This window comes from Chimaeribacter arupi (genome assembly GCF_002858805.1).
GTDB lineage: Bacteria > Pseudomonadota > Gammaproteobacteria > Enterobacterales > Enterobacteriaceae > Chimaeribacter > Chimaeribacter arupi.
Map to the genome: position 1 here is coordinate 1 of NZ_PJZI01000010.1, position 115,343 is coordinate 115,343.

The window sequence follows — 115,343 nt, forward strand, 5'->3', positions numbered from 1 at the left end:
AAGGTATCCTCTCTCAGGCTGCGAGGATTTTCCGGTCACCCGAAGGTGTTTCTCTCAGACCGGTGAAACGTTAGCTGGCAGTCACCCTAAGGCGTTTCTCTCAGACTGCTGAAACTTTAGCTGGCTGTGAAAAACAGCGGTAAGCACTGTTGATTTTTAAACCAAACAAGCCTGGTGTCAACCCATAAAACCAGAAATGAAAACGGCGCTGCATATGCAACGCCGTGGGGGCTGTACCAGACCTTAATGTATCTCACTACTCCGGGGATCCGTTCCCGACGCGATTTTCACGGAGCGCATGCGTCTTACAGTTCCTGCCAGATGTGCGATGGCAGACCGTCGTGCCGGTTGCCAGATTAATCCCGTTAAAGTTAAGCTGGCTGCCTCCGGCAAAGGGGTACATATCGAAGCGTAGTCACATTAGCAGAACCCGGCCCGGGGTTGTACAGTGAAATAACTCATCACTGTGCGGATGATTCTGTTTTTGTCCCTGATGCTGCTTTTTTGCGCTTTGTGGTCTTTTTCCCGTTGGTGTTAATAATACCTTTGCAGTCTGGGTAACGCACGCAACCCCAAAAATCTCCTTTCTTACCTTTGCGTTTACGTGTGGGCCCTTTGCATAACGGACAAGGGGGCGTGACGGGAGCGGTGATTTTCACACTGTCCTGGCGGCCTTTTTCGACAAGGTGACGGGTCCACTGCAGCTGCTTTTGCATAAAGACCGCAAGCGACATTTTCCCCTGCGAAATATCATCCAGTGCCTGCTCCCATAATGCGGTCATGCCCGGGCTCGTCAGCGTTTCCGGCAGGGCCGCAATCAGCTCCCGGGCCATCTGCGTTGAGTGGATGTGCTTCCCTTTTTTCTCCAGATAGTGTCGTTTGAAGAGGGTTTCGAGTACTGCCGCACGCGTCGCCTCTGTGCCCAGACCTGCGTTATCACGCAGCACTTTCTTGAGCTTCGGGTCACTGACGAAACTGGCCGCGTTCTTCATGGCAGCAATCAACGTCCCCTCCGTGAACGGTTTAGGCGGACTGGTTTTCATATCTTTAACCTCAGAACCGGTGACAGCGCAAATATCCCCTTTTGCCAGCGCCGGCAGCGCCATACTGTCACCGTCGACGTCCTCTTCATCGTCATCTTTTTCAGCCTGGAACAATGACTTCCAGCCCGTCACCACACCGACTTTCCCGCGTGTACGGAACAGCTGACCACCGATATTGAAAGACGCCTCCGTCACGTCAGATTCCTGCAGCGGAAGGAACTGGGCGAAATAATGCTGGCGAATCAGATGGTAGACCTTCAGCTCATCGGCGCTGAGGCGCGACAAATCAAATGCCTGTCGGGTGGGAATGATGGCATGGTGCGCGGTGATTTTCTTGTCATTCCAGACACGCGAGACAAACTTCCTGTCCAGCTGATTCAGTACCGGGGCCACAGCGGGATCGGATTTTGCCACTGCCGCCAGAACGTCGGGTATTTCCTGCTGCATCGAAGTTGGAAGGAAACCGCAATCTGTCCGGGGGTAGGTGGTCGCTTTGTGGGTTTCGTAGAGGGATTGGGCAATGGCGAGCACATCATTTGCGCCCATGCCGAACTTTCGGGAGCAGACCTGCTGAAGGGTGCCCAGGTCAAAACAGAGGGGGGCCGCCGTTTTTTCCCGCTTCTGTGTTACCTCCAGTACCACAGCCCTGCCCTGCTGCTGACACAACTGCCCCACCGCCCGGGCGGCCTGGGGATTGATGCAACGCTTTTCCTCATCACAGTACTGCTCAACGGGCACCCAGACTGCCCGGAACCGGACGCCCTCTTTTTCAATAAGCGCATGTACCTGCCACCAGGGCTTTGGCACGAAGGATGTGATTTCATTATCCCTGTTAACCACCATAGCAAGCGTCGGCGTCTGTACCCGCCCGACGGACAGCACTTCTGACACCCCTGAGTCACGGGCCTTAAGGGTATAAAGACGCGTCAGGTTCATGCCAATGAGCCAGTCCGCCTGGCTCCTGCCCTTGCCGGCATCATACAGCAGGGCTGTTTTTTCCCCCGGAAGAATACTGCTAAGTGCTTCCTTCACACTGGCCTCATCCAGGGCTGACAACCAGAGCCGGCGTACCGCGCCACTGTAGCGGCAGTATTCCATCAGCTCACGAGCGATCACCTCGCCCTCGCGGTCGGCATCGGTTGCGATGACCACTTCAGACGCCTTTTTGAGCAGCTTACTGATAACGGTGAACTGCGATTTTGTCTGCTCTTTAACGACCATTTTCCAGGCCTCAGGCAGCACAGGCAGAACATCGGCACGCCATGGCCTGCCATACTGCTCGCCATAGGCTTCAGGGCTGGCAGTTTCGAGTAAATGGCCGACCGCCCAGGTCACAACGATGTTACCGCCGCTGATAAATCCCTGCTCACGCTTGCTGATACCCAGCACGCGGGCAATATCCTTTGCCTGGGAGGGTTTTTCACACAGAAAGAGTTGCATGTGTTGCCTCCCGCATCAGCGTTTTTCACCCGCCGCAACAGCGCGGACATCATTCATCAGCTTCGTGACGCCGGACCCGGCCAGACGCTGTGATGATGATGAGCGATAGACAACATAGAGCCTGCTGCCGGACCCGTTTTTCTCGATTTCGATATCCAGGTGATCACGTCCGTTCCAGTCGGAGCCCATTTTGTAGTAGCTGCCCGGCATGGCGTCCCAGACGGGATGCGCATCATCTTCTGCCGCCGCTTTCCAGTCCCCGTCATTTGCGGCCTGCCGCAGTGCCTCAAGCTCCTGTGTGGAGATAAATTTGTAATGGCGCTTCAGGCGGGCCGCCGCGGTATCCACATCGACCGGCACGGAGAACGTTTTATCGACGGACTGCATGGCCTGTTGCCCCGCCGGGCTCATCAGCGGCATCCCGCCACTTTCTCCGCTGTCGTTGCCGCCTAACGTTTTTGTCAGGTTCGCAGCGGTATCGCTGACCTGTTTATTAATCGCAGCCCAGTCCGTTGTTGCGCATCCGCTCAGTAAAAAGAAGGAGGTGAGGAGGAACACAGGGCGAATCATATTATTTCTCCTCCTGAACGGCTTTTCTCAGAGGTGGAGAAAAGGAAGAGCGTTTCTTACCAGTAAGAATGTCAGTATCGGGCATGCCCAGTTTTTCTATTGCCTGTTGTGCTTCTTTAGTCTGGATTGCTATGTCAGCACGGTTAACCTTGACGGTTCGATAAAGGCGTAGCACACCATATACTTTTCTGATTAAGTGAGCGCAATGGCTCAGTAGTTCATCGCGACGGTTGCGGGATATGAGACCGTAATGAGCCGCCTGGAATGCTTTAAGGGCCATCTGGTCATATCCGACGAGTACCCATACACATCTGTAACCCAGCGGAGAACGACTGTATACGCCTATATTAAGTGGAGACGAGGAGGCAATGTCAGAAAATGAAACAGCAGGGGGAACTGATTTCAATATGACCTCAAGTTCTTCTACCCGGCTTTTGATATGTTCTCCAGCTTCATTCAAAAGCGTTTCAACCCTGAACATCGCCTCATCTGCCCATGGGTTATCTGCCAGGGAATCCTGATAAATAATTCCTGAGCGCTTAATAGCCTGGGGCATACTCATGATGGCATGCTTAACTTTCTTTACACCCTCCTTCGCCTGAGCCTGCGGGCGGCCTTCCCAGAGACGGATAGCATAGTTTGAGTGGATCTCGATTTTCAGGGAGGATGTGAGTCCGCCCGGTTTATCGCTTCGCGTTTCATTTTCAGTGGTCATGAAATCATCTCCTGTAAGATCCCGGTCAGGTTCGACCTGAGTCAGTGATACTCTTCAGGCAGGAGCTTGGGGACAACTAGAAACCAGATCCCTAATCTCGGAAATTCACTTATATGGCTTCATAGCGGGCTGGCTCAGGGCGTTGAAGTAGTCAGTTATATAGAATGACACCTCAAACTGCTTAAAAATCAAAAGATAAAATCCTTTCATGTTTTACTCAAACCAGACCCATACAGTGCTGTACATTTTTTATCCGCCGCTGCCACTCGCAGCACTGTTTGCTTTTTAACCACTGCTGCCACTCGCAGCACCGATTACTTTTTAACCACTGCTACCACTCGCAGCACCGATTGCTTTTTAACCACTGCTGCCACTCGCAGCGGTGGTTGTTTTTTAACCTCCGGTTCTAGAAGTAGCTATCTATCGTTTAGCTTTCTACGAATATCTCTAACCAAATTTCGTATGTTCTCTTCCGATACAGGATGGACAGAAGAACGTGGTTCTGGCTTCCACAGCTGTTGTTCAGGACGCTGAGCATTTTTTTGCACGGCACTCTCAGGCGAATCATCAGCCTGACGGGGCGCGTATAACCTGCCCTCACGGGCCTTTTTCATTACGGCCAGCAACCAGCCAACCGGGTTGCTGAGCTGCTGGCGTGCCATCACCTTTTGCAGGCTGAGCAGCACAAGTTGTGCCTGTTCTTCAGGCAGCGCCTGCAGCTGGGCGGTCAGCATGGCAATATCTTCTGCCGGCACAAGTTCATGCAAACTGTCGGGAAGCACAGGTTTACCCGGTACGTACGTATTTTTATTCACACTGTGTGTGATACTACGTACGTAATGGTTCGGTTTCCGAACCCGGTCATAACTGCCTGTTTTTACTGGCAGTACGGATTCCGAACTCAGTGAATTGTTGTATCTTTCTGGGCTGAGTTCGGTATCCGAACCCTGTTTTTTAGCGATGATTCCTGGCCGTTTATGACTGAGTTCGGTTTCCGAACCCGGTGCGGGACGGGGTATTCGGTGATGATGTTTCGCCATCTGGCTGGGCGTCTGTGGGCGGTCCAGACGCGATTCGATCAGCGCAAGATGGCTGCGATAATGGCGCATGGTGGGGTCGTTTTTTATATCGTCGAGCACTTCGCGGGCGGTCTGGCTGATAGTCCGGTTTTTACTCAGGCAGGCATCCGCCACCGTATCAAGGAAGCGGGGGTCGAGCGTTTCCGCATCGCTGAACGTCAGGGGCTCATCGTGCTGAGCATAGATATTCCCCCGCACCCGCCCTTTATCATCCCGCACGCGTTTACAGAGGCTGAGCCAGCCGGTTATTCGTAGCATAAGCAGGACGCGGCTTACCGTTTCCCTTGAGGCTTTCCCCTTTCCGGGTGAGGCAAGCTGCAGTTGCAGTTCGTCATAGCTGGGGAAAACTGCCCCCTCATTATTTTGTGCATACAGCCGGATCATCATCCAGCCCATCTTGTCCAGTGGTGACAACCGCGTGTCGAGCAACAGCCGGCGGGGAATGGAATCATGCACATTTCCGGTAAACAGCAGGCCGTTACGTATCCTGCCATCATCCCGCCGGGGTCTGGCCGCAAGGCGGGCATTCATTTTATCCAGCGTATAAGCAATCAGGCTTTCTGCAGGCAGACTCATTATTTTTCCTTTTCGGCCGCCATCACGGCCGTTCTGAACTGTCAGTATGCTTAGTAATGCACCCGCGTACGGGTGCAGGGTAAACAGGCTGTCATGCTGCTATTTCCGTATGGCGCTGTTATAGCGTTCGTGGCTGAGAAGAAGCCATGTCCGGCCTTCGTTGCGACTCAGCAAACGCCAGAACGGGCCGAGATCGATTTTGTAGTAACCGCAGCCTTTCTCATCGAGCCGGGTGTAATTACGCGCCCCCTGCCGGAAACGGCGAACCTGACGTAACGCCTTCTGACAGCATTGCGGCGGCGTACCATGGGGAGCCCGCAGGCCCGGCGCAACCATCCTGTATTTCATGCCGTCTTCCTTACCGGCGTTCGTGCCGGAGAAGGCTGCCGGGTTTTGTGCCAGCCGCGGACGGCATGCCAGACGGACGTCAGCGAGACGTTCATCTGTTCTGCAGCCAGCATCATTACGTCCAGCCCGTCAGCACTTTCCGCATCTTCAACGCCGGACTTTTGCCACTGACGCCACAGGGCGGCGTTTTCCTCATCACCCAGTGCGTTACCGCGCCCCGGCCGGACATCGATACCGGCAATACGACGGCGGGCCGCCACGTCCGTACTGGAGAGCCCGAAGTAATTGGCCATCAGTTCAATGGAGCCGCCCAGCGCCAGCGCCCGATCGATACGCTGGAGTCGTTTCTGTTCCGTCCGGGCCTGCTGCAGCATGCGCACCAGATTGCCGTGATTGATGCCCACACTGATGATCGACACCTCACTGCCGGAAAGGTAGTGAAGCTCTTCGAGCGAGAGCCCCTGCAGCATCTGCATTTCCTCGCGGTTCAGTCCCAGCGATTCGCAGCGGCGCAGATAGCCACTTCTGAGATCCATAACCAGCTGCATCAGCAATCCGTTGGCAGCCTGAGATAAACTGTTCATCATTCCCCCTTAATCCTGACGGTAACCAATGGCTGCCGGACCCCGGCCGCTGACACCATGATGAATACGGGCATTTTGTCCGGCTTCATACCCCTGATAACGTGCTGTATCCGCCCCGCGGCAGGCTTTCAGTTCACGGGTTGTGACTGTTTTCATACTGCGGCTTTCCAGCCAGTGGCTCATCACCTGCTCCTCCTCGCTGCTGATGTCAGTTGCCGATATCACCTCACGCACCCCACATACCCAGCCGTCACGGAACTGCTCCGCTCTCGCCCGGCGTGTGGCCAGTTTCAGCCGCTTACTCTGGGTTTTGAGATAAGAATTTGTGGCATCTTTCAGCTGGCGCGTCAGCACATCAAAGGCATAGGCTGCTATCTCAGGTTTTTCACTGAATCCGTAAAAGGTTACCGAACGGCGATACCCGGCAGAGGTCTGACGCCATGAGTAATAAGCGCGGCAGCCAAAGGCATGACAGACGCCCCGGACAAGGGTCACCATCCATTCCGGAACTTTTTCAGCATCCGAAGGGGCCGTGCGGGAAGACGCCTCGCGCACAGATGTAAGACTGGCGTCAAGCTCGCTGATACCGTATCTGGCCATCAGCTTCTGGGCACGCTGCAGGGCCAGTCCTGCCTCATGGGCATTACTGTTGCTGCGGCCCAGCTTCAGCAGTTTCCTGACAAGATTCAGCAGTCGCAACTGTCGCTGTGAGTTATTCATCACTGTTATCCTCCCCGTACGTCAGACCGCGTTGCAGCTCCCGAAGACGGCGCATAACGCGCATCAGGCGCAGCAGTTTCAGAGCATCTTCATCTGTCAGTGCAGGTGCTTCCCCCTCACCCGGGCCGCCGGTGAAAAGCTCCGGCAGACCACACACTCCTGCCGCAGGATGCAGCGCAGGCGCTTCGCCGGTCAGGCCCAGCAGAAATGCGGCGGCTTCAGAACACACCTCACCTGCCCCGACGTAACCGGCAGACATGTCATTGTCGCGTTGCGGAAGAATTTCATCTTCGCAGCCAAGGACCTCACCCAGCTCCCAGGCCAGACGAAAAGCGGTATTCTGCAGGTGTTCGATATCGTCCTGATGGGCCGGCACATGCCAGATGCTGTCATTAGTCACTGGCGCGTCATCCTGCAGGACAACTTCAGGTTCTGGTGTTAAAAGAGAAAGCAGGCCATCCTCCCCATTGTCCTCTTCTCCACCATTCTCTTCTCCGTACCCATCGGAGAGGGTAACCAGCCCGCTAACATCCCCGCTCTCACCTGAAATGACCGGCGCGGCACCGTACATATCTGGCTGAACCTCATGCCGGGGGGGCTGTTTATCCAGTTTTTCAGGTGGGGTATTATCCGGGGCGGGCGTTACCGGCTCTCCTGAGATTTCACGACGTGGACTGGAGAAAGGCTGCGCGACCTCAACAGACTTCTGCGCCGGTGTGGCCTGACCTGCAGAGTCAGCGGTGACGAGGCTGTTTACGGGAGGGATGGACACCGGTTCTGGATCGCCGAAGTGATGTCTGCGGTTACGTTCTTTAGGATCCAGTTCCATCATCCAGCGGTCATAATCCAGCTCCGGATGGGGCAGCGCATGCAGTAAATCACCAATTAATTCATCGCGAAACATCTCAAGAGACCACAGTTCCGGTGAGTTGAAACGGCCACAACACTGGCCAAAAACGTCGCTGAAGGATTTGTCGCCTGTGTCTGAAATCAGGCAAAACTCATCCCACACGCGTTCAGCATCATGCCGGAGCGCCAGCAGCGCCGTTATCTGAGGCCTGCCGAGCCCGGACTCAAGCAGGTCTGGGATCCACGGAAAAAGATATTTCAGTGCATCTTCCATACGGCTGATAGTTGAATTATGTACCGGCAGACCTTCACGGGTCAGAAGCTCTGACAACTGTCGTAAAGAGACTGGCTTTCCTAACTGCTCTTCATATATAGAGCGGGCTTTGTGGATCCCCTGCGCTTTTTCAATAAAACTCAGTTCCCCGCGCACTTCATTCTCTGCCAGATGGCCGATAACACACTGCAGCCGTCCCGGCCACGGCTTGAACAACACATGGACACGGAAAAAACGGTCTTCTCCGGTCTCCTGCCACAGTTCTGACAGGATCTGATAACGTGTATTACCACCGTCGCTGAAGATGTACATATCGGGCTCACCATCCGGGTCACGGGTGACTTTGGGTACGGTGTCCAGCCCGCGCGAACGGATGGAAGCCTTGATATCGTCATAACGCGGATTGCGTGATGTTCGCGGATTATCAGGATTCGGGCTTAACTGGTCGAGCGTCAGGACCATGGGCATTTCAGCCGCCGGCATGACGCTGATATTGCCGGCCGCCTGCGACTGGCGTCCGGGCTGCAGCATGGCAGCCCCCACATTAGAACTTTTACGGCTCATGCCTGTTTCCTCCCGCTGCGGTAACCGAAGTCATAGCTGCCTTCCTGAAACTCCGAAAAGAGGGTATAACGCCCGTCAAATTTGACTTTCACCGTGCCGGTTGGCCCCTGCCGCTGCTTGCCGACAATGATCTCAGCCACCCCGGCATCAGGAGTGCCGGGGTTATAAACCTCATCCCGGTAAATAAACATGATGAGGTCTGCATCCTGCTCAAGCGCACCAGAGTCACGCAGGTCACCATTATTAGGGCGTTTATCGGCCCGCTGCTCCACCAGGCGGTTGAGCTGGGAAAGCGCCAGTACCGGACAGCCCAGCTCTTTACCGAGCGCCTTAAGCGAGCGGGAAATTTCCGCTATTTCCTGCGTGCGGTTTTCCTGCTCGGGGGAGCGGACAAGCTGCAGATAGTCCAGCATGATGAGAGAGGGTCTGCCGTATTTGCGGACATAGCGACGGGCGCGGGCGCGCAGTGTAGCCGGGGTCTGGTAGCTGGTATCATCAATGATCAGACGGTTTTTCCATTCAATAATGCGACCGGTAGCCGCTGACACGCGAGCCCAGTCTTCATCATCCATGTTGCCGCTGCGAAGCCGGGACAGTTCCACCCGGCCTTCCATCGCCAGCAGGCGCATCATCAGCTGCTCTGAGGGCATTTCAAGACTGAACACAAAGACGTGATCGTCAGGTTTTGCGCCCACGGCCGCGGTGCAGGCGGCCATGGCCAGCGACGTTTTTCCCATGGAAGGACGGGCGGCCAGCAGGGCCAGATCGCCGGGCTGGAGACCACAGGTCATCGCGTCCAGTTCACTGAAACCGGTCGGTGTGCCGGTGAGGCCGTCACTGGCGGACATACTTTCCAGATGCGTCAGCAGTTTATCCAGCGCCTCGTTAACGCCGGTCTCACTGTTGAGCTGCATGGCTCCCTGTTCGGCAATGTTAAACAGCTTACCTTCGGCCGACTCAAGGATGCCGGCCGAGCTGGCTTTCGGGGCCTGCACATCGGAAAGAAGACTGTTACCCACTGTCATCAGCTGCCGCAGGCGGCTTTTCTCCGCCACCACGCCGGCGTAAGCAAGGATATTGGCTGCAGACGGCGTGTTTTTACTCATTTCAGCCAGATAAGCAAAGCCGCCACACTGTTCAAGGTCGCCTTTGTTCTCCAGCCGTTCCGTAATAGTGATGAGATCGAGCGGTAGCCCTTCTCCGGCCAGCTCGGCCATGACGCGGAAGACCATACGGTGCGGCCGGGAAAACAAATCTTCCGGGGAGATTTGCAGTATCACCTCATCCCACCGGTCGTTATCAAGCATCAGTCCGCCCAGTACGGCCTGCTCAGCCTCATAAGAGCAGGGCATCATCATCTCAGACATGACGCACCTCCCGGGTCAGAACGTCACTGAAATGGCTCTGCCACTCAGGGAACAGTTCACACGCGAGGTCGTGCATGGTGACGGCTGCGGCCGGACCTTTGCGGCGTGTTTTGTATTCCAGACGATGCACGGGCTGCTGCTTGACGTGCCCCAGTTTGAAAATATCCAGCGCCTCGATACGGGTATTGAGTAAACGATAAACGTCACGGTTGCCCAGCGCAGAGGCGTCGTAATGTTTTTCGTTAATGATGGCGGCAAGACCGTCCATTGCTTCACGGTCAAGCAGAGTGTTTTCGATACAGTTGACGAGAATGGAAATATCAGGAAGGCGGATACCGTAATTTTCATAGGTTTTCAGGCGGGTAAGCATGTGAAGGGAGCCGCGGATAAATTCACGGACATCCGGAAGGATGGGTTTAACAACGCCCATCACATTACCGGTAGAGGACAGGAGGGAAAGCTCAGTCATAACGCCTGTTGCGCCTTTAGAATCCACAATAATGGCGTCATAACGGTTAAAGAAAGGATGCTGAAGTATGTTACGCAGGCGAAGACGGCCATCTGCAGCGTGGAGCATCGCGGTCGGCAACAGTTCGTCCGGGTCGTTTGAGTAGATGACATCGAGATTTTTTATGGCGGTCTGCGAAATGCATTGCGTATGGTCACTGACCATCTGCATCAACAATTCATAGAGACCGAATGGGGATTCATGCTCCAGCGCGAAGATACTGCTGGCTGTGGGCTGGGAATAGTCTGCATCCACAAGAAGGGTATTCAGGCCAGCATCGGCAAGAAAACCGGCAAGGTAAGCAGCAAACGTGGATTTGCCTTCTCCACCTTTGGGAGAGATAACGGGAAGTATTGTCATTTTGCACATCCAAAACAATGGTTTGGATGTATGCGTTAGCGATTATTCACATCTCTGTAACACAAAGGCAAAAAATTTAACTTTCCGGCAATGGGATTGAAAATCCCCGTGTCCTTGGTTCGATTCCGAGTCCGGGCACCATCATTCAGAAAACCCGCCTTATGGCGGGTTTTTGCTTTTGGAGAAACCGGACTCTCCATCGAACAACGTTCGATGATTCGGGCTTCGCCCTCCCCCCTCCGGGGCCAGCGCGGCCAGCGCGGCAAGCGCGCTGTGCAACATGCCTGCGGCATGTTGTCCGAGTCCGGGCACCATCATTCAGAAAACCCAGCCAATGGCTGGGTTTTTGCTTTTCTGCATCCGGACTCTCCATCGAACAACGTTCGATGATTCGGGCTTTGCCCTCACCCGCAAACAAAGCCACACCAGCCGCATGGCCTTTGGCTTTTTCTGCCTTATCCCTGCCTGCCCCTTTCCCTTTGTCACACTTCCGCGCCATTATCGTTATTCCTATTGCTCAGCAGAAGGCAGACCCATTATGTCGGAAAACAGTTATCAGCCCCCGAAAGTCTGGACCTGGAACCAAAGTGACGCCGGGACGTTCTCGAACATTAACCGGCCGATCGCCGGGCCAACCCATGAGAAAACGCTGCCGGTGGGCAACCACCCGTTGCAGCTCTACTCACTGGGCACGCCGAACGGCCAGAAGGTGACGATCCTGCTGGAAGAGTTGCTGGCGCTGGGGGCCACCGGTGCAGAGTATGACGCACACCTGATCCGCATTAACGAAGGTGACCAGTTCTCCAGCGGCTTTGTGGCGGTGAACCCTAACTCCAAGATCCCGGCGCTGTTTGACCACTCGGCTACCCCGCCGGTGCGTGTGTTTGAGTCGGGCGCGATCCTGCTCTACCTGGCGGAGAAATTCGGGCAGTTCATCCCTGACGATCACGCAGGCCGTACCGAAACCCTGAACTGGCTGTTCTGGCTGCAAGGCTCTGCGCCCTATCTGGGCGGCGGCTTCGGGCACTTCTACAACTATGCGCCGGTGAAAATTGAATACGCCATTAACCGCTTCACGATGGAAGCCAAGCGCCAGCTGGATGTGCTCAACCGGCAACTGGCTGACCACCGCTTTATTGCCGGGGAAGAGTATTCGATTGCCGATATCGCCATCTGGCCGTGGTACGGCTGCCTGGTGAAGGGCGCGTTGTATAACGCTGCCGAGTTCCTGGATGTGAGCGCTTACCCGCATGTCCTGCGCTGGGCTGAGGAAATCGCTGAGCGCCCGGCGGTGAAGCGCGGCCGCATGGTCAACCGCACCTGGGGCGAGCCGTCTGAACAGTTGCATGAACGCCACGACGCATCCGATTTTGAGCTGCGCACCGAAGATAAGCGCAACCCGTAATCCGCCCCGCGTTAATGGGGCCGGTGCGGCACCGGCCCCCGTGGATCACGCCAGGTATTTTCTGAACCAGTCAATCGTCCTTGTCCAGGCCAGCTCTGCGGCCGCTTTGTCATAACGCGGCGTGGAGTCATTGTGGAAGCCGTGGTTCACACCAGGGTAGACATAGCCCTCATAGGTTTTATGGTTAGCCTTCAGCGCCGCCTCATAGGCGGGCCAGCCCTCGTTGATGCGGGTATCCAGCTCGCCAAAATGCAGTAACAGCGGCGCCTTGATGCGCGGCACATCCTCGGTTTTCGGCTGCCGCCCATAGAACGGCACCGCCGCGCCCAGTTCCGGGTAAGCCACCGCCGCCGCATTCGCCACCCCGCCGCCGTAACAGAAGCCGGTGATGCCCACTTTTCCGGTGGTCGCTTCGTGGTGCATCAGGAACTCGATCGCCGCAAAGAAATCGTTCATCAGCTTAGTCGGGTCAACCTGCTGTTGCAGCTCCCGCCCCTTCTCATCATTGCCGGGGTAACCGCCCACCGAACTTAGCCCGTCCGGTGCCAGGGCGATAAAACCGGCTTTTGCCACGCGCCGCGCCACGTCTTCAATGTAGGGGTTCAGCCCGCGGTTTTCATGCACCACCACCACTGCCGGTACCTTCGCAGCCGCTTTGGCCGGTTTGACAAAATAGCCCTTTACGCTGCCGTGCCCGTTGGGTGACGGGTAATGGAGATATTCCGGCAGGATGTCAGGGTCGGTGAACTCCACCTGCTGCGCAAAGGCGTAGTTGGGCGTCAGCAACGTGCCGAGCGCCACGGCGGACAGCCCGCCCACCACAAATTTTGACGCCAGGTCGAGAAATTCACGTTTGCTGATTTTGCCGTGCACGTAGAAATCGAAGTATTCGAGAAGCTCAGGCGGGAAATCTTTTGCGGTCAGTCTGTTCATGGCGTGGCCCTTTTCATCAGTGATGGGTGAAATAATGACCTGTGATAGCACATTTTTCCTGCTTGCTGGGGTTTATCACTCTGCTGCACCGCGCCTGGGCGGCCCCTGTGTTTCAAATCTGCTACGCCGGTCATGCCGATCTGCGGATTTTTGCCACCTGTAAGGGGCAAATGGCAGCCAGATGAAGGTGATTTCTTTCCGGGTGCGTCATGTTGGCATCCAAATAACAGAAACCTCTCTGTTTATTAACATGACGATAAAATATTGTTTACGGAGATCCTGCCATGTCCCCAGTTCAGCAACAGATGTACATCAACGGCCAGTTTGTTGAGAACCGCAGCGATAAGTGGATTGAGGTGATAAACCCCGCTACCGAAGAGGTGCTCTCCCTGGTGCCGGAAGGCAGTGCCGAGGATGCACGCCGCGCCATTGACGCCGCCGACGCCGCCCAACCGGCCTGGGAAGCCCTGCCTGCCGTGGAGCGCGGCAACTGGCTGATTAAAATCGCCGCCGGGATCCGTCGCCGCGAGCCGGAACTCACCGCCACCATCGTGGCTGAGGGCGGCAAAACCCAGGCGCTGGCGCAGACTGAAGTGCTGTTCACCGCCGACTATCTGGAGTACATGGCCGGCTGGGCGCGCCGTTATGAAGGGGAGATCGTGCAGAGCGATCGCCCGAATGAAAATATCCTGGTGTTCAAGAAAGCGATTGGCGTCACCACCGGCATTCTGCCGTGGAACTTCCCGTTCTTCCTGATTGCCCGTAAAGCCGCCCCGGCGCTGGTGACCGGCAACACCATTGTGATCAAACCCAGCGAACTGACGCCGAATAATGCGGTGATCTTCGCTGAAATTGTGGATGAAGTCGGTTTACCGGCCGGGGTGTTCAACGTAGTCACGGGTTACGGCCCGGTGGTCGGGCAGGAACTGGCCGCCAACCCGAAAGTCGGTATGGTCAGCCTGACCGGCAGCGTCAATGCCGGGATCGCCACCATGCAGGCGGCGGCGAATAATGTCACCAAAGTGTCGCTGGAGCTGGGCGGCAAAGCCCCGGCGATTGTGATGAACGACGCCGATCTCGATCTGGCGGTGAAAGCGATCGTCAGTTCCCGCGTGATCAACACCGGGCAGGTGTGTAACTGCGCCGAGCGCCTCTATGTGCAGGAAGGGGTGTATGACGAATTCGTGGCACGCCTGACGGAGGCGTTCCGCCAGGTGAAAGTGGGCGACCCGGCAGAGCAGGCGACGCTGGACATGGGGCCGCTGATCACCCAGGCCGCGCTGGAGCGCGTTGAGCAAAAAGTGGCGAAAGCCGTGGAACAGGGTGCAAAAGTCGAGATTGGCGGTAAACGCATCGGCGATCGCGGCTTCTTCTATGAGCCGACGCTGCTGACCGGCGTGCGTGCCGATATGGCGGTAATGAAAGAGGAAACCTTCGGCCCGGTGCTGCCGGTCATGGCGTTTTCCACGCTGGATGAAGCCATCGCCCTGGCGAATGACAGCGAATATGGCCTGACCTCGTCGATCTTTACCCGTGACTTGAACGTCACCATGAAGGCGTTAAAAGGGCTGAAGTTCGGCGAAACCTACGTAAACCGTGAGAACTTTGAAGCGATGCAGGGGTTCCATGCGGGCTGGCGTAAATCCGGCGTGGGTGGGGCGGATGGCCGCCACGGGCTGGAAGAGTACCTGCAAACCCATGTGGCCTATTTACAGTATGAATAAGCGCAGTACGGATAAAAAATAAGGCACGGCACGGGCGGGAACGCGCCCGTGCCGTTGCGGCTTAACCGGGGTAAATACCGCGATCTTTACGCGCCATCAGGATACGTTCACAGGCCACAATGTAGGCCGCGGTGCGCAGGCTGCACCCCTTCTCTACCGCCTTCTCCCAGACGTGCACCATCGCATCGGTCATGATCTTGTCCATGCGCACGTTGATCTCCTCTTCACTCCAGAAGAAGCTGGCCATGTCCTGCACCCACTCAAAGTAACTCACGGTCACGCCGCCGGCGTTACAGACCACGTCCGGCACCACGGTAACGCCGCGCGCTTTCAGGATGTCATCCGCTTCCGGGTAAGTCGGGCCGTTTGCCCCTTCCAGCACCAGTTTGCAGCGCAGTTTTTCTGCCCGCTCACGGGTGATCTGCCCTTCCAGCGCGGCCGGGATGAAGATGTCCATCTCCACTGACCAGAAGGCTTCGCTGTCGATCTCCTTCGCACCGGGGAACCCGGCGATCTGCTTGTGTTTGTGCTGCCAGTCGCTCAGCGCATGCAGGTCAAGGCCGTTGGCGTTGAACAGCGTCGCGGTATGGTCCTGCACCGCCACCACGCGCGCGCCTGCTTCCACAAACAGACGGGCCGCTTCACTGCCGACGTTACCAAAGCCCTGCACCGCCACATTCGCCCCTTCGATGCCGATGCCCGCGCGGCGCGCCACTTCTTTGCCGGTCACGAACACACCGCGGCCGGTGGCTTTCTCACGCCCCAGCGACCCGCCCAGGTGGATCGGTTTGCCGGTCACCACGCCGGTGATGGTGGTGCCGTGGTTCATGGAATAGGTGTCCATCATCCACGCCATGACTTTCGGGTTGGTGCCGACGTCCGGCGCGGGGATGTCTTTCTGCGGCCCGATAATCAGCCCAATCTCACTGGTGTAACGGCGCGTCAGGCGCTCCAGCTCACCGTCTGACAATGAGAACGGATCGACGCGGATGCCGCCCTTCGCGCCGCCATACGGCAGGTTGACCGCCGCACACTTGATGGTCATCCAGGCGGAGAGCGCCATCACTTCATTCAGATCCACATCCGGGTGGTAGCGGATGCCGCCTTTGCCCGGCCCGCGTGACAGGTTGTGTTGAACGCGGAACCCTTCGAAGTGGCGGATGGTGCCGTCATCCATCTGGAGCGGGATGTCGACAATCAGGGCGCGCTTGGGGTGGCGCAGGGTATCAATCCAGCGTGACAGGTCGCCGAGGTAGGGTGCGACGCGATCAATTTGTTGCAGGTAAGTGGACCAGGCTGATGTGCTGCTTTCAGACACGTAAGATAGCTTTTCCATGACAAACCTTTTTAAACAAAGTTATTTGTATTGTTAAACCGTGGAAGTGACCTGCATATCACTATGCGCTTTTACTCTAGCACCAAAAAATAACCGGGAAATGGTTAATTCAGCGGCCTTCTTTTTTTTCGGGCGGTTTATTTCCTTTCGGGATGAATAATTAATTAGCTTTTTGCACTCCCATAGGGAAAGCATTTTTATGCACTTTTTATGCAATCAAAGTGCATAAAGCGTGAATTTTTCCGATTTATCAGAAGCTTGAATGTGATCAAAAAGTGAATTTTTTGTCGGAAAGTGTGTTGACAATGTTATGGCGCACCGCCAGCATTGAGGTCAATCACTGACCGGCCCCCTGCCGTTCCAGCACGATAATCCGGGGTAAAATCCCTTTATTTCTATCATGTTAACCATGTAAGGCCGCCCCACACCTGCCGTTTATCGGCCGGGAGGGATGTTAAAAAACGCATCCGGGCGTAAACAACAGGTTTCCGCATTCAACAGGAATTTTCCCTTAGCAATTAAGGGGCGGGATGGCTTTGTCTAAAAAAAGATAACGGGAGAAAATGTTATGGCTGAGATAATTGCACGCGACTGGTTTGATCATTATATGGTGCCCTGTTTTGCCCCCGCGCCGTTTATTCCGGTCAGGGCGGCCGGTTCCCGCGTCTGGGATCAGGCGGGCAAAGAGTATATTGATCTGGCCGGCGGCATTGCCGTGAACTCCCTCGGCCACGCCAACGCCGACCTCACCGCCGCGCTGGTGGAGCAGGCCGGGAAACTCTGGCACATCGGTAACGGCTACACCAACGAACCGGTGCTGCGGCTGGCGAAACGGCTGGTTGACGCCACCTTCGCCGACAAAGTCTTCTTCTGTAACTCCGGCGCGGAAGCCAACGAGGCAGCGCTGAAGCTGGCACGCAAATATGCCCATGACCACCACGGCGCGCATAAGCATGAAATCATTGCGTTTACCAATTCGTTCCACGGCCGCACGCTGTTTACTGTCACGGTAGGCGGACAGCCGAAGTACTCCGCAGATTATGCCCCGCTGCCGCCAGGCATCACTCACCTGCCCTACAATGATCTTAAGGCCGTCGAACAGCAGATCTCGGACAACACCTGCGCGGTGATCGTCGAGCCGGTGGTGGGCGAAGGTGGCGTGATCCCGGCCGATCCGGCCTTCCTCAAAGGGCTGCGCGCGCTGTGTGATAAACACCAGGCGACGCTGATTTTTGATGAGGTGCAGACCGGCGCCGGGCGCACCGGCACACTCTACGCCTACCAGGCTTACGGCGTCGAGCCGGACATCCTGACCAGCGCCAAAGGGCTGGGCGGCGGTTTCCCGATTGGCGCCATGCTGGCCAAAGAGGCGTGGGCGCAGGTGTTCCAGCCCGGCACGCACGGCACCACGTTCGGCGGCAACCCGCTGGCGGCCACCGTGGCGGACAAAGTGCTCTCGCTGCTGGATGCAACGCTGTTGCAGGGGGTACGTGAGCGCCACGACATGATTGTCAGCCGCCTGGAGCAGCTGAATGCGCGTTACAGGCTGTTCAGCGCGATACGCGGCAAAGGGCTGCTGATTGGCGCAGCGCTGGCGGAACCCTGGCACGGCAAGGCCAAAACCCTGACCAACCTGGCCGCCGAAGAGGGCTTGATTGCGCTTATCGCCGGGCCGGATGTGCTGCGGTTCGCCCCGGCGCTGGACATCAGCCCGGCAGAGCTGGACGACGGCTTCGCCCGGCTGGAACGCGCCATTGCCCGGTTTGTCTGAGACGTTGAGGAGCCTGCCATGATGCTGTTTCGCCCGGTCAGAGAGACTGACCTGAACGATATCCTCGACCTTTCCGCCCGTGCGGGCGTGGGGTTGACCTCGCTGCCCAATAACCCTGACCGCCTGCGCGCCCGGATTACGCGCAGCCTCGAGACGTTTGCCGGGCTGCGCCCCAAATCACAACAGGGGTTCCTGTTTGTGCTGGAGGATACCGAGCTTGCAAAAGTGGTCGGCGTCAGCGCCATTGAGGTGGCTGTGGGGCTGGATGAGCCGTTCTACAATTTCCGCATCCAGCGTACGGTGCGCGCCTCGCGTGAGCTGGGGGTCTATAAAAACCTCGACACCCTCTACCTGAGTTATGACCACACCGGCCACAGTGAACTCTGCACCCTGTTCCTTGACCCGGCCTACCAGCGCAACCGCAACGGGCTGTTTCTCTCCAAGGCGCGTTTCCTGTTTATTGCCGCGTTCCGCGAGTTCTTCTCCTCGCACCTGTTCGCCGAACTGCGCGGCGTGGTGGACAACGGCGGCCGCTCGGCGTTCTGGGACGCGCTCGGCCACCACTTTTTCGAGATCCCCTTTGCCGAGGCGGATTACCTCACCGGCATCGGCTCCAAAACCTTTATCGCCGAGCTGATGCCCTCCTACCCGATCTACATCTCGCTGCTGCCGGAACCGGCGCAACAGGTGATCGGCCAGGTGCACCCGCAAACCGCCCCGGCACGCGCCATCCTGGAAAAAGAGGGGCTGATGTGGCGCGGTTCGGTGGACATTTTTGACGCCGGGCCGGTGCTGGAGGGCGAGACGGACGCCATCCGCGCGGTGCGTGCCAGCCGGGTGCTGCCGGTGCGCCACCGCGATCCGGCAACCGGGGGCGGTGCGCTCTGCATCGTCGCCAACCAGCATTTTGAGGATTTCCGCGCCCTGCTGATTGAGGCCGATGCCGACGCCGCGGCGCTGGATCTCACCGGCCCGATGATTGACGCGCTGCACCTGGCCGACGGCGATGCCGCCCGGCTGGTCAGCCTACTGCCTGAGGAACTGCCCGCATGACGCACGCTGCACACTTTATCCAGGGAACCTGGCAACCGGGCAGCGGCCCGCGTTTCAGCAAGTTCTCCCCCAATGACCAACAGGTGCTCTGGCAGGCGCACAGCGCCGGGGCGAAAGAGGTACAGGCCGCCTGCCGCGCCGCCCGCGAGGCATTTTACGGCTGGTCGCACCGCCCTGCTGACCAGCGCATCGCGATGGTTGAGCGCTTCGCCGCGTTGCTGGCTGACCACAAAGAGGCGCTGGCGCGGCTGATTAGCCAGGAAACCAGCAAACCGCTGTGGGAAACGCGCACCGAGGTGCAGGCGATGATCGGCAAGGCCGCGATCTCCATTGAGGCCTGGCAGACCCGTACCGGCGAGCGCGAAACCCCGATGCCGGACGGCAAAGCGCTGCTGCGCCACAAACCGCACGGCGTGATGGCGGTGTTCGGCCCCTACAACTTCCCCGGCCACCTGCCCAACGGTCACATCATCCCGGCGCTGATCGCCGGCAATACGCTGGTGTTCAAGCCGAGTGAACTGACCCCGGCCACCGCCGAACTGACGGTGCGGCTGTGGCAACAGGCCGGGCTGCCGGACGGCGTGCTGAACCTGGTTCAGGGCGGGAAAGAGACCGGCAAAGCCCTGCTGGAAGACGCTGAGATCGACGGCGTGCTGTTCACCGGCAGCGCCGCGGCCGGGTTCCATTTCCACCGTTACCTGGCCGGCCAGCCGGAAAAAATGCTGGCGCTGGAGATGGGCGGCAACAACGCGTTGATCGTGGACGGTGTGGACGATCTGGACGCGGCGGTGCATGTGATTATCCAGTCCGCCTTTATCTCCGCCGGGCAGCGCTGCACCTGCGCCCGCCGCCTGCTGGTGAAAGCGGGGCCGGAAGGCGATGCGCTGATCGCCCGGCTGGTGGAGGTGAGCCGCCGGATCGAGGTCGGCCACTGGAACGCAGAGCCGCAGCCGTTTATCGGCGGGGTGATCTCGTTGCAGGCGGCGGAGTCGATGTTGCAGGCGCAACAGCAGTTGCAGGCACTCGGCGGCCGGTCGCTGCTGGAGCTGACCCAGCCGGACGCCAACGCCACGCTGCTGACGCCGGGGATTATCGACGTCACCGGGCTTGAGGTACCGGATGAGGAGTATTTCGGCCCGCTGCTGTCGGTGTCGCGTTACACCACCTTTGACGAGGCGATCCGCCTGGCCAACGCCACGCGCTACGGGCTGGCGATCGGGTTGATCTCGCCCGATCCGGCCCGCTTCGCCCAACTGGCGGATGACGCCCGCGCCGGGATCGTCAACTGGAACAAGCCGCTGACCGGTGCCTCCAGTAACGCGCCATTCGGCGGCGTCGGGGCCTCCGGCAACCACCGGCCCAGTGCTTATTACGCGGCTGACTACTGCGCCTGGCCGATGGCCTCGCTGGTCAGTGACGCGCCGGTACTGCCGGCGGCACTCAATCCCGGTTTGAAATTCTGATCCGCCACCATGCAGAGGGTTGTTATGTCTGGTTATGAAGCAAATTTCGATGGCCTGGTCGGCCCGACACACCACTATGCCGGTCTGTCGGTGGGCAACGAGGCGTCACTGAACAACAAAGATGGCGTCTCCAACCCGCGTAAGGCGGCGTTGCAGGGGCTGGAAAAAATGAAAGCGCTGGCGGATGCCGGGTTTGTGCAGGGCGTGTTGCCGCCGCACCCGCGCCCGAATGTCACGGCGCTGCGGGCGCTCGGCTTTTGCGGCAGCGATGAGCAGATGCTGCAACAGGCGGCGGCCTACTCGCCGCAACTGCTCTCCACGCTCGGCTCCGCGTCAGCGATGTGGACGGCCAACGCCGCCACTGTCTCCCCGTCGGCAGACAGCGCTGATGGCCGCGTGCATTTCACCGTCGCCAACCTGAACAATAAACTGCACCGGTCGCTGGAAGCGCCCACTACCTCAGCGATCCTGCGCGCCACCTTTGCCGACGACGCGCACTTCTGCCACCACTCTGCGCTGCCGCAGCATGGCGATTTCGGTGATGAAGGGGCCGCCAACCATAACCGTTTTGGTGGGGACTACGCGACGCCGGGCGTACAGATGTTTGTCTACGGCCGCCGTGCCTTCGGCTCCGGCCTGCAACCGCAGCGTTACCCGGCGCGCCAGACGCGTGAGGCGAGCGAGGCGGTGGCGCGGCTGCACCAGCTCAACCCGGAACGGACGCTGTTTGTTCAACAACATCCGGCAGCCATCGACAGCGGCGTGTTCCACAACGACGTGATTGCCGTCAGCAACAAAAACGTGCTGTTCCACCACCAGCGGGCGTTTGTCGATCAGCCTGCGGTGCTGCGCACGTTAAATGAAAAAATGGCGGCGCTGGGGCAGGATTTCATCAGCCTGGAAGTGCCGGAAGCGCGCGTCAGCCTGGCGGATGCCGTGGCCTCCTACCTGTTCAACAGCCAGCTGCTGAGCAAGCCGGACGGCAAAATGCTGCTGGTGGTGCCGGAGGAGTGCCGCCAGCGGGAGAACGTCTGGGCCTATCTGAACGAACTCACCACGGCGGCCGGTTCGCCGGTCAATGAGGTGCGGGTGTTTGACCTGCGGGAGAGTATGCGCAACGGCGGCGGCCCGGCCTGCCTGCGGCTGCGGGTGGTACTGAACGACGCAGAGCGCGCCGCCGTGAACCCCGGCAGCCTGCTGGATGAGGCACTCTACCAGCGGCTGACGGCGTGGGTGAACACCCACTACCGCGACCGGCTGCTGCCCGGCGACATGGCCGACCCGCAGTTGCTGCGCGAGGTGTATGTGGCGCTGGATGAGCTGTCGCAGATTCTGCGCCTCGGCACCGTCTATGATTTTCAGCGCTGAGGGGGCGACATGCAGCCATTGACCGATCAACTGTTGCACTGCGCCCTGCCCGACCTGCCCCTGCCCGCCGCCCTTCACCCGCGCTGGCTGGCGGAAGGCGTAGTAGCCCTGCGGCCGGAACACGCCCGGCGGGCGGTGGTGGTATCGGCGGGCATCCACGGCAACGAGACCGCGCCGATCGAACTGCTGCTGGAATTGCTGGCGGCGATCAGCGCCGGGTCGCTGCGCCCGGATGCCGCCCTGCTGCTGGTGTTCGGTAACCTGCCGGCGATGCGCGCCAACCGCCGTTACCTGCACCATGACATGAACCGGCTGTTCGGCGGCCGCCACCGCACTGCCCCACGCAGCCATGAGGCAACGCGCGCGGCGGAGCTGGAGGCGGTCACCACCGCGTTCTTTGACCACCCTGGCACCCCGGCGGGTGATCGCTGGCACCTGGATATGCACACCGCGATCCGCGGTTCCCTTTACCCGCAGTTCGCGCTGGTGCCTTACCACGCGCACCCCTACTCGCCCGCCTTTTTTGATCTGCTGGCGGCGGCTGAGCTGGATGCGGTGGTGCAGCACACCCAGGCGGGCGGCACTTTCAGCCACTTCGTCAGTGAGCAGTTCCAGGCGCAGAGCGTGACGCTGGAGCTGGGCAAGGCGCGGCCGTTCGGCCAGAACGACCTGCCGCAGTTCGCGCCCACCGGCCGGGCGATCCGCGCCCTGATCACCGGTGCCGCGCTGCCGGCACGGCAAAAGCCGCCTGTCCGCCACTTTACGGTGGCAGAGAGCCTGATCAAAACCAGTGAGCACTTCACCCTGAACCTGCCGGACGCGGCGGAGAACTTCACCTGCCTGCCGCCCGGTTATGAGATTGCCGCCCAGCCGGATCGCCGCTGGATCGTCAGTGACACCGCCCGGCATATCCTGTTCCCCAATGCCGGGGTGGCGACGGGCCTGCGGGCCGGGCTGCTGCTGGCACCGGGCGCGCCGCACCTTTCCCTACCAGAGTGACAGGAACCCTATGACAGAAAAAAAATCACCACGGCCGGGCACCCCGGCTGGGGATCAGCACGGCCCGGAGACCCTGCACCGCGGCCTGAGCGCCCGCCATATCCAGTTGATTTCCCTGGGGGGCGCCATCGGCACCGGCCTGTTTATGGGGGCCGGGAAAACCATCGCCGTGTCCGGCACGTCGATCCTGATCACCTATGTGGTGGTCGGCTTCTTTATGTTTATGGTGATGCGGGCGATGGGTGAGCTGCTGCTCACTAAGCTTGAGTACCGCTCGTTTGCAGATTTTGTGTCAGATTATCTCGGCCCCAAAGCCAGCTTTTTCCTCGGCTGGTCTTATTGGCTGAGCTGGGTGGTGACCTGCATCGCGGATGTGGTGGTGTGCGGCGGGTATGTGCAGTACTGGCTGCCGCACCTTTCGCCGTGGATCCCGGCGCTGTTCACCCTGGCGTTGCTGTTCCTGTTTAACCTGCTGTCGGTGAAGATGTTTGGTGAGGCGGAGTTCTGGTTTGCCCTAATCAAAATCATTGCGATAGTGGCGCTGATTGTCACCGGCATCTGGATGGTTGCCACCGGCTGGACGTCGCCGGACGGCGTGCGCGCCTCGCTCGGCAACCTCACTGACACCGCCGTCTTTATGCCGCACGGTGTGGTGGGCTTTTTTGCCGGGTTCCAGATCGCCATTTTCTCCTATACCGGCATTGAGCTGCTGGGCACCATGACCGCCGAGACGCGCGAGCCGGAGAAGATTCTGCCGAAAGCGATCAACGCGATCCCGCTGCGCATCATCCTGTTTTACGTGCTGTCGATGGTGGTGATTATCGCCGTGACGTCCTGGCAGCACATCTCGCCCGACACCAGCCCGTTCGTCACGCTGTTTGCCAAGGCGGGGCTGCCGGCCGCAGCGGCGGTGATTAACTTTGTCGCGCTGACCTCGGCGATGTCGTCTGCCAACAGCGGCGTCTACTCCAGCACCCGGATGCTGTATGGCCTGTCGATGGAGAAACACGCGCACTGGCAGTTCCGCATTTTGTCACGCACCACGGCCATCCCGGTGCGCAGCCTGATCTTCTCCATCTTCTGTATGTTGAGCGGCACCCTGCTGCTGTTCCTGGTGCCGAACGTGATGACGCTGTTCACCATCGTCTCGACGCTGGCCGCCATTCTGGTGATCTACAGCTGGGGGATGATCCTGATGGCCTATCTGGTCTACCGGAAACGCCGCCCGGATCTGCACCAGCAGGCGATATTCAAAATGCCCGCCGGTATTTTCCTGTGCCGCCTGAGCCTGCTGTTTTTCCTGTTCTCACTGGTGATCATGGTGTTCGACCCGGACACGCGCATCGCGCTGTTCTCGATGCCGCTCTGGTTTATCCTGCTGGCGGTTATCTGGCGGATAAAGGTGAAACGGGAAAACACAAAGCTGTATAAGCTGGAAGGGAATATGTAGGGAGTGGGGAAATAGAATTATCTTTTAATTTCTAAAACCGACATAAAATGTCGGTTTTTTATTAGATTTAGATTATGCGCTACTTCAGACCTAACTGTTTAAATAAATCTTCCGCATTTTCTGCTTTATGTACGTCGATTCCACGCAGACTTTTTTCGATAGTGGCTTTCGTCTTTTCATTCGGTACATAAATATCAAAGGGCATTGCCCGCTCATGTGCAACTTTCGTTAGTGCCATACGAAGAAATTGAGGAATCGTCAGGCCCATTTCTGAAAGTACCTGTTCTGCCTCATCCTTCAGGGCCTTGTCAATCCGGGCACATACTATCGCATTTGCCGCCATGCTAAACCCTCCATTAATTAAGCGGCTTAATTGTAGCCCTTCGTTGCTACGAAGGATAATGCCTTGTAAGAATGATCGGCCCAATCACGCTCTCACGGTTTAAGATCAATACGCTTATTTTAGCAGCAACACCTGTTCCATCATGTGGAACACCTGCTATACTGTTCCGCATGACGGAACAGGGATGAAACCATGATCAAAAGCTTTAAACATAAAGGATTAAAGAATTTTTTCCTTAAAAATGACAGTAGCGGCATTGAACAAAAGCTGGTTAACCGGATTAAAACACGCCTTACGGTGATTGATGCCGCTGACCGTATAGACGCAGTTGATATGCCGGGGTATGACCTGCACCCGCTTAAAGGAGATCGCAAAGATATTTGGTCGATCAGTGTCTCCGGCAACTGGCGCATCACGTTTAAATTTGCCAATGGTGATGCTGAAATTCTTAACCTGGAGGATTACCACTAATGCGAATGGCTAACCCCGCCCATCCTGGCGAAATCATTGCTGAAGCGCTGGAAGATATGAATGTCAGCCTCCGTCAATTTGCTAAAGCGATGGAGATCGCGCCCTCAACGGCCAGCCGGTTAATTTCCGGACATACTGCCGTCACGCCAGAAATGGCCCTTAAGCTTTCCGCCGTAATTGGCAGCACGCCGGAAACCTGGCTAAAAATTCAGGCCACGTACAGCCTGTTTATCGCCAGACAGCTAACCGATGTCAGCCATTTACACAGACTCGCCTTCGCCTGAAGGCGAGAAGTTATCCCCGCGAAAGCGGGGAACACAGACTGACGAACAATGAATGTCTCGATCAGCTCGGTTTAGCCCCGCTCTCGCGGGGAATTTTTTGTTATGGCTCACTACTGAATGTCGTAGGCAAGATGAACGCTCACGGTTTCCCCATTAACGGTATAGTGCGCGGTCTCATCCAGTGAATAGACCCGGCCGCGATATACAATTCTGACACGGTCATTTTCTGCGCTGATAGCAGCGATATCGCCTGTTCCCTCAAGGAATGGAAAGCTGTCATGTAATGCACTGACCACCTCACCTTCAGAACCGGATATTTTCGACGAAAGATAGTAACGGTACACAATAGGAACCGTGGCGTTTCCGCTGCTGTTGCGGGTGGTGTAGAGCCACAACGCCGGGGTGACCTGGCGGCTGGCATGGAAGACGTCATCCGCTTTGTAATCTGCTGTCCGGTTCAGCAGCAAAAACCCCACTACTACGATAAACAACACCAGGGTCGTCAGCCCATGTACCCACTTAAAAACCACACTGATGTGCATACCTGATGCCCTCCCGGATGGCACGCTGATCTTCCGGGTCATCCCCATACGGGGGTTTTCTATACCAGTAGCCCCATTTCTCCGGTTGCGACGTGCCGGCCCATGACTGGGCGAACCCCGCCCCCATCAGCAGAATATCTTCAGGGATACCGGCCACCGTACCGGTCGCGCCATAATTGAAATTTCCAAAACTCGCCCATGACCGATTTTTCTGCTTGTAATCCCAGGGGCCGTGATTGCGGACGGTTTAGCCCCGCTCTCGCGGGGAACACCGTAAAAAACATTTATTGCTTTAATGATTTTTTTAAAAATCACGTTTAACGATGATATAGCCATTAAACCTTACTGAGCAGTCGTTATCACTGGCAAATGCTGAAGCCAGAAAAACGTTTTCCTTTCCTTCTTTATTTTTAAAAGTGTATTCAGCAATTATATTTCTTGCATGGTCAGCCATAAATCCCTGAGCATATTCCTCTGCCGTTGTACGATCTTCGCTATGTTCACCACTCAGGCGTTTTTCCTCCTTGCCGTATACGATTGCCAGTGGATACGTAACAGGAGTAATCGAAACTATTTTTGTTTGGGTTTTTCCTTCATTGATATTTTCCCGTACCAGCTTCAGGTCATCCAGCATTGTAATATACATGGCAGAGCCAATGCCATTATTTAGTTTTATACATTCATCCGGCGTGACGGCAGAGAAAGCATAGAAACTAAAAAACCCCAACGTCAATATTGGGAGCTTCATAATACGATTAATTCCTTATCACCAGATTCATAGAGCACTCGTCTGAATGTCGGATGGAGAATAATGCATCCATTCGATGCTGTTCCTTTGCTATTTCCACCATGTATTAAGAACCCATTTCTTCCACACATATTATTAGTAGAATAAGGTTGCAGACGCAGTGTATAGGGGCCAGCGTGATGGTGTCTGAAAGGCTTGCCGACTATCTTATACTTTCCTCGCGGCAAAGGCCCTTTGTTGACTACACATTCGAAATCAGGCTCATTTTTATAACCAGGAGCCCCAGCATAATCAGCGCTGAATTTATAAACACCATTTTGTTCAAACGACCTTTTTCTTACATTATAAACCCATGTCATTCAAACCTCCTTATATGGCGCCTTTCAGCGCCATTAAACACACTTCTTTTTATCGGTTCTTCCACGAGTCAGAGTGAGCCAAATTACCATCACAGTATTTCCAGGTAATCTTCTCATAGCGAAGGGTAACTAATTCAAGATGATTTGTACTTTCGAAGGCTTTAATATTGTGCATTATCGTTTTTACTGAAACAACCGTAACACCTTCAAGTAGTATATTGTAATATTCCTCCTCTCTCCCTGCATCATTGATTCTGTACCATTTAAACTCAGCACTTTTTAGTGTTTGACCGGTGGTTGATGCTTTATAAAGCAATGGGCTTGAACTATCAATTTCTTTTTCAAATTCTAATGCATCATGAATTCGCGGCCCGGTTATTTGACCTGTGTGCCCATCGGTAGGAATGTCCACTCCATGCATAAAGCTTAGCACTTCAATACTGTTTTCCCGGCCACGCACGTCAACCAACCCTTTAATTAGTGCACCACCATCATCTTTTAACCATAAATAGGGAGGGATAGCCATTATTAAACTCCTAATTGATTAGAAAAGCTTGCATAGTTTGCGCCTGATAAAAGCCAATAACAAATACTAAAAATCAATAAACATGGGGATAAACATAGTCATGAAAAATAAATAAAACAGGGAATGATTAAATCAATAACATTGAATTAAAATAATAGTCACATTATATAATGTGTATATCAGGCGTTTAGACAGCGTTCTCATATTGGATTACTACAATATTACAGGATCAGTCATAGTCTATATCCCCGCTCTCGCGGGGAACACTCCGTATCCGGCAGGGCTTCCAAGTAGTACGCCGGTTTAGCCCCGCTCTCGCGGGGAACACGGCTCCAGCGTCCAGAAATTTCCGCTGTTTTGCGGTTTAGCCCCGCTCTCGCGGGGAACACCTCATCCAGCCCCGATCGGATATCTGCCAGCACGGTTTAGCCCCGCTCTCGCGGGGAACACCGAACATTTGCCCGCATCTCCGGCCCGTGCGCCGGTTTAGCCCCGCTCTCGCGGGGAACACAAAAGAATTGGATGATTTTGTAGAAAAATACACGGTTTAGCCCCGCTCTCGCGGGGAACACAATTCATCAATTGAACGGAGTTGATATTTAATCGGTTTAGCCCCGCTCTCGCGGGGAACACGTGCTGTATCGCGTGCATGGGTATGTGAAAACCGGTTTAGCCCCGCTCTCGCGGGGAACACTAAACGAGGGAATATGCCTGGCGGTCAAAGTACGGTTTAGCCCCGCTCTCGCGGGGAACACGGCCGCTATAACTGGAACACCGGCTACGGCGGCGGTTTAGCCCCGCTCTCGCGGGGAACACATAGTCAACGGCGTCCACTGACAAAATGTACGCGGTTTAGCCCCGCTCTCGCGGGGAACACTTTGCCAGCCCTTCCAGGTTGCGGACGTGAGTCGGTTTAGCCCCGCTCTCGCGGGGAACACATAAGTTACTAAAATTTCGTTTAATAAATCGACGGTTTAGCCCCGCTCTCGCGGGGAACACTCTTATCGTATTTCTTTGATTATAAAAACTTTTTTAAACAGCTAAAATTCTACCGATTTTTTTACGATGATTATGCGATATAAATCATTGATTCTTCAGAACGTTATAAAATTCAGAATGCGTTTTATGGTATTCACCAGCCGGAAAAAGAAAAACCCCGGCAAGCCGGGGTTTTTTCAGGATTGCTGAGAGAATTATTTCTCTTTAGCAGGGAACAGCACGCTGGCGAGGATGCCGAGGCCCAGCACAATCAGTACGATATAGAGGCTGGTGTTGATGCCGATCTCGTAACCGTGGTGCCAGAGGTGGTCGCTGGCGTTCAGGCCGAGTTTGAAGGCGATAAAGAACAGCAACACCACTACCGCTTTCTCCAGGTGCGACAGATAGCGGCGCAGCGCTTCCAGCACAAAGTAGAGCGCGCGCAGGCCGAGGATGGCGAACATCATCGCGGAGTAGACAATCAGCGGCTCACGGCTCACGGCGATCACCGCCGGAACGCTGTCAAAGGCGAACATCACGTCCGACAGCTCCACCACAGCCACACACAGCAGCAGCGGCGTGGCGTAGCGTGCGCCCTTCTTCACCGTGAAGGCAAAGCCCTTGTTCTGCGGCTTCTCCAGCTCAGCAGAGACTTCGCTGGCTTTCAGCAGGAAGCGGTCACCGGCCAGTTTCGGCCAGACCGGGAAGAAACGGCGCACCAGACGGTTGGCAAAGTGATCAGAGTAATCGTCGATCTCTTCATCATCTTCACCGGAGCGCAGCATCATCACTGCCGTCCAGGCGACAATCACCGCAAACACCATCTCTACCCACGGCCCCAGTGACAGCAGCGCCGTACCAAAGGCGACAAAAATACCGCGGAACACAATTGCCCCGATCACGCCCCAGTAAAGCACGCGGTGGCGCAGGCCATCCGGCACTTTGAACCAGGCGAAAATCGCCATCATCACGAACAGGTTGTCTACCGACAACACTTTCTCCAGCGCGTAACCGGTAATGAACAGGTTAGCGACAGCCGCACCGTGGTGGATATAGAGGAAACCGGCGAAACCCAGGGCGGTCGCCACCCAGAAAATCGACCAGCCTACCGCGCTTTTCAGGCTGATGGCGTGGTTGCCGCGGTGGGCAAGCAGGTCAATCAGCAGCGCGGCAACCGACAGACCAACGAATACGCTGACCGTCTCCAGAGGAAAACCAATATGAACAGACTCCATTATCTCTTCTCAATTCAAAATGTTACCGGAAACGGTAACCAGGTTAGTTTTTTATAGGGGTGCCGCAGCAGGGTGCGCGGCGTCACCATTTTAGCAGCAGAGCCGCCGATCATCAGACATAAACAACATGAAACTATCAATGACACGGGGGAAAAGCAGAAGGGAAAGGCCTGCCGCGCGTCAGCTGACGGCCGCAGGCCGGGCAATCAGAGGTTTTTCAGCGCCTTCATGGTCTCTTCAATATCAATCTCCAGCTCGGAGAAAGTGAAGGTTTTATTCTGGAAGGTCGTGACGTTCAGCATCTCCAGCGGGCGGGTCGCGCCCTTCTCCACCTCTTGTTTCGGGCGGATGCGCTCCATCAGCAACCCGGCGGAGAGCACGGCGTTCTCTTTGTCGATCTGCGCCTCAACCGGCACCTGTTTGGTGAAACGGTTGAACGACTTGATGCTGGTGATTTTGATGCGCTCACCGGCAATGTGGATGTATTTGCTCTCTACCGCCACTTTCACCGCGTAGGCCGACAGCCCTTTGTTATTGGTGGTCGGCTCAAACGTCACGGCGGCATTCTTTTTCAGCAGCTCCGGATTCGCCACTTTGACAACGTGAAAATACCGGTTGTCGCCGTTTTCATCTTTAATAAATCCGAATCCTTTGTCTTCGAAATATGTCGTAATTGTACCGTGCATCATAGTTACCGCCTGACCTGTCAACAAAACGCCTATTTTAGTCGAGCCACACGCAGAAGTCGCCTGCTTTACCGCACTTCCTGCCCGGTGCGCGGCCATAAAAAAACGGCCTCCGGGGAGGCCGTTTTCAATACGGGGCGGGCTTACTGCGCGCCGGTGTGCTCCATGCCCACCAGCCCGACTTTGAGGTAACCCGCCTGACGCAGCGCGTCCATCACGCCCATCATCGTTTCGTAGTCCACGGATTTGTCCGCGCGGAAGAAAATGGTGGTCTCTTTGTCGCCGTGGGTCTGCTGCGCCAGTTGTGCGGTGAGTTGCTCACGCGGCACCGGCACATCGCCGACAAACAGCTGTTTCTCCGCATTGACCGTCAGGAACAGCGGTTTTTCCGGGCGCGGCGACGGCTTGCTGGTCGAGGCCGGCAGGTTAACCCGCACGTCCACCGTGGCCAGCGGTGCGGCCACCATAAAGATGATCAGCAGAACCAACATCACGTCGATAAACGGCGTCACGTTGATCTCATGCATTTCCCCGCTTTCATCCAGGTCGTCATTCAAACGCATCGCCATCGTCAGTTACCCCACGCGCAGTTGCGGATTCGCGCGTTTGGTACCGGCGTTGGCCGCCAGGTCCAGGTCACGCCCCTGCAACAGCAGCAACTGGGCCGCGACATCCCCCAGCAGGTGGCGGTAGCCGGCAATCAGGCGGGCGAAGATGTTGTAGATCACCACCGCCGGAATCGCGGCCACCAGCCCGATGGCGGTCGCCAGCAGCGCTTCCGCAATGCCCGGTGCCACCACGGCGAGGTTGGTGGTCTGGGTTTCGGCGATGCCGATAAAGCTGTTCATGATGCCCCAGACGGTGCCGAACAGGCCGACAAACGGCGAAATCGCGCCGATGGTCGCCAGGAAACCGTTGCCGCGCCCCATGTGGCGGCCGGCAGCCGCCACGCGGCGCTCCAGGCGGAAGCTGGTACGGTCTTTAATCCCGGCGATGTCAGCAGACTGCGCCGACAGCTCCAGCTCGTTTTGTGCATCGGCCAGCAACCGGGCGCTGAGGCTCTTGTCATCAAAGCCCTCCATCACGGCAGCGGCTTCGTCCAGCGTGGTCACCGGGGCCAGCGCGCGCAGCTCACGGCGCAGGCGGCGTTTGGCGGCCAGCAACTCGCTGCCCTTGGCAAACAGGATCGCCCAGGTGACCACTGAGGCCAGCAGCAGGCCAATCATCACGGTTTTCACCACCGCGTCGGCGTGGTGATACATCCCAAGCACGGACAAGTCCTGCGGAATGACCGGCTGGGCGGCAGGCGCGGACGGCTGCGGATCCGCGGCCATCACCGGGGCCGCCGGGGCGGCGTCTGCCTGCGCGCTCTGCGCAGCCGGCGCGGTAGTGGTTGCCGGGGCCGCCAGTGCCGGGCCGCTCAGCCCGGCCATCAGGCACAGGGAGGCCAGCGCCAGCCGGCCGCGGCGCGGTGTTGTTTTCTGTACTGCCACGGCAGATGTGGGCATCCCCAACTTCATCATCATGCGAGCCAATTTCACGCTACGCCTCCACCCTAAATCATCAACGTTGGAAGAAATAAATCAGTGCGGGATCATATCAAACACAGCGCGGATTGATAGTGGTTCTCATTATTATTTACGTACGCAAGAGATCAAGGTCAAAGCAAGTGGAATATCCATAAGAAAAGCCGGCAGCACGCAGAGAGGATGCCGGAAAGCCGGGGCGGGAAGCGCTGTTTTTTTAGCCACATCACAAATCCGGAGGCCGCGCCAGCGCTGGCCGTGACGCAGATCGGATTTGCTTTAAAAAGCCATTTCAAGAAATTTTCAATAGCATTTCAAAGTGTATAATCGCGTTAATAAAATGTTTCAAATTTAACAAACCCGCATTTTCCACTTACTTTTCCCGGCTTTTTCCTGCCCCTGGAGAGCATCATGATACTGCGAAAATCCCTGCTGGCCCTGAGCCTGTTTTCCACCACGCTGTTTATCAGCCATCAGACCCTCGCCCAGACCATTAAAGCCGCGGATGTGCATCCGCAGGGTTACCCGAATGTGGTGGCGGTGCAGCATATGGGCGAAAAACTGGAGAAAGCCACCGACGGGCGGCTGGAGATCAAAACCTTTCCCGGCGGCGTGCTGGGCGATGAGAAACAGATGATCGAGCAGGCGCAGATTGGCGCCATTGATCTGATCCGCGTGTCGATGGCCCCGGTCGCCGCTATTCTGCCGGAGATTGAGGTCTTCACCCTGCCCTATATTTTCCGCGATGAAGAGCATATGCATAAGGTGCTCGACAGCCAAGTCGGGCAGGAGATCGGCAATAACATCACCAATGACCCGAAATCCCGGCTGGTATTCCTCGGCTGGATGGATTCCGGCACCCGCAACATGATCACCAAAACCCCGCTGACCAAACCGGAAGACCTGAAAGGCATGAAGATCCGTGTGCAGGGCAGCCCGGTGGCGCTGGCGACGCTGAAAGCGATGGGGGCGAACGCGGTGGTGATGGGCGTGAGCGAAGTCTTCAGCGGGATGCAGACCGGCGTCATTGACGGCACGGAAAACAACCCGCCGACCTTTGTCGCGCATAACTATTTGCCGGTGGCGAAATATTACACCCTGACCCGCCACTTCATTATTCCCGAGCTGTTCCTCTACTCCAAAACCAAATGGGACAAATTAAGCAGCGAGGATCAGCAACTGCTCCTGAAGCTGGCCAAAGAGGCGCAGGCCGAACAGCGCCAGCTCTGGGCCGCGTATAACGAAAAAGCGTTGCAGACCATGAAAGCCGGCGGCGTGACCTTCCAGGAGATGGACACCAAATATTTCTATGACGCCACCCAGCCGGTGCGCGATCAGTTCGGCAAAGCCCATCAGGATCTGGTGAATAAAATCAACGACGTGAAATAAGCCCGTTCACGTCCAGCCTGTTAACCGGGGGAAAGTATGGCCCGTTATTATCTTTCGTCGATGGATGTGCTCTACCGGATAGCGATGTGGATTTCCGGCCTGGCACTGCTGCTGATGGTGGTGGTGATCCCCATCGGCATCTTCTACCGCTATACGCTGAACCAGGCGCTCTCCTGGCCGGAGCCGGTGTCGATCATCTGCATGGTGACCTTTACCTTTGTCGGCGCGGCGGTGAGTTACCGCGCCGGCTCGCACATCGCGGTCGGCATGGTCACTGACCGGCTGCCGCCGGTGTGGCAGAAGGTTTTCGCCACCGTGGCTGACCTGCTGATGCTGGCGCTGAGCCTGTTTATCCTGGTCTACAGCACCACATTGTGCCGCGAGCTCTGGGAGCAGCCGGTGGCGGATTTCCCGGTGCTGACGGCCGGGCAAACTTACCTGCCGCTGCCGATTGGCTCGGCGATTACCCTGCTGTTCGTGCTTGAACGGCTGATGCTGGGGCCGCAACACCATCGCCAGGCGGTGGTCTTCGGCACCTCGGAAACCTGATACGGGGCGACTCTGATGGATGCATTTATTCTGCTGTTCTCGCTGGGCGTGCTGCTGGCGATTGGCGTACCGGTGGCGTACGCCGTCGGGCTGAGTGCGGTGGTCGGCGCGCTGTGGATCGACCTGCCGCTGGAAGCGTTGATGATCCAGCTCACCAACGGGGTGAATAAGTTTTCCCTGCTGGCGATCCCGTTCTTTATCCTGGCTGGGGCCATCATGGCGGAGGGCGGCATCGCCCGGCGGCTGGTGAGTTTCGCCTATATCTTTGTCGGGTTTATCCGCGGCGGGCTGTCGCTGGTGAATATTATGGCCTCCACCTTCTTCGGCGCGATTTCCGGCTCGTCGGTGGCGGACACCGCCTCGATTGGCTCGGTGATGATCCCGGAGATGGACAAAAAGGGCTACCCGCGTGATTTCGCGGCGGCGGTCACCGCCAGCGGCTCGGTGCAGGCGATCCTGATCCCGCCCAGCCACAATGCGGTGATCTACTCGCTGGCCACCGGCGGCAGCGTCTCGGTGGCGGCGCTGTTTATCGCCGGGATTTTACCCGGCATCCTGCTCTGTTTGTCACTGATGGTGATGTGCGTCGGCTTTGCCCATGCGCGCGGCTACCCGAAAGGCGAGCGGGTGGCATTCCGTGATGCGCTGAAAATCTTCATCGACACCCTGTGGGGCCTGATGACGGTGGTGATCATCATGGGCGGCATCCTGAGCGGGATTTTTACCGCCACTGAGTCGGCGGCCATCGCCTGCCTCTGGGCGTTTTTCGTCACCATGTTTATCTACCGTGACTACAAATGGTCAGAGCTGCCGAAACTGATGTACCGCACGGTGAAAACCGTCACCATCGTCATGATCCTGATCGGCTTCGCTGCCTGCTTCGGCGCAGTGATGACGTTTATGCAACTGCCGACGCGCATCACCGACTTTTTCACCGCCTTCTCAGATAACAAATATGTCATCTTAATGTGCATTAATATCATGCTGTTGCTGGTCGGCACCCTGATGGACATGGCCCCGATTATCCTGATCCTGACGCCGGTGCTGCTGCCGGTCGCCACCTCGCTCGGCATCGACCCGGTGCACTTCGGCATGATCATGATGGTGAACCTCGGCATTGGCCTGATCACCCCGCCGGTCGGCTCGGTGCTGTTTGTCGCCAGTGCGGTGAGCAAGGAAAAAATTGAGGCCGTGGTGAAGGCGATGCTGCCGTTTTACGCCGTGCTGTTCTTTGTGCTGATGCTGGTGACTTACATCCCTGCGATTTCGCTCTACCTGCCCACCCTGTTCGGTGTGCACGCCGGTTAAGTTTTCCTCCCCTTTGCCCGTGTCGCGTCGTGACGGGCTTTTTTCATTTCCCCTGCGTCTGCCGGAGGTTTTTTCTCTTCTCCGGCAGAATGCCGTCTGAATCTGCTGTTTTTCCGCCCGGCGGGCAAAAGCATCCCCCGCCTGCCCGGCTGCGTGGTAAGTTAGGTGGAAGTTCGCAACATTAACAACAGGTAACCGGGCAACATGGCAGGAAAACATCGTGATACCGCGCTGGTCAGCGCCGGACGGCAGAAAAAATATACCCACGGCTCCGTGAATGCCGTGATCCAGCGGGCCTCCTCGCTGGTGTTTGATTCCGTGGCAGCGAAAAAACACGCCACCGCCCACCGTGCCCAGGGCGAGCTGTTCTACGGCCGCCGCGGCACCCTGACCCACTTCGCGTTCCAGGAGGCGATGACCGAGCTGGAAGGCGGGGCCGGATGCGTGCTCTACCCGTGCGGTGCGGCGGCGGTCAGCAATGCCATCCTCTCCTTTGTCAGCGCGGGCGACCATGTGCTGGTAACAGGCTCTGCCTACGAGCCGACGCAGGATTTTTGCAGCAAAGTGCTGGCGAAAATGCAGGTCAGCACCACCTATTTCCCGCCGATGATTGGCGCAGGCATCGCGGAGCTGGTGCAGCCCAACACCAAAGTGCTGTTTCTGGAATCCCCCGGTTCAATCACCCTGGAAGTGCCGGATATCCCGGCGATGGTCAGCGCCGTGCGCGCCGTGGCCCCGGACATCGTTATCATGATCGACAACACCTGGGCGGCGGGCATCCTGTTCCCGGCACTGGCGCATGATATCGACATCTCCATCCAGGCCGGCACCAAATACATCATCGGCCACTCCGATGCCATGATCGGCACTGCTGTCGCCAATGCGCGCTGCTGGGAACAGTTGCGTGAACACTCCTACCTGATGGGCCAGATGGTCGATGCCGACACCGCCTACATGGCGGCGCGCGGCCTGCGCACGCTGGGCGTCCGGCTCAGGCAGCATGAGGCCAGCAGCCTGCGGGTGGCGCGCTGGCTGCAAACCTGCCCGGAAGTGGCCGAAGTGCGCCACCCGGCGTTGCCCGGCTGCCCCGGCCATGAATTTTTCCAGCGTGATTTCAACGGCAGCGCGGGCCTCTTCGCCTTTATTCTGAAAGCGCGTCTGACTGACGCCCAACTGGCGCACTACCTCGACCACTTCAGCCACTTCAGCATGGCCTATTCGTGGGGCGGGTTTGAGTCGTTGATTCTGGCGAACCAGCCGGAAGAGTTGCAGGCGATCCGCCCGGCGGAGAGACTCCCCTTCAGCGGCACCCTGGTGCGGCTGCACATCGGCCTGGAAGATTGCGACGATTTGATTGAGGATCTGGCCGCCGGGTTCGCCCGCCTGCGTACCGCCTGATCGCCTGCCGCCCCCGGCGCACTATAATGAGAGTATATTGACGGTGCGCCGGGCCCGATTGGCGCACGTTTTATTCGCAACGGGAAGAACAATGGAAGTACTGAGACATATTCTCCACGCGCTCTGGCAGCAGGACTTCAGCGCGCTGGCCGATCCGGGCGTGATCTGGATTATCTATGGCGTGCTGTTTGCCACCCTGTTTCTGGAAAACGGCTTATTACCCGCCTCCTTTTTACCGGGCGACAGCCTGTTGCTGCTGGCGGGGGCGCTGGTGGCCAAAGGGGTGATGAGCTTTATCCCTACGCTGCTGATCCTCACCGCGGCGGCCAGCCTCGGCTGCTGGCTGAGCTACCTGCAGGGGCGCTGGCTCGGTGACACGCGGCTGGTGCGCCGCTGGCTGCTGCAACTGCCCGCCCATTACCACCAGCGGGCCTTTACCCTGTTCAACCGGCACGGGCTGATGGCGCTGCTGGCTGGGCGTTTCCTGGCTTTTGTGCGCACCCTGTTGCCGACGATGGCCGGTATCTCCGGGCTGAGCAATACCCGCTTCCAGTTCTTTAACTGGCTGAGCGGCGCGCTGTGGGTCAGTGTGGTGGTGACGCTTGGTTTCGCCTTCAGCCAGATCCCGCTGGTGAAGCGCCATGAAGATGCCGTGATGGCCGGGCTGATGGTCTTACCGATGCTGTTATTGGTGCTCGGGCTGGTGGGTGTGGTGGTCATGTATATCCGTAAAAAGCGCGCCCCTGCGCAATAACGTCAACCCGTAACGCGATCCATTAAAAAACCCTGCCGGGCATCTTGTCCGGCAGGGTTTTATTTATTCACGAAACACAGAAAATAATAAAATTCCTACGCATCAAATCCATTAATTAAATTCTAATTAAAAACTCATTAATAAACCATAAATTGAAAATTCCACCGAAGAACGATTATATAAAGCGCGAAAAGTTCAATTCTAAATAAATTTATTCGTTTCTTCCCCAATTAATAAGAGCCAACTCGATTAAGAAAGGATCTCCTATGTTTAAGAAAAATTTGATAGCAATGGCGCTTCCCCTGATGCTGGCAACGGCCGGTGCTCAGGCGACCAACCTGTATGACAACGAAGGCACTAAAATCGATTTCACCGGCTCCATCCGGTTAATGATGGAAAACTCCGACTCCCGGGACCAATATAACCCCGGTAAAGACTCCACCCAGCTGAAAGACCAGGATTCCCGCTTCGGCTTCAACTTTGACCACGCCTTTAACCAGGGCCAGGCACACGGCATCGGCTATCTGGAATTCGGTAACGATACCCAGAAAGGCGAAGGCGATTTTGAAATGGCCAACCGTCAGGGCTGGGCCGGTTTCCGCATGGACGGCATCGGTGATTTGACGTTCGGCCGCGTCACCTCCCCGTTCGATGACATGGCGCGTTCTGACTTCACCTATGAATACGGCGGCGCACTGGGCTTTGGTGCTTATAACGGCGGCTTTATCGGCCGTACCAGCGGCACCGGCACCGGGGAAGATGAGTTCATCGCCCGTGTGTCTAATACCATCCGGGTGATGAGTGCGGACTTCAACGGCTTCAGCTTCGGCGGCACCTACACGATGCAGACCGAGCAGGATGACGGTGACACCGGCCTGCAAAACGCCTATACCCTGGCGGCGTTCTATAACTTCGGCACTGACAATCTGGATATGTACGTGGGGGCCGGTTATGGCTATGCCCATCTGGATGAAAATGGGGTAAGCCTCGCGGCGAATGAATCAAACAGCAACTACGCCACGGTCAGCAACGGCAGCAACTATGACGGCGAAGACGGCACCGAGCAAATCTGGGGCTTGTCCGGTAAACTGACCCACAAACCAACCAACCTCTCCTTCGCCATCGACGTCGGCCAGATGTATCTGGATAACGTGATTTCAGGTGACGTAGGCTACGACGGCAGCCAGAACGCGGATAAAGCGCTGTTCTATGTGGGCGACACCGCGACTGTTAACCTGCTGGGCCTGGGCGTGAAATGGGCCTATGACGGCGACAGCAGCATCTACGGCGGTTACTACCTGAAAGATGCTGACGACGAGCTGTATGACTGGAAGGAACAGAAATATGTGGTCGGTACCGATTATTACTTCACTAAAAACGTCGTGATCTGGGGTGAATACGCCTATATCACCGCCGAGTCTGAAAAATGGACGGACGTTAATAACGTGCAACACGATTTCGCAACCGTCGGTGATGACAACCGTATCGCTGCCGGTATGCGTATTTATTTCTGATGAAATACGTTTTTCTGAAGAAGTAAAAAGACTGGGTTAGTGCCCGTTACCCTCATAACGGTATTAACAATAACCACTGTTATTTTTCCTTGATTTATTTTACGGCGCTCTCTGTGGCGCCGTTTTTTTATCTGCCGATGCGATGACTTTCCGCTTCCGGTTAATTATTCCCTTTACTCCCTTTCCCCGCCGCCCTGCGGAAAACAATGCGGGAAGTGAGCATATGACGCCCCTGCAAGTCATGGCATCTTGACTACACTAAGAGGTCATCAGCACTCTGTTCCGTGCTCTGCACGGGAAACCCGCATAAGGAGATACCCATGACGCAACCCATCATCAAACTGCACGATGGCAACCTGATGCCGCAACTGGGCCTTGGCGTCTGGCAGGCCAGCAATGAAGAAGTGCTCGTCGCCATTGAAAAAGCCCTGGAGACCGGTTATCGCCATATTGATACCGCGATGATCTACAAAAATGAGGAAGGGGTCGGCAATGCGCTTCAGTCAGCCTCGGTGCCGCGTGAGGAGCTGTTCATCACCACCAAACTGTGGAATGACGACCAGCAAAACGCGCAGGAGGCATTGGAAAAGAGCCTGGCGCGTTTAAAACTCGATTATGTGGATCTCTACCTGATCCACTGGCCGGAGCCGAAACAGGATAACTACATTGACGCCTGGAAAGCGCTGCTGAAGCTGAAAGAACAGGGCCTGACCAAAAGCGTCGGGGTGTGTAACTTCCACATCCCGCACCTGCAACGCCTGCTGGATGAAACCGGCAGTGCGCCGGTCATCAACCAGATTGAGCTGCACCCGCTGATGCAGCAACGCCCGCTGCACGCCTGGAACGCCACGCACAATATCGCCACGGAATCCTGGAGCCCGTTGGCCCAGGGCGGCGAAGGGGTATTTGACCAGCCGATCATCATGAAGCTGGCCGAGAAATATGAAAAGACCCCGGCGCAGATCGTCATCCGCTGGCACCTCGACAGCGGCCTGATTGTCATCCCGAAATCGGTCACGCCGAAGCGTATCGTAGAAAACTTCGATGTGTTTGATTTCCGCCTGGAAAAAGAGGAGATGAGCGAAATCGCCAAACTCGACAGCGGCAAGCGCCTCGGCCCGGATCCGGACACCAAATAATACCGGTCAGACAAAAAGAGCCTCTTTAGAGGCTCTTTTTATTTCTGCCTGCCCTCAGTGGGCGGCGCTGGCGGTGCTGCCGGCCTCCTCTTGAGCCACTGCGGCGGCTTCTTCCGCCTCCTGTTGCAGCAGTTGCCTTTCATACACTTTAAAGAATGGGTAATAGACCACCGCGGACACCAGCGCCAGCACCACCACCAGCAGCGCGGCGCGTAAGTCCCAGCCGGTGCCCCAGGCCGCGCCGATCGGTGCCGGGGCCGTCCACGGCACCACCGAGATAACCCGGCCAATCAGATCCATTTTGACGGCCGCATAGGCGATCACGGAATTTACCAACGGCGCGACGATAAACGGCAGGAAGAACGTCGGATTCATCACAATCGGCGTGCCGAAAATAACCGGCTCGTTAATGTTGAATGCGCTCGGCACCAGGCTGAGTTTACCAATCGCCCGCAGGTGCGCGCTGCGGCTGCGCAGGTAGAGCAGCACCAGCCCAAAGGTGGCACCGGAACCGCCAATCACAATAAAGAACGACCAGAACGCCTCCATAAACACATGCGGCAGCGGCAGCCCGGCGGCCAGGGAACTCTGGTTCACCCCGAGGTTGGTCAGCCAGAACGCCTGTAACATGCCGGAGACAATCACCGCGCCGTGAATGCCGGCAAACCAGAGCAGGTGCGCCAGCAGCACCGACAGCAAAATGGCCGGCAGCGAATCCGCCGCGGAGATCAGCGGCTGGAAGATCGCCATAATCGCCTGCGGCAGCAGCATCTGGAATTGGTTCTGGATCAGCAGGCTCAGCGGGTAGAGGGTCAGCACCACCACCAGAATCGGGATCAGCAAATCGAACGATTGTTTAATCTTGGCCGGTACCTGATCGGGCAGGCTGAAGCCGATGTTGTAGTGCTTCAGCAGCCGCACCAGCTCCGTGGTGTAGAGCGCCACCAGAATGGCGGTGAAGATGCCGATGCCGCCCAGCGCGCCGGTCGGCAGCGCCTTGTCCACCTGCGGGGCCGCCACCAGCAGGAAAGCCATCAGCGCCAGCATCGCCGCCATAAACGGGTCGAGCTTATAACTCTGCGCCAGGTTATAGGCGATGGCGGCGGTGATGTAGATCGACATCACCCCCATCGTCATATTAAACGGCGTCAGGATCTCGGTTTCATAGTTCCCGGCAATCGCCAGCCACCAGCGCGCCAGGCTCCAGCCGCTTTCCGCTGAAAAAGGCGGGTAAGCAAACACCAGCAAAAAAGAGCCGACGATCATAAACGGCATCGCCGAGATAAACCCATCCCGGATCGCCATCACATGGCGCTGGGTGGAGAGCCGGCCCGCAATCGGGCTGATGTGTGTTTCAATAAAGCTGAAAATAGACTGGCTGACGCTCATGAATTCAACCCTCTGAACCGGACAGAGATACGATCCCGCCGCGCGGAATCACCCATGTTTCGTAAGACCTGTCCCACCCGACGGTGGAACAGCATGGTGTTGACTGGCAAGAAAGAAGTGGTGCGTACCCATGCCGTTTCTTTTCTGAATTCCTATTTACAATGAATGGCTTGGGGGGATTTTCTCGCTGCCAACCATGAACAGGGGCAGCAGCGGGTGCAGTGAAGTATGGTCAGTAACGCAACAGCGCCGCAACCGGTTTCAGTAACCGGTTGCCGTTTTTAATGGGTTCTGTGAGTCAGATCCAGAATTGTTATGGCGGTATAACAGCCGCTATTTCAGGCGGTGCGCGGCGGCTCGCAAAATGCCCGCCGCAGGGGCTTATTTTCGTTTGCGGCCGGGGGCTTTGCCGGTTGGGCGCGCTGGTATCACATTGCCGCCCAGCCCGCCTGGATGCGATGGATGGGGGCTATGGCGGGTCAGCGCCGGCTGGCTGCGGCGCAAGGCCGCTTTGGCCGCCCGCTGTTCAGCCAGGGTGGCGGCCGGCACCAGACACTCGCGCCGGGGGCCGATCAGCTGTTTCAATCCCATCGCCTCCAGCGCCTGCCGGATCAGCGGCCAGTTGGCCGGGTCGTGGTAGCGCAACAGTGCTTTATGCAGGCGGCGCTGGCGGTCGCCGCGCGGCACTGTGACATCGGCGCTGTTGTACGTCACCTTCGCCAGCGGATTTTTGCCGCTGTGGTACATGGTGGTGGAGGTCGCCAGCGGCGACGGGTAGAAATTCTGCACCTGATCAAGCCGGAAGCGCTGCTGCTTGAGCCAGCAGGCCAGGTTCACCATGTCCAGATCGGTGGTGCCGGGGTGCGCGGCGATGAAATAGGGGATCAGGTACTGCTCTTTCCCGGCCTCGCGCGAATAGGTATCGAACAGGGCTTTAAAGCGGTGGTAGCTGCCCATGCCGGGCTTCAGCATCATCGCCAGCGGCCCCGCCTCAGTGTGTTCCGGGGCAATTTTCAGGTAGCCGCCGACATGGTGGGTCGCCAGCTCACGGATGTAACGCGGGTCAGCCACCGCCAGATCGTAACGCACCCCGGAGGCAATCAGCACTTTCTTGATGCCCGGCAAGGCGCGGGCGCGCCGGTAGAGATCGATGGTCGGCTGGTGATCGGTGTCCATGTGCGCGCAGATGTCCGGGTAGAGGCAGGAGGCGCGGCGGCAGCTCTGCTCCGCTTTCGGTGAGCGGCAGCGTAGCTGGTACATATTGGCGGTCGGCCCGCCGAGGTCAGAGATCACGCCGGTGAAGCCCGGCACGCTGTCGCGGATAGTTTCGATCTCCTGCACGATGGACTCTTCGGATCGGCTCTGGATGCTCCGCCCCTCATGTTCAGTGATCGAGCAGAAAGAGCAGCCGCCATAGCAGCCGCGCATGATGTTGACTGAAAAACGGATCATCTCATACGCCGGGATACGCGCGTCGCCATAGGACGGGTGCGGCACCCGGCGGAACGGCAGCGCGAAGACGCTGTCCATCTCCTCGCTGCTCAACGGCATCGCCGGGGGGTTGATCCAGACATAGCGGTCGCCATGTTTCTGCATCAGCGCCCGCGCGCAGCCGGGGTTGGTTTCATGGTGCAGGATGCGCGAGGCGTGGGCGTAGAGCACCTTGTCCGCTTTCACTTTTTCATACGACGGCAGCAGCACATAGGTGTTTTCCCACGGCTTCGCCGGGGCAGCACGCACCGCGACCGGCTGGGCGGCGTCGTGCTGCTCACTGCATCCGGCCGTTTCACCATACGGGTGCGGCAGCGGATCGATGCGGCCGGGGGTGTCCAGCCGGGTGGAGTCCACGCCGCGCCAGCCCGGCGGTGGCTGGCGGCACATCACGGCGGTGTTGCGCACATCCGTCAGCGCGCTGACCGGCTCCCCGGCGGCCAGCCGGTGCGCCACCTCCAGCAAAGGCCGTTCGCCGTTGCCGTAGATAAGCAAATCGGCTTTGGCATCCACCAGCACCGAGCGGCGCACGCTGTCTGACCAGTAATCGTAATGTGCCACCCGGCGCAGGCTGGCCTCGATCCCGCCCAGCACCACCGGCACCTCCCGGTACGCCTCTTTGCAGCGCTGGCTGTAGACCAGCGTCGCGCGGTCGGGCCGTTTGCCGCCGAGGTTGCCGGGGGTGTAGGCGTCATCGTGCCGCAGTTTGCGGTCCGCGGTGTAGCGGTTGATCATCGAGTCCATGTTGCCGGCGGTGACACCGAAAAACAGGGTTGGCCTGCCGAGCCGCATAAAGTCGGTTTTGCTGTGCCAGTCCGGCTGCGCGATGATGCCGACACGGAACCCCTGCGACTCCAGCAGCCGCCCGACAACCGCCATGCCGAAACTCGGGTGGTCAACGTAGGCGTCGCCGGTGATCAGGATAACGTCACAGCTGTCCCAGCCGAGCGCATCCATCTCGTCGCGGCTCATCGGTAAAAAGGGCGCAGTGCCGAAACATTCGGCCCAATAACGGGGATAGGAGAACAGGTCGCGTTCAGGGCGCAGCAGACAGGTAGCAGGCATGGGCAGCTCGTTGCATCGGAAAAGGGGCGAAATTATAGGGAACGCGCCGCCCCGGCTGCGGCCTATTCGCCCTTTTCCTGGCCTGGATCAATAATTTTCTGCCGCCCGCCTACACCTTCTCAATCTGCACCCGGTTACTGTGCTGTGGGTTGCCCTTCGCCAGCGGTGATGGGCGCAGGCTGGTGAGGGTATTGATGCAGCCGCCGTGGTCAATTTTGTCCCCCGCCATGTCGGCCTGATGCCACGCGCCCTGCCCCATCGCGGTGACGCCCGGCATAATACGCGGCGTGACGTTTGCCGGCAGCCGCACTTCCCCGCGTGCGTTAAACACCCGCACCAGATCGCCCTGCGCAATCTGCCGGGCGGCGGCATCAAGCGGGTTGATCCAGACTTCCTGCCGCGCCGCGGCCTGCAACAGTGCAATATTGCCGTAGGTCGAGTGGGTGCGCGCCTTGTAGTGGAAGCCGAACAGCTGCAACGGCCAGTCAGCGAACTGCGGGTCGTCCCAGCCTTCAAACGCCGGGTGGTAGATCGGCAACGGGCTTATTGCCTCATCCGGTTGCAGCGACCAGGCGGCCGCGATCTCCGCCAGTGCCGACGAATAGATCTCAATTTTGCCGGACGGCGTGTCCAGCGGGTTGGCGACCGGGTCTTCGCGGAACGCCTGATACGCCACATAGTGCCCGGCCGGATCGCGCCGTTTATAAATGCCCATCGCTTTCAGCGCCTCATAACCGGGCAGCAGCGGATCTTTTTCCTGCATCCTGCCATAGAGATAACGCAGCCAGTCGGCCTGGCTGCGCCCTTCGGTGAAGCGCTGTGCGACGTCAGCGCCCAGCCGTTCGGCCACGCCGGTCAGGATGGAATAGATGCCGCGCCGCTCAAACTTCGGCGCAGTCGCCGGTTGGCCGAAAATCAGGTAGCCCATGTTTCCGGCGTAATCGTTCGGCACAATGTCCTCCTGCTCGGTGGTCATCAGGTCAGGCAGCAGCAGGTCGGCATAGCGGGCAGAGGCCGTCATAAAGTTATCAATCACCACGATGGTTTCGCAGCGCCGGTCATCCTGCAAAATCTCATGGGTGCGGTTGATGTCCGAATGCTGGTTAACCAGCGTGTTACCGGCATAGTTCCAGATAAATTTAATCGGCACCGTGAGCGCAGGTTTGCCGCGCACGCCGTCGCGCAGGCTGGTCATCTCAGTGGCGCGCCAGATGGCGTCCGTCCAGCCAAACACCGGGATGCTGGTTTTCACCGGGTTCTCCCCAACCGGCATCCGCTCAATGGTCAGGGTGTAGGTGGATTCCCGCGCGCCGCTGTTGCCGCCGGGGATGCCGACATTGCCGGTCAGGATCGGCAACATGGCGATCGCGCGCGCCGTCAGTTCGCCGTTGGCCTGCCGCTGCGGCCCCCAGCCCTGCACAATACAGGCGGGTTTGCTCTGGGCGATGTCACGCGCCAGCTGAATAATGCGCGCCTGCGGAATGCCGGTAATCCGCTCTGCCCAGGCCGGGGTTTTGGCGGTGCCGTCCTCACCCTGCCCGAGAATGTAGGCTTTATAGTGGCTGTTGGCCGGCGCGCCGGGCGGCAGGGTCTTGTCGTCATAACCGACGCAGTAACGATCGAGGAAGGCCTGATCAACCCGATCTTCCGTGATCAGCACATAGGCCAGCCCGGCCACCAGCGCGGCATCGGTGCCGGGGCGGATCGGGATCCACGTATCCTCACGCCCGGCGGCGGTGTCGGTATAGCGCGGGTCGATAACAATCATCCGCGCATTGCTGCGTTCACGCGCCTGTTGCAGATGGTAGGTGATGCCGCCGCCGCTCATGCGTGTTTCCGCCGGGTTGTTGCCGAACATCACCACCAGTTCGCTGTTGACGATGTCAGAGGTGCTGTTGCCCTCGTTGCTGCCGTAGGTGTAAGGCATGGCAGCGGCAATTTGTGCCGTGCTGTAGGTGCCGTAATGGCTGAGGAAACCGCCATAGCAGTTCATCAGGCGCGCCACCAGCGAGGCGTAAGGCGAGGAGCGGGTGATGTTGCCGCCGACAATGCCGGACGAGTAATTGATGTAGACCGCCTCGTTGCCGTACGTCTCCACCGTGTGCTTCAGCCGCTGCGCCAGGGTGTCCAGCGCCTCGTCCCAGCTGATGCGTTTGAATTTGCCCTCACCGCGCTTGCCGACCCGTTTCATCGGGTAGTTGAGGCGCGCGGGGTGGTTCATGCGCTGCCGGATACTGCGCCCACGCAGACAGGCGCGCACCTGATGGTCGCCATACCTGTCCTGGCCGGTGTTGTCGGTTTCGGCCCAGATGACCTCGTCATCCCGCACATGCAGCCGCAACGCGCAACGGCTGCCGCAATTCACGGAGCACATGCTCCAGACGGTCCGTTCATCGGGAATGCGGGTTGGCGGCGCGGGTTGCGCCTGGGCAAAGGGCAACGGCACGCCCCCGGCCGCGAGGGTCAGGGCGCTCAGGGCGCTGCCCTTAAGCAGGGTACGGCGGGTGACGCCACCGCGTGCGGATCGTTCGTCGTGGTTCATCATGTTTCGCCTTCTGGTTATCAGCCTGTGGGCTGGAGTAACAAAAACGGCGCAACGCGATCTTGCTTTTTATCAAGCGGAACGGGATCAGGCACAGGGAAAAGGTAAAACGGCAGGCGGGATCGCACTGCCGTGGAGGAAAACTCAGACGGAGGGCTGCACCACCAGCTGACCGGCGGAGCCGCGGTCGGCCATCTCCAGGGTCTGGCTGTGGTAGAGGAATGGGAAATGCTCAAATGACGGCTGGTTGAAGTAGACCAGCAGCTCGACTTCGCCATCCACCCACACCGTGTCTTTGAACCCGGCATCTTCCACCAGCGGCGGGCCGCCGTTGACGTTTTTCACCAGGAACGACACGCCCTGAATATGGAAAGATTGCGGCAGGTCGGCGTGCACCGTCCAGCGCTCCCAGGTGCCTTGCAGCGCCTGCACGTCGATGCGGTTCATGTCCCAGATGGCGCCGTTGATCCCGGCCAGGTTGTCCCCCAGGCGGAACTCACGCGACCGCACCACGCTGCCTTCCAGCAGCTGATCGGCCAGCAGGCGCATCGGCAGGTTGTCGGTGACCAGCGGCAGCAGGCCGGTGGGTTTCAGCGTCAGCACCAGGGTGGAGATCAAAATGCTGGACGGCTCAAACAGCCCGCGCAGCCGGTCCATGATCCCGGCGGATTCCCCGGCGGTGATCGACACCTCATCGCCCTGCGACATGTCGATCAGAATCTCCCGGCGTTCGCCCGGTGCCAGCGACAGGCGCGACACCGCCACCGGCGCAGGCAGGAAGCCCTGATCGGCGGCGACGACGTGGAATTGCCGGTTGTCGCTCATTTGCAGCATAAAGCGGCGTGAGTTGGCGGCATTGAGCAGGCGCAGGCGCACCCAGCCGCGCGACACCTCGACATACGGGCTTTCGACGCCGTTCACCAGCAGGTTATCGCCCAGGAAACCGCCCTGCGCCGGGGCGTCATACTCCGGGGTGCCGAAGTTATCCAGCCGTTTGTCCTGCAGGATCACCGGGAAATCATCCACCCCGTAGTGGCTGGGCAGCGGCAGGGATTTGCTGACGCTGTCTTCCACCAGCCACATCCCGGCCAGCCCGTTATAGACGTGCGGGGCCATACGGTTCGGCGTATTGGCGTGATACCAGCAGGTGGCGGCGGGCTGGCGGATCGGCAATACCGGCGACCAGTCCACGCCCGGCGACATCATGCGCCCGGCACCGCCGGTCAGCGTGCCCGGCACCTGCAAGCCGGCGATGGTCATCGCCACCGGCTCCGCCAGGCGGTTGCTGTAGATCAGTTTGACGTCATCCCCGCTGAAGACGCGCACCGTCGGCCCGAGATAAAGCCCGTTGATGCCCCAGACGTTGGCTTTGGCACCGCCGGTGAATGACCAGTGGGCGCGTTGCAGGGTCAGGAACAGCGGCTGGCCGCGGCGGGACTCCAGCAACGGCGGCACAGGCAGCGCCACTTGCGTTCCGCTCGCCTCTGCCCTCAGCGGTAGCGCACCGGCAGCCAATGCCATACCCGATGCCTGTAAAAACTGACGCCGACTGAGTGACATATCTTCTCCATGAAAAGCAATATCAAGACTGTGTGCAAAACCCGGCCAAAGGCCGGGTGAAAATGGCGCGGCAGCGGGCCGCGCGCGGGCCTGATCCCCAGGCCGGAAGGGCGTAATGCGGGCGGCGCATACGCGCCCGGCTACTTGCCTTTTTTGGCCGCGGCTTCGCGTTGGGCGACTTCCGCATCCAGTTCGGCAATTTTAGCCTGCATCTGAGTGCGGCAAAGCTCGGCCAGTTCACGAACCCGCTCTTTGCCGTAACCGGTGGTGTCGATGGGCGGCAGCATTTCAACAATCACCAGCCCGTTTGACCAGCGGTTCAGGTTGATCTTACCGTGTGTATTCGACACGCACACCGGCACAATCGGCACCCCGGCGGCAATGGCCGCATGGAAGGCCCCGGTTTTGAACGGCATCAGGCCGCGGCCGCGGCTGCGGGTGCCTTCCGGGAACATCCAGATGGAGATATCGCGCTTTTTAAACTGCTCCACCACCTGTGAGATGGTGCTGTGCGCTTTGGCGCGGTTATCACGGTCAATCAGCAGGTTACCGGTCAGCCAGTAGAGCGGGCCAAAGAACGGGATCCACAACAGGCTTTTTTTGCCCACTGTGACAGTACGCGGCTGCACCATGTTAGACACGGTGACCATATCGTAATTGTTTTGGTGGTTGGCAATATAGATGCAATTGCCATACTCCGCTGCACCCGGTGGCAGGCGCTTCTCCACGGTCACCCCGAAGAGGGTGGACATCCGCCCGAACATATGGCCGAAACGGGCCACGTGGCGCGGATCGCGCGGGCTGAAGAGACAGAAAACCGATCCGAAAATACAGACCAAAAGTGAAAACACGATGGCCAAAATGGTACGCACAATCAACAACATAACAACCTCTTTAGCGTATATCCGGCCTCTGGCGCGCGATGGCGGCCTGTATTGAGTGCCGGTTTCCTTGCTTCCTGATGAAACAGCGGGGTTTCTTTTTTAGCGAAGAAGGTGCCCTGCTCACCCGGTGTTCAATGATACATGGTGTACGGCTTAACCTGTTGACCGGTAAGCGTTGAAACGTTCACCGTGGTGATACAACGGCTATATTAATGCAAACGATGAATATTCACCGAAAAAAACATCTGGAAAACGCGGCCCGGCACGTTTTATGCCGTGCGGCTGTGCCGCAGAACGAATAACGCCCCAGGGCAGGCAGCCCCAGGGCGCAGATTACGGCAGGCGGGCGGTTAGGCTTCGCTGCTGCCGGCGCTCTCCGGCCGGGCCGGGGCATCCACCTCTACCCGGTCGATCCGTTGCAGGCCACGCGGCAACAGGGTGCCTTTGCGGCCGCGCTCTGCCCGGTATTTCTGCAAATCTTCCGGGCGCAGCGTCAGTTTGCGTTTGCCGATATAGAGCGTCAGTGACGTCTGCGGCGGCAGCACAAACAGCCAGGCCAGGCGGTCTTCCCCGGCGGCAGCCTGCGCCGACGGAATAGAGACGATTTTGTTGCCCTTGCCTTTGGAGAGCTGCGGCAGATCCGCCACCGGGAACATCAGCATCCGGCCCGCGGCGGTAATGGAGAGCAGCATGTCATCCTCACCGTGGATCTCCAGCGGCGTCAGCGCTTTGGCGTTCTCCGGCAGGGTGATCATCGCCTTACCGGCGCGGTTACGGGCCACCAAATCGCTGAAGGTACAGACGAAGCCGTACCCGGCATCGGAGGCCATCAGCAATTTCTGCTCATCCGGTGCCATCAGCACCTGCTCAATTACCGCGCCCGGCGGCGGCGTCAGCTTGCCGGTCAGCGGCTCGCCCTGCCCGCGCGCCGACGGCAGCGTGGTGGGTTCCAGCGCATAACTGCGGCCGGTGGAGTCGATGAACACCACCGGCTGGTTGCTCTTGCCGCGTGCGGCAGCCAGGAAGCTGTCACCCGCCTTGTAGCTCAGGCCGGTCGGGTCGATGTCATGGCCTTTGGCACTGCGCACCCAGCCCATTTGCGACAGCACGATGGTCACCGGCTCAGACGGCAGCATCTCGGTTTCGCTCATCGCTTTGGCTTCGCCACGCTCATGCAGCGGCGAACGGCGGTCATCGCCGTAGGCGTCAGCATCCGCCTGGATCTCTTTGCGGATCAGCGTGTTCAGCTTGCGTTCAGAGGCCAGCAGCGCCTGCAGCTGATCGCGCTCTTTGGCCAGCTCCTCCTGCTCACCGCGGATCTTCATCTCTTCCAGTTTGGCGAGGTGGCGCAGTTTCAGCTCCAGAATCGCTTCCGCCTGGGTTTCGCTCAGGCCGAAACGCTGCACCAGCACCGCTTTCGGCTCATCTTCGCTGCGGATGATGTGGATCACGTCGTCGATATTCAGGAAGGCCGTCAACAACCCTTCGAGGATATGCAGGCGCTTGAGCACCTTTTCCAGCCGGTGGTTCAGGCGCAGGCGCACGGTGTTGCGGCGGAACGCCAGCCACTCGGTGAGGATCTCCACCAGACCTTTCACCGTCGGGCGGCCATCCAGCCCGATCATGTTCATGTTAACGCGGTAGCTTTTCTCCAGATCGGTGGTGGCGAACAGGTGGTTCATCACCTGATCCATGTCCACCCGGTTGGAGCGCGGCACCACGACCAGCCGCGTCGGGTTTTCGTGATCCGACTCGTCACGCAGGTCTTCTACCATCGGCAGTTTTTTCGCCCGCATCTGGCTGGCGATCTGCTCGAGCACTTTGGCCCCGGAAACCTGGTGCGGCAGCGCGGTGATCACCACGTCGCCCTCTTCTTTCTTCCATACCGCGCGCATCCGCACGGAGCCGCGCCCGGTCTGGTAGAGTTTGCGCAGCTCGTCACGCGGGGTGATGATTTCCGCCTCGGTGGGGAAATCCGGCCCCTGTACGTGCGCCAGCAGGTCGTCGAGTTCGGTGTTGGGTTTGTCCAGCAGCATCACCGCCGCTTTGGCCACTTCACGCAGGTTGTGCGGCGGTATGTCGGTGGCCATCCCCACGGCGATCCCGGTGGTGCCGTTGAGCAGGATGTTCGGCAGGCGCGCCGGCAGCATTTTCGGCTCGTCGAGCGTGCCGTCAAAGTTCGGCACCCAGTCCACGGTGCCCTGGCCCAGCTCGCGCAGCAGCACTTCGGCATATTTCGACAGGCGCGATTCGGTGTAACGCATCGCCGCGAAGGATTTCGGGTCATCCGGCGCGCCCCAGTTGCCCTGGCCGTCCACCAGCGGGTAACGGTAGGAGAAGGGTTGCGCCATCAGCACCATCGCCTCGTAGCAGGCGCTGTCGCCGTGCGGATGGTATTTACCCAGCACGTCACCCACGGTGCGGGCGGATTTTTTGAATTTCGCGCTGGCGTTCAGCCCGAGTTCTGACATGGCATAGATGATCCGGCGTTGTACCGGTTTCAAACCGTCACCGATAAACGGCAGTGCCCGATCCATGATCACGTACATGGAGTAGTTCAGGTAGGCGTTCTCAGTAAACGTGTGCAGCGCAAGGCGCTCAGCACCGTCATGAGTCATATCACTCATTAATCATTATTCCTCAGACCGTGTTGTCTCTTTATGCCGCAACCGGCAGACGTTGCCCGCGCCGGTACATTATGCGGCGATAGTACCTTATCAGGCATCTTGCTGTCACAGCGATGTCTGCGCGCTGAGCGATGTCAAAAGGGTATGGAAACGCAGCAGGGCGTGGCGGCCGGGCCGCGGCTGCCGGGGGTTTGTGTGGCAGCAAGTATACCACAGAATCCCCCCGCCCGCGGCCGTTGCACGGGCCGTTATTCCCGCAAAAAAACGGGGGTTACGGCGCGGATTATTGCTGTTTAAGCAAAAGTTTTGTGACATATGACACATTTTTCCCTGGCGCTTTCCCGCGTACACTTCCGCAATCAGTCATTACGCTTACTACACATTAACCGGAGAGACGCCATGAGCACGATCCTGATTTTGAATGCGGCAAAAGAGTTTGCCCACTCCAAAGGTGCACTGAACAACACCATGACCGACGTGGCCGCCAGTTTCCTGCGTGACAGCGGGCATGAGGTGCGTGTCGTCAATATCGACCAGGGGTATGACGTCCAGGCTGAAGTGGAAAACTACCTGTGGGCCGACACCGTGATTTACCAGATGCCGGGCTGGTGGATGGGCGAGCCGTGGATCATGAAAAAATACATCGATGAAGTCTTCACCGAAGGCCACGGCAAGCTTTACGCCAGCGACGGCCGCACCCGCGCTGACGCCTCGAAAAAATATGGCTCCGGCGGCCTGTTGCAGGGCAAAACTTACATGCTGTCGCTGACCTGGAACGCCCCGCTGGAAGCGTTCACCGACAAAGAGCAGTTCTTCCACGGCGTCGGGGTGGACGGCCTCTACATGCACTTCCATAAAGCCAATGAATTCCTTGGCATGGCCGGGCTGCCGACCTTTATCTGCAACGATGTGATCAAGCAGCCGGACGTCGACACCGACATCGCCCGCTACCGTGCGCACCTGGACCACGTGTTCAACATCTGACGGTTAACGTACGGTAAAGCACGGTAAAGTACGGTGAAATCAGACGATGCCGGATGGCATCTTCTGACAGCAATGCCCACACTGTAAGCGTCAGTGTATGATGAAAGGGCCGCGACGGAGTGCCGCCCTTTCCCTCCCCATCCGCAGGGATGCCGACGAGGTCACTTATGATTACTGTGATTGCTGAAATCAAGGTCAGGCCGGGGCGCCGGGATGCGGTGCTGCAACAGATTAATGCGTTACTGCCTGTGGTGCGCGCAGAGCAGGGTTGCGGCAGTTATGTGCCGATGATCGATTTCAACGGGCAGGTACCGTGGCGTAAAACGGTGCCGGATTCCATCTTTATGCTGGAAGAGTGGGAGAGCCTGAACCACCTGGAGCAGCACCAGCAGCAGCCGCACATGCACCACCACCGGGAAGCGATTAAACAGGATGTGGAAGAGGTCGTGATCCACATTCTCGACAAACCCTGATGTCTCCGGATTGCCGGAACAGCGTTAAGGCCGCATCACGCGGCTTTTTTTATGCCCGCTTTACAGCGCCCCCTCAAAGCAGCCCCTCGCCCATCTGTTCGCTGAGGTAATCCAGAAAACAGGTGATGCGCGCCACCAGCGGGGTATTACGGTAGTAGACGGCGTTGACCGGCTGGCTCTCCAGCTCGGTCAGTGCCGGCAATACCGGCACCAGCCGCCCCTGCCGGCAATCCTCACGCGTCATGAAATCCGCCAGTTGCACAATCCCCTCCCCCTGTAACGCCAGGTGGCGCAGGGTTTCGCCGCTGGAGGCGGAGAGCGCGGGGTCTATCACCAGCCGTGCGCCGTCAGCGGTGCGGACAGGCCACTGGTTCAGGGATTCCGGCTGGGTAAAACCGAGCAGGCTGTGATGCGCAAGGTCCTCTACCTGCGCCGGGGTGCCGTGGCGCACCAGATAACCGGGGCTGGCCAGCAAGCGCAGCCGGCTGCACCCCAGCAGCCGCGCATGGATGGTGGAATCACGCAGGGTGCCGATGCGGATCGCCACGTCGGTGCGCTTCTCCAGCAGGTCGATTATCAGGTTATCAGTGTTCAGCTCCAGCGTAATCTGTGGGTAGCGACGGCGAAAGCCGCCGACCAGCGGCACGATCACATGCTCCATAAAGGGCGCAGCGGCGTTGACGCGCAGCCGCCCGGCCGGGGTTTCGCGGCGCAGGGCGATCTGCTCCTCCGCCTGCTCCACCGACTCCACAATCTGGCGTGCATGGGTCAGGAACAGCTCGCCCTCTTCCGTCAGCTCCAGGCGGCGGGTGGTGCGGCGCAACAGGGTAATACCGAGTTTGGTTTCAAGGCGGCTCAGCGCACGGCTGATGCCTGACGAGGTCTGGCCCAACTGTTCGGCGGCGGCCGTGATCGAGCCGCTGTCAGTCACGGCCACAAAGGCAGCGAGTTCATCAAGGGTGAGTTTCATCGGCAGGCCCTGCGGGAAAAAGAGACCGGCCGCCACAGGGGCGGCCGGGAGAGGCATCAGACGGCCAGTTCGGCCTTGTCACCTTTGTCCTGCAACCAGTTACGCCGGTCTTCGGAACGCTTCTTGGCCAGCAACATATCCATGATGGCCATCGTCTGGTCTACGTCATCATCGCTGATGGTGAGCTGCACCAGGCGGCGGGTATTCGGGTCGAGCGTGGTTTCACGCAGCTGCAACGGGTTCATCTCGCCCAGCCCTTTGAAACGCTGGACGTTCGGCTTGCCCTTTTTGCGCTTGAGCTGCTCCAGCACCCCGGCTTTCTCCTCTTCATCCAGCGCATAGTAGACCTCTTTGCCGAGGTCGATGCGGTAGAGCGGCGGCATCGCCACATAGACGTGGCCATCTTTCACCAGCGAGCGGAAGTGGCGCACGAACAGCGCACACAGCAGCGTGGCGATGTGCAGGCCGTCGGAGTCCGCATCCGCCAGGATACAGATTTTGCCGTAACGCAACTGGGTCAGGTCTTCGCTGTCCGGGTCCATGCCGATGGCGACGGAGATGTCGTGCACCTCCTGCGACGCCAGCACTTCGTCAGAGGAGACTTCCCAGGTGTTCAGGATCTTGCCTTTCAGCGGCATGATCGCCTGGTATTCACGATCGCGCGCCTGCTTGGCGGAGCCGCCTGCCGAATCCCCTTCCACCAGGAAGAGTTCGGTCATGCTGAGATCCTGCGAGGTGCAGTCGGCCAGTTTGCCGGGCAGCGCCGGGCCGCTGGTGAGCTTTTTACGCACCACTTTTTTGGCGGCGCGCATCCGGCGCTGGGCGCTGGAGATCGCCAGTTCCGCCAGCTGTTCCGCGGCCTGCACGTTCTGGTTCAGCCACAGGCTGAAGGCGTCTTTCACCACACCGGAGACAAAGGCGGCGCACTGGCGCGATGACAGGCGCTCTTTGGTCTGGCCGGCGAACTGCGGGTCCTGCATTTTCACTGACAGCACATGTGCGCAGCGGTCCCAGATATCCTCCGCCGACAGCTTCACGCCGCGCGGCAGGATATTGCGGAACTCACAGAACTCACGCATCGCATCCAGCAGGCCCTGGCGCAGCCCGTTGACGTGGGTGCCGCCCTGCATGGTCGGGATCAGGTTAACGTAGCTTTCCGTCAGCAGCTCACCGCCTTCCGGCAGCCAGAGCAGCGCCCAGTCCACCGCTTCGGTGTCCCCGGCGAACGCGCCGACAAACGGTTTTTCCGGCAGCGTCACCAGCCCGTTCACGGACTCCATCAGGTAGTCGGTCAGGCCGTCTTCATAGCACCAGCGCTGTTCGGTGTTGTTGAGCTTGTCTTTGAAAACAATCTCCACCCCAGGGCAGAGCACCGCTTTGGCTTTCAGCAGGTGTGACAACCGGCTGACGGAGAAACGCGGGCTGTCAAAGAAGCTGCCGTCCGGCCAGAACTGGACGCGGGTGCCGGTGACGCGTTTCGGGCAGGTGCCGGTGACGCTCAGATCCTGCACCTTGTCGCCATTCTCAAACGCCATCTCGTAGACCTGGCCGCCACGCTTGACGGTGACTTCCACGCGGGTTGAGAGGGCGTTGACCACGGAGATCCCCACGCCGTGCAGGCCGCCGGAGAACTGGTAGTTTTTGTTGGAGAACTTGCCGCCCGCATGGAGGCGGCAGAAGATCAGCTCCACCGCCGGGATGCCCTCTTCCGGGTGGATGTCCACCGGCATACCGCGGCCGTCGTCGATCACTTCCAGCGACTGGTCGGCATGGAGGATCACCTCGACTTTGCGGGCGTGGCCGGCCAGCGCCTCATCGACGCTGTTATCAATAACTTCCTGACCGAGATGGTTAGGGCGCGAGGTATCAGTGTACATGCCCGGACGACGACGCACCGGCTCAAGGCCGCTGAGTACCTCAATGGAATCTGCGTTATAACTTGATTGACTCATCTTTGATTACTATTCGTGGCCAGTTGTTGGTGGGCTGACGGGAACCGGCGCGGCGGCCGGTCAACCGCCCGGTTCGCGGCGGGCTGTGACACAGGGCGTCAGTCAGACGCCAGCCCTAAAAAATCCACAATCGGAGAGAAGAAGCGTTCGAATCCGGTAAAGGTGTGGTTCCCGCCCGACTCTACCGTCTGGCGGCAGGGGGTATAGTAGGCCACGGCCTGGCGGTAATCGAGAATCTCATCTCCGGTCTGTTGCAGCAGCCAGAGCAAATCCGGCGACTCCAGGGGATCGACCTGCATAATTTTCAGGTCGTAGACGTGGCGAGACTCTAACACATATTGTTGGCCGGTGTAGGGGTTCTGGTTCTGCCCCAAATAGTCGAGCAACAGCTCATACGGCCGCACCGCCGGGTTGACCACCACCGCCGGCAGCGCAAAACATTGCGACAGCCAGGTGGCGTAGTAGCCGCCGAGCGACGAGCCGACAATGCCGAGGTTTTCCCCGGCGCGCGCCATCACCAGTGACTCCAGTTGCTCTGCCACCGCATCCGGGAACGGCGCCAGTTGCGGCACCACCATGTCGATATGCGGGTGGTGCACCGCCAGCCACGCCTTCAGGGCAGAAGCTTTGGCCGAGAGCGGCGAACTGTTGAATCCGTGCAGGTAGAGTAAGGTGCTCATCAATAACCGTCCGAATCCATGTCAGGGCTGAACTCATGGGTGTCGAGGCGGTGAACCTCCGTCTCCAGCCGGCCGTCCGGGAAGAGATCGAGGTAGCGCCAGCCGGGTGCCGCACTGTCGATGGTGAAATTGGTGCAGTGCGGTTTGAACTGCACACAGGTCGACGGCGTCGCCAGCAGGCGGCGGCCGTGCCACGGCTCGTCCATCTCCTGATGGATATGCCCGCACAGCAGCGTGGTGACCTTCGGGTAATTCGCCAGCAGCGCCGCCAGCTCATGGGCATTGCGCAGGCTGTGCTGGTCCAGCCAGGTGCAGCCGGAGGGCAGCGGGTGGTGGTGCAGCATCAGCAGCGTGTAGCGATCCGGGTAGGCCGCCAGGCAGCGCGCCAGCCAGGCGAGCTGGTACTCGCTCAGCTCACCGTGCGGCACCCCGGATACCTGGGTATCCAGCAAAATCATCTGCCAGTGGTCGCCCAGCAACGCCTGTTTGGAGGGCGCAATCCCTGCCGCGGCCAGCGCATCCACCATCGCCGGCTGGAAATCGTGGTTGCCCGGCAGCCATAAACAGGGCACCGGAAAGCGCGTGATCCCGGCGGCAAAGTGGCGGTACGCCGCCAGCGAATGATCCTGGGCCAGATCGCCGGTCGCTGCGATGATATCCACCGGCCGCTGCTGCGCAGCAATGGCATCGAGCACCGCGTGATAACTCCGCAGGGTGTTCACGCCCAGCAAGGTTTCATGTTCACCGGCAAACAGATGCGTATCGGTGATTTGTAATATCCTGACCCTGGCGTCACCGGCCACAGGCAGCGTAAACAGGCTTTCCAAATGGTGTCCTTTGTTATCTCAGTCTGTCTAACAAACCGGAACCGCCATCGCTCCATGCGCTAAACAGTAGCGCAACCAATCAGCAAGAAACTGGTTAATTTGATGCTTTTCATCGCGTTGATGCAACTTTTTATTAGGATAATCATAACGTGCTTTGAAGCGGTAGATCTGCTGGCTTGAACACACTTCAGCCACCATCGCGTCATGGTAGAGCCGCACGGTCATGGCCGGCAGGCTCCAGTAGCTGACTGCCGGGGCAGTCTGCTGGATCGCCACCAGAGAGGTATAGCGTGTCGATTCCGCAATCGTCAAACGGTAGGTGGCGCCACTCACCTGATAACTCACCGTCTCGCCGACGGCATCGTTGCGCGGCAGCAACCGACGTAATTGTGCGAAATTGGTTTCGCACAGCCGCATCATTTCGGGAAAATCAGGGGTATAGCGCTTAATCATCAGTTGACCACTCTTTTCGTAACGATTCATGGTGCAGCGCCAGCCATTGCAAAGCAATGATTGAGGCCGCGTTATCAATAGCTCCTTCTTCTACCCAGCGACAGGCCTGCTCACGGCTGACCACATGTACCCGGATATCCTCGTGTTCATCCGCCAGCCCGTGCAAGCCTTCTGCTGTCGTGGCGTCCACTTCACCGACCATCACCGACAACCGCTCGCTGGTGCCGCCGGGGCTGGCCAGGTAACTCAGCACCGGTTTACAGCGGGCCACGGTCAGGCCGGCCTCTTCCACCGCCTCGCGGCGGGCCACCTGTTCCGGGCTTTCACCCGGCTCAATAATCCCGGCTACCATCTCCAGCAGCCACGGGGTCTCGCTGGTTTCCAGCGCCGGGAAACGCAGCTGTTCAACCAGTACCACTTCATCCCGCACCGGATCATAGGGCAACAGCACCGCCGCATGGCCGCGCTCAAACACTTCACGGCGCACTTCGCCGCTCATTTCACCATTGAACAGACGGTGACGGAAACGATAGGCGGTGAGCGAAAAAAAACCACTATAAAGTGACTCACGTGCAATAATTTCTACATCATTTTTGGTGAAAGTGACCGGCGAAGCCTGAGTAGATGAAGCCATGATGTTCCCTCTCTGGTGAGTATAACGGCACCCTTGACCTGTTTTAGGTCAATACCGTGAATGTTCATTAATTATACGCGGACATGATTGTGGTAGATTGACACTATTCAAGGGTGATGGCACGTTAAGCCACCTCGCCAGTGTCTAATACTCTGATAGAATCGGCAAAATTTTTGCTCTCGACAGCACCTACATAATAAGCACCAATGCTGCACAACAAGGAATGCCAATGAAGAAACTGCTCCCCTTTCTTATCGGACTGAGCCTGTCTGGCCTGAGTTCCGTGAGCCAGGCTGAAAACCTGCTCCAGGTCTACCAGCAGGCACGCGAAAGCAACCCGGATTTGCGCCAGTCTGCCGCTGTGCGCGATGCAGCCTTTGAGAAGATCAATGAAACGCGCAGCCCGTTGCTGCCGCAACTGGGCCTGGGTGTGGATTACACCTATACCAGTGGTTTCAAAGATGCACGGGACACGGAAAGTAATGTCACCAGCGGTGCATTGCAGCTGACCCAGACAATTTTTGATATGTCCAAATGGCGGGCGCTGACGCTTCAGGAGAAGCAGGCCGGCATCCAGGATGTCACCTACCAGACCGCCCAGCAGAACCTGATCCTGAATACGGCCACCGCCTATTTCAACGTGCTGAGCGCCATTGACTCGCTTTCCTATACCGAAGCGCAGAAACAGGCGATTTACCGCCAGCTCGACCAGACCACCCAACGCTTTAACGTGGGCCTGGTGGCGATAACCGACGTGCAGAACGCCCGCGCCCAATATGATAGCGTACTGGCCAACGAAGTCACGGCGCGTAACGATCTCGACAACGCGCTGGAAGCCCTGCGCCAGGTCACCGGCCAGTACTACCCGGAGCTGGCGTCGCTGAACATCGACACCTTCACCACCCAGCGCCCGCAGGCCGTCAACAGCCTGCTGAAAGAGGCGGAAAGCCGCAACCTGAACCTGCTCTCCGCCCGCCTGTCACAGGATCTGGCGCGTGAGCAGATCCGCTACTACCAGAGCGGCCACCTGCCGACGCTGGACCTGACCGCCTCCAGCGGCATCAGCAACAGCAAATACAGCGGCTCGCGCAATGTCGCCGATGACAGCGACGCCGGGCAGAACCAGGTCGGCCTGAACTTCAGCCTGCCGCTCTACAGCGGCGGCGCGGTCACCTCGCAGGTGAAACAGGCGCAGTTCAACTTCGTCAGTGCCAGTGAGCAGCTCGAAAGCGCCCACCGCTCTGTGGTGCAGACGGTGCGTTCTTCCTTCAACAACATCTCCGCCTCCATCAGCAGCATCAACGCCTACAAACAGGCCGTGGTGTCGGCGCAAAGCTCCCTGGATGCGTCAGAAGCGGGTTACCAGGTCGGGACGCGTACCATTGTTGACGTGCTGGACGCCACTACCACGCTCTACAACGCCAAGCAGCAGCTCTCCAGCGCGCGTTACAACTACCTGATCAACCAGCTGAATGTGAAGTCTGCCCTCGGCACGCTGAACATCAGTGACCTACAGATGCTGAACAACGCGCTCGGCAAGCCGGTACCGACCACCCCGGAAGCAGTGGCACCGGAAAACGCCCAGCAGGATGCCGCGGCTGACGGCGGTGTGAAAGCGGTCAGCGGTGAGGCGAATGCCCAGGGCCAGTCCTCTGCCCGCCCGGCTGCGGCTGCCACCCAACGCAGCAGCGGCAGCAACCCGTTCCAGCGTTAATTTTCCGCCCTGCTCTCACGGCACCGCGCCTTCGCCGGTGCCGTTTTTCTTTCCTCTCCCTATGTTTGGGCGTTGCACCGCATTGCAACCTCCGCCTGCTTTAAAAACAGCCAGCTTTCACCTATCCTTACGCCCACTGGGAAGGGCTTTTCGCTCTTACATTAAGGGGAGAAAGACAATGAAACGGACTCAACAAATTAACTTATCGGCGTTCCGTAAGTGCTGCCGGATGGCCCCGCTGGCGCTGGCCGTCGGCGCGGCATTTACGCTGGCCGGCTGTGAAAAGGCGGACGAAACGGTATCGATGTACCAGAACGCCGACGACTGCACCCGCGCCAACCCGTCCAACGCCGCGCAGTGCAACGCCGCCTACACCGAGGCGCAGAAAGAGGCCGCACGTACCGCGCCGAAATATGCCAGCCGCGAAGATTGCGTGGCGGAGTTCGGCGAGGGGCAATGCACCCAGGCACCCGCCCAGGCCGGTGCCGTGGCTCAGCCGCACGAGAGCGGCAGCTTCTGGATGCCGCTGATGGCCGGTTACATGATGGGCCGGATGATGAGCGGCGGCAGTTATGCCCAACAGCCGCTGTTCACCTCCCGCGCGCCCAACAACCCGGCCAACGGCAAATTTGTGGATGCCAGCGGCAGAAACTACGGCGCAGCCACACCGGGCCGCACGGTGACGGTGCCGAAAACCGCCCTGGCCCCGAAACCCGCCACCACCCGCACCATCACCCGCGGCGGGTTCGGTGAAACCGTGGCCAAACAGGCGACCGCACAACGCAGCAGCATGAGCTCCGGCTCACGCTCATTCGGGGGATAAGCCTGCATGAAACGACGTTCCCTGCCGGAGCGCCCCAACTGGCGTGAAAAAGCGGCCGAGTTTGGTTTCCAGTTCCACACCATGTATGGCGAGCCGTACTGGTGTGAGGATGCCTGCTATGAATTCACGCTGGCCCAGGTGGAAGAGGTTGAGGCGGCCACCGCCGAACTGCACCAGATGTGCCTGAAAGTGGTGGAAAAGGTCGTCAGCAGCGATGCGCTGATGGATCGCTGCCGCATTCCCCGCCACTGCCGGGAACTGGTGCGCACGTCCTGGCGCAGCGGCCAGCCGTCACTCTACTCCCGGCTCGACCTCGCCTATGACGGCGTCAACCCGCCGAAACTGCTGGAGAACAACGCCGATACCCCGACCTCGCTGTATGAGGCGGCGTTCTTCCAATGGCTGTGGCTGGAAGACCAGATTGCCGCCGGTAAACTGCCGCCGGAAGCGGATCAGTTCAACAGCTTGCAGGAGAAGCTGATCGCCCGCTTTGCTGACCTGAAAGCACGCCACGGGTTTGGCCTGTTGCACCTCACCTGCTACCGCGACAGCGACGAGGATCGCGGTACAGTGCAGTATTTACAGGATTGCGCGCAGGAAGCCGGGCTGCCCACGGAATTCCTCTATATCGATGAGATTGGCCTGGGTGAAAAAGGGCAATTCACCGACCTGCAGGATCAGGTGATCGCCAACCTGTTCAAGCTCTACCCGTGGGAGTTTATGTTCCGCGAGATGTTTTCGACCAAGCTGGAAGATGCGGGCGTGCGCTGGCTGGAACCGGCCTGGAAAAGCATCCTCTCGAACAAAGCGCTGCTGCCGATGTTGTGGGAGATGTTCCCCAACCACCCGAACCTGCTGCCCGCCTACTTTGCGGATGAGGATCACCCGCCGCTGGAATACTATGTGGTCAAGCCGCTGTTCTCCCGCGAGGGGGCCAACATCAGCATCTTCAAACAGGGGCAGCAACTCGCCCATGTGGACGGCCCCTACGGCGAAGAGGGCATGGTGGTGCAGCAATTCCACCCGCTGCCGAAATTCGGCGACAGCTATGTGGTGGTCGGCAGCTGGCTGGTGGACGATCAACCCTGCGGCATGGGGCTGCGTGAGGATCGTGAGCTGATCACCCAGGATCTCTCCCGCTTCTACCCGCACACCATTATTGGCTGACCGCCCCCGCCTGTGACAGCGCGCCCTTTGGCGCGCTTTTTTATGCCCGCTGTCACGGCGGTTAACCGGTTCATCCCGTATGCTGGCCGCGTCTGTTCTCCTCGGGCGGAGCAACCAGATATGAAGCTGAAAACACGGCTGCCGCGCCAGCTTGACCTGGCGTCCGGGCAGTTTATTGCCGCCGATCTCCACGAGCACACCACCACCGCCGGAATGCTGGCCGGGCTGTTTGAAGACCAAACCGCCTGGGCCGCCCTACCGGCAGACACGCCGATCTATACGGTGGCGATCCTGCCTGCGCCGCAACAGGAGGGCGAACTGCTGGCCGGGGTCACCCACCTGCACCCCGGCCGGATTGGCCGGGAGTTCTACATGACCCGCGGCCATCTCCACCAGCGCCGCGAACAGGCGGAATATTATGTTGGCCTGCGCGGCCACGGCCTGCTGCTGCTCCGGCAGGCCGGCGAGGGCGTGCTGGAGCACGTGTTCCCCGGCAGCGTGCACCACATCCCGCCGTTTACCGCCCACCGGCTGATCAACACCGGCAGCGGCACGCTCTCTGCGCTGGCGGTGTGGTCAGCCGTCGCCGGGCACGATTATCAGGCGTTGCAGCCGCAGGGGTTTGGGGTGCGGGTCATGGCGGACGGCGACGGCTGGCGGGCGGAGGTGCAAGATGCCTGACGCCCTCTCGATGGCCCATTACGGGCTGGATGTGCGCGTCTCCCATGCGCCGCTGGGTTTTGGCTATGGCGGTGATGTGATTGGCCCGCTGCCGGAGATCCGCACTTTAGACCAGATCCGCCCCTCCCTGCGGGACCCGCACTGTGACGGGCCGGAACAAGTCTACGCGATCGCGATGGATGTCGCCCGGCAGCCGCATCTGGCCGAGTTGCAGAAACGGATGTTGCTGTTCGGCATTGTCACTTATGCCGGGGGCCGCCTGGGGGATGAGCCGGTGCGCAGCCAGGGGCATATCCACCGCATCAGCGCGCACAGCGGCTGGTCACCGCCGGAGCTGTATGAAGTGTGGCAGGGCCGGGCGATTATCTATATGCAGGAGCGGGTAATGCACGATCCCGGCCGCTGTTTTGCGGTCTGCGCCGGGCCGGGCGAACAGGTGCTGGTGCCGCCGGGCTGGGCGCACGCCACCCTGTCAGCTGACCCGGAGACGCCGCTGACCTTTGCCGCCTGGTGTGACCGGGAGTATGGGTTTGAGTATCAGGCAGTGCGGGCGCATCAGGGGCTGGCGTGGTACCCGCTGTTGCAGGGCAACCATATTGTCTGGCAGCAGAACCCGCGCTACCGGCCCGGCCGTTTGCAGGTAGTGACGCCGCGCCGCTATAGCGAGTTTGGCCTGACAGGGCAGCCGATTTACCGGCAGTTTGCGCAGTCGCCTTCACGCCTGCAATTTATCTCACAACCGGCGCGCATGGCGGAAAAGTGGGTGCATTTCGAGCCGTAAACTGAACAGCCCGGCATTGCCGGGCTGTTATTCTCTCTCTTTCACAAATGCCTAGCCAAACAGCCCAGCCGTGACGCCCGCCGCCGCCAGCGCCAGCAGCCCCAGCATCGCCTTCACCGGTGACAGGCCGCGTTTGCTCATCAGATACCAGGTGACCAGCACCACCAGCAACGGCAGCAGTTGCGGGAAGATGCCGTCCAGCATCTGTTGCAGGTGAATGCTCACGCCCTCTTTGGTTGACAGCGCAAGCCCGGTGGAGAGTTTCACGTAGCTGGCGGCCACCCCGCCCATCACAAACACCCCGAGCAGTGACAGCGCTTCCCGCAGGCGCGCCGACCGGCTGCTGACCAGCATCTCCACTGACCCGGTGCCGAGCCGGTAGCCTTTCATAAACAGCCACCAGGAACCGGGGATGACGATCCCGGCGTAAGCGATGATATAGAACAGCGGCCCGAGCACGCTGCCGCCCGCGGCCAGCGCCATGCCGATGCTGAGCAGGATCGGGATCAGCATACCCGGCAGCATGGAATCCCCGATGCCCGCCAGCGGCCCCATCAGCCCGACTTTCAGGGTGTTGATGGTGTCGCCGTCCACCGGCTCGCCGTTGGCGCGCTTCTCCTCCAGCCCGACCGCCATGCCGTTGACGATCGCCCCGAGTTGCGGCTCGGTGTTGTAGAACGAGGCATGGCGGCGGATCGCCTCAATGCGTTGCGGCCCGGCCGGGTAGAGCTTACGCAGGGCAGGCAGCATCCCGAGGCAGAAGCCGTAAGACTGGAGCCGCTCAAAGCTCATCGACGAGAGGTTGTACATCATCCAGGCGCGCCAGCAGCGGCGCAGATCCTGTTTTGTCAGGGTAACGGGGGTCGTCTCCATCAGAACTCCTCCTCATCCGCGGCCGCGACAGCAGCCGGTTCCGGTTTGTAGCTGTAGTGGATCAGGGCCAGCAGCGCGCCGACGATCACCAGCGCCACCATGTTCAGCTTCAGGAACACGATGCAGATGAACCCGACCAGAAAGTAGGTAACCATGCTGGCGTGCCGGATGATCTGCTTTAGCAGAATGGCAATCCCCACCGCCGGCAGAATGCCGCCCAGCACATTCATGGTGGTCAGCACCACCTCCGGCAGGGCGTCCATCACCCCGTTGATGTAGCGCGCGCCAAAAAACACCGCGATAAACGAGGGCACAAAACGCAGCAGGAAGTTAGTGGCCTGCGGCCCGATGGCGCTGTTGAGGTAGATGCCGCGCTCATCACCCTGCTCTGCCGCCACGTCCGCCCGGTGGTTCCAGTAAGAGTTGAGCACCATCATCGCGTTAAACAGAATGGTGCCGAGAATGCCGATGGTGGCCGCCAGCGCCACTGCCACTGCCGTGCCCTGGCCGGAGAGGATACCGAGCGCAATCGCGGGCCAGGCGACGAAATTCAGGTCAGCAGGCATTGAGCCGCCCGGCGTCACCATCGCGATATAGACCGCCTGCACCGCCACGCCGATCACGATCCCGGTCTGGATATCCCCCAGGATCGCCCCGACCACCATGCCGGACACCAGCGGGCGGCTGAGGATATACCAGCCGCCGGTCAGCCCCAGCAGCCACGGGCTGCTCAGCGCCCCCAGATAGCAGAACACGCCGATAAGCGTTGCTTCAAACCACATCATGCCTCCCCGCCGTCAGGCTGACGGCTTCATTTTTTTTTGCGCATCCTGCCAGCTGAAACAGCCGGCATCCGGCACCAGCCGGAACTCAATGCTGTAGCCGCGCGCCGCCAGAAAATCGAAGGCCTCACGCTCCCCGGCCGTCACCGACTGGTTGGGGCCGATGGTGACGGTATCCGCCCGCGCCGACATCGGCCCGACGTTGATCCGCTGGTAACGGTTGTGCAGGTCAATGCCCGCCTTCGCCAGGTGTTGCAGCGTCACCGGGGATTTGCCGATCACGAAATAGTGTTTGCTGCTGGCAATCACTTTCGGCAGCTTCTCAATCGCCTGCGCCACGGTGAACAGCCAGACCGGGATGTCCTGAATCGCCCCTTTCATCACCGACGCCAGCAGGGCATCCGCGGCCACCTCATCATCGATCGCCACAATGCCGTCGCACGGCAACTCCTTTGCCCAGCGGGTCACCAGCTGGCCGTGGATCACGCGGTCATCAATACGTACAAACGAAAGCGCCATTCTTTTCTCCTCAGAACAGGTCGGGTTGCGGGGCAACGGCCGGGCGGAAGCCGCTGACGGCCTCGCGTGCCTGCGCGATCAACCGGCGCGCCACCTGGTGCACATCCGGCTCCTCCAGCAGTTCGGCGCTCATCAGTACCATCGGCAGGTTGACCCCGGCCACCACCGCCACCGGCACCGGGTGGCCCGGCGTCATCGCAAAGCGGCAGGCCAGGTTGAAGGGTGTACCGCTTTGCAGATCGCACAGCACCAGCACCCCGCTGCTGTGGTACACCGCCTCCGTCAGCGCGTCGGTGAATACCTGTTGAAAAGCCGTGATGCCGCCATGCTCCTCCAGCGTGACTGCGTGGGTGCGCGGCAACGCGCCCCAGATCATGCGGGCGCTGGTCAGCAGGGCATCGGCCAGCGGCCCGTGGCCGGCAATAATGACCGTCAGCATGGGGTTGCCTCCTCACGCACCCAGGCTTTCAGGGTGCCCAGGCGCTTGCCCAGGCTGCGGCCGCAGGGCCGGATGCGGTAGGCCCCCACGGCGGCGGGGATGATAAAAGTCTCGGCGAAATGCACCACGAACGGGGCGAAGTGGCCGGACGGGCTTTCCACCACCGCCTCTTCCCCCTCAATCAGGTTCAGGACGTTGACGCGCCCTTCGGTGTGGTGCAGCACCGGCACGCTGAACCAGTGGCGGCGGGTTTCGATAAACTGGCTCGGGTGCAGGCCGGTGCGCTCCTCCTGCCAGCCCGGCCCGGCGGCCACCGGCTCGACGCGGTTCACCAGCTCCCGCGTCACCCAGCCGGTGTCGCGCTGCCAGTCAATCACCTCGCGGCCGTGGTGCAGATGCAGCGGACGCGGGCGGCCATCCAGCCCCAGCCGCCCCCAGTCCCATAATTTGAAGGTAAAAAGGTAAGGCGTGGCGCTGATCTCCAGCACCACGCTGCCCGCCCCGGCGCAATGCACTGTCCCGGCCGGGATCAGGAAATGGTCGTGACGGCGCGCCGGCAGGTGGTTGATGAAGCGGCGATCGTCAAAGCCATTCAGCCCCTGCCCGGCCTGAGCCAGCGCAGCAGCCATTTCGTCGGGTTGGGTACCGGTTTTCACCCCCAGGCAGACGCCGGCGTCCGGCTCTGCTGCCAGGATGTAGTAGCTCTCATCCTGCGTGTAAGCCATGCCGAACTGCTGCCGGATATAGGGTGCCGTAGGGTGAACCTGAAGGCTGAGGTTCTGGCCGCCGACGGTGTCCAGCAGGTCAAAACGGATCGGGAATTCCGCGCCGAAGCGCGCATACACCGCCTCACCCAGCAATGCCTGCGGGTAGAGCAGCACCAGATCCAGCGCGGGGATCTCGACCCGGACGTCGCCAAAACGCATCAGCAGGCTGTTTTCCTCGGGCACGCAGTCAAAACACCATGCGTAGTTGGCCGCCGCCGGATCGAGATCAAACTGTTGTTTCATCCATTGCCCGCCCCAGACGCCGGGGTCGAAGAACGGCACCACGCGGAACGGCTGGCGGGCCACTTGCCGTAGCCCGGCGTGGAAGGCCGCCCCGCTCACCAGACGCGGCGAACCGGCCTGATGGGTGTCGAGCAGAAAATCCGCCCGTTGCAATAACGGCACTTTATGGCGGTCCAGCACCCGCCAGTCGACGAAAAAGGCGCGCTTATAGCGGGCGGCCAGATCGGCCGTGGCGTTGTCAGCCCCCCAGTTGCCCAGCCCGCCGTGGCGAAAGCGCTGCTGGATCTCCCAGCGGGCGAGATCGGCGTAGATCAGCAGATCGCCCTCAGCCATCAGCGCCGCGCCGGTGCCGACCACCACCACCAGCCCCCGGCTGACGGCGGCGATCGCCTGTTGCAGGCGTGCGCACTTACCGGGATCGAAGAAGTCGGCCAGTTCCCGCGTGCAGATCCGCCCGAACACCGGGTCGTCTGTGAGATCGGCGTCGATCAGCGCGTCAATCTCCTCCGGGCTGCGCCGGGCTTCGGCGGCATCAAACAGCGCGGCCGGGTGCAGCGGCATCAGTAACTTCGTCAGCAGTTCGCGCTGCGCCACCCCGTGGTAACACTCCACCACCAGCACTGTTTTCTGCTGCGCCCGCGCGGCCAGCGCCGCCTGAAGTGTTGCCACCACCTGCGGCCAGCCCTGCCGGGCGGCCTGCTCCCGGCCCGCAATCACCACTTCCGGGAATTTGTCGTACTGCGGGTGCTCATTCCTTTTGTTCATCTCTGCGCCTCCTGCCGTGAAAGCGTAAAGATTAATCGATTAACCTTAAGTTAAGTAGGGCGATTAACGGGATTAACCTCTAGAAAGCCGCATTTAGCGGCAAAAGAGGCCGGGATTTATGACAGGCCTCACAGGATAATTTACGCTGCCCCGCGGAAACAGGTTAATCGTTATACCTTGAGGATTCACAGGGATAACGGTGCGCACAGCGCGTGACAGGAGCAAGATATGACCAGCATTACCCTGGCCGACGTGGCGGCCCATGCCGGCGTCTCAACAGCAACCGTCTCTATGGTGCTGCGTAATCGTGGCCGGATTTCTGCCGCCACCCGCCGGCGGGTACTGGAGGCGATCGATACATTGGGCTATGTCTATAACCAGACCGCCGCCAACCTGCGCAACCGCCGCAGTAACCAGATTGGGTTGCTGCTGCATGACATCACCAACCCGTTTTATGCGGAGATGACCGCCGGGCTGAGCCAGGAGATGGCGCGCCACGACCTGATGCTGTTTCTGGCCAACAGCGAGGAGTCGGTGGAGCGCCAGCAGAAGTTTGTGGATTCCCTGTTACAAAACAGCGCCGGCGGCATGGTGCTGTGCGCCGCCCGCCAGACACCGCCGCTGTTTTTTGAGGCACTGAAACGGCGCAAGATCCCGGCGATTATGGTGGTACGCCCGGTCAATGACGCGCATTTCGATTTTGTCGGTACTGACAACTTCCTCGGTACCCAGCTTGCTACCCGCCACCTGATCGCGATGGGCCACCGGAATATTGCCTTTATTGGCGGCTCGGCCACCTCGTCAACCCGCGCACAGCGGCTGGGCGGCTATACCAGCACCCTGGTGGAGAATGGCCTGCCTATCCGTCAGGAATGGATCCTGTGCAGTGACGCCAGCCAGAGCGCAGGCTGCCAGGCTGCGGAACCGCTTTTCCGGGCATATCCGGCGATCACGGCGGCACTCTGTTATCAGGATGTGGTGGCATTGGGGGTGATGCAGGCGTTGCGGGCGCTGAACTGGCAGATTGGCCGTGATGTCGCGCTGATTGGCTTTGATGACATCACGGAGGCGGCGTTGGTGCAGCCGGGGCTGACCACCATTTCGGTGGCAGCGCGGGAGATTGGCCGCACCGCCGGTGAACTGCTGTTTCGCCGGATGCAGGGCAATGATGAGCCGCCGAAGCGCATCATCCTGCCGCCGACGCTGGTGATCCGCGGCTCCTGTGGTTTCAGCGGCTGAGCCTTACCCGACCCGCACCGAGAGCATACTCAGTGACGCCATCTCGATGCCGTCCGTGGGCGTGGTGATTGGCTCGCGGCCGTCCCAGGTGCCGAGCACATACAGCAGCGGCAGGTAGTGTTCCACCGACGGGTTGGAGAGCGCCGCGCCCCCATGTTCCATAAAGTGCACCAGCGGGTGCCGCTCGCCGCGGTAGGTCAGGTTCTGCTTCACATAATCGTTGAAGGCGGTGGCCCACGGGTAAGCTGGGGCGTCGCCCTGCCATTTCGCCATGCGCAGGTTGTGCACCACGTTGCCGCTGGCGACAATCAGCACCCCTTGGTCGCGCAGCGCAGCCAGCTTTTGCCCTAATGCATAGTGGTATTCCGGCGGTTGCGTTCCGTCGATGCTGAGCTGCACCACCGGCACATCGGCCTCCGGATACATCTTGATCAACACGCCCCATGAGCCGTGATCCAGCCCCCACTCGCCCTGATCGGCCGCCACCGGCACCGGCGCCAGTAACTGCTGAAGCTGCGCGGCCAGCGCCGGGGAACCGGGTGCCGGGTAGCGCACGTCAAACAGCGCCTGCGGGAAGCCGCCGAAATCATGGATAGTGCGCGGCTCGGCCATCGCCGTGACCGCCGTGCCGCGGGTGTACCAGTGGGCCGAGATCGCCAGAATCGCGTTTGGCCGCGGCAACCCGGCGGCCAGTGTTTGCCAGGCGCGGGTGTGGCTGTTGTCCTGCAGGGCGTTCATCGGGCTGCCGTGGCCGAGGAACAGCGCAGGCATACGTGTAGTGGTCATAAATTATCCTTGCTGCGTATACTCTGAATGCAGCAAAAGGCAAAAGCCCCTGCCGCCGGTAACAAAATACGTTACTCTCTTTCACAAAGGCTTACAGCCGCATAAGCATGAAGAAGATGTTCAGAATTTTTGAATCCTTATGTCAGCGGCAGTGCACATCAGGCGCGTGGTGCCGGGTGGCACGGCCCACAGTTAATGGAATTTACTGAAAGGAGCTGTCATGTCAGTACCGCTAATCCTTACCCTGCTGGCCGGTGGCGCGACCTTTGCCGGGGCGCTGTTGGGCATTATCGGGCAGAAGCCCTCAAACCGGGTGCTGGCGTTTGCCCTCGGGTTTGCCGCCGGTATTATGCTGTTGATTTCGTTGATGGAGATGTTACCGGCGGCGCTGCATACCCAGGGCATGTCGCCGATGCTGGGTTACGGCATGTTTATGCTGGGCCTGCTGGGCTACTTCGCGCTGGACCGGCTGCTGCCCCACGCCCACCCGCAGGATCTGACCGACGGCCAGCTGTTGCCGGGCAACCTGAAACGCACCGCGCTGCTGCTGACGCTCGGCATCAGCCTGCATAACTTCCCGGAAGGCATAGCCACTTTTGTCACCGCCAGTACTGATCTGGAGCTGGGGCTGGGCATTGCGCTGGCGGTCGCCATCCACAATATCCCGGAAGGGCTGGCAGTCGCCGGGCCGGTGTATGCCGCCACCGGCTCGAAAACCAAAGCGCTGCTCTGGTCAGGCGTTTCCGGCATGGCGGAGATCCTCGGCGGCCTGCTGGCATTCAGCCTGCTCGGCCCGCTGGTGTCGCCGGTGCTGATGGCCTCGATCATGGCGGCGGTGGCAGGGATTATGGTGGCGCTGTCGGTGGATGAACTGATGCCGCTGGCCAAAGAGATCGATCCCAACAACAACCCGAGCTACGGCGTGCTGTGCGGCATGGCGGTGATGGGCTTCAGCCTGACACTGCTCCAGAGCGGCGGCGCGGGCTGATCCCCGCCCCCCTTCCCGCCATAAAAAAGGGCTGCCCATCGGCAGCCCTTTTTTCAGCGCTGGTCTTTTTTTCAGCGCTGGTCTTTTTTTCAGCGCTAATGTTTTCACGCTGTTTTTCCGCGCCATCGCAGGCGTTGCGGATCAGCTCGCCTGGCGCGTCTGGGCCTGGCGGTACGCCACCAGATCTTCAATGGTCACGACCGGCATATCATGCTGTTTGGCGAAGGTGACGGCTTCCGGCGCATGGGCCATGGTGCCGTCATCGTTGGTCAGCTCACACAGCACGCCCATCGGTTTGAACCCAGCCAGTGACACCAGATCGATGGTCGCTTCGGTGTGGCCGCGGCGGCTCAGGACGCCGCCGTTTTGCGCGCGCAGCGGGAAGACATGGCCGGGGCGGTTCAGGTCGCTGGGTTTGGCATTGTCTGCCGCTGCCGCACGGATGGTGGTGATGCGGTCTGCGGCGGAGACGCCGGTCGTCACGCCTTCGGCGGCTTCAATGGTCACGGTGAAGGCCGTCTGGAACTGGCTGGAGTTGTTCTCCACCATCATCGGCAGCGCGAGCTGCTGACGGCGTTCCTCGGTCAGGCAGAGGCAGACAATGCCGCTGCCGTGGCGGATGGTCAGCGCCATCTGCTCGACCGTCATGGTTTCGGCGGCAAAAATCATGTCACCTTCGTTTTCGCGGTTTTCATCATCCAGCACCATCACGCCGCGGCCATTGCGCAGCGCATCAATTGCACGTTCAACACGTTCAACCGGCGTACCGAATTCGGAAAGTAGCGTCTGATTCATGGTAAAAAACCTCATTAAAATTATGGATTACCAGAATCAGGGCGAGCTTAGGAGGGTAATCACCCGCAGGCAGGTGATTTGAAAAATAACGCAAGCGGGCATCATGCCCGGCAACAGCCGTTACTCTCTCCCATCCGGACTATAACCGTCGGCCCCGGAATTACACCGGATCTGCTGACCTTACACCGATAACCGTGTAAGCGCTCGCGGGCTTCCATACCGGCCATTGATAGCCGTGGTGTATGGTTTACCGCCGGTGGGGACTTTCACCCCGCCCTGAGAATAAGCGTGATTACTATAGCGCCAATGTTTTCATAGGGCAATTCACGTTTTTGGCTAAGCTTTGCCGCTTTTCACTGCACATTTTCTTAGGTAGCCGCTGGTTTATCTGATTCATCCGCTGAATGTTTCCCAAGGGTTTATCCTGTGCCGAACTCAGATTACACTAGAGTTAAGAGACTTTTATCCAAACAAGGGAACGATCATGATTGACCCGAAAAAAATAGAACAGATTGCACGCCAGGTGCATGAGTCCATGCCGAAAGGCATCCGCGACTTCGGGGGCGATGTCGAGAAGAAGATCCGGCAAGTGCTGCAATCCCAGCTGACCCGCCTTGATTTGGTCAACCGCGAAGAGTTTGACGTGCAGACCCAGGTGCTGCTGCGTACCCGCGAAAAGCTGGCGCTGCTGGAGCAACGCCTGGAAGCCCTGGAAAGCCGCCAGGTCACCCCGCCGACCGCCGTGATCCCGGACGCCCCGGTACTGCCGGAAACTGCCGTGGCACCGGAGCCGCTGGTGGCCCCGGACGCCCCGGTGAGCCCGCCGACGCCGCCGTCGGACAAGCTGTAACCCATAAAAAAAGGACACCCTGGGGTGTCCTTTTTCGTCAGGGCGGCCTGTCAGCCACGCCCCTCTTTGATCGATTTGATGATGTTGGTGGTGGAGCAGCCATCTTCAAAGTTCAGCACCCGCACGTCACCGCCCGCTGCCCATACCTCTTTGCTGCCGGCAATTTCATGCGGCTGGTAATCCCCGCCTTTTACCAGCAAATCAGGCAGGATCTCCGCGATCAAACGCTGCGGCGTGTCCTCTTCAAACAGCACCACCCAGTCCACCGCTTCCAGGGCGCTGAGCACGATCATACGCTGCGTTTCCGGGTTCACCGGGCGGGATTCGCCCTTGAGCCGTTTGGTGGAGGCGTCGCTGTTCATCGCCACAATCAGGCGGTCGCCCAGCTTGCGCGCGTTGGCGAGGTAGGAGACGTGGCCGGCGTGCAGGATGTCGAACACCCCGTTGGTCATCACCACTTTTTCGCCGCGCTTGCGCGCATCCGCCACTGCCCGCTTGAGTTCCGCCTCGGTCATGATGCCGAAGCCGGTTTCCGCACGGCCGTGGATGGCGTTCTCCAGCTCTACCGGCGACACCGTCGAGGTGCCGAGTTTGCCAACCACCACGCCTGCGGCCGCATTCGACAGGAAGCAGGACTCTTCCAGCGAATTGCCTGCCGCCAGCGCCGCCGCCAGCACGCCGATCACCGTATCACCGGCACCGGTCACGTCGTAGACTTCCTGCGCTTCGGTCGGCAGGTGCAGCGGCGGTTTGCCCGGCTGCAACAGGGTCATGCCCTGTTCGGAGCGGGTGACCAGCAGCGCGGAGAGGTCGAAATCAGCAATCAGTTTCATGCCGCGCTCAACCAGTTGCGCTTCCTCTTTGCAACGGCCTACCACCGCCTCGAATTCAGAGAGGTTCGGCGTCAGGAGCGTGGCACCGCGGTAACGTTCGAAATCGTTGCCTTTCGGGTCAACCAGCACCGGCACCCCGGCGGCTTTCGCCAGCGCGATCATCGGCTGCACGTCGGCCAGCGCCCCTTTCGCATAGTCAGACAGCACCAGTGCGCCGCAGGTGGGCAGCGCCTGTTGGATGCGGTCCAGCACCGGCTGCGGGTCAATGCCCTCAAACCCTTCCTCAAAATCGAGGCGGATCAGTTGCTGGTTGCGTGACAGCACGCGCAGCTTGGTGATGGTCGGGTGCGTCGGCACCGGGACGAAATCACACTGCACATTGACTTCGTCCAGTTTGGCATTCAGTGCGCGCGCGGCATCATCGACACCGGTCAGCCCCACCAGGCGGGAGGCCGCCCCCAGCGAGGCGATGTTCATCGCCACGTTGGCCGCACCACCAGGACGCTCCTCAATGGTATCGACTTTTACTACCGGCACCGGGGCTTCCGGCGAAATACGGCTGGTCGGCCCATACCAGTAGCGGTCCAACATGACATCACCAACTACCAGCACACCGGCACGGCGAAAATCAGGCAGTGTTACTTTCATCCCATACTCCAGACTGATCAAAACGGTAAAATTTCGCGAGATATTATCATAAGCGCGGATTAACCCTGCGCGGTTTATCCCCGTTCCCACCGGGAACCTCTACCCGGCGCATCTTCCGGCCTGTTGCGTGGACAGCCCGCCCGGCATCATCCCAGCCACGCCTGCCAGCTCTGCCTGACCTGCCGGCGCTCCGCCTCAAACTGGCCGGTGGCCACTTTACCGGAAAGCGCCTGTAACGCCAGATGGTGGATCTCATCACGCAGCGTCACATAAGCGTGGGTCAGGGCGGCGGCCTCCTGCTCCTCCATGATGCGGTACTGCGCCATCAGGGCAAAAATACGCACATTGTCTGACCAGCGGGTCAGCGCCGGTTCCTCCGCGGCGTAGCGTAGGACAAGATATTGCGCGATGAATTCAATGTCCGTGATGCCGCCGGGGTCAGATTTCAGGTCAAAACGATCCGGTTGCTTGCCGGCGAGGTGCGTCACCATCTTCTGGCGCATCTCCCTCACCTCCTGCCGCAGCGTATCCGCGTCGCGGCGGCGGCATAAAATAGCATGGCGGATGGCGTCAAACTGCTGGTGGATGTGCGGGTCGCCGTGCACGATGCGCGCGCGCACCAGTGCCTGATGCTCCCACGTCCAGGCATCATGTTGCTGATAAAGCGAGAACGCCTCCACGGTGCTGACCAGCATCCCGGCCGCCCCGGAGGGGCGCAGGCGCGCATCCACTTCATACAGGATGCCGGACGAGGTGCGGGTGCTGAACAGGTGCATAATGCGCTGCGCCAGCCGCAGGTAGAACTGGCGGCCATCGATGCTGCGCTCGCCGAGGGTCATGACATCTTCCGGGCAGTCGAGCAGGAACACCAGATCGAGATCGGAACTGTAGCCCAGCTCCCAGCCGCCCAGCTTGCCATACCCGATCACCGCAAAACCGCGCCCGTCGCGCCCCGCCAGGTGCGACGGCTCGCCGTAGCGCGCCACCATCTGGTGCCACGCCTGCTGTACCACGCTCTCAATCATCGCCTCCGCCAGATAAGTGAGGTGGTCGCTCACTTTCATCACCGGCAGCACCCCGGCGATGTCCGCCGCCGCGATGCGTAATAACTGCGCCTGTTTGAACTGGCGCATCGCCTCGAGGTGTTGCTCCTCCTCCTCTTCCGGCACGCGCATCAGGTACTGGCGCAGCTCATCGCGGTAGGCATCCGGCGCAATCGGCTGATAAAGGGTTTGCGGGTCGAGCAATTCATCCAGCAGCAGCGGGTAGCGTGCCAGCTGGTCAGCCACCATGGGTGAGGCGTCACACAGCCGGATCAGCTGCTTCAGCGCGCCGGGGTACTCCACCAGCAGCTCAATATAGGTGGTGCGCGTCACGATGTTCAGCAGCAGCGGCGTCAGGCGTGCCAGCGTGACGTCAGCATGAGGGTGAGCGCACACTTCCATCAACAGCCGCGGCATCAGCAGGTCGAGCATGTCGCGCCCGCGCGGGCCGATGGTGCGTTTGTCCATGTCCTGCCGGAAATCACGCAGGCAGCGCAACAATTGCGCCTGGCGCGGCGCGGCCAGTTGCGGCACCAGCGGTGCCAGCTCGCTCTCTTCCAGCGCGTCATTCCACAGGCTGGTGTAGTGCTCCTGCACGCCGTTTTCGCCCTGCTCCGGCGCGTCATCACCGATCAATTGGTCAAACACCGCCCGCACCGCCTGCATATGGGCGTCGGTGGCGGCGTTAAGCGCCGCCCAGTCCGCCTGCTGCATCCCCCACGCCAGCCGTGCCTGATTCAGGGCATCAGCAGGCAGCGTCTGGGTCTGTTCATCGGCAATCGCCTGCAACAGGTTCTCCAGCCGCCGCAAAAACAGGTACGCCTCGCGCAGGTCAGTGACCTGCTCCTGCGGCAGCAGCCCCAGTGCGCCCAGCGCTTCCAGGGTCGGCAGCAGCGCGCGCTGTTGCAGCAGCGGCTCGCGCCCGCCGCGGATCAGCTGGAACACCTGCACGATAAACTCAATTTCCCGGATGCCGCCCGCGCCCAGTTTGATGTTGTCTTTCAGGCCGCGCCGCCGCACCTCACGCGCAATCATCCCTTTCATATTGCGCAGGGACTGGATCACGCTGAAATCGATGTAACGCCGGAACACAAACGGCTTGAGCATGTTGTGCAGCTCCCGGCTGTGGGCATCGTCCGCCCCGCCCATCAGCCGCGCTTTCACCATCGCGTAGCGCTCCCAGTCGCGCCCCTGCTCCTGGTAGTAATCCTCCAGCGCCGGGAAGCTCATCACCAGCGGGCCGCTGTCACCAAACGGCCGCAGCCGCATATCCACGCGGTAGACAAAGCCGTCCACCGTGGCCTGATCGAGCGCTTTAATCAGCCGCTGCCCCAGCCGCGTGAAGAACTGGGCGTTATCCAGCACCCGCCGCCCGCCGCGGGTTTCACCGTTTTCCGGGTAGGCGAAGATCAGGTCAATATCTGACGAGAAATTGAGTTCGCCGCCGCCCAGTTTACCCATCCCGAGGATCAGCAGCGTTTGCGGCTCGCCCTGGGCGTTGGAGGGGGTGCCCCAGTCGCGGCAGCAGGCGGCGTAGAGCCAGTCACGTGCCGCGACGATCAGGGTTTCCGCAAGGTGGCTGAGCTGTTGCAGCGTCTGTTCGGTGCTGCTCTGCTGCAACGCCTGCGACCAGGCGATACGCGTCATGATGCGGCGGCGGAACTGCCGCAGCACGCGCATCAGCGCCGCTTCCTCTGTGGCCTCTGCCAGCGCCTGCGCCAGCCAGCCCGCATAGTGTTGCCACTCCTCCGGCTGCGGCGGGGCGGCCTGCAAGGCCGGCAGCCAGTCAGGGTGGGCAATCAGGCTGTCACTGACAAACTCGCTGAGTGCCAGCACGCACCCGGCCTGCGCCGTCAGGGCATGGGTGTCAGGCAGGCGGGCGGCCTGCGCGTCAGCCTGGGCGCGCAGCAGGGGAGGCAGAGGTAACATGTCAAATTCCTTATTGAGAAAAGCCCGCACAAGGCGGGCCGGAAATCAGGGGAATCAGTCCGCTTTGGCGGGTGCGCCGTTCAGCCAGAAGGCGGGTTGCTGCACCGCATGTTTACGGGCGGCTTCCAGCCAGGCCTGCTGCTGTTGCACGATCGATTGTTGCAACGCCTGCCAGTTTTCGATGTAGCTCTGCCAGGCACTTTGCGGGTAAGCCCCGGCCAGCAGATGCAAGGCAATGATCTGGCGGCTCAGGCGCGGCAACTGGTCGCGGTAGCCTTCGTCCGTCAGCGGCTGGCTGAAGGCCTCTTTAATGTCAGCGGCCACGCGGCCCAGCATAATATCGGCGAAGCGTTTGAACGAGCCGTCGAGTTTCTTGCGGCTTTTCTCGTCCACAAAGTCACGCCATTCTGCATTGGCCAGATAGGTAGTAAGCGCTAACTTGCATTTCAGGTAGCCGGCGCTGAAACAGAGTTCAGCGGCATTGGCTTCCGGGTCAGCCAGTTGCGGCTCCAGCTCATTGAACTGGTTACGCAATTCGCTGGTGGCTTTGCGCGGCACCAGCCCGCCAAACAGCGCCAGCGCCTGGCGCACCATGCCCAGCGCTTCAATCATCGCGTGGCGTGCCTGCTTGTCACCGCGCAGCCACAGCTCCTCATGGTATTGCCAGTGGCTGAGCGCCTGCTCCAGCACGCCCGCCATGCCCTGCTCCACCGTGGCCTTGGCCGGCGGCGTCCAAACCGGGATCGGCCGGATTTTGCGCTGCCCGGTGCCCCGTGCCAGCCAGAAGCCGCGCGCGGCCTTACTGAAACCACCCTGGCGCAGGCCGCCCTCGTCACCCAGCCAGGCGGCCAGTTGCAGCAGGTCTGCCACGTTGCCCTCTTTCAGCTCCAGCTCGATTTCCGCCAGCGGTTCGCTCAGCTCCCCGGCTTGTACGGCACCCTGGTCGAGGGCAATCTCAATCTCGCTTTGCTGGTAAGTGACCACCCACTTCTCACGCATGAAATCTGTTTTGAACAGCGGTTGCAGTTCGCCCTGCAACGCGGCCACATCACAGCCTTCCGGCCAGATGTCGGCCGGGAAGCGCGCCAGGTCAAGCTCAGGCTCCTCCAGCGGGACGTTGTATTCCGGCCGCTGGTGCAGCCCGCCCACCGCTTTGCCGCTGGTTTTCACCGTCATTTCATACTGGCCGTCAAAGCCGCGGATGCGCAGGCCGATGCCCTGCTCACGCAGGGTGTTCTCAGCGGTTTCGTAATAGATGTTGGTCAGCTGCTGCGGGGCGCTGTGCTGGCTTTTCAGGGAAGAAACTTTGGCCGGTAATGCCGCGATGGCCTCCGGCGTCGCAATAAATTTCAGTTCAATTTCTACAGTCATCGTTTTTCCGCACCGAAGTTTTCCGGCACCGCCACGGCTGCCGGGCGGGCCTGAGAGAGGCAACCCCACCGGGGCTGGCGTCATATGGCGTACTAAGCCACTTATTTTCTTAAATAGTATCGTAAGAGCCGCAGCGCGTCTTGCGCCATGCAGACAGCAACCGCGCCGCCTGCGAACTTTTTCGCCCTGCCCGCTGTCAGACTACCGATGACGCCGCCGTCACGGCCTGCGCTCACCGACGCACAACATGGCGGTCATGTTGCTGGTAATTTTGCTTAAGTGCGCGGTTCCTGCCGGTTTGGGCGGGAAAAGCCTGATGGCCTGCGGTGTTGGCGACGGTTGGCAGCAGGATAGCCAGCGGGATAGTAAGATAGTTCTCATTCCGGTTTTCGCGTTGCGTCGTCACACTTAACTTATTAGTATCGTTCCCCTAAATTTAGCCAAATACGATGGAATAATGCAGAAATTACGCCTGATTTGCCTTACTTTGCTCACTTTGAGCGTCACCTGGGGCGCCCATGCCGACGAAACGCGCTATATCTCCGACGAACTGAATACCTACGTTCACAGCGGCCCCGGCAACCAATACCGGATTGTCGGCACCCTGAATGCCGGTGATCAAGTGACGCTGCTGAGCACCAATGACAGCACCCACTACGGCCAGATTCAGGACAGCAAAGGGCGCACCACCTGGATCCCGCTCGACCAGCTCAGCGACCAGCCCAGCCTGCGCACCCGGGTGCCGGCACTGGAGCAGCAGGTCAAAACCCTGACCGACAAGCTGACCAACATTGACGGCAGCTGGAACCAGCGCACCGCAGAGATGCAGCATAAAGTCGCGGCCAGCGACGGCATCATCAACGGCCTGAAGAGTGAAAACCAGAAGCTGAAAGACCAGCTGATTGTGGCGAATAAGAAGGTCGACGCGGTCAATGTCCAGCTGGATGACAAACAGCGCACCATTATTCTGCAATGGTTTATGTATGGCGGCGGCGTGCTGGGTGCCGGCCTGATCCTCGGCCTGTTGTTGCCGCACCTGATCCCAAGCCGCAAGAAAAAAGATCGCTGGATGAGCTGAGGCCGCCGCACCGCCTTCCTTCCACACCTCAGGGCACGTTTGTGCCCTTTTGTCTTTCCCGCACGCTACACTGAAAGCAGTTACCTTACCGGCAGGCCGGGCGATGCCCGCTCTCCGGTTGTCATCATGTCAGGAGTCAAACGTGAAGATTTACCTGGTGGGCGGTGCCGTCCGCGATGCGCTGTTGCATCTTCCGGTCACCGAGCAGGACTGGGTGGTGGTCGGTGCCACGCCCGAACAGTTGCTGGAACAGGGCTACCAGCAGGTCGGCCGTGATTTCCCGGTTTTCCTGCACCCGGTCAGCCGTGAAGAGTATGCGCTGGCCCGCACTGAGCGGAAATCCGGCAACGGGTATACCGGCTTCGAATGCCATGCCGCGCCGGATGTCAGCCTGGAGCAGGATTTGCTGCGCCGCGACCTCACCATTAACGCCATTGCCCGTGATGCGCACGGCGCACTGATCGACCCGTACCACGGCGTGCGTGACCTGAACGACCGGGTGCTGCGCCACGTCTCTGCGGCCTTCAGCGAAGACCCGTTGCGGGTGCTGCGGGTGGCGCGCTTTGCTGCCCGCTTCGCCCACCTCGGTTTTACCGTCGCGCCGGAAACCCAGGCGCTGATGCAGCAGATGGCTGACGGCGGCGAACTGGCGCACCTCACGCCGGAGCGGGTGTGGAAAGAGACGGAAAAAGCGCTGCTGACGCGCGATCCGCAGGTCTATTTTCAGGTGCTGCGTGACTGCGGCGCGCTGAAGGTGCTGTTCCCGGAAGTGGACCGGCTGTTTGGCGTCCCGGCCCCGGCGAAATGGCACCCGGAGATCGATACCGGCATCCACACCCTGATGACGCTGAAAATCGCGGCTGAACTCAGCCCGGCGGTGGATGTGCGCTTCTCGGCGCTGTGCCACGACCTCGGCAAAGGGCTGACGCCGCCGGAGCACTGGCCGCACCACCCCGGCCACGGCCCGGCCGGGGTAAAACTGGTGGACGAACTCTGCCGCCGCCTGCGGGTGCCGAACCCGGTGCGCGACCTGGCGCTGCTGGTGGCAGAGCACCATGACCTGATCCACACCATCAACCGGCTGCGGCCGGAGACGCTGCTCAAGCTGTTTGACAGTATCGATGTGTGGCGCAAACCCCAGCGGCTGGAGCAGATGATCATGACCAGCGAGGCCGACGCCCGCGGCCGCACCGGGCTTGAGAATAACCCGTACCCGCAGGGCGACTACCTGCGCGCCGCGTACCATGCCGCCAACAGTGTCTCGATCAAAGAGGTGCTGGACGCCGGTTTACAGGGTACCGCGATCCGCGATGAACTGCGCCGCCGCCGCATCACTGTGCTCACCGACTGGAAACAGCAGCAACAACTGTTGCCGGTTGAGGGGTAAGCAGCGCAGCCCGGCCACAGGTACCTCCCATAAAAAAAGCCCCGTAATGCGGGGCTTTTTGTCAGCGGGACGGGGTTATCAGAAGAACACCGCGTAGAGCACACCGGCCACGATAAAGCGGTAGATGGCAAACGGCACAAACGAGAAGCGCTTGATAACCGCCAGGAAGGTTTTGATCGCCACCAGGGCCACCAGGAAGGCGGTGATAAAGCCCACCGCGAACATCGGCAGGTCAGCCATGCTGAGGAAGCCTATGCTCTTGTAGAGATCCAGGGCGCTCGCCCCCATCATCATCGGCACTGCCAGGAGGAATGAGAATTCCGACGCCGCATAACGGCTGACGCCCATCAGCATCCCGCCGGAGATGGTCGCGCCGGAGCGGGAGAAGCCCGGCCACAGTGCGAGGCACTGGAAGCAGCCAATCATGAACGCCTGCAGGTAGGTGATATCATCCAGCCCCGGTGAACGCGGCTGTTTTGGCTTCAGCCACTCGGCGGCCAGCAGCAGGAAACCGCCCACCACCAGCGCATACATCACGTTTTTTACTTCGAACAGCGCTTTGATCTGCTCATGCAGCGCCAGGCCAATCACCACCGCCGGAATCATCCCCAGCAGAATATGCCCCAACGTCAGCCGCCCTTTGGAGACGCCCTCATGCGGCACCTGACCGAAATGGATGCCGATCAGGCCAAACAACCGGCGCCAGAACATCACCACGACCGCCAGAATCGACCCGAGCTGGATAATCACTTCAAAGAATTTTGCTTTGTCATCGGTAAAGCCGAGCCAACTGGCGACGATGATCATATGCCCGGTAGAGGATACCGGCAGGAATTCAGTCAGGCCTTCAACCACGCCAAGAATAAACGCAACCACTAACGAATGGACATCCGTCATGAAATCTTCCTTACCCCTAAAATTAACGTCATAAAAAAGCGGCATAAATAGATGCCGCTAAATTTCTTCACGTTATGACCAGCTTACCGGCCGATGGTTTCATTTCAGTGACATTTTACTGACCGTAACGTCAGGGCCGCCGGCCACGCTCAATGATCACTCCAACCCGTGCAGCCTGTGCCACTGCGCCGGGCTTACTGACCTTAATACGTACCCACGGCGATTTGAAGCGTGTGAGCAACAATTCAGATACTTCCTCTGCCACCCGCTCCACCAGCGCAAAACGCCCGCCCTCCACATGCTGAAGGATCGCCTGGCTGACATCGGCATAACTCAGGCAGTCATTGACGTCATCACTGGCGGCCGCCGCGCGGTTGTCCCAGGCCATTTCCACATCAAACACCAGCTTTTGTTGGATGGTCTGTTCCCAGTCGTAAACGCCGATGGTGGTGATTACGGTGAGCTGTTCTATAAATACGATGTCCATCATGTCATTCTCTGTTTTTGGCCCGGCCGGATACCACTTCCAGCGGAATATGCGTATTATCCATAGATGCTGCGATTAAAACGACCCCTAATGAACGGAACCACGTTATGAGTGCTACCGCGCTTGGGATGATTATCCTCGCGTACCTATGTGGCTCAATTTCCAGTGCTATTCTGGTGTGCCGCCTTGCCCGCCTGCCCGACCCGCGCCTGAGCGGCTCCGGCAATCCGGGTGCCACCAACGTCCTGCGCATCGGCGGGCGCGCAGCCGCGGCTGCGGTGCTGATTTTCGATGTGCTGAAGGGAATGCTGCCGGTCTGGCTGGCCTACAAATCCAACGTGCCGCCCTTCTACCTTGGCCTGACGGCGATTGCCGCCTGCCTCGGCCACATCTGGCCGGTGTTCTTCCACTTCCGCGGCGGCAAAGGCGTGGCGACTGCCTTTGGGGCGATTGCGCCGATCGGCTGGGACCTCACCGGTTTGATGACCGGCACCTGGCTGCTGACGGTGCTGCTGAGCGGCTACTCCTCACTGGGCGCGATTGTCAGCGCACTGATTGCCCCGTTTTACGTTTGGTGGTTCAAGCCGCAATTCACCTTCCCGGTGGCGATGCTCTCCTGCCTGATCCTGATGCGCCACCATGACAATATCCAGCGTTTGTGGCGCGGCCAGGAAACCAAAATCTGGCACAAGCTGCGCAAACGGCGCGAAGAAGCGCGCAAAGCGGCGGCCGGCCGCAAACCCTCCTGACCCCGGTGCGCCCACGCGGCGCACGGCAGCCTGCTTTCCCTGATACCCCCCTTTCCGGGCTGCGGCCTGCCCGCTGCGGCGCTTTACGTTCCCCATTTTCCGACACCGCTCAACAAATAAATAAAACTCATACCTCAATAACTATTTTACGGCAGACAAACCTGCCGTACCTGCCTAAGTTGATCGCTGTACCTTTTGATGTTTCAAAAATAATACGTTGATTAATCAATAAAAATTATAAGCACGGCCCCGCACCCTGATGCGGCGGCCAGTTTGTTTCGCCGGTGGCAGCCGGTAAAAACTTTAACCCGATCACGTTATTGATAAAAAAAACAGAGAGCGTACCCGATGAGCGATCACCCGATTGTTGACGTAAAAGGCTGGATAGATGCCCGCCCCATTTCCGGCTACCAGTGGCTGGTGCTGGGGCTCTGTTTCATCATCATCATGTTCGACGGCTACGATGCGGCGGTGATGGGCTTTGTGGCCCCGGCGCTGATTGAGCAGTGGGGCATTTCACGGGCAGAAATGGGGCCAATCCTCGGTGCGGCGATGTTTGGCGTGGCGATTGGCGCGCTGATTGCCGGGCCGTGGTCAGACCGTGTGGGGCGTAAACGGGTGCTGCTGTTCTCTGTATTCGGTTTTGCCCTGTTCAGCCTGTTGTGCGCTTTTGCCCGCACGCCGCTGGAGATGGCCGTGCTGCGTTTTCTGGCCGGGCTGGGGCTGGGCGCGGTGATGCCCAACTGCGTCACGCTGGTGTCGGAGTATATGCCGGCGCGCCGCCGTGGCCTGACCATCGCCCTGATGTACAGCGGTTTTAACATCGGTTCCGGCGCTGGCGGGTTTATTGCCGCCGGGCTGCTGCCTGATTTTGGCTGGAAAGCGGTGCTGGCCCTCGGCGGGCTGGTGCCGCTGCTGATGCTGCCGGTGTTGATGATGGTGCTGCCGGAGTCCGCCATGTACATGGTGGTGCGCCGCGTCAGCCGCGAGAAAATCGCGGCGGTGTTGCGGCGTGCCGGCGGCCATTTTGCGCCCAATACCACTTTTGTGCTGAATACGCCGGTGATCCGCAAGCGCGCCGCGGTGCTGCAACTCTTCAGCAAAGGCTACGCAGGCGGCACCCTGGTGCTGTGGATCACCTACTTTATGGGGCTGTTCGTGATTTACCTGCTGAACGGCTGGTTGCCGACCATTATGCGTACCAGCGGCTTCTCGCTGGAGCGCGCCGCGATGATTGCCGGGCTGTTCCAGCTCGGCGGCCCGCTCGGTGGCCTGCTGGTGGGGTATCTGATGGACCGCTTCGCCGCGAAATATGTGATTGGCCTGTTCTATTTGCTGGGGATGGCCTGCCTGCTGGCGCAAGGGCTCGGGGCCTTCGGCCCGGCGGTGCTGGCCGTGCTGGTATTCTTCAGCGGCTTTTGCATTAACGGCGCCCAGAATGGGTTACAGGGCTTCTCCCCGGCGTTTTACCCGACCGAAATGCGTGCCACCGGCGTGAGCTGGATGCACGGCATCGGCCGCACCGGGGCGATCCTCAGTTCCTCTATCGGCGGGGTGCTGCTGGTGACCTTCCCCGGTACCACCAGCATCTTTATTATCCTGGCGATCCCTGCCCTGCTGGCGGCGCTCACCATCACCCGGCACCAGAAAGCGAATCCGCCGGAACAGGTCAAAGGCATCGATATCAACGACTTGCCCGCCCTGTCACGCACCATGAACAACCGGTAGCCGGGGCGTTATGGGGTCGCGGGTAAACCGGCCTGATCCTGCCCTTCGGCACACACCTCGCGCAGGCAGTCGATCATTGCCTGCGCGGCAGGTGAATGCAGGCAGCCCGCGCGGCAGGTCAACCCGATATCGCGGCCGGTGTCCGGCAGGGGCAGCGGCAGCACCACCAGCTCGCCGCTGGCCAGCTCATGCTCCAGCTGATGCGCTGACACCGCCGCCACCATCTCTGAATGCAGCAACAGCCCGCGCACCAACGCCAGATCACCGCTCTCCACCACCGGCTCCGGCGCCGGGATGCCCATCGCCCGGAAGCAGCCGTCCAGCAGGCGGCGTGCCGGTGTCGCCGCCCGCGGCAACACCCAGCGCGCCCGGCGCAGATCCTCCGCGCTCAGTGATGGCGTCACCAGTGGGTGATCCCGCCGCGCCAGCAGCACCATCTCCTCACGAAACAGCGTCTCGCGCGTGATGTCAGCGGCATCGCTGCTGTTGCGCAGCGCCCCGAAAATAAAATCGATGTCCCCGGCGCGCATCTCAGCTGCCAGGGTGCCGAATGCGCTCTCATTGGTAATGACCCTGACCGCCGGGTAGCGCGCCGTCAGCCGGATAATCGCCTGCGGCAGCAGCCGCGTGCGCCCCAGCGGCAGCGCGCCGATGCGCACCGTGCCCGCCAGCACCCCGCGCCGGGCGGCGATATCGGCCGGAATGTGGTTCAGCTCGTTCAGGGCACGGCGGATGTTCGGCTCCATCTCACGCCCGGCCAGTGACGGCATCATGCCGTGCGGGGTGCGCTCCAGCAGTGCGATGCCCGCGCCATTCTCCAGTACTTTCAGCGCGGCACTGACCGCCGGCTGGCTGAGGCCGAGTTGCGCGGCCACCGTCTGCATATGGCGGGTCTGGCACAGGGTGATGAAAATATGCAGCCGCCGCACGTTGAACAGCCAGAGCGGCTCTGCCTCGCTGCGCGCCGGGGCCGGCCGGCCGCGCAGCCGCGCCAGCAGCAGCGGCACCTGGTGCAGTTCTGCCAACGCCCGCCGCGCCCGCGGCAGCACGCATTTGCCGAAGTCTGTCAGCATCATGCCGCCTGCATGGCGCTCAAACAGCGGCACCGCCAGCCGTTGCTCCAAATCGCGGATGGCACGCGTTACCGCCGACTGGGTACGGAATAACTCATCTGCCGCACGCGAGACGCTGCCCTGCTCCACCACCTGAATAAACGCCCTGATTTGCATCAGGTTTACCCCTTCATCATGGGCTGTCAGCTGCATGATTTTCCCCACCCTGAAAACACGATCCTGATGGGCAATATAAATAAAACGCATACCTGCTGCAATCGAATGAATTATCGCCATACCGGACGGCGTGCCAGCATGGAAAAAAACCGGAGGACATCATGAACAATGCCACCCTGAAAAAAAGTGCGCTGGTTGTCAGTGCCCACTCTGCCGATTTCGTCTGGCGCGCCGGCGGCGCCATTGCCCTGCACCACGCGCAGGGTTACGACGTCCATGTGGTTTGTCTCTCATTTGGCGAACGCGGTGAGTCCGCCAAACTGTGGCGCAAAGGCAACATGACTGAAGAGAGCGTCAAAGCAGCCCGCCGGGAAGAGGCCAACGCGGCGGCGGAGATCCTCGGCGCAAGCATCGAGTTTTTTGATATGGGCGACTACCCCTTGCGGGCGGACAAAGACGCGCTGTTCCGCCTGGCGGATGTTTACCGCCGCGTACAGCCGCACTTCGTGCTGACCCATTCGCTGAAAGACCCGTACAACTACGATCACCCGCTGGCGACCCACCTGGCACAGGAGGCACGCATCATCGCCCAGGCTGAGGGCTACCGCCCCGGCGAGCCGGTTGTCGGTGCGCCGCCGGTCTACTGCTTTGAGCCGCACCAGCCGGAACAGTGTGAGTGGAAACCGGATGTGCTGCTCGACATCACCTCCGTCTGGGATAAGAAATACCAGGCGATCCAATGCATGGCCGGGCAGGAGCACCTGTGGGAATACTACACCCGCGTGGCGCAACAGCGCGGCGTGCAGGCCAAACGTAACGTCGGCATCACCAGCAGCCGCGACATCATTTACGGGGAAGGCTATCAGAGCATTTTCCCACGCGTCACGGAGGATCTGGCATGAGTCATCTCGGCAAACGCGGCGTCGTGGTGCGCAACATTCCCCGCGCAGACCACGCGGTGATCGACACCCTGGCCGCTTACGGTGTGGCAACGGTGCATGAAGCGCAGGGGCGCAAAGGGCTGCTGGACCCGGCGATCCGCCCGATCCAGCAGGATCACGGCATTGCCGGCAGCGCCGTGACGGTGCTGGTCGCCCCCGGTGACAACTGGATGTTCCACGTCGCGGTTGAGCAGTGCCGGCCGGGTGATGTGCTGGTGGTCGCCCCCACCTCCCCTTGCAGCGATGGCTATTTCGGCGATTTGCTGGCGACCTCATTGCAGGCACGCGGCGTGCGCGGGCTGATTGCGGATGTCGGTGTGCGTGACACCCGCACCCTGCGTGAGATGGGGTTCGCCGTCTGGTCACGGGCGGTGTATGCGCAGGGCACGGTCAAAGAGACGCTGGGTTCCGTCAACGTGCCGGTGGTGTGCGCCGGGCAGTTGATCGTCCCCGGTGATGTGATGGTGGCGGATGATGACGGTGTGGTGGTGGTACGCCATGCCGAGGCGGCCGGGGTGGCCGCCGCCAGCCGCAAACGTGCGGAGCTTGAGGAGAGCAAACGCGCGCGTATGGCGCAGGGCGAACTGGGGCTGGACATCTACCAGATGCGCCCGCGCCTGGCGGAAAAAGGGCTGCGCTATGTCGACAGCCTGCATGAGCTGGGGGAGTAAGTAAAATGCGCCAGCGCCGGATCCCTTGTTTGCTGATGCGTGGCGGCACCTCGAAAGCGGCCTGTTTTCTGGCCGCCGATCTGCCTGCCGATCCTGTATTGCGTGACCGCGTGCTGCTGGCGGTGATGGGATCGCCCGATCCGCGCCAGATCGACGGCCTCGGCGGGGCCGATCCGCTGACCAGCAAAGTCGCGATAGTGGCGCGTTCCAAACGCCCGGATGCGGATGTGGATTACCTGTTCGCACAGGTGAATGTCGACAAGGCGGTGGTGGATTACGGCCAGAACTGCGGCAACATCCTCGCCGCCGTCGGCCCGTTTGCCATTGAGCGCGGGCTGGTGCCCGCCCGGCCCGGTGTCACGGAAGTCCGTATTTTCATGGAGAACACCGGGCAGGTTGCCGTCGCCCAGGTGGCAACGCCGGACAGCGCCGTGAACTATGACGGCGGGCTGCACATTGACGGCGTGCCCGGCACGGCCGCCGAGGTGGTGCTGACCTTCGCCGACATCGCCGGTTCCAGTTGCGGCGCGCTGCTGCCCACCGGCGCGGCGCGCGATCGCGTTGACGGCATTGACGTCACCTGCATTGATAACGGTATGCCGGTGGTGCTGGTGCGTGCGGCGGATCTGGATCGCAGCGGTTACGAGAGCCGCGAACAACTGGATGCCGACAGCGAACTGAAACAGCGGCTGGAGTCGATTCGCCTGCAAATGGGGCCGAAGATGAACCTCGGTGACGTCAGTGATCGCAGCGTGCCGAAAATGACGCTGCTGGCTGCGCCGCGCCATGGCGGGACAATTTCCAGCCGCACGTTTATCCCGCACCGTTGCCACGCCTCAATCGGGGTGCTGGGCGCGGTGAGTGTCGCCAGCGCCTGCCTGATCCCCGGCAGCGTGGCGGAAGGGCTGGCAGCGCTTACCCCAGGGCAAAACCCGCAGCGCCTGAGCGTGGAGCATCCGGGCGGCGAATTCAGCGTGCTGTTGCGGCTGGCTGCGCAGCAACAGCTGGCCGGGTGCGGCCTGTTGCGCACGGCCCGGCTGATTTTTGACGGCAATGTGTTGATCCCGGCCGCCGTATGGCCGTTTGAAGGAGCACGATGATGGAAATAGCCCGTGTTACGTTGATTGGCTTTGGTGAAGCCGGTGCCATCCTGGCAGAAGAGATGCAGGCGCGCGGCGTGCAGGTCACCGTCTGGGACAGCCAGTTGCTGGGCGGGACGCGCGGCGCGATGCTGGCGAAAGCCGCCCGCTGCGGCGTGCGCCCCGCCCTGTCGCCGGCGGATGCGGTGCAGGGGGCGACGTGGGTCTTCTCTGCCGTGACCGCCGCCAATGCGCTGGACGTGGCGGCCCAGTGCGCCCCGCTGCTGACCGGCGGGCAGGTGTTTCTCGACCTGAACTCCGTGGCCCCCAACACCAAGCGGGCCGCCGCGGCATTGATTGAGCAGCACGGCGCAGATTACCTCGATGTGGCGGTGATGGCCCCGGTGCCGCCGCAGCGCCTTGCCACGCCGCTGCTGATCGGTGGGCCGCGCGCAGAGGAGATAGGCCCGAAGCTGAATAGCCTTGGCTTCCATTGCCGGGTCTGGAGCCGTGAAGTGGGCGAGGCGTCCGCCATTAAGATGTGCCGCAGTGTGATGATCAAAGGGCTGGAGGCGCTGACCACGGAATGTTTGAGCGCCGCGCGCCAGTACGGCGTGGAGCAGGCGGTGATTGACTCCCTGCACGCCAGCTTCCCGTCGCTCGGCTGGCAGGGGGAGTTTCCGCACTACCTGATCAGCCGGGTGGCGGAGCATGGCCGCCGCCGCGCTGAAGAGATGCAGGAAGTGGTGAAAACGTTGCAGGATGTGCAGGTGCCCGCAGCCATGAGCCAGGCCACCGCGCAGACCCAACAAGGCATGGTGGACGCGCTGGCCGCACGCGATCTGACCTATGCGCAATTGACGCCGTTTGTCTGGCAGCAGACGATCGATACGCTGTACGCCAAAAAGTAGAGTGTGGGGGGCCGGATCGGCCCCTTATTTTACGCCTCATTTTAATTCACATTAAATCAACATTAAATTAACCTGACGTATAATTATCCGCCCGCCGGTTCTTTTTTTAGAATAATCAGACTTTTTATTTCCCTTTCACTTTAGCGGTTATTTCTGCGTCGTTTTCCGGGCTTATCCCGCGCATTTATTCTGCCCCCAATCATGATTTGATTTAAGTCCGCTTCCTTCTTAAGGCTAATAACAATGCGTTACTGAATGGTTATTGACTCCGTCGGTTATTAACTGACAAAGGGACTTTAATTAAACGGCTGTTAAATGATATATTCCGCCGCGTTGCGCAAAGGTTGCATATTTGCTTCGTAATTATCATACCTTCAAAAGGTTCCTCCAGCGGCGAGGGACGTTTTTATGTTATTGATAAATAATATTTTTTCTGAACAAGTCCTGGCAAGGTAGTCGTAATGAAGATGAAAGTAGTGGCTTTATTGTGCTCATCCGCGTTGCTCAGCAGCACGCTCGCGCACGCAGCGGAAGACCAGAAAGTGGATGTCCTGTTGATCGGCGGCGGTATTATGAGCGCCACCCTGGGCACCTATCTGAGTGAGCTGGAACCGGATTGGTCAATGGCCATGGTTGAGCGCCTGGACGGTGTGGCAAAAGAGAGTTCCAACGGTTGGAATAATGCCGGTACCGGCCACTCTGCACTGGCGGAAATGAACTACACGCCGGAAAAAGAGAATGGCGAGATTGAGATCGCGAAAGCGGTTGAGATCAACGAAGGTTTCCAGATCTCCCGTCAATTCTGGTCTCACCAGGTGAAACAGGGCGTTCTGAAGAACCCGCACTCCTTTATTAACTCCACGCCGCACATGAGTTTCGTCTGGGGCGATGAGAACGTCGATTACCTGCACAAGCGTTACCTGGCGTTGCAGAAGAGCACCCTGTTCCAGGGCATGCAGTATTCTGACGACCCGAAAGAGATCCAGAAATGGATCCCGCTGGTGATGGATGGCCGTGATCCGAAGCAGAAAGTGGCCGCCACCTGGATGCCGATCGGCACCGACGTGAACTTTGGTGAGATCACCCGCCAGTTCGTCGGCAACCTGCAACAGAAGAAAAACTTCACGCTGGATCTCTCCACGGAAGTGCGTGACCTGAAACGCAACCCGGACAACAGCTGGCACGTTACCGTGGCTGACCTGAAAAATAACGGCGAAGAGCACAGCATTGATGCGAAATTCGTCTTTATCGGGGCGGGCGGTGCGTCTCTGCCGCTGTTGCAGAAATCCGGTATTCCGGAAGCCAAAAACTACGCCGGTTTCCCGGTGGGCGGTTCCTTCCTGGTGACCGAGAACCCGGAAGTGGCCAGCAAACACCTGGCGAAAGTGTACGGCAAAGCGTCCGTCGGCTCCCCGCCGATGTCCGTACCGCACCTGGATACCCGTGTGCTGGACGGCAAGCGCGTGATCCTGTTCGGGCCATTCGCTACCTTCTCCACCAAGTTCCTGAAAGAGGGTTCTCTGTGGGATCTGGCGAAGAGCACCACCGTGCATAACATCGTGCCGATGATGCATGTTGGGATCGATGAATACCCGCTGGTTGAGTACCTGGCCGGTCAGCTGATGATGTCTGACGACGACCGCTTCAAAGCGCTGCAGGAATACTTCCCAGAAGCGCGTAAAGAAGACTGGCGTCTGTGGCAGGCAGGCCAGCGCGTGCAGATCATCAAGAAAGATGAAGAGAAAGGCGGCGTACTGCGTCTCGGCACTGAGATCGTAAGCGACAAAGAAGGCACCCTGGCAGCCCTGCTGGGCGCATCTCCGGGCGCGTCCACTGCAGCACCGATCATGGTGAACCTGCTGGAAAAAGCGTTCAAAGACAAGATGGCGACCCCGGCCTGGCAGGCGAAGATGCGTGAAATCATCCCAACCTACGGCAAGAAGCTGAACGGCAACCCGCAGCTGACCGAGCAGGAATGGCAGATGACCAGCCAGACGCTGCAACTGACCCCGCCGCCGATGATCCCGCAGGATACCCCGGCTGTCGTGGCTCCGGCCAGTGAAAGCAAAGTAGAAGCCAAAGCCGCGACCGACATGCAGCTCTAAGCCTCTCCTTTTCCCCGGTGCCATGCCGGGGAAACATAAAAAAAGCGCCGGTGCAGATTGCCCGGCGCTTTTTTTTGCGTGCCCACCGCGGATGCACGCGGCAGATGCTTTGTGTGCCCGCCGCGGATGTACGCAGCGGCAGGTTACACGGCCGGCAGCTCTGCCAGCGGCCAGCGCGGACGCACGGTGATGCCCAGCCCACCGGTGTTGCCTGCTTTAAGGCGCACCATGCCCGCGTAAGCGATCATTGCGCCGTTGTCGGTGCAGAACTCCGGGCGGGCGTAGAACACCTCGCCACGGCGCTTCTGCATCATCTCCGCCAGCTTGCTGCGCAGGGTGCGGTTGGCGCTCACGCCGCCCGCCATCACCAGCCGGGAGAAGCCGGTCTCCTCCAGCGCCCGCTTGCACTTGATCGCCAGGGTATCCACCACCGCATCTTCAAAGGCGCGGGCGATGTCTGCTTTGGTCTGATCGTCAGACTCATTGCCGCGGATGGTATTGGCAGCAAACGTCTTCAGGCCGGAGAAGCTGAAATCCAGCCCTGGGCGATCGGTCATCGGCCGGGGGAACGTAAAGCGCCCCGCCTGCCCCTGCTGCGCCATTTTCGACAGCATCGGGCCGCCGGGGTAGTCCAGCCCCAGCAACTTGGCGGTTTTGTCGAAGGCTTCCCCGGCGGCATCGTCAATCGACTCGCCCAGCAGCCGGTATTCACCAATGCCGGTCACGCTGATGAGCTGGGTGTGCCCGCCGGAAACCAGCAGCGCCACAAACGGGAACGACGGCGGGTTGTCTTCCAGCATCGGGGCCAGCAGGTGGCCTTCCATATGGTGTACCGGCACCGCAGGCACGCCCCAGGCGAACGCCAGCGAACGGCCGATGGTCGCCCCCACCAGCAGCGCGCCGACCAGCCCCGGCCCGGCGGTATACGCCACCGCATCGATGTCACTGCCCTGCAGGCCCGCATCCTTCAGCGCGGCCTGAATCAGCGGCACCGTCTTGCGGACGTGGTCACGCGAGGCCAGTTCCGGCACCACGCCGCCGTAGTCCGCATGCAATTTCACCTGGCTGTACAATTCATTGGCCAGCAGACCTTGTTGATCGTCATAAATTGCGATGCCGGTCTCATCGCAGGACGTTTCGATACCTAATACGCGCATTGCCTTTTCCACCTGTTTCGAACGGCGCCCCGACGCGGGCGGCGCGGCGCGCAGTTTACCACTATCTGGGGGCGGCTCAACACCGGCTTGCAGCCATATGCGCCCGCACAACCTGCCTGCGCCTGCGCCCCCCCTCTTTTTTTCCGTGCCGGACAGCGAGGGAATTTTCGCCCGGCACTGATTAATCACGGGTATTCCCGATTGATTGGTATATAATCACCCGCTTGCGCATAAGCGAGCACATTTGCTGGCCGTCCTGCCCATTCCAATTTGCTGTGGTGCTTTACAAAGCAGCACCCATTGAAGTAAAATTCCGCACCATTTTGAAAATGGCTGGCGCCACAGGCCAGCGACAAACCGATTTTATTGAGGTGAGAGGCACATGCCGGTAATTAAAGTACGTGAAAACGAGCCGTTCGACGTAGCTCTGCGTCGTTTCAAACGTTCCTGCGAAAAAGCGGGTGTTTTAGCTGAAGTTCGTCGTCGTGAGTTCTATGAAAAACCGACTACCGAACGTAAACGCGCTAAAGCTTCTGCTGTGAAACGTCACGCGAAGAAACTGGCTCGCGAAAACGCACGCCGTACTCGTCTGTACTAATTTTTCGGGGGTAACCCCACCGCGTGGTTTGGTCATTTCGAAAAACGCGCAGACTGAGTAGTAGTATACGAAGGCCGTGCTTTCCGAAAGGAATGCGCGGCTTGTTGTCGTTTATAGGCTGGTGAGCAAGGGGCTTATGGCTGGACGAATCCCGCGTGTATTTATCAATGACCTGCTGGCGCGCACTGACATCATCGATTTGATCGATGCCAGGGTGAAGCTGAAAAAGCAGGGCAGGAATTATCATGCGTGCTGCCCGTTCCACAATGAGAAAACCCCCTCTTTCACCGTCAATGGCGAGAAGCAGTTTTACCACTGTTTCGGCTGCGGCGCGCATGGCAATGCCATCGATTTCCTGATGAATTACGACAGGCTGGAGTTTGTCGAAAGCATTGAGGAACTGGCAACCATGCATGGCCTGGACGTGCCTTACGAGGCAGGGTCCGGCCCCTCCCAGATTGAACGCCATCAGCGCCAGAGCCTGTACCAGCTGATGGAACAGCTGAGCACCCATTATCAGCACGCCCTGGCTCAGCCCACTGCGCAGGTCGCCCGCGACTACCTGCAACAGCGCGGCCTGAGCCAGGAGATTATCCAGCACTTTGCGATTGGCTTTGCCCCGGCCGGATGGGATAACACCCTGAAGCGCTTTGGTAAAAACAGTGACGGCCGTACCGCGTTGAATGACGCCGGGATGCTGGTCACCAACGACCAGGGGCGGGTTTATGACCGCTTCCGCGAACGGGTGATGTTCCCTATCCGCGACAAACGCGGGCGGGTGATCGCCTTTGGCGGGCGGGTGCTGGGTGATGGGGTACCCAAGTATCTCAACTCCCCGGAAACCGAGATTTTCCATAAAGGCCGCCAGTTGTACGGCCTGTATGAAGCGCAGCAAAGCCACCCGGAGCTGGCCCGTTTGCTGGTGGTGGAAGGTTATATGGACGTGGTGGCACTGGCGCAGTTCGGCATTGATTATGCCGTAGCCTCGCTCGGCACCTCGACCACCGCTGACCACATCCAGCTGATGTTCCGCGCCACTGACAACGTGGTGTGCTGCTATGACGGCGACCGTGCCGGCCGTGAGGCGGCCTGGCGCGCGCTGGAAACCGCCCTGCCCTACCTGACTGACGGCCGCCAGCTGCGCTTTATGTTTTTGCCTGACGGCGAAGACCCCGACACCCTGATCCGTAAAGAGGGCAAAGCGGCCTTTGAGCAGCGCATGGAGCAGGCTCAACCGCTCTCGACCTTCTTGTTCGAAACGCTGCTGCCGCAGGTGGATTTGAGCAGCCCTGACGGGCGCGCCAAATTAAGCACCCTGGCATTGCCGCTGATCGGACAGGTACCGGGTGAAACGTTACGTCTTTACCTGCGCCAGCAACTCGGCAACAAGCTGGGCATCCTGGATGACAGCCAGCTGGAGAAGCTGCTGCCCAAACAGGGTGAAAGCGCAAATAGCTACCAGCCGCCCCAGCTAAAACGCACGACAATGCGTATACTGATAGGATTGTTGGTACAAAATCCCCGGCTGGCTACACTTATTCCTTCGCTGCAAGGCGTGGAACAAGCCGGACTGCCGGGCTTTGACCTGTTTGTCGAACTGGTCGAGACCTGCCTGGCCCAGCCGGGGCTGACCACCGGCCAGTTGCTGGAACAATATCGCGATAATAAGTACAGCCAGCAGCTTGAAATCCTGGCGACATGGAACCACATGATCGTAGAGGATATGGTTGAGGAAACATTTGTGGACACGCTGGCCAGCCTGTATGACTCCGTTCTGGAGCAACGGCTGGAGACGCTAATCGCGCGCGCCCGGACGCATGGTTTGAGCACGGAAGAACGGGAAGAGGTTCGCTCTCTCAACCAGGTACTGGCGAAAAAAAAATGACCATCTGACGGCTTAAGTGCCGATATATAGCGGGGCGATGCCCTGCACGATGCCGCCATAGCGGGCCGCGGCAACAACAAAAACGCCCCAAATGTTATCGTTGGCGGTTTCGCCGACCGACACCAACCCAAATACTCTGAAGTGTGGATACCGTCTTATGGAGCAAAACCCGCAGTCACAGCTCAAACTTCTTGTCACCCGTGGTAAGGAGCAAGGCTATCTGACCTATGCTGAGGTCAATGACCATCTGCCGGAAGATATCGTCGACTCCGACCAGATCGAAGACATCATCCAGATGATTAACGACATGGGCATTCAGGTGCTGGAAGAAGCACCGGACGCCGATGATTTGATGCTGGCCGAAAACACCAATGACACCGACGAAGACGCGGCCGAAGCGGCTGCCCAGGTGTTGTCCAGCGTTGAGTCTGAGATTGGCCGTACGACCGATCCGGTGCGCATGTATATGCGCGAAATGGGTACCGTTGAACTGCTGACGCGTGAAGGTGAAATTGACATCGCCAAACGCATCGAAGACGGTATCAACCAGGTGCAGTGCTCCGTTGCCGAATACCCGGAAGCGATTACCTACCTGCTGGAACAGTATGATCGTGTGGAAGCCGGCGAGTCCCGCCTGTCTGACCTGATCACCGGCTTTGTTGACCCGAACGCGGAAGAGGATATCGCCCCGACCGCCACCCACGTTGGCTCTGAACTGCCGAACGAGGAACTGGACGACGAAGACGAAGATGAAGATGAAGACGACGACAGCAGCGACGATGACAACAGCATCGACCCTGAACTGGCGCGCCAGAAATTCACCGACCTGCGTGAGCAGTATGAAGCGACCCGTAACGTCATCAAGACCAAAGGCCGCAGCCACGCCAGCGCCGCAGAAGAGATCCTGAAGCTTTCTGAGATCTTCAAACAGTTCCGCCTGGTGCCGAAACAGTTCGATTTCCTGGTCAACAGCATGCGTTCCATGATGGATCGCGTCCGTACCCAGGAACGCATCATCATGAAGCTGTGCGTTGAACAGTGCAAAATGCCGAAGAAAAACTTCGTCAACCTGTTCGCCGGCAACGAGACCAGCGATGTCTGGTTCGAAGCGGCCGTCGCGATGGCCAAGCCGTGGTCTGAGAAGCTGAAAGACGTCAGTGAAGATGTCCAGCGCAGCCTGCAAAAGTTGCGTCAGATCGAGGAAGAGACCGGCCTGACCATTGAGCAGGTCAAAGACATCAACCGCCGTATGTCGATTGGTGAAGCGAAAGCGCGCCGCGCCAAGAAAGAGATGGTGGAAGCGAACTTGCGTCTGGTGATTTCTATCGCCAAAAAATACACCAACCGTGGCCTGCAGTTCCTGGACCTGATTCAGGAAGGCAACATCGGCCTGATGAAAGCGGTAGACAAGTTCGAATACCGCCGTGGTTACAAGTTCTCGACCTACGCCACCTGGTGGATCCGTCAGGCGATTACCCGTTCCATCGCTGACCAGGCACGTACCATCCGTATTCCGGTGCATATGATTGAGACCATCAACAAGCTCAACCGTATCTCGCGCCAGATGCTGCAGGAGATGGGCCGCGAGCCGACGCCGGAAGAGCTGGCTGAACGTATGCTGATGCCGGAAGACAAGATCCGCAAAGTGCTGAAGATTGCCAAAGAGCCGATCTCCATGGAGACGCCGATTGGTGATGATGAAGATTCGCATCTGGGCGACTTCATTGAAGACACGACGCTGGAGCTGCCGCTGGACTCCGCGACCTCTGAGAGCCTGCGCTCTGCCACGCACGACGTGCTGGCCGGCCTGACGGCGCGTGAGGCGAAAGTGCTGCGTATGCGTTTCGGTATCGACATGAACACCGACCACACGCTGGAAGAAGTGGGCAAACAGTTTGACGTCACGCGTGAGCGTATCCGCCAGATTGAAGCGAAGGCGCTGCGTAAACTGCGCCATCCGAGCCGCTCTGAAGTACTGCGCAGCTTCCTGGACGATTAATCGCCCGGTTGCCGCCACAAAAAAGCCCCGTAAGGGGCTTTTTTTATGCCTGCGGTCTGGGGCCGGCGCAGAGGGGAATAGCATTCACGATAGCCGCTATCCGCCTGCCGGAGCGTGCCCGGTTCAGCTTATGGGTTATGGCGCGCGTTGGGTCAGGTCGAGATAGAGTTCGCGGTATGCCGCTACCAGCTCGTCAAGCGATGCGCGGTTCAACCCGCTGGGGTTGGGCAGCACCCACACCGCCGTCCCACCGATGCTTTCCGGCTGACGCCCCCAGGCCACTTTCCTGATGCCAAAGGCGCTGCTGTAAGCTTGTTTGCCCAGCACCGCCAGCGCCCGTGGTTGATATCGCAGGATCTTCTCCCGCAGCGCCGCCCCGCCCTGCCGCAACTCCGCCCGCGCCAGTTCAGAGGCTTCCACCGTGGGCCGGTCCACCAGGCGGGTGATGCCGCAGCCGGTATCCAGCAGATGCTGCTCCTCTTCCGGCCGCAGTTGCCGCGCAGTAAAGCCGGCCAGATGGATCACTTTCCAGAACCGGTTATTGCTGTTGGCGAAGTGATACCCGTGGTGCGCGGTGGATAACCCCGGATTAATCCCGCAAAACACCACCTGCAACCCCTCTGTCAGGATGTCCTTAATCATATCAATCCCCAGTGATACATTTCTTTTGGTTATCGCAAAAACCTCCAGAAATTACAACAGACTAATCTGAGCAGAAAACCGCCATCCAGCCGGGCAAAGGTAGACCTGCTGATGAGAACTGCCGTATAATCACGCCGCCCGGCCCCTTAGCTCAGTGGTTAGAGCAGGCGACTCATAATCGCTTGGTCGTTGGTTCAAACCCAACAGGGGCCACCAAATTTTAGCTTTAAAATCATATGATTAAGCCACTCCGCAAGGGGTGGCTTTTTTGTTATCTTTATTTGTCAGCGAACGTAATATGGGAACTGTAGCTGCTTATCGGGAGCGGCTGTTAACCGGGAAAATATCGATTCAAACAGAGTTAAGACAGTAACAGCTCGTACAGTAAATCTTGAACTGGCCTACTTTAGAGCTATGTTTAATGAGTTGCGTCGCCTAGATGAATGGACCGCGCCCAATCCGCTTGAGAACGTGCGCGAGTTCAAAATCAGTGAGTCTGAGATGGCGTATCTCACCATTGAGGAAATAAGAACTCTTCTCACCGAGTGTGAGAACAGCCGTTCTAAAGATCTGACTACCATTGTGAAAATCTGCCTGGCAACTGGCGCACGATGGAGTGAGGCCGAAGGCTTGAAGGGAAACCAAATCCGCGCCGGTCAGATCATATATGTAAAAACTAAAGGCAAGAGAAACCGCGCGGTGCCGATTACTGAAAAATTACAGGCTGAACTGCCATCGAGCAGGAAAGCGCAGTTGCTCTTTAAACCATGCTATTCAGCTTTTAGAAAGGCTATGCAACGTGCTGGCCTCGAGACACCAGCCGGACAGCTAACGCATGTTTTGCGCCATACCTTTGCTTCTCATTTCATGATGAATGGCGGCAACATTCTTGTACTCCAACGGATTTTAGGACATACAGATATTAAAGTGACGATGCAGTATGCTCATTTTGCTCCAGAACATTTATATGAAGCTAAAATTCTGAATCCGCTAACTAAAATTTCTTAAAGTTTAATTCTCTTAAATCTCAGGATACTTACATGTCAAAGATAGATGTCTGGTCTACAAGAATTGCTAACTTTTCACAAATAGGGGTTTTGGCACTAGCAGCTTTTGGTTATTTTTATACCGTACTTCCTGTGTATCAGAAATCACTGCTTGATGAAGAAATAGCAAAAAAGACTCTTGAACTTGAAAAAAAAGACAAAAAACTTTTAGACCTTAACGCAAGCTTGAATGAAAAAACGATGGAACTAAGTCAGCTTTCGAAGGATGTTAACCAAGCAAAGAACGAAGCTCTCACAGCTAAATCAAATCTTAAAATAGTACAAGGGAAATTTTCTGAGCAATATTCAGAATTGAGGGTACATCTATTATCTCAATTTACATCGCTAGCTTACTCCGAATGTTATAAATTAATGTCCAGCGCCAATAATATATCACAGTGCTTTAATAAAATAGCTGAATCGTACAATCTTCGAGAGCTCAACACCAGAGACAAAGGTAATCTTAGGAGAAACATAAAAAGGGAAAGCCCTAAATTATTTATAGATTATTCTAATAAAAAAGACGCGCATGATTATACATTAAATAAAATAAATGACAGAATCACACTTGCCAACCGCCAGTGTGAATCAAAAAAAAGAACCGATGATTATAAGGATAGCTTTAAAAAAATAAACATTGATTTCGAATGTGAAACTAAAAAAACGAATTAGAAAATGAGATATTGAAAACAAAAACGCAATTAATTTTCGCGAGACAACAGTTAATGTCAGTTTATTTAAATTCGATAGCACAGAAAACTTTAAATTAAATAGACCTTATACTTTCAAACAGAGGGCGTTATTCACGCCCTCTGTTTTGCGCAGCAAGAATCAAAAGTAATTTTTTTCAAATTCTTCTGCTTTACCAATTGACGGCCTGATTTTTTCAATCACTTGTTGGCAATTATCAATATCATCTTTCAATGCTTTTAGTGCCTTTTCCTTAATTTTTGGAATATTATTAAATTTCCCTTTCATCATCCCTTCAGCCCCATATGCTCCCCAGTCGCCTGCTGCACAGATGTGAATAATAAGTTCGAAACAACTTGAGTCATCCATCAAATTTGAGATATCACCATCGTATGAGCTTGCACTCTGTGCAAAAGAGTTAGCTTCTGAGAAAGTTGAAGAACCTGCCTGGCCAAAAATTGATTGTATAACTTTATCTTTAGCCCATTCATGCCCTTTAACATATTTCATTAATACGGGACTTAGTTTGTATTTCTCAAGAACATCCTCAAGGGTAGACTTAAAACATCTATCGATAACTATCGCTTCCAAACCAAGAATACTATTAGCAATTTGTACGGGATGCCTTAAATACGTATGTTGATCAGAGGATTTTGTATCTAAAATTGTATCCTCAAACATTTTATTTAATCTTAAATAAATAATATCATCTATATCCTTGAGTAGATTACCATTGGTTGAGATACATTCCATCAAACATTGCCTTTTACTTTTATCGGTACTGCATTCAATTACAAGTTGTTTTTTTATCTGCTCAAGGACATCACTATTAAGCGGTTTACTTGATAAACCCAAAAGATATCTTTTTGCATTTAGCTTTATTTGTTCGTTTGCATTATCGAGTGATTCGATCAATTTTTTTAGAAGATATGAATATCCATCATGATGCAGGTTTTTAACACCTTCATTTACTACTGTAGCATGATCTTGAATACTCGAAGTCGGAAATAAATATGAGTTAGTCAACCTAGACAGGATTTGGTCGGCAACCTGAGTTGTTGATAAAACTGGCTTAGATAGAAATCTATGTATAGTTTCAGAATAAACATATCGGGCTTCTTCAGCAGTGGGCTTATGACCTGAAGGATGTGCAGCTTTATTTCTGAGCGTTCTTAATACTGAAAGGAAATCCGCATCAATATCCGTAATTATTTTTTCAGCCTTTAATTTATTAAGTAAATCACTTTCATAAACTTTTTGCTCATCTCTTTTTTTAGAGATTTCTATGAAAATTGCTTTAGCTACTCTATTTGTTGTAGCCATCCCGTCTAATTTTTTGAATAAATCTTCAAAAATAGCGATAAATGAAAGTACGACGCATGCTCGATGCGCACCTGTCATATAGCAAGTTAATGCTTCCCGCATGTATTCTTTCAGCTCAACATCAACTATATCACTAATAAGTTCTTCCATATCTCTAAGGCTTGACATAACTACTCCTTTATTTAATTTCAATTTTAAATAACATATCTAAATACCACTTAGTAAAAAAATAATATTGACAAATTTAAACCGGGTATTAATGTTTTTTAAACAGCCAACAAAATCATACCGTTAATCACCTACATTTTGGATAGATAAGTTTGGCAGCAAAGTGGCAGCAGAGCGCAACGCTATGTGCCACTTTTCATCACTATATGGCCTAAAGAAAAGATAAATATCAGCAAGTTACTGATTTCACTCGATTCAAATTGGGACTCATAATCGCTTGGTCGTTGGTTCAAACCCAACAGGGGCCACCAAATTTTAGCTTTAAAAGCATATGATTAAGCCACCTTGCACGGTGGCTTTTTTATTTGGTGAAATCAAAGTGGCGATGAAATGGCGATGGATTTTTAAAGCCCTCATGCTCTAGACATAAAAAAGCCCCGCTTTTGCGGGGCCTTCTTACATCCATAAGGTGCCTTGTTGTGATCTGTGTGGATGTAGCGGTTTAAGTTTCACGTCTTCAAGCCTGACAATCATTTCCACGATCAGGCATTCACGCAACCTGCCGCAGCCACAGGCGTTCAGCTTTGGCGATCCGACCGCGGTGATGGATAAGCGCGACATCCTGGATTATGCCGAGTGCATCGGTAACGGCCGTTGTTATGAGCCGCCGGTGAGTTTTCACGGGCTGGCGAAAAGCCTCCGCGCCGCCGTGCATTACAGCTCACCGATTTACGTGAAGCGCAATATCCTGGCCTCCACCTTTGTGCCGCACCCGCTGCTGACACAGCAGGAGTTCAGCCGCATCGCGCTCGATTATCTGGTATTCGGGAATGCCTTTGTTGAGCTGCGTAAAAACGCGCTGGGCGCGCCGCTGCGCCTGGAGTGCTCACCGGCTAAATTTACCCGCCGGGGCATTGAGGAGGGGGTGTATTGGTTTGTGAATGACTGGAAAGAGCCGCATGAATTTGTGGCCGGCAGCGTGTTTCACCTGGTTGAACCGGACATTAATCAGGAGCTTTACAGGCTGCCGGAATACCTCAGCGCCCTTAATTCCGCCTGGCTCAATGAGTCGGCCACGCTGTTTCGGCGCAAGTATTACCAGAACGGGGCGCACGCGGGCTACATCCTGTATATGACCGACGCCGCGCAGAGCAGCAGTGACATTGAGAAGATGCGCCAGGCGATGCGCGATACCAAAGGGCTGGGGAATTTCCGCAACCTGTTTATGTACGCACCCAACGGCAAGCCGGACGGCATTAAAATCTTACCGCTCAGTGAAGTCGCCACCAAAGACGACTTTTTCAATATCAAGAAGGCCAGCCGCGACGACCTGTTAAGCGCGCACCGCGTTCCGCCGCAGATGATGGGGATTATCCCGGACAACTCCGGCGGCTTTGGGGATGCCGTGAAGGCGTCACAGGTGTTTGTCAGGAACGAGCTAACGCCGTTGCAGGAGCGAATGAAAGAGATGAATGCCTGGCTCGGCCGGGAGGTGATTACCTTCAGGCCGTATAACCTGGAGAGTAATGAGTAACCTTGCACCGGCCGACCCTGGCCGGTTTTTTTATAGCGCTGTCAGGCGTGCTTTTCTATCAATTGATATATCAAGCTATATACATTAGGACACTACCATAATTAAAGGATCACGTTGAAAGAAAGTAAGAGCCTTTTGTCACATGGGTGTATTTATAATCCAATAATAAAAGTTGGTCATTTTAGTTTTGTGCATCGAGTAGAAAAAATTCAGGCAACTGGAGTATCGATCCCACAAGAGAGCGGGCACTTAGCACGCCATGCCTAATCATTTCAATCTGTTCAATAGCCTCATTTATGTGATGCATATCCAGTTGGGGAGAAACAGTGGCCATTTTGATAACTTTACCGTAGTACATAGCTTTAACATCTAGCATCCAGTCAGCAAACTGCCGTTCGAGGCGTAAAGCATAAGCCACCTTAGCCGACAATGCTTTATTATGGCTAAAGTGTATTTTAATATCTACTAGCATCGCTATAGCACGCTCTAATACTACTAGGTGCATTCGAGAAGCATCACCTACTCTTTGAGCAGATAAGTAGGCATCTAAACAGCCATAACGTGAAATCATGAAATGCACATACTCAAAAGACATATCACATGTATAGCGATTATGTCGGGAGGCATCTAGAATTTCTCGCCAATGCTTCGTAGATGCAAATAAGCATTCAGCCCGCGTTCCCTTTCTGCCATCTGGCAACACGTAGTTAACTGTTGGAATCTGGATCTCTCTTAGTTTCTTACCTCGTTTATCTTCAAAAAATGCTAAAACTTCAGCTGCTTCAACATGATTTGCGGTTACTTCCCGCACCTTTGCGCGTAGTATCGTGCGTAGGCGTTTAAGCTGTTTTTGCTTGACCTTGCAACCTAGATAGCAATTAGATGAATAGGTAGCTGCAATTGCCTCTCTTAGCTTTTCACACATTTCCCAAAGCTCATTAACTTGATTACGGTCAGTTAATGGGCTGGCTATTAATTTTCGAGTGGCAGCCAATTCATTATTTGAGATTTTATTAATCTTCTCGTAGGGGAAAAAATCATCAAAGTCAGTTGTAATATATATATTTTTTTCCGCTCTTATCTTCGAAAAATCTTTATAGAAAGAATCACACAAACCACGTTGCAACCAAAAATTAACCGTAGCTTGTTCATTACCCTTAGGTTCGAGGCCATTGAAGAAATGATGTTTTTTGCTAAGAATTTTTACGATATTATTGACATCAACAAACTTACCAGCGATCGTGACATTAACAAGTCCATTTCTGCAATGCGCACTTTTTTTTGGCAATGGAATAACCTCAAGCATCTTGTAGTCTCAATTTTTGGCAGGTGACAACGTTATATTTAAATAAATAGTTTCAAATAGAAGCTATTGATTTTTATTGTTATTTTATATTTGCATTTAAAATAACCTGGGTTATATATAAAGATAAACATTCTGCTCTGACATTTAAATATTGTAGCACTCATCATGAACATATCATTTCATAATGAAACCATACAATCCTAAACCCCTAGTTTATAATAAATAATTATTGAGACACCCCGCCGCAGCGGGGTAAACTCTAGAATTAGAATAAATCAGAAATCTCATTGCTCCAGGCTTTATAGCCTTTGAAATTGATATGTGTATCGTCTAGCGAAAATTCAGGATTCAAGACACCATCAACTGCTAGGGATTTATTTATATCCACATAATGATAACTCTTTTCCTTACAGAACTTAGTCAGCTTATTATTAATTTGGTTGATGACAATATTCTTCTGGCGTAAAGTCTCCCCTGAAAAAAGAGTAGATTCAACCACTATATCCATTCCGGCTTCTTTCAACTTATCAGCAATCTTTCCAATATTTTCCACAATACCATCCGCACTCATTCCACGATCAATATCATTTGTCCCAACCATAATGAAAGCCTTTTTTGCACCAGTAGCAATAATATCGTCAATACGTTCTAATATACCGGTGGTATCATCGCCAGCAATGCCACGATTCACAATTTTATAATTGGGGAAAATATCATCCCAACGAGCATTTTCTGTAATGCTATCCCCTACCATCACATAATCGCCTTTTCCATGGAATTCTTTATACATATCGCGCTTATATAGATAGGTGGCATTGCGAACCGTATCTGATGTTTCAGACGTAAAATACTTATGTTTTAATTCGTAAATAGTGCTGTATGGGAAAATAGCATATTTACCCAGAGCAAACCCATAACCAAAGACTAATGCCACCCCTGCGGCTATAGCCACATTTTTCATTTTCAAATTCATTTCATCACCTTAGAGGAAAAAGCATAAACCGCTCAAATTTTAAGGAATTATACTCTTTCTGCAACATCTAAAAATATAAATATTTCTAATGATTAGATTCCAAGTTTAACTTTTATCTTTTGGAATACCGTTCTTGAGAATAACTGAGACACTTCACATTAGCTTAACTAAACATTATTCCCTAAAAGGAATTAGAATGAAGGACAGAAAACTTTCTTCCACTTTAAACGGGCGTGATTTTCAAGCATCGGATGTGTTTCATATAACAGCCAAGGTCTTTTTAACAGACAAAAACCGTAGTTAGCCTAGCCATAAAGCGAAAATCAGTTCCATTTGCTCACCATAATGCTGTCATATAACTAGGCTTGCCGTCTGCAATACCCCAGAAAACAATTTGTAAACAGTTGGTTAGCCTGATTTTAACAATCATAGGTTCTAGAGAATATGTTAAATCAGGATAAACTTTATGTTCTGTTTGCAGCGCTACCTGCAACATCTCAGCCTCAGCCAAGTGCTCTAAGGTCAGAGCCGTGGTTACATCGTTTCCCCAGCGCCCCGAACCTAGGTAGAACTGGTCACCTGTCATGCTTAGATGCCGGATGACGAATCCCATTGGCCGAATATCTTTCTTATTATCGGCCTGCACAATATGCAGCCAGAATTCTCGTGTCCCTGCTTCTGTATTCATTGCTGCCTAATCACTATGTCAAAAATCCAAAGTAGTATGCCGTCAAATAGAGTAAAAAAGGAGAGAGCGGATCACTATTTGTTCAAATTCGGAATAATGCCTTAAGTTAAACACTATTAATGATTTGGATACTTAGAAGCAACGGAATCCTTTAGTAATGAGGTATATCGATTTTTGCTGGAAATGATTAGTCAGATTCGAATAGCCGCGCAAATAGCTAAATGCAGATTTTTATTAACTCTGCGCGCAATGCTATCCCCGCCACGCCTGCCCGCTTTATGCATCGTTTTTCATGCAGGTGCATGAACCAACGAAAAAGGCTCCAGCACTGGAGCCTTTGAGGTTTTGCTATGTGTCGCTCTGCATTCAGATCCATGCACTCTATGTATGCATAGCCCTTGCACCGCAACCTTGGTTACTTGATGATTTTGACTAACTCGCCTGTTTGAAGGTCTACGCGGGCGGCGATCTCATCTTTGATGATCCCACCATATGCGTTTTTTCCACGGAATACAGTTTTAACGATAGCGTGAGGATCTTTACCCAAGATTAAGCGATATGACGTTGAAACATGTTTATATGATGAATCATCATTCATATTATCTTTGATGAATCTTTCTAACGGCCTATATGACCCATCCCACCCGCTAAAGTTTTCTTGGAATGTATCAAAATTTATTTTCTTGGCTAAAGATTCAGGTGTGCGCTCATATTGTGCATAACACCATCCGAAAACTTCATTAAGTTTTAAATCATCTGATTTAGTAAAGCTGTATTCGCTAAGGCAAGCATACATACCATCAATGGCCGCATCAGGCATCGCCTTAAAATCGGTATAATCTGCTACGATTTTATGCCGGGTGCCTTTAGTCTCATTGCGATAGCCCTTTAGACTCATGTCAGCAAACTCAAACACACGCGGCGTCGGTTCAGTTTTTTCCTCAGCGGCTTGAACTGACTCCTGGCTTGGTGCCTGTGATTTCGCTGAAGGGTATAAGGTGGAGCCGAGAAAGCTTAAAACAAGCCACCCACCAAGATAGATAACGCTCGACCTTATTCGGTTTGGCATTCGAACCACTGAAGGTTTAATCAGCCCAACGATGAAAGCAAGTAAGCAAAGAAGAGATAATAAAGCGATTATAGTTCCCATACTATTCCTTTTAAATGTGTGTAGCCCCAAAAAAACAGCCGCATATTATCAAATATGCGGCTGTTATATATAAAATAATTTAATGCGATTTATTGCTTATGTTTCTTTCTTGAGGCTGCTTTACTAGTAGAAGCACCACCCTGATAGTCTCGCTCTATCATTAAAGGAATTTCACCCAAGCCACTTATATCTTCCCTCTATAAGAGCATGACTAACTAGCTGATTTTTTTTATTTTTATCATGATACATCGGCTGTTAGTTCTCAAGCGGCCGAGCTGAAAAAATCACCTGAAAATGATTGTCTTGTAATGTCATGCCACGCGCTAAATCAGCAATCATGAGTAACGCTACCTCCCGATCTCTTTCCTGACACCCACCTTCAGCAGTGAGCCGCGCAATCAGTTCAACCCTTTCAAGTGCTACATGCGCCTTCAAATTCTGATCCATAATCCCCCTTCTTATTGATACTGTTTATTTATACAGTAGCACAGCAATACTGATTTATAAAAGAATTTTCAAAAGCAGCGGTGATCAATTTATGCTTTTGAAACTTAAGGCAAACTTTGCCGCCCTTGATTGATAGGCTCTAACTATTAGTTAATGAAAAACATAATGAAATTTCACGCTATTATTTACTGACATTAGCAGCTTTCAGACGAGCCGCGCCCGCCAAGCGTGCAAACCTATCCAATATTTGGCTGGAATCCAGCTTCTTGGCAGCGCTGAAGACTTCCCCGGAACTGGCACCTCTAAGCCACTTGCCATTTATCTGTGTTCGGACACCGCTTATCACACGTGTAGCTAAAGCCCGGCTGATGGTTTCGCCAGTTGTATCTCTGATTTCACCAATAGCCCGATCACAAGCTGCCTCTACAGCGGCCGAGCGCTGATAAAATTTTGGTGTCTTCTTAACCTGGCTATCTCTTACTTTATTCAGAAGTTGCCTCCGCTCTTTTCTGCTTAAGCTAGAAAAATCTATATCCTGATAACTTTCCAGCCTCATCATGTCCTCACACCCTTCCCTCACCGTACAGTTATTGACAGAACTCCGAGAGGGCGGCGAGGCAATGCGCTCATTAAATATATGAACACCCTTTAAGCCTCTTACTTCTACCCACCTTACCGCTCCACCGCATACGCTTTCACATAGGCATACCCTAATGTGTTCAGGTGCGGGTACAGGGCGTCCGGCGAGGCGGCGGCATCGCTGCCGACGGCGTGGCACAGCACCCCGGCAAGCGAGGTGATAAGGATCACCGCCACGGTGTCTGCCTCGGTAAAGGAGGCGTCGGCCGCACTGCTCAGTAAAGCGTTGACTGCCCCGCGCATCTCATCCTGCACCTGCTGGAGAATCTCCTCGCCGCCGTGATCCATCGCAATCACATACAGCGCGCGGGAGGCCTCGGGCCGCGCAAATTTAGCCTCAAGATAGGTGCTGACCAACGCACTGATCATCGGTTGCAGCGCGGTGCCGTGCTGCTCTGCGCAACAGGCGATGACCGCCTGGCTGACGTCATTAAGATGGCGCGCCAGCAAGCTGTTCAGCAGCGACTGTTTGTGCGGAAAGTATTGGTAGAGCGTGCCGACAGACACCCCGGCGCGCTCCGCGACCCGGGTGGTGGTGCAGCGCTCCAGCCCATCGGCGATCAAAACCTGAAGGGTCGCCTCCAGAATCGCGTCCACGGTGGCTTCCGATCGCGACTGAACCGGCATTTTACGGGGCTGTAGCTGGAGGTTACCAGGCTTCATTGAATGCGAATTCTAAAGGGGAAAGATGTTGCATAGTATAACGATTCACCCCAAAAAGGAGCACAAAATGAGCACATCCCGTTTTGCCCTGGTTACCGGCGCCAATAAAGGCATCGGCAAAGAGATTGCCAGACAACTGGCACAGCAAGGCTACCATGTGTTTCTCGGCTGCCGCGATGCGGCGCGTGGCAGAGAAGCACAGGCGGAGCTGGAAAGTGCCGGCCAGGTTGAATTCGTGGCGCTGGATGTCACCGACAGTGCCTCGATAGCCGCGGCAGCGGCCCAGGTGGACGCCCGTGCCGGCCGGTTGGATCTGCTGGTGAACAATGCCGGCATCGTAGCGGATGCCGCGCCGCCCAGCCAGGCGAAGCCTGATGACATCCGCGCCACTTACGAGGTCAATGTGCTTGGCCCGGTACAGGTCACGCAGGCGTTCCTGCCGCTGCTGCGGCAAGGTGAACAGAAAAATATCATTAATGTCTCCAGCGAGCTGGGGTCACTCGGCCTGCACAGTTACCCCGATTTTGCTTACCACGGGGTCAATATCTTCAGCTACAACTCCTCCAAAACCGCCCTGAATGCCTTTACCGTACTGCTGGCGAAGGAGCTGAAACCGGAAGGGTTCCGGGTCAACGCCGTGAATCCCGGCTATACCGCGACGGACCTGAACCAGCACAGCGGCCCGCTGCCGCCGGAAGAGGCTGCGGCGACCATTGTGCAGTATGCGGTGCAAGGAACGGGCGGCCCCACCGGCGGGTTCTTCGTCCGGGATGGCCAGGTGCCCTGGTAAAATCTGCGTTGTCACATCCCCTTCTCTTTCAGGACGCCGGCGGCTTCACGCTCTGCGTCCTTTTTTCGTAATGCCTCGCAAAGTTGGGTGTAAACTTCTGATGCATCGTGATATCAGTTGCTAACGGCTTGGGCGACATATTAGATTCACCCCACTACCGGGCAGACAGGTCCGGGCCGATTTGCACAGGGCAGTACCCCACCGGCATAAAGCGTTCAAAGGATGATTGATGAATAAGCGTTGTTTACTTGGCCTTCTGGTTTGTCTGGCAGTTTCCCCCGTCTATGCGGAGCCGGTTCCCCCCGCGCCGCAGTATCAGGTAAAGGAGAAAACCGCCTTTATTGACCATCTGCTGAAGCAGATGACGCTGGATGAAAAAATTGGTCAGCTGAATCTGGTCACGGTGGGGCCGGAATACCCGAAAGAGGCGATCATGGCGGACATCCGCGCCGGAAAAGTGGGCGGAATGTTCAATACCGTGACCAAACCGGACATCCGCCGTATGCAGGATCAGGTGCAGCACAGCCGCCTGAAGATCCCGCTGTTCTACGCCTATGATGTGGTGCACGGCCAGCGCACCATCTTCCCGATAAGCCTCGGCCTCGCGGCCAGCTGGGACATGGACGCCGTGGCGCTGAGCGGCCGCATCTCCGCGATTGAAACCGCCGCAGACGGCCTGAACATGACGTTCTCCCCGATGGTGGACATCACGCGGGATGCCCGCTGGGGGCGCGTCTCTGAAGGGTTCGGGGAAGACACGTACCTGACCTCACGGCTGGCGAATGTGCTGGTCAGTGCCTACCAGGGCGATGACCCTTCCGCCCCTGACCGTATCATGGCTAACGTGAAACACTACGCCACCTATGGCGCGGCGGAGGGCGGCCGGGATTACAACACGGTGGATATGTCACTGCCGAAAATGTTCCAGGATTATCTGCCGCCTTATAAAGCCGCGATTGACGCCGGGGCCGGTGGGGTGATGGTGGCGCTGAATGCCGTGAATGCCATGCCTGCCACCTCCAACAGCTGGCTGTTAAATGACATTCTGCGTAAACAGTGGAATTTCCGCGGCGTTACCGTCAGCGACCACGGGGCGATCGGCGGGCTGGTGAAACATGGCGTGGCGGAGAATAACCGCCAGGCGGCGGCGATGGCGCTTAAGGCCGGGGTAGATATGGACATGGCCGACAATATGTACGGCCTCTACCTGAAAGGGCTGCTGAAAGATGGCCTGATCAGCCAGCATGATATCGACCGGGCAGTGCGTGATGTGCTGGACGTGAAATGGGATATGGGGCTGTTTGCCGATGCCTACCGCCACCTCGGCCCCGCCTCAACCGACCCGGCCGACACCAATGCCGAGAGCCGCCTGCACCGCAAAGAGGCACGTGAAGTCGCCCGTACGGCGATGGTGCTGCTGAAAAACCGTGCCCAGACGCTGCCGCTGGCAAAAAGCGGCACCATCGCCGTGGTCGGCCCGCTGGCAAAAAGCCAGCGCGACATCATGGGGAGCTGGTCAGCTGCTGGGGTGTCTGCGCAGACGGTGACCGTGTGGCAGGGTATGCAGAATGTGGCCGGTGACAAAGCCACCCTGCTCTATGCGCGTGGGGCCAACGTCACGGACAATCAGGCGATTGTGGATTACCTGAACTCTTACGACAAAGCAGTGGTTAACGATCCGCGCCCGGCGCAGGAGATGATTGACGAAGCGGTCAGCGTGGCGAAGAAAGCCGATGTGGTGGTCGCCGTGGTCGGCGAATCCCAGGGGATGGCCCACGAAGCCTCCAGCCGCAGCGACATCACCATCCCGGAGAGCCAGCGTGACCTGCTGAAAGCGCTGAAAGCCACCGGCAAACCGCTGGTACTGGTGCTGATGAACGGCCGCCCGCTGGCCCTGCCGTGGGAAAATGACAATGCGGATGCCATCCTCGAAACCTGGTTCAGCGGCACAGAAGGCGGCAATGCCGTGGCGGACGTGCTGTTCGGGGACTATAACCCGTCCGGCAAGCTGCCGATGACCTTCCCGCGTGCCGTCGGCCAGGTGCCGCTCTATTACAATGTGCTGAACACCGGGCGTCCGTTTAACCCGAATAAGCCGGACAAATACACGTCCCGCTATTTTGACATTACCAATGGCCCGCTCTACCCGTTCGGCTATGGGTTGAGTTATACGCAGTTCAATGTGTCAGACATTACGCTCTCCAGCGCATCGCTGACCCCTAAAGGCCACATTACGGCAAGTGTGACGGTGAAAAATACCGGTGACCGCGCCGGGGCCACTGTCGTGCAACTCTACCTGCAGGATGTGACGGCCTCACTGGCCCGGCCGGTCAAGGAGCTGAAAAACTTCAAGAAGGTTATGCTCCAGCCCGGCGAACAACAGGTAGTGACATTCCCGATAGATGAAACGGCCCTGCGCTTCTTCAACCAACAGCTTAAGTGGGTTTCAGAGCCGGGACGGTTCAACGTGTTTATCGGCCTGGATTCACAGGATGTGAAAAAACAGAGCTTCCTGCTGACGGAGTAACCAGGAAGAAGAGGGCTTCCCGGCCCTCTTCTCTGGCAGAGAAAGGACGGCAATTGTAAACGATGGCAGTTGTAAACAAAGTTACTACGCTTTACCACAATGGGAGGCGGGGTTACTTTTGTTATTCTTTAGCAACCCAGTGGGTCTTTATGGCACCCTATAACCGTTTATCCGGTGCCGGGCACAGGGATGGCCGCCAGAGAGCGCCTTTCCTGTCAGGTTGACTGCCGCCCCGTCAGGGACCCGCGTACCGATCCGGGCGCTGTCTGTTTACCAGGGCAAGATCTGTTTTCCAGGGCTATTTTCTGTTGATCAGGGCAATATCTGTTTATCAGGGCTACATCCTGTTCATTGGGGCAATACCAGGCCCGTTAGGCTGGCATCCGGTTTCAGCCTGCAAAACCTCTTCTGCGGAGATGTCTTCATGATCGAAAATCAAGATGGTTCGATCCTGTACCAACATTTTGGTACCCCCCGCCCCTATTGGCGACTCCATGCGGACAGCAACGCGCTGGAACTCTCTGCGGAAAAAAATATGACCAACGTCGCCATTGCCCTTACCGGCTACCAGGCGATGACCATCCGGGAACTGACCGGCGTGACGGCCAGTTTCTCCCTTGATATTTCACTGTATGGAACACCATTGCGCCTGCATCTGGTTGGCCGCCGCATAGGCCCTAAAGAGTGGGGCGGTACTGCGTCCGACTACTACGACACCCCTTCCGTCGCGCATGATCTGGAGGTCGGCTTATCCTTTGCCGAGCAGGTCGTGTCTGAAGCGAATTCGGTGATTGTTATCGTTGATCAGGAAGGAAAAGTTCAGCGCTTTAACCGCCTGAGTGAAGAGTACACCGGCGTCAAAGAGAAAGATGTCATCGGCAAAAGTGCCTATGACCTGTTTATGTCACTCGAGGAGGGCACCGCCTCCCGCCAGAACATTACCGGCTTTTTCCAGACGGCCCAATCCTACGAAGTCGAACGCTGGATCAATACCGTCAAAGGCCAGCGGCTGTTTCTGTTCCGCAATAAGTTTGTGCACAGCGGCAGCGGCAAGCAGCAAACGTTCCTGATCTGTTCCGGTACCGACATTACCGATGAGCGGATGGCGCAGGAGCGGCTGCGTATTCTGGCCAACACTGACACCATCACCGGGCTCGCCAATCGCCACGCCATCATGGAAAAAATGAACGCCGCGCTGGCCGACCGCGGCGACACCGCTGTGGGGGTGATCTACCTGGATTTAGATAATTTTAAGAAAGTGAATGATGCCTACGGGCATATGTTTGGCGATCGCCTGTTGCAGGAGGTCGCGACGTCCATCCAGGAGTGCCTCGGCCCGCGGGATACGCTGGCCCGGCTGGGTGGGGATGAATTTATCATCCTCAGCGAAAATACCAGCCTGGAAGCGCTGGAAGCCTGCGCCGTGCAGATCCACAGCCGCCTGAAAACGCCCTTCCGCATCGGCCTGATTGAAGTCTATACCGGCTGCTCTTGTGGCCTTGCCCTTTGCCCTGAGCACGGCACCAACGCCGAGAGCCTGATCCGGAATGCAGACACCGCGATGTATGTCGCCAAAGATCAGGGGCGGCGCACGCACCGGGTTTTCTCCCCGGAGATGAATTACAAAGTGGCCGAGTACATGTGGCTGGACACCAACCTGCGCAAAGCACTGGATGAGCAGCAGCTTCTCCTCTATTACCAGCCGAAAATCTCCGCCGGCACCGGCCGGGTGGAGAGCGTCGAGGCGCTGGTGCGCTGGTATTCGCCGGAACGCGGGTTGATTGCGCCTGCCCAGTTTATCCCGTATGCCGAGGAGTCCGGGCTTATCGGCCCCCTGGGTAAATGGGTGATGGAAACCGCAGCCAATCAGGCGATGGCCTGGCAACAGAAAGGGCTGAACCTGCGTATCGCCGTGAATCTGTCCGCGCGGCAGCTCAGCAGTGACACGCTGATCCCCACGTTCAAAGAGGCGATGGCCTCCTCGGGCATGACACAGTGCCTGCTGGATGTGGAGCTGACCGAAAGCTGCCTGATCGAAGATGAGAGCACGGCGGTGTCGTTGATCGGCCAGTTGCAGGCGCTGGGTGCCGACGTCTACCTGGACGATTTCGGTACCGGCTACTCTTCCCTCTCCCAACTGGCGCGCATCCCGATCGACTACATCAAGCTCGATCAGAGTTTTGTGCGCGGCATCAGCAATAACGACGTTTCACAGGCACTGGTACGGGCAATCATCGCCGTTGCCAGAACGCTGAACCTGAAAGTGGTGGCGGAAGGCGTAGAGACTGAAAACGAGGAGCGTTTCGTCGATGAGATGGGCGTGGATGACAAACAGGGTTACTTCTATGCGAAGCCAATGCCCGCAGAGGAGCTGGAGCATTGGCTGTCGAACAATGATGTGCTTCACCCATCAAAGTAAACCGGTCACGGTTGTGCCGGCAATAATGCTAAATCAGGCAGTCATACTGCCTGAACCGGTTAACCCGCTTTGCGCAGGCTGGCGGTGTGGCGGTTTTGCAACATCACCAGGCGTTCCATATAGGCGATGTCTTTCTCTTCCAGGGTAAAGGCGGCGTCGACCCAATCTTCCGTGATGTCCATCAGCTCGGAGCGGGTAAGTTGCAGCACCCGCTGCCGGGCACGGATCATCGCCCGCATGCCGTTCATTTTCGGCCGCAGGGTATCCATGAAAGTACGGGTCGCCTCAAAGGCGCTGCCCGGCTGGAACAGGTGGTCAATCAGCCCGCGGTTCTCATACCACTCTGCGGTATGGGATTCGCCGCTGCTGATCAGTTCCTCCGCCAGCCGCATCCCTGCTTTACGGGTCACCAGGGAATAGGCGCCCATGCCGGGGAACAGGTTAAACGCGATTTCCGGGAAGCCCATGCGCGCGTTGTTCTGCGCCAGCACATAGTGGTGCGCCAGGGCCGCTTCAAACCCGCCGCCCAGCGCCGTACCCTCAATCATCGCTAATGTAATGGCGCCTACGCCAAACCCCTGGGAGGCGGCATGGACGCAGTCAATACAGGCACGGGCATAGG

Annotated in this window: 102 protein-coding genes, 1 tRNA gene, 2 pseudogenes, 1 CRISPR repeat array and 1 riboswitch (1 of these 107 running past the window's edge); of the genes and pseudogenes, 46 read left to right on the forward strand and 59 right to left on the reverse strand. The window is 57.9% G+C overall.

All coding sequences use genetic code 11. The features are described 5' to 3' along the window. Positions 1 to 461 precede the first annotated feature (461 nt). The 10 genes from CYR52_RS07805 to CYR52_RS07850 all read right to left on the reverse strand — a co-directional run bounded on the left by CYR52_RS07805 (position 462) and on the right by CYR52_RS07850 (position 10,997). Complete coding sequence (locus CYR52_RS07805; RefSeq protein WP_006777725.1) at positions 462 to 2,483, reverse strand: DNA topoisomerase III; 2,022 nt, start codon at positions 2,481 to 2,483, stop codon at positions 462 to 464. A 15-nt stretch (positions 2,484 to 2,498) separates the two neighbouring features. Next, complete coding sequence (locus CYR52_RS07810; RefSeq protein WP_006777724.1) at positions 2,499 to 3,053, reverse strand: hypothetical protein; 555 nt, start codon at positions 3,051 to 3,053, stop codon at positions 2,499 to 2,501. 1 nt (position 3,054) lies between these two features. Further along, positions 3,055 to 3,768: a PFL_4669 family integrating conjugative element protein gene (locus tag CYR52_RS07815; RefSeq protein ID WP_010615557.1), complete on the reverse strand. Its 714-nt coding sequence runs from the start codon at positions 3,766 to 3,768 to the stop codon at positions 3,055 to 3,057. A gap of 416 nt (positions 3,769 to 4,184) precedes the next feature. Beyond that, complete coding sequence (locus CYR52_RS07820; protein WP_006777723.1) at positions 4,185 to 5,423, reverse strand: STY4528 family pathogenicity island replication protein; 1,239 nt, start codon at positions 5,421 to 5,423, stop codon at positions 4,185 to 4,187. A gap of 99 nt (positions 5,424 to 5,522) precedes the next feature. After that, a complete protein-coding gene (locus CYR52_RS07825; protein ID WP_004115572.1) occupies positions 5,523 to 5,771 on the reverse strand; it encodes a ParE family toxin-like protein in 249 nt (82 codons plus the stop codon). Then, a complete protein-coding gene (locus CYR52_RS07830) occupies positions 5,768 to 6,358 on the reverse strand; it encodes a DUF2857 domain-containing protein (protein WP_006777722.1) in 591 nt (196 codons plus the stop codon). The genes CYR52_RS07825 and CYR52_RS07830 overlap by 4 nt, the downstream gene beginning before the upstream one ends. Before the next feature lie 6 nt (positions 6,359 to 6,364). After that, positions 6,365 to 7,075, reverse strand: a complete 711-nt coding sequence (locus CYR52_RS07835; protein ID WP_006777721.1) for a DUF2786 domain-containing protein — start codon at positions 7,073 to 7,075, stop codon at positions 6,365 to 6,367. Then, a complete protein-coding gene (locus CYR52_RS07840; protein ID WP_006777719.1) occupies positions 7,068 to 8,762 on the reverse strand; it encodes a ParB family protein in 1,695 nt (564 codons plus the stop codon). The genes CYR52_RS07835 and CYR52_RS07840 overlap by 8 nt, the downstream gene beginning before the upstream one ends. Continuing rightward, positions 8,759 to 10,129 (reverse strand): SPI-7-type island replicative DNA helicase, encoded by a 1,371-nt coding sequence (dnaB-PI, locus tag CYR52_RS07845; RefSeq protein WP_006777718.1) that lies wholly within the window; start codon positions 10,127 to 10,129, stop codon positions 8,759 to 8,761. The genes CYR52_RS07840 and dnaB-PI overlap by 4 nt, the downstream gene beginning before the upstream one ends. After that, positions 10,122 to 10,997, reverse strand: a complete 876-nt coding sequence (locus tag CYR52_RS07850; protein ID WP_006777717.1) for a ParA family protein — start codon at positions 10,995 to 10,997, stop codon at positions 10,122 to 10,124. The genes dnaB-PI and CYR52_RS07850 overlap by 8 nt, the downstream gene beginning before the upstream one ends. A gap of 538 nt (positions 10,998 to 11,535) precedes the next feature. On the opposite strand from CYR52_RS07850, the gene yghU reads away from it, so the two are divergent. Further along, positions 11,536 to 12,402, forward strand: coding sequence for a glutathione-dependent disulfide-bond oxidoreductase (gene yghU / locus CYR52_RS07860; protein WP_072927324.1), 867 nt, complete (start codon positions 11,536 to 11,538; stop codon positions 12,400 to 12,402). Positions 12,403 to 12,447: 45 nt separating this feature from the next. On the opposite strand, the gene yghX is transcribed toward yghU, so the two are convergent. Next, a complete protein-coding gene (gene yghX, locus CYR52_RS07865) occupies positions 12,448 to 13,335 on the reverse strand; it encodes a YghX family hydrolase (protein WP_072927409.1) in 888 nt (295 codons plus the stop codon). A 284-nt stretch (positions 13,336 to 13,619) separates the two neighbouring features. On the opposite strand from yghX, the gene aldA reads away from it, so the two are divergent. Next, entirely contained in the window at positions 13,620 to 15,059 is a 1,440-nt protein-coding gene (gene aldA / locus CYR52_RS07870; protein WP_101828373.1) for an aldehyde dehydrogenase, read from the forward strand. A 61-nt stretch (positions 15,060 to 15,120) separates the two neighbouring features. Here the strand turns inward: aldA and CYR52_RS07875 are convergent, their stop codons facing one another. Next, the gene (locus tag CYR52_RS07875; protein WP_072927320.1) at positions 15,121 to 16,395 is read right to left on the reverse strand and encodes a Glu/Leu/Phe/Val family dehydrogenase; all 1,275 of its coding nucleotides are present in this window, start codon (positions 16,393 to 16,395) and stop codon (positions 15,121 to 15,123) included. A gap of 568 nt (positions 16,396 to 16,963) precedes the next feature. Between CYR52_RS07875 and CYR52_RS07880 the strand changes: the two genes are divergently transcribed. The 6 genes from CYR52_RS07880 to CYR52_RS07905 are packed head-to-tail and all read left to right on the forward strand — an operon-like array spanning position 16,964 to position 24,499. Then, positions 16,964 to 18,166: a bifunctional succinylornithine transaminase/acetylornithine transaminase gene (locus tag CYR52_RS07880; RefSeq protein WP_101828374.1), complete on the forward strand. Its 1,203-nt coding sequence runs from the start codon at positions 16,964 to 16,966 to the stop codon at positions 18,164 to 18,166. Between the two features lie 21 nt (positions 18,167 to 18,187). Continuing rightward, the gene (astA, locus tag CYR52_RS07885) at positions 18,188 to 19,219 is read left to right on the forward strand and encodes an arginine N-succinyltransferase (protein ID WP_241506157.1); all 1,032 of its coding nucleotides are present in this window, start codon (positions 18,188 to 18,190) and stop codon (positions 19,217 to 19,219) included. Then, positions 19,216 to 20,682 carry a succinylglutamate-semialdehyde dehydrogenase gene (gene astD, locus CYR52_RS07890; protein WP_072927316.1) on the forward strand — a complete coding sequence of 489 codons (1,467 nt, stop codon included), beginning with the start codon at positions 19,216 to 19,218 and terminating at the stop codon, positions 20,680 to 20,682. The genes astA and astD overlap by 4 nt, the downstream gene beginning before the upstream one ends. A 24-nt stretch (positions 20,683 to 20,706) precedes the next feature. Next, the gene (astB, locus tag CYR52_RS07895; RefSeq protein WP_101828375.1) at positions 20,707 to 22,050 is read left to right on the forward strand and encodes an N-succinylarginine dihydrolase; all 1,344 of its coding nucleotides are present in this window, start codon (positions 20,707 to 20,709) and stop codon (positions 22,048 to 22,050) included. Positions 22,051 to 22,059: 9 nt separating this feature from the next. Next, on the forward strand, positions 22,060 to 23,049 hold the full coding sequence (gene astE, locus CYR52_RS07900; protein WP_101828376.1) for a succinylglutamate desuccinylase: 990 nt from the start codon (positions 22,060 to 22,062) through the stop codon (positions 23,047 to 23,049). Between the two features lie 10 nt (positions 23,050 to 23,059). Next, on the forward strand, positions 23,060 to 24,499 hold the full coding sequence (locus CYR52_RS07905; RefSeq protein WP_072927308.1) for an amino acid permease: 1,440 nt from the start codon (positions 23,060 to 23,062) through the stop codon (positions 24,497 to 24,499). Positions 24,500 to 24,578: 79 nt separating this feature from the next. On the opposite strand, the gene CYR52_RS07910 is transcribed toward CYR52_RS07905, so the two are convergent. Continuing rightward, positions 24,579 to 24,842, reverse strand: coding sequence for a type II toxin-antitoxin system RelB/DinJ family antitoxin (locus tag CYR52_RS07910; protein ID WP_101828377.1), 264 nt, complete (start codon positions 24,840 to 24,842; stop codon positions 24,579 to 24,581). A gap of 192 nt (positions 24,843 to 25,034) precedes the next feature. Here CYR52_RS07910 and CYR52_RS07915 point away from each other — a divergent pair, with 192 nt between their 5' ends. Both CYR52_RS07915 and CYR52_RS07920 read left to right on the forward strand, forming a co-directional pair. Next, the gene (locus CYR52_RS07915) at positions 25,035 to 25,313 is read left to right on the forward strand and encodes a type II toxin-antitoxin system RelE/ParE family toxin (protein ID WP_101828378.1); all 279 of its coding nucleotides are present in this window, start codon (positions 25,035 to 25,037) and stop codon (positions 25,311 to 25,313) included. Continuing rightward, positions 25,313 to 25,597, forward strand: a complete 285-nt coding sequence (locus CYR52_RS07920) for a HigA family addiction module antitoxin (protein ID WP_072927306.1) — start codon at positions 25,313 to 25,315, stop codon at positions 25,595 to 25,597. The genes CYR52_RS07915 and CYR52_RS07920 overlap by 1 nt, the downstream gene beginning before the upstream one ends. A gap of 110 nt (positions 25,598 to 25,707) precedes the next feature. On the opposite strand, the gene CYR52_RS07925 is transcribed toward CYR52_RS07920, so the two are convergent. From CYR52_RS07925 to exbB, 9 genes and pseudogenes are all read right to left on the reverse strand, one after another. Further along, positions 25,708 to 26,127: a hypothetical protein gene (locus CYR52_RS07925; protein WP_146001257.1), complete on the reverse strand. Its 420-nt coding sequence runs from the start codon at positions 26,125 to 26,127 to the stop codon at positions 25,708 to 25,710. Next, positions 26,117 to 26,347 (reverse strand): annotated as a pseudogene (locus tag CYR52_RS07930) (polymorphic toxin type 44 domain-containing protein); the annotation flags it as partial. The pseudogene CYR52_RS07930 and the gene CYR52_RS07925, both read right to left, overlap by 11 nt. Positions 26,348 to 26,443: 96 nt before the next feature. After that, positions 26,444 to 26,887: a hypothetical protein gene (locus CYR52_RS07935; RefSeq protein WP_072927302.1), complete on the reverse strand. Its 444-nt coding sequence runs from the start codon at positions 26,885 to 26,887 to the stop codon at positions 26,444 to 26,446. Next, entirely contained in the window at positions 26,884 to 27,246 is a 363-nt protein-coding gene (locus tag CYR52_RS07940) for a tlde1 domain-containing protein (protein WP_072927300.1), read from the reverse strand. Before CYR52_RS07940 ends, CYR52_RS07935 begins: the two co-directional genes overlap by 4 nt. 49 nt (positions 27,247 to 27,295) lie before the next feature. Then, positions 27,296 to 27,772, reverse strand: a complete 477-nt coding sequence (locus tag CYR52_RS07945) for an Hcp family type VI secretion system effector (RefSeq protein ID WP_101828380.1) — start codon at positions 27,770 to 27,772, stop codon at positions 27,296 to 27,298. Between the two features lie 238 nt (positions 27,773 to 28,010). Continuing rightward, positions 28,011 to 28,771: a CRISPR direct-repeat array (repeat unit 29 nt; unit sequence CGGTTTAGCCCCGCTCTCGCGGGGAACAC). A 194-nt stretch (positions 28,772 to 28,965) separates the two neighbouring features. Then, entirely contained in the window at positions 28,966 to 29,985 is a 1,020-nt protein-coding gene (locus CYR52_RS07950) for a TerC/Alx family metal homeostasis membrane protein (protein ID WP_072927292.1), read from the reverse strand. A gap of 206 nt (positions 29,986 to 30,191) precedes the next feature. Further along, positions 30,192 to 30,671: a cold shock domain-containing protein gene (locus CYR52_RS07955; RefSeq protein ID WP_101828419.1), complete on the reverse strand. Its 480-nt coding sequence runs from the start codon at positions 30,669 to 30,671 to the stop codon at positions 30,192 to 30,194. A gap of 143 nt (positions 30,672 to 30,814) precedes the next feature. After that, a complete protein-coding gene (exbD, locus tag CYR52_RS07960; RefSeq protein ID WP_072927290.1) occupies positions 30,815 to 31,240 on the reverse strand; it encodes a TonB system transport protein ExbD in 426 nt (141 codons plus the stop codon). Between the two features lie 6 nt (positions 31,241 to 31,246). After that, the gene (gene exbB, locus CYR52_RS07965; RefSeq protein ID WP_241521544.1) at positions 31,247 to 32,179 is read right to left on the reverse strand and encodes a tol-pal system-associated acyl-CoA thioesterase; all 933 of its coding nucleotides are present in this window, start codon (positions 32,177 to 32,179) and stop codon (positions 31,247 to 31,249) included. A gap of 429 nt (positions 32,180 to 32,608) precedes the next feature. On the opposite strand from exbB, the gene CYR52_RS07970 reads away from it, so the two are divergent. The 7 genes from CYR52_RS07970 (at position 32,609) to dkgA (ending at position 40,248) form a co-directional block, all read left to right on the forward strand. Next, entirely contained in the window at positions 32,609 to 33,586 is a 978-nt protein-coding gene (locus CYR52_RS07970) for a TRAP transporter substrate-binding protein (RefSeq protein WP_072927286.1), read from the forward strand. Positions 33,587 to 33,622: 36 nt separating this feature from the next. Then, complete coding sequence (locus CYR52_RS07975) at positions 33,623 to 34,135, forward strand: TRAP transporter small permease (RefSeq protein ID WP_072927284.1); 513 nt, start codon at positions 33,623 to 33,625, stop codon at positions 34,133 to 34,135. A gap of 15 nt (positions 34,136 to 34,150) precedes the next feature. Then, a complete protein-coding gene (locus CYR52_RS07980; protein ID WP_101828382.1) occupies positions 34,151 to 35,443 on the forward strand; it encodes a TRAP transporter large permease in 1,293 nt (430 codons plus the stop codon). A gap of 204 nt (positions 35,444 to 35,647) precedes the next feature. Beyond that, positions 35,648 to 36,841 (forward strand): cystathionine beta-lyase, encoded by a 1,194-nt coding sequence (gene metC, locus CYR52_RS07985; RefSeq protein ID WP_072927282.1) that lies wholly within the window; start codon positions 35,648 to 35,650, stop codon positions 36,839 to 36,841. Positions 36,842 to 36,932: 91 nt separating this feature from the next. Beyond that, positions 36,933 to 37,595: a DedA family protein gene (locus CYR52_RS07990; protein ID WP_072927281.1), complete on the forward strand. Its 663-nt coding sequence runs from the start codon at positions 36,933 to 36,935 to the stop codon at positions 37,593 to 37,595. 266 nt (positions 37,596 to 37,861) lie between these two features. Next, positions 37,862 to 39,109, forward strand: a complete 1,248-nt coding sequence (locus CYR52_RS07995) for a porin (protein ID WP_101828383.1) — start codon at positions 37,862 to 37,864, stop codon at positions 39,107 to 39,109. 320 nt (positions 39,110 to 39,429) lie between these two features. Further along, positions 39,430 to 40,248, forward strand: coding sequence for a 2,5-didehydrogluconate reductase DkgA (dkgA, locus tag CYR52_RS08000; RefSeq protein ID WP_072927279.1), 819 nt, complete (start codon positions 39,430 to 39,432; stop codon positions 40,246 to 40,248). Positions 40,249 to 40,302: 54 nt separating this feature from the next. Here the strand turns inward: dkgA and CYR52_RS08005 are convergent, their stop codons facing one another. From CYR52_RS08005 to parC, 6 genes are all read right to left on the reverse strand, one after another. After that, positions 40,303 to 41,637: a PTS sugar transporter subunit IIC gene (locus CYR52_RS08005; RefSeq protein ID WP_072927275.1), complete on the reverse strand. Its 1,335-nt coding sequence runs from the start codon at positions 41,635 to 41,637 to the stop codon at positions 40,303 to 40,305. 381 nt (positions 41,638 to 42,018) lie between these two features. Next, entirely contained in the window at positions 42,019 to 44,193 is a 2,175-nt protein-coding gene (locus CYR52_RS08010; protein ID WP_101828384.1) for a YgiQ family radical SAM protein, read from the reverse strand. A gap of 109 nt (positions 44,194 to 44,302) precedes the next feature. Then, a complete protein-coding gene (locus tag CYR52_RS08015; protein ID WP_101828385.1) occupies positions 44,303 to 46,735 on the reverse strand; it encodes a DmsA/YnfE/YnfF family dimethyl sulfoxide reductase in 2,433 nt (810 codons plus the stop codon). Between the two features lie 144 nt (positions 46,736 to 46,879). Next, entirely contained in the window at positions 46,880 to 48,295 is a 1,416-nt protein-coding gene (gene ftsP / locus CYR52_RS08020; RefSeq protein ID WP_072927271.1) for a cell division protein FtsP, read from the reverse strand. Positions 48,296 to 48,435: 140 nt separating this feature from the next. Continuing rightward, complete coding sequence (locus CYR52_RS08025) at positions 48,436 to 49,179, reverse strand: 1-acylglycerol-3-phosphate O-acyltransferase (protein WP_072927269.1); 744 nt, start codon at positions 49,177 to 49,179, stop codon at positions 48,436 to 48,438. 350 nt (positions 49,180 to 49,529) lie between these two features. Next, a complete protein-coding gene (parC, locus tag CYR52_RS08030; RefSeq protein ID WP_101828386.1) occupies positions 49,530 to 51,806 on the reverse strand; it encodes a DNA topoisomerase IV subunit A in 2,277 nt (758 codons plus the stop codon). A 399-nt stretch (positions 51,807 to 52,205) separates the two neighbouring features. On the opposite strand from parC, the gene CYR52_RS08035 reads away from it, so the two are divergent. After that, complete coding sequence (locus CYR52_RS08035; protein WP_072927266.1) at positions 52,206 to 52,790, forward strand: NAD(P)H-dependent oxidoreductase; 585 nt, start codon at positions 52,206 to 52,208, stop codon at positions 52,788 to 52,790. A gap of 167 nt (positions 52,791 to 52,957) precedes the next feature. After that, a complete protein-coding gene (locus tag CYR52_RS08040; protein ID WP_072927265.1) occupies positions 52,958 to 53,263 on the forward strand; it encodes a putative quinol monooxygenase in 306 nt (101 codons plus the stop codon). A gap of 73 nt (positions 53,264 to 53,336) precedes the next feature. Here the strand turns inward: CYR52_RS08040 and CYR52_RS08045 are convergent, their stop codons facing one another. The 6 genes from CYR52_RS08045 to nudF form a co-directional block, all read right to left on the reverse strand. After that, complete coding sequence (locus CYR52_RS08045) at positions 53,337 to 54,233, reverse strand: LysR substrate-binding domain-containing protein (protein ID WP_072927398.1); 897 nt, start codon at positions 54,231 to 54,233, stop codon at positions 53,337 to 53,339. A 56-nt stretch (positions 54,234 to 54,289) separates the two neighbouring features. Continuing rightward, positions 54,290 to 56,185 (reverse strand): DNA topoisomerase IV subunit B, encoded by a 1,896-nt coding sequence (gene parE, locus CYR52_RS08050; protein ID WP_072927264.1) that lies wholly within the window; start codon positions 56,183 to 56,185, stop codon positions 54,290 to 54,292. Positions 56,186 to 56,283: 98 nt separating this feature from the next. Continuing rightward, positions 56,284 to 56,865, reverse strand: a complete 582-nt coding sequence (gene yqiA / locus CYR52_RS08055; RefSeq protein ID WP_072927263.1) for an esterase YqiA — start codon at positions 56,863 to 56,865, stop codon at positions 56,284 to 56,286. Then, complete coding sequence (gene cpdA / locus CYR52_RS08060; RefSeq protein WP_072927262.1) at positions 56,865 to 57,692, reverse strand: 3',5'-cyclic-AMP phosphodiesterase; 828 nt, start codon at positions 57,690 to 57,692, stop codon at positions 56,865 to 56,867. Before cpdA ends, yqiA begins: the two co-directional genes overlap by 1 nt. Positions 57,693 to 57,719: 27 nt before the next feature. Then, positions 57,720 to 58,142 carry a DUF1249 family protein gene (locus CYR52_RS08065; protein WP_072927397.1) on the reverse strand — a complete coding sequence of 141 codons (423 nt, stop codon included), beginning with the start codon at positions 58,140 to 58,142 and terminating at the stop codon, positions 57,720 to 57,722. Next, positions 58,138 to 58,779 (reverse strand): ADP-ribose diphosphatase, encoded by a 642-nt coding sequence (gene nudF, locus CYR52_RS08070; RefSeq protein WP_072927261.1) that lies wholly within the window; start codon positions 58,777 to 58,779, stop codon positions 58,138 to 58,140. Before nudF ends, CYR52_RS08065 begins: the two co-directional genes overlap by 5 nt. A 229-nt stretch (positions 58,780 to 59,008) precedes the next feature. Here nudF and tolC point away from each other — a divergent pair, with 229 nt between their 5' ends. The 5 genes from tolC (at position 59,009) to CYR52_RS08095 (ending at position 63,945) form a co-directional block, all read left to right on the forward strand. Beyond that, the gene (gene tolC, locus CYR52_RS08075) at positions 59,009 to 60,493 is read left to right on the forward strand and encodes an outer membrane channel protein TolC (protein ID WP_072927259.1); all 1,485 of its coding nucleotides are present in this window, start codon (positions 59,009 to 59,011) and stop codon (positions 60,491 to 60,493) included. A 178-nt stretch (positions 60,494 to 60,671) separates the two neighbouring features. Continuing rightward, the gene (locus CYR52_RS08080; protein ID WP_072927257.1) at positions 60,672 to 61,316 is read left to right on the forward strand and encodes a DUF1190 family protein; all 645 of its coding nucleotides are present in this window, start codon (positions 60,672 to 60,674) and stop codon (positions 61,314 to 61,316) included. A 6-nt stretch (positions 61,317 to 61,322) separates the two neighbouring features. After that, positions 61,323 to 62,483 (forward strand): glutathionylspermidine synthase family protein, encoded by a 1,161-nt coding sequence (locus CYR52_RS08085; protein WP_101828387.1) that lies wholly within the window; start codon positions 61,323 to 61,325, stop codon positions 62,481 to 62,483. 120 nt (positions 62,484 to 62,603) lie between these two features. Further along, positions 62,604 to 63,164, forward strand: a complete 561-nt coding sequence (locus CYR52_RS08090; RefSeq protein WP_072927254.1) for a glucose-6-phosphate isomerase family protein — start codon at positions 62,604 to 62,606, stop codon at positions 63,162 to 63,164. Positions 63,165 to 63,174: 10 nt separating this feature from the next. After that, complete coding sequence (locus CYR52_RS08095) at positions 63,175 to 63,945, forward strand: glucose-6-phosphate isomerase family protein (protein ID WP_175558130.1); 771 nt, start codon at positions 63,175 to 63,177, stop codon at positions 63,943 to 63,945. Positions 63,946 to 63,996: 51 nt separating this feature from the next. On the opposite strand, the gene CYR52_RS08100 is transcribed toward CYR52_RS08095, so the two are convergent. The 5 genes from CYR52_RS08100 to CYR52_RS08120 are packed head-to-tail and all read right to left on the reverse strand — an operon-like array spanning position 63,997 to position 68,333. Continuing rightward, positions 63,997 to 64,818, reverse strand: a complete 822-nt coding sequence (locus CYR52_RS08100) for a PTS system mannose/fructose/sorbose family transporter subunit IID (protein ID WP_072927251.1) — start codon at positions 64,816 to 64,818, stop codon at positions 63,997 to 63,999. After that, positions 64,818 to 65,600, reverse strand: coding sequence for a PTS mannose/fructose/sorbose/N-acetylgalactosamine transporter subunit IIC (locus tag CYR52_RS08105; RefSeq protein WP_079205178.1), 783 nt, complete (start codon positions 65,598 to 65,600; stop codon positions 64,818 to 64,820). Before CYR52_RS08105 ends, CYR52_RS08100 begins: the two co-directional genes overlap by 1 nt. A 15-nt stretch (positions 65,601 to 65,615) precedes the next feature. Beyond that, entirely contained in the window at positions 65,616 to 66,119 is a 504-nt protein-coding gene (locus CYR52_RS08110) for a PTS sugar transporter subunit IIB (RefSeq protein WP_072927248.1), read from the reverse strand. 10 nt (positions 66,120 to 66,129) lie between these two features. Then, entirely contained in the window at positions 66,130 to 66,558 is a 429-nt protein-coding gene (locus CYR52_RS08115; RefSeq protein ID WP_101828388.1) for a PTS sugar transporter subunit IIA, read from the reverse strand. Next, a complete protein-coding gene (locus tag CYR52_RS08120) occupies positions 66,552 to 68,333 on the reverse strand; it encodes a class I mannose-6-phosphate isomerase (RefSeq protein WP_101828389.1) in 1,782 nt (593 codons plus the stop codon). The genes CYR52_RS08115 and CYR52_RS08120 overlap by 7 nt, the downstream gene beginning before the upstream one ends. Before the next feature lie 228 nt (positions 68,334 to 68,561). Between CYR52_RS08120 and CYR52_RS08125 the strand changes: the two genes are divergently transcribed. Then, positions 68,562 to 69,572: a LacI family DNA-binding transcriptional regulator gene (locus tag CYR52_RS08125; protein WP_101828390.1), complete on the forward strand. Its 1,011-nt coding sequence runs from the start codon at positions 68,562 to 68,564 to the stop codon at positions 69,570 to 69,572. Positions 69,573 to 69,575: 3 nt separating this feature from the next. Here CYR52_RS08125 and ygiD read toward each other — a convergent pair whose 3' ends face one another. Next, on the reverse strand, positions 69,576 to 70,358 hold the full coding sequence (ygiD, locus tag CYR52_RS08130) for a 4,5-DOPA-extradiol-dioxygenase (protein ID WP_101828391.1): 783 nt from the start codon (positions 70,356 to 70,358) through the stop codon (positions 69,576 to 69,578). Positions 70,359 to 70,578: 220 nt separating this feature from the next. Between ygiD and zupT the strand changes: the two genes are divergently transcribed. Next, on the forward strand, positions 70,579 to 71,346 hold the full coding sequence (gene zupT, locus CYR52_RS08135; protein WP_072927242.1) for a zinc transporter ZupT: 768 nt from the start codon (positions 70,579 to 70,581) through the stop codon (positions 71,344 to 71,346). Between the two features lie 141 nt (positions 71,347 to 71,487). On the opposite strand, the gene ribB is transcribed toward zupT, so the two are convergent. Further along, positions 71,488 to 72,141 carry a 3,4-dihydroxy-2-butanone-4-phosphate synthase gene (gene ribB / locus CYR52_RS08140; protein WP_072927240.1) on the reverse strand — a complete coding sequence of 218 codons (654 nt, stop codon included), beginning with the start codon at positions 72,139 to 72,141 and terminating at the stop codon, positions 71,488 to 71,490. Between the two features lie 118 nt (positions 72,142 to 72,259). Continuing rightward, positions 72,260 to 72,429, reverse strand: a riboswitch (FMN riboswitch). Between the two features lie 196 nt (positions 72,430 to 72,625). On the opposite strand from ribB, the gene ubiK reads away from it, so the two are divergent. Continuing rightward, on the forward strand, positions 72,626 to 72,991 hold the full coding sequence (ubiK, locus tag CYR52_RS08145) for a ubiquinone biosynthesis accessory factor UbiK (protein WP_101828392.1): 366 nt from the start codon (positions 72,626 to 72,628) through the stop codon (positions 72,989 to 72,991). Between the two features lie 50 nt (positions 72,992 to 73,041). On the opposite strand, the gene hldE is transcribed toward ubiK, so the two are convergent. From hldE to CYR52_RS22625, 4 genes are all read right to left on the reverse strand, one after another. After that, on the reverse strand, positions 73,042 to 74,472 hold the full coding sequence (gene hldE, locus CYR52_RS08150; protein WP_072927238.1) for a bifunctional D-glycero-beta-D-manno-heptose-7-phosphate kinase/D-glycero-beta-D-manno-heptose 1-phosphate adenylyltransferase HldE: 1,431 nt from the start codon (positions 74,470 to 74,472) through the stop codon (positions 73,042 to 73,044). A gap of 146 nt (positions 74,473 to 74,618) precedes the next feature. Beyond that, positions 74,619 to 77,444: a bifunctional [glutamate--ammonia ligase]-adenylyl-L-tyrosine phosphorylase/[glutamate--ammonia-ligase] adenylyltransferase gene (glnE, locus tag CYR52_RS08155; RefSeq protein ID WP_101828393.1), complete on the reverse strand. Its 2,826-nt coding sequence runs from the start codon at positions 77,442 to 77,444 to the stop codon at positions 74,619 to 74,621. A 54-nt stretch (positions 77,445 to 77,498) separates the two neighbouring features. Then, complete coding sequence (locus tag CYR52_RS08160) at positions 77,499 to 78,815, reverse strand: CYTH domain-containing protein (RefSeq protein ID WP_101828394.1); 1,317 nt, start codon at positions 78,813 to 78,815, stop codon at positions 77,499 to 77,501. Positions 78,816 to 79,047: 232 nt separating this feature from the next. After that, positions 79,048 to 79,221 carry a hypothetical protein gene (locus CYR52_RS22625; RefSeq protein ID WP_165699078.1) on the reverse strand — a complete coding sequence of 58 codons (174 nt, stop codon included), beginning with the start codon at positions 79,219 to 79,221 and terminating at the stop codon, positions 79,048 to 79,050. Between the two features lie 51 nt (positions 79,222 to 79,272). Between CYR52_RS22625 and CYR52_RS08165 the strand changes: the two genes are divergently transcribed. Beyond that, the gene (locus CYR52_RS08165) at positions 79,273 to 79,893 is read left to right on the forward strand and encodes a TIGR04211 family SH3 domain-containing protein (protein WP_101828395.1); all 621 of its coding nucleotides are present in this window, start codon (positions 79,273 to 79,275) and stop codon (positions 79,891 to 79,893) included. 142 nt (positions 79,894 to 80,035) lie between these two features. Then, positions 80,036 to 81,280: a multifunctional CCA addition/repair protein gene (locus tag CYR52_RS08170; protein WP_072927229.1), complete on the forward strand. Its 1,245-nt coding sequence runs from the start codon at positions 80,036 to 80,038 to the stop codon at positions 81,278 to 81,280. 78 nt (positions 81,281 to 81,358) lie between these two features. Here CYR52_RS08170 and bacA read toward each other — a convergent pair whose 3' ends face one another. After that, on the reverse strand, positions 81,359 to 82,177 hold the full coding sequence (gene bacA / locus CYR52_RS08175) for an undecaprenyl-diphosphate phosphatase (RefSeq protein WP_072927228.1): 819 nt from the start codon (positions 82,175 to 82,177) through the stop codon (positions 81,359 to 81,361). Positions 82,178 to 82,307: 130 nt separating this feature from the next. Next, entirely contained in the window at positions 82,308 to 82,664 is a 357-nt protein-coding gene (gene folB, locus CYR52_RS08180; RefSeq protein WP_072927395.1) for a bifunctional dihydroneopterin aldolase/7,8-dihydroneopterin epimerase, read from the reverse strand. A 107-nt stretch (positions 82,665 to 82,771) separates the two neighbouring features. Here folB and plsY point away from each other — a divergent pair, with 107 nt between their 5' ends. Both plsY and CYR52_RS08190 read left to right on the forward strand, forming a co-directional pair. Beyond that, positions 82,772 to 83,413: a glycerol-3-phosphate 1-O-acyltransferase PlsY gene (gene plsY / locus CYR52_RS08185; protein WP_072927226.1), complete on the forward strand. Its 642-nt coding sequence runs from the start codon at positions 82,772 to 82,774 to the stop codon at positions 83,411 to 83,413. A 348-nt stretch (positions 83,414 to 83,761) separates the two neighbouring features. Then, on the forward strand, positions 83,762 to 85,141 hold the full coding sequence (locus CYR52_RS08190; protein ID WP_101828396.1) for an MFS transporter: 1,380 nt from the start codon (positions 83,762 to 83,764) through the stop codon (positions 85,139 to 85,141). Positions 85,142 to 85,149: 8 nt separating this feature from the next. Here the strand turns inward: CYR52_RS08190 and CYR52_RS08195 are convergent, their stop codons facing one another. Then, complete coding sequence (locus CYR52_RS08195) at positions 85,150 to 86,406, reverse strand: LysR family transcriptional regulator (RefSeq protein WP_072927393.1); 1,257 nt, start codon at positions 86,404 to 86,406, stop codon at positions 85,150 to 85,152. A 125-nt stretch (positions 86,407 to 86,531) separates the two neighbouring features. Between CYR52_RS08195 and galB the strand changes: the two genes are divergently transcribed. The 5 genes from galB (at position 86,532) to mqo (ending at position 92,077) form a co-directional block, all read left to right on the forward strand. Continuing rightward, the gene (galB, locus tag CYR52_RS08200) at positions 86,532 to 87,272 is read left to right on the forward strand and encodes a 4-oxalmesaconate hydratase (RefSeq protein ID WP_101828397.1); all 741 of its coding nucleotides are present in this window, start codon (positions 86,532 to 86,534) and stop codon (positions 87,270 to 87,272) included. Next, positions 87,269 to 87,982, forward strand: coding sequence for a 4-carboxy-4-hydroxy-2-oxoadipate aldolase/oxaloacetate decarboxylase (locus CYR52_RS08205; RefSeq protein WP_072927222.1), 714 nt, complete (start codon positions 87,269 to 87,271; stop codon positions 87,980 to 87,982). Before galB ends, CYR52_RS08205 begins: the two co-directional genes overlap by 4 nt. 5 nt (positions 87,983 to 87,987) lie before the next feature. Beyond that, entirely contained in the window at positions 87,988 to 89,082 is a 1,095-nt protein-coding gene (locus CYR52_RS08210; protein WP_101828398.1) for a 4-oxalomesaconate tautomerase, read from the forward strand. Then, complete coding sequence (locus tag CYR52_RS08215) at positions 89,079 to 89,972, forward strand: NAD(P)-dependent oxidoreductase (protein WP_101828399.1); 894 nt, start codon at positions 89,079 to 89,081, stop codon at positions 89,970 to 89,972. The genes CYR52_RS08210 and CYR52_RS08215 overlap by 4 nt, the downstream gene beginning before the upstream one ends. A gap of 461 nt (positions 89,973 to 90,433) precedes the next feature. After that, a complete protein-coding gene (gene mqo / locus CYR52_RS08220) occupies positions 90,434 to 92,077 on the forward strand; it encodes a malate dehydrogenase (quinone) (protein WP_072927216.1) in 1,644 nt (547 codons plus the stop codon). Between the two features lie 143 nt (positions 92,078 to 92,220). On the opposite strand, the gene tsaD is transcribed toward mqo, so the two are convergent. Further along, entirely contained in the window at positions 92,221 to 93,234 is a 1,014-nt protein-coding gene (tsaD, locus tag CYR52_RS08225; RefSeq protein ID WP_072927215.1) for a tRNA (adenosine(37)-N6)-threonylcarbamoyltransferase complex transferase subunit TsaD, read from the reverse strand. 382 nt (positions 93,235 to 93,616) lie between these two features. Here tsaD and rpsU point away from each other — a divergent pair, with 382 nt between their 5' ends. The 3 genes from rpsU (at position 93,617) to rpoD (ending at position 97,716) form a co-directional block, all read left to right on the forward strand. Further along, entirely contained in the window at positions 93,617 to 93,832 is a 216-nt protein-coding gene (gene rpsU / locus CYR52_RS08230) for a 30S ribosomal protein S21 (protein WP_001144069.1), read from the forward strand. Between the two features lie 136 nt (positions 93,833 to 93,968). Further along, on the forward strand, positions 93,969 to 95,717 hold the full coding sequence (gene dnaG, locus CYR52_RS08235) for a DNA primase (protein ID WP_072927214.1): 1,749 nt from the start codon (positions 93,969 to 93,971) through the stop codon (positions 95,715 to 95,717). 157 nt (positions 95,718 to 95,874) lie between these two features. Then, complete coding sequence (gene rpoD, locus CYR52_RS08240) at positions 95,875 to 97,716, forward strand: RNA polymerase sigma factor RpoD (RefSeq protein WP_072927213.1); 1,842 nt, start codon at positions 95,875 to 95,877, stop codon at positions 97,714 to 97,716. 135 nt (positions 97,717 to 97,851) lie between these two features. Here rpoD and mug read toward each other — a convergent pair whose 3' ends face one another. Then, positions 97,852 to 98,358, reverse strand: a complete 507-nt coding sequence (mug, locus tag CYR52_RS08245; RefSeq protein ID WP_101828400.1) for a G/U mismatch-specific DNA glycosylase — start codon at positions 98,356 to 98,358, stop codon at positions 97,852 to 97,854. Positions 98,359 to 98,498: 140 nt separating this feature from the next. Here mug and CYR52_RS08250 point away from each other — a divergent pair. The 3 genes and pseudogenes from CYR52_RS08250 to CYR52_RS08260 all read left to right on the forward strand — a co-directional run bounded on the left by CYR52_RS08250 (position 98,499) and on the right by CYR52_RS08260 (position 100,076). Next, positions 98,499 to 98,574, forward strand: a tRNA-Ile gene (locus CYR52_RS08250). A gap of 94 nt (positions 98,575 to 98,668) precedes the next feature. After that, positions 98,669 to 99,366 (forward strand): annotated as a pseudogene (locus tag CYR52_RS08255) (phage integrase); the annotation flags it as partial. A 32-nt stretch (positions 99,367 to 99,398) separates the two neighbouring features. Next, positions 99,399 to 100,076: a hypothetical protein gene (locus CYR52_RS08260; RefSeq protein ID WP_101828401.1), complete on the forward strand. Its 678-nt coding sequence runs from the start codon at positions 99,399 to 99,401 to the stop codon at positions 100,074 to 100,076. A 159-nt stretch (positions 100,077 to 100,235) separates the two neighbouring features. Here the strand turns inward: CYR52_RS08260 and CYR52_RS08265 are convergent, their stop codons facing one another. Then, positions 100,236 to 101,585 carry a DUF4145 domain-containing protein gene (locus CYR52_RS08265; RefSeq protein WP_101828402.1) on the reverse strand — a complete coding sequence of 450 codons (1,350 nt, stop codon included), beginning with the start codon at positions 101,583 to 101,585 and terminating at the stop codon, positions 100,236 to 100,238. 523 nt (positions 101,586 to 102,108) lie between these two features. Here CYR52_RS08265 and CYR52_RS08270 point away from each other — a divergent pair. After that, a complete protein-coding gene (locus CYR52_RS08270; RefSeq protein WP_101828420.1) occupies positions 102,109 to 103,119 on the forward strand; it encodes a phage portal protein in 1,011 nt (336 codons plus the stop codon). A 181-nt stretch (positions 103,120 to 103,300) separates the two neighbouring features. On the opposite strand, the gene CYR52_RS22380 is transcribed toward CYR52_RS08270, so the two are convergent. From CYR52_RS22380 to CYR52_RS08310, 7 genes are all read right to left on the reverse strand, one after another. Beyond that, on the reverse strand, positions 103,301 to 104,425 hold the full coding sequence (locus CYR52_RS22380; RefSeq protein WP_146001337.1) for a hypothetical protein: 1,125 nt from the start codon (positions 104,423 to 104,425) through the stop codon (positions 103,301 to 103,303). 265 nt (positions 104,426 to 104,690) lie between these two features. Beyond that, positions 104,691 to 105,398, reverse strand: a complete 708-nt coding sequence (locus CYR52_RS08285; RefSeq protein WP_101828405.1) for a GDSL-type esterase/lipase family protein — start codon at positions 105,396 to 105,398, stop codon at positions 104,691 to 104,693. 337 nt (positions 105,399 to 105,735) lie between these two features. Next, the gene (locus tag CYR52_RS08290; protein WP_146001338.1) at positions 105,736 to 106,086 is read right to left on the reverse strand and encodes a hypothetical protein; all 351 of its coding nucleotides are present in this window, start codon (positions 106,084 to 106,086) and stop codon (positions 105,736 to 105,738) included. 415 nt (positions 106,087 to 106,501) lie between these two features. Beyond that, on the reverse strand, positions 106,502 to 107,236 hold the full coding sequence (locus tag CYR52_RS08295) for a hypothetical protein (RefSeq protein WP_101828407.1): 735 nt from the start codon (positions 107,234 to 107,236) through the stop codon (positions 106,502 to 106,504). Between the two features lie 255 nt (positions 107,237 to 107,491). Then, positions 107,492 to 107,683 (reverse strand): Tum protein, encoded by a 192-nt coding sequence (locus CYR52_RS08300; protein WP_101828408.1) that lies wholly within the window; start codon positions 107,681 to 107,683, stop codon positions 107,492 to 107,494. 181 nt (positions 107,684 to 107,864) lie between these two features. Continuing rightward, complete coding sequence (locus tag CYR52_RS08305) at positions 107,865 to 108,242, reverse strand: hypothetical protein (protein ID WP_101828409.1); 378 nt, start codon at positions 108,240 to 108,242, stop codon at positions 107,865 to 107,867. 113 nt (positions 108,243 to 108,355) lie between these two features. Beyond that, the gene (locus CYR52_RS08310) at positions 108,356 to 108,985 is read right to left on the reverse strand and encodes a TetR/AcrR family transcriptional regulator (protein WP_101828410.1); all 630 of its coding nucleotides are present in this window, start codon (positions 108,983 to 108,985) and stop codon (positions 108,356 to 108,358) included. 67 nt (positions 108,986 to 109,052) lie between these two features. On the opposite strand from CYR52_RS08310, the gene CYR52_RS08315 reads away from it, so the two are divergent. The 3 genes from CYR52_RS08315 to pdeR all read left to right on the forward strand — a co-directional run bounded on the left by CYR52_RS08315 (position 109,053) and on the right by pdeR (position 114,721). Continuing rightward, entirely contained in the window at positions 109,053 to 109,775 is a 723-nt protein-coding gene (locus tag CYR52_RS08315; RefSeq protein WP_072927178.1) for an SDR family NAD(P)-dependent oxidoreductase, read from the forward strand. Between the two features lie 229 nt (positions 109,776 to 110,004). Then, positions 110,005 to 112,302 (forward strand): beta-glucosidase BglX, encoded by a 2,298-nt coding sequence (gene bglX, locus CYR52_RS08320; protein WP_101828411.1) that lies wholly within the window; start codon positions 110,005 to 110,007, stop codon positions 112,300 to 112,302. A gap of 424 nt (positions 112,303 to 112,726) precedes the next feature. Next, positions 112,727 to 114,721 (forward strand): cyclic di-GMP phosphodiesterase, encoded by a 1,995-nt coding sequence (gene pdeR / locus CYR52_RS08325; protein ID WP_072927175.1) that lies wholly within the window; start codon positions 112,727 to 112,729, stop codon positions 114,719 to 114,721. 59 nt (positions 114,722 to 114,780) lie between these two features. Here the strand turns inward: pdeR and CYR52_RS08330 are convergent, their stop codons facing one another. Then, positions 114,781 to 115,343, reverse strand: the 3' portion of a protein-coding gene (locus tag CYR52_RS08330; RefSeq protein WP_072927174.1) for a crotonase/enoyl-CoA hydratase family protein. Its footprint extends 304 nt past the window's final position; the window shows 563 of its 867 coding nt (coding positions 305-867); the start codon falls outside the window, past its right edge; the stop codon is at positions 114,781 to 114,783.

Coding starts and splice junctions, on each gene's coding strand:
- CYR52_RS07805 (WP_006777725.1), bottom strand. CDS start 2,483: ATGCAACTCTTTCTGTGTGAAAAACCCTCCCAGGCAAAGGATATTGCC.
- CYR52_RS07810 (WP_006777724.1), bottom strand. CDS start 3,053: ATGATTCGCCCTGTGTTCCTCCTCACCTCCTTCTTTTTACTGAGCGGA.
- CYR52_RS07815 (WP_010615557.1), bottom strand. CDS start 3,768: ATGACCACTGAAAATGAAACGCGAAGCGATAAACCGGGCGGACTCACA.
- CYR52_RS07820 (WP_006777723.1), bottom strand. CDS start 5,423: ATGAGTCTGCCTGCAGAAAGCCTGATTGCTTATACGCTGGATAAAATG.
- CYR52_RS07825 (WP_004115572.1), bottom strand. CDS start 5,771: ATGAAATACAGGATGGTTGCGCCGGGCCTGCGGGCTCCCCATGGTACG.
- CYR52_RS07830 (WP_006777722.1), bottom strand. CDS start 6,358: ATGATGAACAGTTTATCTCAGGCTGCCAACGGATTGCTGATGCAGCTG.
- CYR52_RS07835 (WP_006777721.1), bottom strand. CDS start 7,075: ATGAATAACTCACAGCGACAGTTGCGACTGCTGAATCTTGTCAGGAAA.
- CYR52_RS07840 (WP_006777719.1), bottom strand. CDS start 8,762: ATGAGCCGTAAAAGTTCTAATGTGGGGGCTGCCATGCTGCAGCCCGGA.
- dnaB-PI (WP_006777718.1), bottom strand. CDS start 10,129: ATGTCTGAGATGATGATGCCCTGCTCTTATGAGGCTGAGCAGGCCGTA.
- CYR52_RS07850 (WP_006777717.1), bottom strand. CDS start 10,997: ATGACAATACTTCCCGTTATCTCTCCCAAAGGTGGAGAAGGCAAATCC.
- yghU (WP_072927324.1), top strand. CDS start 11,536: ATGTCGGAAAACAGTTATCAGCCCCCGAAAGTCTGGACCTGGAACCAA.
- yghX (WP_072927409.1), bottom strand. CDS start 13,335: ATGAACAGACTGACCGCAAAAGATTTCCCGCCTGAGCTTCTCGAATAC.
- aldA (WP_101828373.1), top strand. CDS start 13,620: ATGTCCCCAGTTCAGCAACAGATGTACATCAACGGCCAGTTTGTTGAG.
- CYR52_RS07875 (WP_072927320.1), bottom strand. CDS start 16,395: ATGGAAAAGCTATCTTACGTGTCTGAAAGCAGCACATCAGCCTGGTCC.
- CYR52_RS07880 (WP_101828374.1), top strand. CDS start 16,964: ATGGCTGAGATAATTGCACGCGACTGGTTTGATCATTATATGGTGCCC.
- astA (WP_241506157.1), top strand. CDS start 18,188: ATGCTGTTTCGCCCGGTCAGAGAGACTGACCTGAACGATATCCTCGAC.
- astD (WP_072927316.1), top strand. CDS start 19,216: ATGACGCACGCTGCACACTTTATCCAGGGAACCTGGCAACCGGGCAGC.
- astB (WP_101828375.1), top strand. CDS start 20,707: ATGTCTGGTTATGAAGCAAATTTCGATGGCCTGGTCGGCCCGACACAC.
- astE (WP_101828376.1), top strand. CDS start 22,060: ATGCAGCCATTGACCGATCAACTGTTGCACTGCGCCCTGCCCGACCTG.
- CYR52_RS07905 (WP_072927308.1), top strand. CDS start 23,060: ATGACAGAAAAAAAATCACCACGGCCGGGCACCCCGGCTGGGGATCAG.
- CYR52_RS07910 (WP_101828377.1), bottom strand. CDS start 24,842: ATGGCGGCAAATGCGATAGTATGTGCCCGGATTGACAAGGCCCTGAAG.
- CYR52_RS07915 (WP_101828378.1), top strand. CDS start 25,035: ATGATCAAAAGCTTTAAACATAAAGGATTAAAGAATTTTTTCCTTAAA.
- CYR52_RS07920 (WP_072927306.1), top strand. CDS start 25,313: ATGCGAATGGCTAACCCCGCCCATCCTGGCGAAATCATTGCTGAAGCG.
- CYR52_RS07935 (WP_072927302.1), bottom strand. CDS start 26,887: ATGAAGCTCCCAATATTGACGTTGGGGTTTTTTAGTTTCTATGCTTTC.
- CYR52_RS07940 (WP_072927300.1), bottom strand. CDS start 27,246: ATGACATGGGTTTATAATGTAAGAAAAAGGTCGTTTGAACAAAATGGT.
- CYR52_RS07945 (WP_101828380.1), bottom strand. CDS start 27,772: ATGGCTATCCCTCCCTATTTATGGTTAAAAGATGATGGTGGTGCACTA.
- CYR52_RS07950 (WP_072927292.1), bottom strand. CDS start 29,985: ATGGAGTCTGTTCATATTGGTTTTCCTCTGGAGACGGTCAGCGTATTC.
- CYR52_RS07955 (WP_101828419.1), bottom strand. CDS start 30,671: ATGCACGGTACAATTACGACATATTTCGAAGACAAAGGATTCGGATTT.
- exbD (WP_072927290.1), bottom strand. CDS start 31,240: ATGGCGATGCGTTTGAATGACGACCTGGATGAAAGCGGGGAAATGCAT.
- exbB (WP_241521544.1), bottom strand. CDS start 32,179: ATGCCCACATCTGCCGTGGCAGTACAGAAAACAACACCGCGCCGCGGC.
- CYR52_RS07970 (WP_072927286.1), top strand. CDS start 32,609: ATGATACTGCGAAAATCCCTGCTGGCCCTGAGCCTGTTTTCCACCACG.
- CYR52_RS07975 (WP_072927284.1), top strand. CDS start 33,623: ATGGCCCGTTATTATCTTTCGTCGATGGATGTGCTCTACCGGATAGCG.
- CYR52_RS07980 (WP_101828382.1), top strand. CDS start 34,151: ATGGATGCATTTATTCTGCTGTTCTCGCTGGGCGTGCTGCTGGCGATT.
- metC (WP_072927282.1), top strand. CDS start 35,648: ATGGCAGGAAAACATCGTGATACCGCGCTGGTCAGCGCCGGACGGCAG.
- CYR52_RS07990 (WP_072927281.1), top strand. CDS start 36,933: ATGGAAGTACTGAGACATATTCTCCACGCGCTCTGGCAGCAGGACTTC.
- CYR52_RS07995 (WP_101828383.1), top strand. CDS start 37,862: ATGTTTAAGAAAAATTTGATAGCAATGGCGCTTCCCCTGATGCTGGCA.
- dkgA (WP_072927279.1), top strand. CDS start 39,430: ATGACGCAACCCATCATCAAACTGCACGATGGCAACCTGATGCCGCAA.
- CYR52_RS08005 (WP_072927275.1), bottom strand. CDS start 41,637: ATGAGCGTCAGCCAGTCTATTTTCAGCTTTATTGAAACACACATCAGC.
- CYR52_RS08010 (WP_101828384.1), bottom strand. CDS start 44,193: ATGCCTGCTACCTGTCTGCTGCGCCCTGAACGCGACCTGTTCTCCTAT.
- CYR52_RS08015 (WP_101828385.1), bottom strand. CDS start 46,735: ATGAACCACGACGAACGATCCGCACGCGGTGGCGTCACCCGCCGTACC.
- ftsP (WP_072927271.1), bottom strand. CDS start 48,295: ATGTCACTCAGTCGGCGTCAGTTTTTACAGGCATCGGGTATGGCATTG.
- CYR52_RS08025 (WP_072927269.1), bottom strand. CDS start 49,179: ATGTTGTTGATTGTGCGTACCATTTTGGCCATCGTGTTTTCACTTTTG.
- parC (WP_101828386.1), bottom strand. CDS start 51,806: ATGAGTGATATGACTCATGACGGTGCTGAGCGCCTTGCGCTGCACACG.
- CYR52_RS08035 (WP_072927266.1), top strand. CDS start 52,206: ATGAGCACGATCCTGATTTTGAATGCGGCAAAAGAGTTTGCCCACTCC.
- CYR52_RS08040 (WP_072927265.1), top strand. CDS start 52,958: ATGATTACTGTGATTGCTGAAATCAAGGTCAGGCCGGGGCGCCGGGAT.
- CYR52_RS08045 (WP_072927398.1), bottom strand. CDS start 54,233: ATGAAACTCACCCTTGATGAACTCGCTGCCTTTGTGGCCGTGACTGAC.
- parE (WP_072927264.1), bottom strand. CDS start 56,185: ATGAGTCAATCAAGTTATAACGCAGATTCCATTGAGGTACTCAGCGGC.
- yqiA (WP_072927263.1), bottom strand. CDS start 56,865: ATGAGCACCTTACTCTACCTGCACGGATTCAACAGTTCGCCGCTCTCG.
- nudF (WP_072927261.1), bottom strand. CDS start 58,779: ATGGCTTCATCTACTCAGGCTTCGCCGGTCACTTTCACCAAAAATGAT.
- tolC (WP_072927259.1), top strand. CDS start 59,009: ATGAAGAAACTGCTCCCCTTTCTTATCGGACTGAGCCTGTCTGGCCTG.
- CYR52_RS08080 (WP_072927257.1), top strand. CDS start 60,672: ATGAAACGGACTCAACAAATTAACTTATCGGCGTTCCGTAAGTGCTGC.
- CYR52_RS08085 (WP_101828387.1), top strand. CDS start 61,323: ATGAAACGACGTTCCCTGCCGGAGCGCCCCAACTGGCGTGAAAAAGCG.
- CYR52_RS08090 (WP_072927254.1), top strand. CDS start 62,604: ATGAAGCTGAAAACACGGCTGCCGCGCCAGCTTGACCTGGCGTCCGGG.
- CYR52_RS08095 (WP_175558130.1), top strand. CDS start 63,175: ATGGCCCATTACGGGCTGGATGTGCGCGTCTCCCATGCGCCGCTGGGT.
- CYR52_RS08100 (WP_072927251.1), bottom strand. CDS start 64,818: ATGGAGACGACCCCCGTTACCCTGACAAAACAGGATCTGCGCCGCTGC.
- CYR52_RS08105 (WP_079205178.1), bottom strand. CDS start 65,600: ATGTGGTTTGAAGCAACGCTTATCGGCGTGTTCTGCTATCTGGGGGCG.
- CYR52_RS08110 (WP_072927248.1), bottom strand. CDS start 66,119: ATGGCGCTTTCGTTTGTACGTATTGATGACCGCGTGATCCACGGCCAG.
- CYR52_RS08115 (WP_101828388.1), bottom strand. CDS start 66,558: ATGCTGACGGTCATTATTGCCGGCCACGGGCCGCTGGCCGATGCCCTG.
- CYR52_RS08120 (WP_101828389.1), bottom strand. CDS start 68,333: ATGAACAAAAGGAATGAGCACCCGCAGTACGACAAATTCCCGGAAGTG.
- CYR52_RS08125 (WP_101828390.1), top strand. CDS start 68,562: ATGACCAGCATTACCCTGGCCGACGTGGCGGCCCATGCCGGCGTCTCA.
- ygiD (WP_101828391.1), bottom strand. CDS start 70,358: ATGACCACTACACGTATGCCTGCGCTGTTCCTCGGCCACGGCAGCCCG.
- zupT (WP_072927242.1), top strand. CDS start 70,579: ATGTCAGTACCGCTAATCCTTACCCTGCTGGCCGGTGGCGCGACCTTT.
- ribB (WP_072927240.1), bottom strand. CDS start 72,141: ATGAATCAGACGCTACTTTCCGAATTCGGTACGCCGGTTGAACGTGTT.
- ubiK (WP_101828392.1), top strand. CDS start 72,626: ATGATTGACCCGAAAAAAATAGAACAGATTGCACGCCAGGTGCATGAG.
- hldE (WP_072927238.1), bottom strand. CDS start 74,472: ATGAAAGTAACACTGCCTGATTTTCGCCGTGCCGGTGTGCTGGTAGTT.
- glnE (WP_101828393.1), bottom strand. CDS start 77,444: ATGTTACCTCTGCCTCCCCTGCTGCGCGCCCAGGCTGACGCGCAGGCC.
- CYR52_RS08160 (WP_101828394.1), bottom strand. CDS start 78,815: ATGACTGTAGAAATTGAACTGAAATTTATTGCGACGCCGGAGGCCATC.
- CYR52_RS08165 (WP_101828395.1), top strand. CDS start 79,273: ATGCAGAAATTACGCCTGATTTGCCTTACTTTGCTCACTTTGAGCGTC.
- bacA (WP_072927228.1), bottom strand. CDS start 82,177: ATGACGGATGTCCATTCGTTAGTGGTTGCGTTTATTCTTGGCGTGGTT.
- folB (WP_072927395.1), bottom strand. CDS start 82,664: ATGGACATCGTATTTATAGAACAGCTCACCGTAATCACCACCATCGGC.
- plsY (WP_072927226.1), top strand. CDS start 82,772: ATGAGTGCTACCGCGCTTGGGATGATTATCCTCGCGTACCTATGTGGC.
- CYR52_RS08190 (WP_101828396.1), top strand. CDS start 83,762: ATGAGCGATCACCCGATTGTTGACGTAAAAGGCTGGATAGATGCCCGC.
- CYR52_RS08195 (WP_072927393.1), bottom strand. CDS start 86,406: ATGCAGCTGACAGCCCATGATGAAGGGGTAAACCTGATGCAAATCAGG.
- galB (WP_101828397.1), top strand. CDS start 86,532: ATGAACAATGCCACCCTGAAAAAAAGTGCGCTGGTTGTCAGTGCCCAC.
- CYR52_RS08205 (WP_072927222.1), top strand. CDS start 87,269: ATGAGTCATCTCGGCAAACGCGGCGTCGTGGTGCGCAACATTCCCCGC.
- CYR52_RS08210 (WP_101828398.1), top strand. CDS start 87,988: ATGCGCCAGCGCCGGATCCCTTGTTTGCTGATGCGTGGCGGCACCTCG.
- CYR52_RS08215 (WP_101828399.1), top strand. CDS start 89,079: ATGATGGAAATAGCCCGTGTTACGTTGATTGGCTTTGGTGAAGCCGGT.
- mqo (WP_072927216.1), top strand. CDS start 90,434: ATGAAGATGAAAGTAGTGGCTTTATTGTGCTCATCCGCGTTGCTCAGC.
- tsaD (WP_072927215.1), bottom strand. CDS start 93,234: ATGCGCGTATTAGGTATCGAAACGTCCTGCGATGAGACCGGCATCGCA.
- rpsU (WP_001144069.1), top strand. CDS start 93,617: ATGCCGGTAATTAAAGTACGTGAAAACGAGCCGTTCGACGTAGCTCTG.
- dnaG (WP_072927214.1), top strand. CDS start 93,969: ATGGCTGGACGAATCCCGCGTGTATTTATCAATGACCTGCTGGCGCGC.
- rpoD (WP_072927213.1), top strand. CDS start 95,875: ATGGAGCAAAACCCGCAGTCACAGCTCAAACTTCTTGTCACCCGTGGT.
- mug (WP_101828400.1), bottom strand. CDS start 98,358: ATGATTAAGGACATCCTGACAGAGGGGTTGCAGGTGGTGTTTTGCGGG.
- CYR52_RS08260 (WP_101828401.1), top strand. CDS start 99,399: ATGTCAAAGATAGATGTCTGGTCTACAAGAATTGCTAACTTTTCACAA.
- CYR52_RS08265 (WP_101828402.1), bottom strand. CDS start 101,585: ATGTCAAGCCTTAGAGATATGGAAGAACTTATTAGTGATATAGTTGAT.
- CYR52_RS22380 (WP_146001337.1), bottom strand. CDS start 104,425: ATGCTTGAGGTTATTCCATTGCCAAAAAAAAGTGCGCATTGCAGAAAT.
- CYR52_RS08285 (WP_101828405.1), bottom strand. CDS start 105,398: ATGAATTTGAAAATGAAAAATGTGGCTATAGCCGCAGGGGTGGCATTA.
- CYR52_RS08290 (WP_146001338.1), bottom strand. CDS start 106,086: ATGAATACAGAAGCAGGGACACGAGAATTCTGGCTGCATATTGTGCAG.
- CYR52_RS08295 (WP_101828407.1), bottom strand. CDS start 107,236: ATGGGAACTATAATCGCTTTATTATCTCTTCTTTGCTTACTTGCTTTC.
- CYR52_RS08300 (WP_101828408.1), bottom strand. CDS start 107,683: ATGGATCAGAATTTGAAGGCGCATGTAGCACTTGAAAGGGTTGAACTG.
- CYR52_RS08305 (WP_101828409.1), bottom strand. CDS start 108,242: ATGATGAGGCTGGAAAGTTATCAGGATATAGATTTTTCTAGCTTAAGC.
- CYR52_RS08310 (WP_101828410.1), bottom strand. CDS start 108,985: ATGAAGCCTGGTAACCTCCAGCTACAGCCCCGTAAAATGCCGGTTCAG.
- CYR52_RS08315 (WP_072927178.1), top strand. CDS start 109,053: ATGAGCACATCCCGTTTTGCCCTGGTTACCGGCGCCAATAAAGGCATC.
- bglX (WP_101828411.1), top strand. CDS start 110,005: ATGAATAAGCGTTGTTTACTTGGCCTTCTGGTTTGTCTGGCAGTTTCC.
- pdeR (WP_072927175.1), top strand. CDS start 112,727: ATGATCGAAAATCAAGATGGTTCGATCCTGTACCAACATTTTGGTACC.